109 protein-coding genes and 1 riboswitch (2 of these 110 running past the window's edge) are annotated in these 110654 nt (G+C 71.0%); of the genes, 60 read left to right on the forward strand and 49 right to left on the reverse strand.

Annotated features, from left to right (window positions below; genetic code table 11):
• The 3 genes from ACFUO4_RS17475 to ACFUO4_RS17485 all read left to right on the forward strand — a co-directional run.
• Nucleotides 1-208, forward strand: partial view of a hypothetical protein gene (locus ACFUO4_RS17475; protein WP_383485244.1) — the 3' portion only. The gene continues 125 nt to the left of window position 1, outside the view; the window shows 208 of its 333 coding nt (coding positions 126-333); the start codon falls outside the window, past its left edge; the stop codon is at nt 206-208.
• 100 nt (nt 209-308) lie between these two features.
• Nucleotides 309-1415 carry an amidohydrolase family protein gene (locus ACFUO4_RS17480; RefSeq protein ID WP_079308848.1) on the forward strand — a complete coding sequence of 369 codons (1107 nt, stop codon included), beginning with the start codon at nt 309-311 and terminating at the stop codon, nt 1413-1415.
• 69 nt (nt 1416-1484) lie between these two features.
• On the forward strand, nt 1485-2225 hold the full coding sequence (locus ACFUO4_RS17485) for a nucleotidyltransferase domain-containing protein (RefSeq protein ID WP_383485248.1): 741 nt from the start codon (nt 1485-1487) through the stop codon (nt 2223-2225).
• Here ACFUO4_RS17485 and ACFUO4_RS17490 read toward each other — a convergent pair.
• Genes ACFUO4_RS17490 through ACFUO4_RS17505 form a run of 4 tightly spaced genes read right to left on the reverse strand, consistent with a single transcriptional unit; the run spans nt 2180 to nt 5769 of the window.
• Complete coding sequence (locus tag ACFUO4_RS17490; protein WP_383485251.1) at nt 2180-3199, reverse strand: heme A synthase; 1020 nt, start codon at nt 3197-3199, stop codon at nt 2180-2182. The genes ACFUO4_RS17485 and ACFUO4_RS17490 overlap by 46 nt on opposite strands.
• A 36-nt stretch (nt 3200-3235) precedes the next feature.
• Nucleotides 3236-3952: an ABC transporter permease gene (locus tag ACFUO4_RS17495; RefSeq protein WP_383485764.1), complete on the reverse strand. Its 717-nt coding sequence runs from the start codon at nt 3950-3952 to the stop codon at nt 3236-3238.
• A gap of 50 nt (nt 3953-4002) precedes the next feature.
• Entirely contained in the window at nt 4003-4926 is a 924-nt protein-coding gene (locus tag ACFUO4_RS17500) for an ABC transporter ATP-binding protein (protein ID WP_383485254.1), read from the reverse strand.
• Between the two features lie 45 nt (nt 4927-4971).
• On the reverse strand, nt 4972-5769 hold the full coding sequence (locus ACFUO4_RS17505) for an aminoglycoside N(3)-acetyltransferase (RefSeq protein ID WP_383485257.1): 798 nt from the start codon (nt 5767-5769) through the stop codon (nt 4972-4974).
• Between the two features lie 161 nt (nt 5770-5930).
• Between ACFUO4_RS17505 and ACFUO4_RS17510 the strand changes: the two genes are divergently transcribed.
• From ACFUO4_RS17510 to ACFUO4_RS17545, 8 genes are read left to right on the forward strand one after another with little or no spacing between them, the layout of a single operon-like run.
• On the forward strand, nt 5931-6674 hold the full coding sequence (locus ACFUO4_RS17510) for a metalloregulator ArsR/SmtB family transcription factor (protein WP_126271197.1): 744 nt from the start codon (nt 5931-5933) through the stop codon (nt 6672-6674).
• A complete protein-coding gene (gene sufB / locus ACFUO4_RS17515; RefSeq protein WP_079308854.1) occupies nt 6671-8095 on the forward strand; it encodes a Fe-S cluster assembly protein SufB in 1425 nt (474 codons plus the stop codon). Before ACFUO4_RS17510 ends, sufB begins: the two co-directional genes overlap by 4 nt.
• Before the next feature lie 54 nt (nt 8096-8149).
• Nucleotides 8150-9331, forward strand: coding sequence for a Fe-S cluster assembly protein SufD (gene sufD, locus ACFUO4_RS17520; protein ID WP_079308855.1), 1182 nt, complete (start codon nt 8150-8152; stop codon nt 9329-9331).
• On the forward strand, nt 9331-9648 hold the full coding sequence (locus ACFUO4_RS17525; RefSeq protein ID WP_079308856.1) for a non-heme iron oxygenase ferredoxin subunit: 318 nt from the start codon (nt 9331-9333) through the stop codon (nt 9646-9648). The genes sufD and ACFUO4_RS17525 overlap by 1 nt, the downstream gene beginning before the upstream one ends.
• A 7-nt stretch (nt 9649-9655) precedes the next feature.
• On the forward strand, nt 9656-10420 hold the full coding sequence (sufC, locus tag ACFUO4_RS17530) for a Fe-S cluster assembly ATPase SufC (protein WP_079308857.1): 765 nt from the start codon (nt 9656-9658) through the stop codon (nt 10418-10420).
• Nucleotides 10417-11673, forward strand: coding sequence for a cysteine desulfurase (locus ACFUO4_RS17535; RefSeq protein WP_079308858.1), 1257 nt, complete (start codon nt 10417-10419; stop codon nt 11671-11673). Before sufC ends, ACFUO4_RS17535 begins: the two co-directional genes overlap by 4 nt.
• A 9-nt stretch (nt 11674-11682) precedes the next feature.
• Nucleotides 11683-12150 carry a Fe-S cluster assembly sulfur transfer protein SufU gene (gene sufU, locus ACFUO4_RS17540; RefSeq protein WP_079308859.1) on the forward strand — a complete coding sequence of 156 codons (468 nt, stop codon included), beginning with the start codon at nt 11683-11685 and terminating at the stop codon, nt 12148-12150.
• Nucleotides 12147-12479 (forward strand): metal-sulfur cluster assembly factor, encoded by a 333-nt coding sequence (locus ACFUO4_RS17545; RefSeq protein ID WP_079308860.1) that lies wholly within the window; start codon nt 12147-12149, stop codon nt 12477-12479. Before sufU ends, ACFUO4_RS17545 begins: the two co-directional genes overlap by 4 nt.
• 52 nt (nt 12480-12531) lie before the next feature.
• Here the strand turns inward: ACFUO4_RS17545 and ACFUO4_RS17550 are convergent, their stop codons facing one another.
• On the reverse strand, nt 12532-13347 hold the full coding sequence (locus tag ACFUO4_RS17550; RefSeq protein ID WP_383485269.1) for an AbfB domain-containing protein: 816 nt from the start codon (nt 13345-13347) through the stop codon (nt 12532-12534).
• Between the two features lie 264 nt (nt 13348-13611).
• On the opposite strand from ACFUO4_RS17550, the gene ACFUO4_RS17555 reads away from it, so the two are divergent.
• Entirely contained in the window at nt 13612-13932 is a 321-nt protein-coding gene (locus tag ACFUO4_RS17555; RefSeq protein WP_079308862.1) for a multidrug efflux SMR transporter, read from the forward strand.
• A complete protein-coding gene (locus ACFUO4_RS17560; RefSeq protein WP_383485273.1) occupies nt 13932-14483 on the forward strand; it encodes a TetR/AcrR family transcriptional regulator in 552 nt (183 codons plus the stop codon). Before ACFUO4_RS17555 ends, ACFUO4_RS17560 begins: the two co-directional genes overlap by 1 nt.
• Here ACFUO4_RS17560 and ACFUO4_RS17565 read toward each other — a convergent pair.
• A complete protein-coding gene (locus ACFUO4_RS17565; RefSeq protein ID WP_383485276.1) occupies nt 14458-15345 on the reverse strand; it encodes a winged helix-turn-helix transcriptional regulator in 888 nt (295 codons plus the stop codon). The genes ACFUO4_RS17560 and ACFUO4_RS17565 overlap by 26 nt on opposite strands.
• A gap of 136 nt (nt 15346-15481) precedes the next feature.
• Here ACFUO4_RS17565 and ACFUO4_RS17570 point away from each other — a divergent pair, with 136 nt between their 5' ends.
• Entirely contained in the window at nt 15482-16756 is a 1275-nt protein-coding gene (locus ACFUO4_RS17570) for an MFS transporter (protein WP_383485279.1), read from the forward strand.
• A gap of 211 nt (nt 16757-16967) precedes the next feature.
• Complete coding sequence (gene dapD / locus ACFUO4_RS17575) at nt 16968-17957, forward strand: 2,3,4,5-tetrahydropyridine-2,6-dicarboxylate N-succinyltransferase (RefSeq protein WP_079311750.1); 990 nt, start codon at nt 16968-16970, stop codon at nt 17955-17957.
• Nucleotides 17958-18009: 52 nt separating this feature from the next.
• On the opposite strand, the gene ACFUO4_RS17580 is transcribed toward dapD, so the two are convergent.
• The gene (locus tag ACFUO4_RS17580; RefSeq protein ID WP_383485282.1) at nt 18010-18228 is read right to left on the reverse strand and encodes a hypothetical protein; all 219 of its coding nucleotides are present in this window, start codon (nt 18226-18228) and stop codon (nt 18010-18012) included.
• A gap of 17 nt (nt 18229-18245) precedes the next feature.
• Nucleotides 18246-18740 (reverse strand): hypothetical protein, encoded by a 495-nt coding sequence (locus ACFUO4_RS17585; RefSeq protein WP_079311748.1) that lies wholly within the window; start codon nt 18738-18740, stop codon nt 18246-18248.
• 165 nt (nt 18741-18905) lie between these two features.
• On the opposite strand from ACFUO4_RS17585, the gene ACFUO4_RS17590 reads away from it, so the two are divergent.
• Together ACFUO4_RS17590 and ACFUO4_RS17595 are read left to right on the forward strand one after the other, a co-directional pair.
• Nucleotides 18906-19454, forward strand: coding sequence for a SigE family RNA polymerase sigma factor (locus ACFUO4_RS17590; RefSeq protein ID WP_383485285.1), 549 nt, complete (start codon nt 18906-18908; stop codon nt 19452-19454).
• Entirely contained in the window at nt 19451-20668 is a 1218-nt protein-coding gene (locus ACFUO4_RS17595; RefSeq protein ID WP_383485288.1) for a WD40 repeat domain-containing protein, read from the forward strand. Before ACFUO4_RS17590 ends, ACFUO4_RS17595 begins: the two co-directional genes overlap by 4 nt.
• Nucleotides 20669-20682: 14 nt before the next feature.
• On the opposite strand, the gene dapA is transcribed toward ACFUO4_RS17595, so the two are convergent.
• On the reverse strand, nt 20683-21585 hold the full coding sequence (dapA, locus tag ACFUO4_RS17600; RefSeq protein ID WP_383485291.1) for a 4-hydroxy-tetrahydrodipicolinate synthase: 903 nt from the start codon (nt 21583-21585) through the stop codon (nt 20683-20685).
• 165 nt (nt 21586-21750) lie between these two features.
• Here dapA and ACFUO4_RS17605 point away from each other — a divergent pair, with 165 nt between their 5' ends.
• From ACFUO4_RS17605 to ACFUO4_RS17625, 5 genes are all read left to right on the forward strand, one after another.
• Nucleotides 21751-21888, forward strand: coding sequence for a hypothetical protein (locus ACFUO4_RS17605; RefSeq protein ID WP_179143557.1), 138 nt, complete (start codon nt 21751-21753; stop codon nt 21886-21888).
• On the forward strand, nt 21885-22556 hold the full coding sequence (locus ACFUO4_RS17610) for a hypothetical protein (RefSeq protein WP_383485293.1): 672 nt from the start codon (nt 21885-21887) through the stop codon (nt 22554-22556). Before ACFUO4_RS17605 ends, ACFUO4_RS17610 begins: the two co-directional genes overlap by 4 nt.
• Before the next feature lie 53 nt (nt 22557-22609).
• Nucleotides 22610-23020 (forward strand): phage holin family protein, encoded by a 411-nt coding sequence (locus ACFUO4_RS17615; protein ID WP_079311746.1) that lies wholly within the window; start codon nt 22610-22612, stop codon nt 23018-23020.
• A complete protein-coding gene (locus tag ACFUO4_RS17620) occupies nt 23017-23550 on the forward strand; it encodes a DUF3618 domain-containing protein (protein WP_079311745.1) in 534 nt (177 codons plus the stop codon). Before ACFUO4_RS17615 ends, ACFUO4_RS17620 begins: the two co-directional genes overlap by 4 nt.
• A gap of 72 nt (nt 23551-23622) precedes the next feature.
• Nucleotides 23623-24324: an antibiotic biosynthesis monooxygenase gene (locus tag ACFUO4_RS17625; protein ID WP_383485296.1), complete on the forward strand. Its 702-nt coding sequence runs from the start codon at nt 23623-23625 to the stop codon at nt 24322-24324.
• Between the two features lie 56 nt (nt 24325-24380).
• Here ACFUO4_RS17625 and ACFUO4_RS17630 read toward each other — a convergent pair whose 3' ends face one another.
• On the reverse strand, nt 24381-26210 hold the full coding sequence (locus ACFUO4_RS17630; RefSeq protein WP_383485299.1) for an endonuclease/exonuclease/phosphatase family protein: 1830 nt from the start codon (nt 26208-26210) through the stop codon (nt 24381-24383).
• 297 nt (nt 26211-26507) lie between these two features.
• On the opposite strand from ACFUO4_RS17630, the gene ACFUO4_RS17635 reads away from it, so the two are divergent.
• The 5 genes from ACFUO4_RS17635 to ACFUO4_RS17655 all read left to right on the forward strand — a co-directional run bounded on the left by ACFUO4_RS17635 (nt 26508) and on the right by ACFUO4_RS17655 (nt 33398).
• On the forward strand, nt 26508-27935 hold the full coding sequence (locus tag ACFUO4_RS17635) for a hypothetical protein (protein WP_383485302.1): 1428 nt from the start codon (nt 26508-26510) through the stop codon (nt 27933-27935).
• A gap of 174 nt (nt 27936-28109) precedes the next feature.
• A complete protein-coding gene (locus ACFUO4_RS17640) occupies nt 28110-29552 on the forward strand; it encodes an alkaline phosphatase PhoX (RefSeq protein WP_383485305.1) in 1443 nt (480 codons plus the stop codon).
• 488 nt (nt 29553-30040) lie between these two features.
• Nucleotides 30041-31621 (forward strand): TROVE domain-containing protein, encoded by a 1581-nt coding sequence (locus ACFUO4_RS17645; RefSeq protein ID WP_079311741.1) that lies wholly within the window; start codon nt 30041-30043, stop codon nt 31619-31621.
• A 103-nt stretch (nt 31622-31724) separates the two neighbouring features.
• A complete protein-coding gene (locus tag ACFUO4_RS17650; RefSeq protein ID WP_383485767.1) occupies nt 31725-32354 on the forward strand; it encodes a GntR family transcriptional regulator in 630 nt (209 codons plus the stop codon).
• 27 nt (nt 32355-32381) lie between these two features.
• On the forward strand, nt 32382-33398 hold the full coding sequence (locus ACFUO4_RS17655; RefSeq protein ID WP_383485309.1) for a 1-aminocyclopropane-1-carboxylate deaminase: 1017 nt from the start codon (nt 32382-32384) through the stop codon (nt 33396-33398).
• Between the two features lie 19 nt (nt 33399-33417).
• Here the strand turns inward: ACFUO4_RS17655 and ACFUO4_RS17660 are convergent, their stop codons facing one another.
• Complete coding sequence (locus tag ACFUO4_RS17660; protein ID WP_383485312.1) at nt 33418-33846, reverse strand: YybH family protein; 429 nt, start codon at nt 33844-33846, stop codon at nt 33418-33420.
• A 72-nt stretch (nt 33847-33918) separates the two neighbouring features.
• On the opposite strand from ACFUO4_RS17660, the gene ACFUO4_RS17665 reads away from it, so the two are divergent.
• Entirely contained in the window at nt 33919-34815 is an 897-nt protein-coding gene (locus ACFUO4_RS17665; protein ID WP_383485315.1) for a LysR substrate-binding domain-containing protein, read from the forward strand.
• A 198-nt stretch (nt 34816-35013) separates the two neighbouring features.
• On the opposite strand, the gene ACFUO4_RS17670 is transcribed toward ACFUO4_RS17665, so the two are convergent.
• The 8 genes from ACFUO4_RS17670 to ACFUO4_RS17705 form a co-directional block, all read right to left on the reverse strand.
• Nucleotides 35014-36216 (reverse strand): TerD family protein, encoded by a 1203-nt coding sequence (locus ACFUO4_RS17670; RefSeq protein WP_128112349.1) that lies wholly within the window; start codon nt 36214-36216, stop codon nt 35014-35016.
• 86 nt (nt 36217-36302) lie between these two features.
• Nucleotides 36303-36527: a hypothetical protein gene (locus ACFUO4_RS17675; RefSeq protein WP_059197308.1), complete on the reverse strand. Its 225-nt coding sequence runs from the start codon at nt 36525-36527 to the stop codon at nt 36303-36305.
• 73 nt (nt 36528-36600) lie between these two features.
• Nucleotides 36601-37590: a zinc-dependent alcohol dehydrogenase family protein gene (locus ACFUO4_RS17680; protein ID WP_383485318.1), complete on the reverse strand. Its 990-nt coding sequence runs from the start codon at nt 37588-37590 to the stop codon at nt 36601-36603.
• Nucleotides 37587-38423 (reverse strand): carbohydrate ABC transporter permease, encoded by an 837-nt coding sequence (locus tag ACFUO4_RS17685; protein ID WP_383485321.1) that lies wholly within the window; start codon nt 38421-38423, stop codon nt 37587-37589. Before ACFUO4_RS17685 ends, ACFUO4_RS17680 begins: the two co-directional genes overlap by 4 nt.
• Entirely contained in the window at nt 38420-39358 is a 939-nt protein-coding gene (locus ACFUO4_RS17690) for a carbohydrate ABC transporter permease (protein ID WP_383485324.1), read from the reverse strand. The genes ACFUO4_RS17685 and ACFUO4_RS17690 overlap by 4 nt, the downstream gene beginning before the upstream one ends.
• Nucleotides 39355-40725, reverse strand: a complete 1371-nt coding sequence (locus ACFUO4_RS17695) for a sugar ABC transporter substrate-binding protein (protein ID WP_079311733.1) — start codon at nt 40723-40725, stop codon at nt 39355-39357. The genes ACFUO4_RS17690 and ACFUO4_RS17695 overlap by 4 nt, the downstream gene beginning before the upstream one ends.
• A gap of 78 nt (nt 40726-40803) precedes the next feature.
• Entirely contained in the window at nt 40804-41571 is a 768-nt protein-coding gene (locus ACFUO4_RS17700) for a DeoR/GlpR family DNA-binding transcription regulator (RefSeq protein ID WP_383485328.1), read from the reverse strand.
• A 305-nt stretch (nt 41572-41876) separates the two neighbouring features.
• Nucleotides 41877-42686 carry an NAD-dependent epimerase/dehydratase family protein gene (locus tag ACFUO4_RS17705; protein ID WP_383485331.1) on the reverse strand — a complete coding sequence of 270 codons (810 nt, stop codon included), beginning with the start codon at nt 42684-42686 and terminating at the stop codon, nt 41877-41879.
• A gap of 172 nt (nt 42687-42858) precedes the next feature.
• On the opposite strand from ACFUO4_RS17705, the gene ACFUO4_RS17710 reads away from it, so the two are divergent.
• Together ACFUO4_RS17710 and ACFUO4_RS17715 are read left to right on the forward strand one after the other, a co-directional pair.
• A complete protein-coding gene (locus ACFUO4_RS17710; protein ID WP_079311730.1) occupies nt 42859-43800 on the forward strand; it encodes a 5-dehydro-4-deoxyglucarate dehydratase in 942 nt (313 codons plus the stop codon).
• Complete coding sequence (locus tag ACFUO4_RS17715) at nt 43797-45002, forward strand: hypothetical protein (RefSeq protein WP_383485334.1); 1206 nt, start codon at nt 43797-43799, stop codon at nt 45000-45002. Before ACFUO4_RS17710 ends, ACFUO4_RS17715 begins: the two co-directional genes overlap by 4 nt.
• Here the strand turns inward: ACFUO4_RS17715 and ACFUO4_RS17720 are convergent.
• Complete coding sequence (locus ACFUO4_RS17720) at nt 44939-46186, reverse strand: MFS transporter (protein ID WP_383485337.1); 1248 nt, start codon at nt 46184-46186, stop codon at nt 44939-44941. The two genes, ACFUO4_RS17715 and ACFUO4_RS17720, sit on opposite strands and share 64 nt — an antisense overlap.
• Nucleotides 46187-46333: 147 nt before the next feature.
• Between ACFUO4_RS17720 and ACFUO4_RS17725 the strand changes: the two genes are divergently transcribed.
• From ACFUO4_RS17725 to ACFUO4_RS17805, 17 genes are all read left to right on the forward strand, one after another.
• A complete protein-coding gene (locus tag ACFUO4_RS17725) occupies nt 46334-46924 on the forward strand; it encodes a TIGR03086 family metal-binding protein (protein WP_079308263.1) in 591 nt (196 codons plus the stop codon).
• Between the two features lie 314 nt (nt 46925-47238).
• Entirely contained in the window at nt 47239-48000 is a 762-nt protein-coding gene (locus ACFUO4_RS17730) for an MBL fold metallo-hydrolase (protein ID WP_079308262.1), read from the forward strand.
• Between the two features lie 120 nt (nt 48001-48120).
• A complete protein-coding gene (locus tag ACFUO4_RS17735; protein WP_079308261.1) occupies nt 48121-48789 on the forward strand; it encodes a GntR family transcriptional regulator in 669 nt (222 codons plus the stop codon).
• Nucleotides 48786-49694 carry a dihydrodipicolinate synthase family protein gene (locus ACFUO4_RS17740; RefSeq protein ID WP_383485342.1) on the forward strand — a complete coding sequence of 303 codons (909 nt, stop codon included), beginning with the start codon at nt 48786-48788 and terminating at the stop codon, nt 49692-49694. The genes ACFUO4_RS17735 and ACFUO4_RS17740 overlap by 4 nt, the downstream gene beginning before the upstream one ends.
• Nucleotides 49691-51421, forward strand: a complete 1731-nt coding sequence (gene araD / locus ACFUO4_RS17745) for an L-arabinonate dehydratase (protein WP_383485344.1) — start codon at nt 49691-49693, stop codon at nt 51419-51421. The genes ACFUO4_RS17740 and araD overlap by 4 nt, the downstream gene beginning before the upstream one ends.
• An 84-nt stretch (nt 51422-51505) precedes the next feature.
• On the forward strand, nt 51506-52438 hold the full coding sequence (locus tag ACFUO4_RS17750; RefSeq protein ID WP_383485347.1) for a carbohydrate ABC transporter permease: 933 nt from the start codon (nt 51506-51508) through the stop codon (nt 52436-52438).
• Nucleotides 52435-53328, forward strand: a complete 894-nt coding sequence (locus tag ACFUO4_RS17755) for a carbohydrate ABC transporter permease (RefSeq protein WP_079308257.1) — start codon at nt 52435-52437, stop codon at nt 53326-53328. The genes ACFUO4_RS17750 and ACFUO4_RS17755 overlap by 4 nt, the downstream gene beginning before the upstream one ends.
• A gap of 151 nt (nt 53329-53479) precedes the next feature.
• A complete protein-coding gene (locus ACFUO4_RS17760; RefSeq protein WP_383485351.1) occupies nt 53480-54619 on the forward strand; it encodes a Gfo/Idh/MocA family protein in 1140 nt (379 codons plus the stop codon).
• Complete coding sequence (locus tag ACFUO4_RS17765; protein WP_383485355.1) at nt 54619-55464, forward strand: PmoA family protein; 846 nt, start codon at nt 54619-54621, stop codon at nt 55462-55464. The genes ACFUO4_RS17760 and ACFUO4_RS17765 overlap by 1 nt, the downstream gene beginning before the upstream one ends.
• Nucleotides 55461-56966 (forward strand): family 43 glycosylhydrolase, encoded by a 1506-nt coding sequence (locus ACFUO4_RS17770; protein ID WP_383485358.1) that lies wholly within the window; start codon nt 55461-55463, stop codon nt 56964-56966. Before ACFUO4_RS17765 ends, ACFUO4_RS17770 begins: the two co-directional genes overlap by 4 nt.
• A 108-nt stretch (nt 56967-57074) precedes the next feature.
• Nucleotides 57075-58418 carry an ABC transporter substrate-binding protein gene (locus tag ACFUO4_RS17775; RefSeq protein ID WP_383485361.1) on the forward strand — a complete coding sequence of 448 codons (1344 nt, stop codon included), beginning with the start codon at nt 57075-57077 and terminating at the stop codon, nt 58416-58418.
• Nucleotides 58419-58542: 124 nt separating this feature from the next.
• The gene (locus ACFUO4_RS17780; protein ID WP_383485364.1) at nt 58543-59337 is read left to right on the forward strand and encodes a rhamnogalacturonan acetylesterase; all 795 of its coding nucleotides are present in this window, start codon (nt 58543-58545) and stop codon (nt 59335-59337) included.
• Between the two features lie 37 nt (nt 59338-59374).
• Nucleotides 59375-60706, forward strand: a complete 1332-nt coding sequence (locus ACFUO4_RS17785) for a polysaccharide lyase family 1 protein (protein WP_383485367.1) — start codon at nt 59375-59377, stop codon at nt 60704-60706.
• A 269-nt stretch (nt 60707-60975) separates the two neighbouring features.
• Entirely contained in the window at nt 60976-62103 is a 1128-nt protein-coding gene (locus tag ACFUO4_RS17790) for a pectinesterase family protein (RefSeq protein ID WP_383485370.1), read from the forward strand.
• 1 nt (nt 62104) lies between these two features.
• Entirely contained in the window at nt 62105-63133 is a 1029-nt protein-coding gene (locus ACFUO4_RS17795; protein ID WP_383485373.1) for a pectinesterase family protein, read from the forward strand.
• A gap of 45 nt (nt 63134-63178) precedes the next feature.
• Complete coding sequence (locus tag ACFUO4_RS17800) at nt 63179-64291, forward strand: chondroitinase-B domain-containing protein (protein WP_383485376.1); 1113 nt, start codon at nt 63179-63181, stop codon at nt 64289-64291.
• A gap of 109 nt (nt 64292-64400) precedes the next feature.
• Nucleotides 64401-65198 (forward strand): HAD family acid phosphatase, encoded by a 798-nt coding sequence (locus ACFUO4_RS17805; protein WP_383485380.1) that lies wholly within the window; start codon nt 64401-64403, stop codon nt 65196-65198.
• Nucleotides 65199-65454: 256 nt separating this feature from the next.
• On the opposite strand, the gene ACFUO4_RS17810 is transcribed toward ACFUO4_RS17805, so the two are convergent.
• Both ACFUO4_RS17810 and ACFUO4_RS17815 read right to left on the reverse strand, forming a co-directional pair.
• Nucleotides 65455-66294: a hypothetical protein gene (locus ACFUO4_RS17810; RefSeq protein ID WP_383485383.1), complete on the reverse strand. Its 840-nt coding sequence runs from the start codon at nt 66292-66294 to the stop codon at nt 65455-65457.
• Nucleotides 66291-66857, reverse strand: a complete 567-nt coding sequence (locus ACFUO4_RS17815; RefSeq protein ID WP_079308247.1) for a SigE family RNA polymerase sigma factor — start codon at nt 66855-66857, stop codon at nt 66291-66293. The genes ACFUO4_RS17810 and ACFUO4_RS17815 overlap by 4 nt, the downstream gene beginning before the upstream one ends.
• A 233-nt stretch (nt 66858-67090) precedes the next feature.
• Between ACFUO4_RS17815 and ACFUO4_RS17820 the strand changes: the two genes are divergently transcribed.
• Entirely contained in the window at nt 67091-68548 is a 1458-nt protein-coding gene (locus tag ACFUO4_RS17820) for an NCS2 family permease (protein WP_079308246.1), read from the forward strand.
• A gap of 13 nt (nt 68549-68561) precedes the next feature.
• Here ACFUO4_RS17820 and ACFUO4_RS17825 read toward each other — a convergent pair whose 3' ends face one another.
• The 3 genes from ACFUO4_RS17825 to ACFUO4_RS17835 all read right to left on the reverse strand — a co-directional run bounded on the left by ACFUO4_RS17825 (nt 68562) and on the right by ACFUO4_RS17835 (nt 71388).
• Nucleotides 68562-70013: a peptidoglycan D,D-transpeptidase FtsI family protein gene (locus ACFUO4_RS17825; RefSeq protein WP_383485387.1), complete on the reverse strand. Its 1452-nt coding sequence runs from the start codon at nt 70011-70013 to the stop codon at nt 68562-68564.
• 109 nt (nt 70014-70122) lie between these two features.
• The gene (locus ACFUO4_RS17830) at nt 70123-70593 is read right to left on the reverse strand and encodes a GNAT family N-acetyltransferase (protein WP_383485390.1); all 471 of its coding nucleotides are present in this window, start codon (nt 70591-70593) and stop codon (nt 70123-70125) included.
• 21 nt (nt 70594-70614) lie between these two features.
• Entirely contained in the window at nt 70615-71388 is a 774-nt protein-coding gene (locus ACFUO4_RS17835; RefSeq protein ID WP_079308243.1) for an IclR family transcriptional regulator, read from the reverse strand.
• Nucleotides 71389-71510: 122 nt separating this feature from the next.
• On the opposite strand from ACFUO4_RS17835, the gene ACFUO4_RS17840 reads away from it, so the two are divergent.
• Together ACFUO4_RS17840 and ACFUO4_RS17845 are read left to right on the forward strand one after the other, a co-directional pair.
• Nucleotides 71511-73040 (forward strand): aldehyde dehydrogenase (NADP(+)), encoded by a 1530-nt coding sequence (locus ACFUO4_RS17840; RefSeq protein WP_383485394.1) that lies wholly within the window; start codon nt 71511-71513, stop codon nt 73038-73040.
• A gap of 210 nt (nt 73041-73250) precedes the next feature.
• Nucleotides 73251-73859, forward strand: a complete 609-nt coding sequence (locus ACFUO4_RS17845) for a DUF1349 domain-containing protein (RefSeq protein WP_383485397.1) — start codon at nt 73251-73253, stop codon at nt 73857-73859.
• Here ACFUO4_RS17845 and ACFUO4_RS17850 read toward each other — a convergent pair.
• Entirely contained in the window at nt 73798-75138 is a 1341-nt protein-coding gene (locus tag ACFUO4_RS17850; protein ID WP_383485400.1) for an MFS transporter, read from the reverse strand. The genes ACFUO4_RS17845 and ACFUO4_RS17850 overlap by 62 nt on opposite strands.
• A 145-nt stretch (nt 75139-75283) precedes the next feature.
• Here ACFUO4_RS17850 and ACFUO4_RS17855 point away from each other — a divergent pair, with 145 nt between their 5' ends.
• The 3 genes from ACFUO4_RS17855 to ACFUO4_RS17865 all read left to right on the forward strand — a co-directional run bounded on the left by ACFUO4_RS17855 (nt 75284) and on the right by ACFUO4_RS17865 (nt 78236).
• Nucleotides 75284-76300 carry a GlxA family transcriptional regulator gene (locus ACFUO4_RS17855; RefSeq protein ID WP_383485771.1) on the forward strand — a complete coding sequence of 339 codons (1017 nt, stop codon included), beginning with the start codon at nt 75284-75286 and terminating at the stop codon, nt 76298-76300.
• Between the two features lie 63 nt (nt 76301-76363).
• Entirely contained in the window at nt 76364-77089 is a 726-nt protein-coding gene (locus tag ACFUO4_RS17860) for a DsbA family oxidoreductase (protein ID WP_383485403.1), read from the forward strand.
• 97 nt (nt 77090-77186) lie between these two features.
• Nucleotides 77187-78236, forward strand: coding sequence for an aminotransferase class V-fold PLP-dependent enzyme (locus tag ACFUO4_RS17865; protein WP_079308241.1), 1050 nt, complete (start codon nt 77187-77189; stop codon nt 78234-78236).
• Nucleotides 78237-78298: 62 nt separating this feature from the next.
• On the opposite strand, the gene thpD is transcribed toward ACFUO4_RS17865, so the two are convergent.
• The 6 genes from thpD to ACFUO4_RS17895 all read right to left on the reverse strand — a co-directional run bounded on the left by thpD (nt 78299) and on the right by ACFUO4_RS17895 (nt 83536).
• Nucleotides 78299-79186 carry an ectoine hydroxylase gene (gene thpD, locus ACFUO4_RS17870; RefSeq protein WP_383485407.1) on the reverse strand — a complete coding sequence of 296 codons (888 nt, stop codon included), beginning with the start codon at nt 79184-79186 and terminating at the stop codon, nt 78299-78301.
• A 5-nt stretch (nt 79187-79191) separates the two neighbouring features.
• A complete protein-coding gene (locus tag ACFUO4_RS17875; protein WP_383485410.1) occupies nt 79192-79590 on the reverse strand; it encodes an ectoine synthase in 399 nt (132 codons plus the stop codon).
• A gap of 45 nt (nt 79591-79635) precedes the next feature.
• The gene (gene ectB, locus ACFUO4_RS17880; protein ID WP_383485413.1) at nt 79636-80907 is read right to left on the reverse strand and encodes a diaminobutyrate--2-oxoglutarate transaminase; all 1272 of its coding nucleotides are present in this window, start codon (nt 80905-80907) and stop codon (nt 79636-79638) included.
• Between the two features lie 55 nt (nt 80908-80962).
• Entirely contained in the window at nt 80963-81493 is a 531-nt protein-coding gene (gene ectA / locus ACFUO4_RS17885; RefSeq protein ID WP_079308238.1) for a diaminobutyrate acetyltransferase, read from the reverse strand.
• 305 nt (nt 81494-81798) lie between these two features.
• Nucleotides 81799-82329, reverse strand: a complete 531-nt coding sequence (locus ACFUO4_RS17890; protein ID WP_383485416.1) for a DinB family protein — start codon at nt 82327-82329, stop codon at nt 81799-81801.
• 106 nt (nt 82330-82435) lie between these two features.
• The gene (locus ACFUO4_RS17895) at nt 82436-83536 is read right to left on the reverse strand and encodes a pyridoxal-phosphate-dependent aminotransferase family protein (protein ID WP_383485419.1); all 1101 of its coding nucleotides are present in this window, start codon (nt 83534-83536) and stop codon (nt 82436-82438) included.
• A gap of 184 nt (nt 83537-83720) precedes the next feature.
• Between ACFUO4_RS17895 and ACFUO4_RS17900 the strand changes: the two genes are divergently transcribed.
• From ACFUO4_RS17900 to ACFUO4_RS17920, 5 genes are all read left to right on the forward strand, one after another.
• Nucleotides 83721-84584: a transporter substrate-binding domain-containing protein gene (locus ACFUO4_RS17900; protein ID WP_383485422.1), complete on the forward strand. Its 864-nt coding sequence runs from the start codon at nt 83721-83723 to the stop codon at nt 84582-84584.
• A gap of 4 nt (nt 84585-84588) precedes the next feature.
• Nucleotides 84589-85422 (forward strand): amino acid ABC transporter permease, encoded by an 834-nt coding sequence (locus ACFUO4_RS17905; RefSeq protein ID WP_079308234.1) that lies wholly within the window; start codon nt 84589-84591, stop codon nt 85420-85422.
• Entirely contained in the window at nt 85419-86213 is a 795-nt protein-coding gene (locus ACFUO4_RS17910) for an amino acid ABC transporter ATP-binding protein (protein ID WP_383485426.1), read from the forward strand. The genes ACFUO4_RS17905 and ACFUO4_RS17910 overlap by 4 nt, the downstream gene beginning before the upstream one ends.
• A gap of 34 nt (nt 86214-86247) precedes the next feature.
• Nucleotides 86248-87339 (forward strand): amidohydrolase family protein, encoded by a 1092-nt coding sequence (locus tag ACFUO4_RS17915; protein WP_079308232.1) that lies wholly within the window; start codon nt 86248-86250, stop codon nt 87337-87339.
• Between the two features lie 271 nt (nt 87340-87610).
• Entirely contained in the window at nt 87611-88516 is a 906-nt protein-coding gene (locus tag ACFUO4_RS17920) for an SCO1860 family LAETG-anchored protein (protein ID WP_383485430.1), read from the forward strand.
• Between the two features lie 30 nt (nt 88517-88546).
• Here the strand turns inward: ACFUO4_RS17920 and cobC are convergent, their stop codons facing one another.
• From cobC to cobM, 6 genes are read right to left on the reverse strand one after another with little or no spacing between them, the layout of a single operon-like run.
• Complete coding sequence (gene cobC, locus ACFUO4_RS17925) at nt 88547-89623, reverse strand: Rv2231c family pyridoxal phosphate-dependent protein CobC (RefSeq protein ID WP_079308230.1); 1077 nt, start codon at nt 89621-89623, stop codon at nt 88547-88549.
• Entirely contained in the window at nt 89613-90545 is a 933-nt protein-coding gene (locus ACFUO4_RS17930) for a sirohydrochlorin chelatase (RefSeq protein ID WP_383485433.1), read from the reverse strand. Before ACFUO4_RS17930 ends, cobC begins: the two co-directional genes overlap by 11 nt.
• Entirely contained in the window at nt 90542-91129 is a 588-nt protein-coding gene (locus tag ACFUO4_RS17935) for a precorrin-8X methylmutase (RefSeq protein ID WP_383485436.1), read from the reverse strand. Before ACFUO4_RS17935 ends, ACFUO4_RS17930 begins: the two co-directional genes overlap by 4 nt.
• On the reverse strand, nt 91126-92826 hold the full coding sequence (gene cobJ / locus ACFUO4_RS17940; protein ID WP_383485439.1) for a precorrin-3B C(17)-methyltransferase: 1701 nt from the start codon (nt 92824-92826) through the stop codon (nt 91126-91128). Before cobJ ends, ACFUO4_RS17935 begins: the two co-directional genes overlap by 4 nt.
• Nucleotides 92823-94058 carry a precorrin-6y C5,15-methyltransferase (decarboxylating) subunit CbiE gene (gene cbiE / locus ACFUO4_RS17945; protein WP_383485442.1) on the reverse strand — a complete coding sequence of 412 codons (1236 nt, stop codon included), beginning with the start codon at nt 94056-94058 and terminating at the stop codon, nt 92823-92825. Before cbiE ends, cobJ begins: the two co-directional genes overlap by 4 nt.
• Complete coding sequence (gene cobM, locus ACFUO4_RS17950) at nt 94055-94873, reverse strand: precorrin-4 C(11)-methyltransferase (RefSeq protein WP_079308229.1); 819 nt, start codon at nt 94871-94873, stop codon at nt 94055-94057. Before cobM ends, cbiE begins: the two co-directional genes overlap by 4 nt.
• A gap of 89 nt (nt 94874-94962) precedes the next feature.
• On the opposite strand from cobM, the gene ACFUO4_RS17955 reads away from it, so the two are divergent.
• Complete coding sequence (locus tag ACFUO4_RS17955; protein ID WP_079308270.1) at nt 94963-95691, forward strand: ZIP family metal transporter; 729 nt, start codon at nt 94963-94965, stop codon at nt 95689-95691.
• Between the two features lie 17 nt (nt 95692-95708).
• Here the strand turns inward: ACFUO4_RS17955 and cobI are convergent, their stop codons facing one another.
• The 7 genes from cobI to ACFUO4_RS17990 are packed head-to-tail and all read right to left on the reverse strand — an operon-like array spanning nt 95709 to nt 106520.
• The gene (gene cobI / locus ACFUO4_RS17960) at nt 95709-96455 is read right to left on the reverse strand and encodes a precorrin-2 C(20)-methyltransferase (RefSeq protein WP_383485446.1); all 747 of its coding nucleotides are present in this window, start codon (nt 96453-96455) and stop codon (nt 95709-95711) included.
• The gene (locus ACFUO4_RS17965; protein WP_383485449.1) at nt 96440-97831 is read right to left on the reverse strand and encodes a cobyrinate a,c-diamide synthase; all 1392 of its coding nucleotides are present in this window, start codon (nt 97829-97831) and stop codon (nt 96440-96442) included. The genes cobI and ACFUO4_RS17965 overlap by 16 nt, the downstream gene beginning before the upstream one ends.
• Complete coding sequence (cobO, locus tag ACFUO4_RS17970) at nt 97831-98430, reverse strand: cob(I)yrinic acid a,c-diamide adenosyltransferase (protein ID WP_079308227.1); 600 nt, start codon at nt 98428-98430, stop codon at nt 97831-97833. The genes ACFUO4_RS17965 and cobO overlap by 1 nt, the downstream gene beginning before the upstream one ends.
• Nucleotides 98430-100421, reverse strand: a complete 1992-nt coding sequence (locus ACFUO4_RS17975; RefSeq protein WP_383485452.1) for a putative cobaltochelatase — start codon at nt 100419-100421, stop codon at nt 98430-98432. The genes cobO and ACFUO4_RS17975 overlap by 1 nt, the downstream gene beginning before the upstream one ends.
• Nucleotides 100418-104074 (reverse strand): cobaltochelatase subunit CobN, encoded by a 3657-nt coding sequence (cobN, locus tag ACFUO4_RS17980; protein WP_383485455.1) that lies wholly within the window; start codon nt 104072-104074, stop codon nt 100418-100420. The genes ACFUO4_RS17975 and cobN overlap by 4 nt, the downstream gene beginning before the upstream one ends.
• Nucleotides 104071-105582, reverse strand: coding sequence for a cobyric acid synthase (locus ACFUO4_RS17985; protein ID WP_383485458.1), 1512 nt, complete (start codon nt 105580-105582; stop codon nt 104071-104073). The genes cobN and ACFUO4_RS17985 overlap by 4 nt, the downstream gene beginning before the upstream one ends.
• On the reverse strand, nt 105579-106520 hold the full coding sequence (locus ACFUO4_RS17990) for a cobalamin biosynthesis protein (protein WP_383485461.1): 942 nt from the start codon (nt 106518-106520) through the stop codon (nt 105579-105581). Before ACFUO4_RS17990 ends, ACFUO4_RS17985 begins: the two co-directional genes overlap by 4 nt.
• A gap of 112 nt (nt 106521-106632) precedes the next feature.
• A riboswitch (cobalamin riboswitch) is annotated at nt 106633-106774 on the reverse strand.
• 272 nt (nt 106775-107046) lie between these two features.
• Between ACFUO4_RS17990 and ACFUO4_RS17995 the strand changes: the two genes are divergently transcribed.
• The gene (locus tag ACFUO4_RS17995; protein WP_383485464.1) at nt 107047-107286 is read left to right on the forward strand and encodes a DUF397 domain-containing protein; all 240 of its coding nucleotides are present in this window, start codon (nt 107047-107049) and stop codon (nt 107284-107286) included.
• A gap of 274 nt (nt 107287-107560) precedes the next feature.
• Here the strand turns inward: ACFUO4_RS17995 and ACFUO4_RS18000 are convergent, their stop codons facing one another.
• The 4 genes from ACFUO4_RS18000 to ACFUO4_RS18015 all read right to left on the reverse strand — a co-directional run.
• Entirely contained in the window at nt 107561-108007 is a 447-nt protein-coding gene (locus ACFUO4_RS18000; RefSeq protein WP_383485467.1) for a hypothetical protein, read from the reverse strand.
• A gap of 185 nt (nt 108008-108192) precedes the next feature.
• On the reverse strand, nt 108193-109050 hold the full coding sequence (locus tag ACFUO4_RS18005; protein ID WP_383485469.1) for a helix-turn-helix domain-containing protein: 858 nt from the start codon (nt 109048-109050) through the stop codon (nt 108193-108195).
• A 259-nt stretch (nt 109051-109309) separates the two neighbouring features.
• Nucleotides 109310-109531 (reverse strand): hypothetical protein, encoded by a 222-nt coding sequence (locus tag ACFUO4_RS18010; RefSeq protein ID WP_079308223.1) that lies wholly within the window; start codon nt 109529-109531, stop codon nt 109310-109312.
• A 28-nt stretch (nt 109532-109559) separates the two neighbouring features.
• A protein-coding gene (locus ACFUO4_RS18015; protein WP_383485472.1) for an anion permease crosses the window boundary here: on the reverse strand, nt 109560-110654 show its 3' portion. The gene runs 150 nt beyond the window's last position; only the last 1095 of its 1245 coding nucleotides appear in the window; the start codon falls outside the window, past its right edge; it ends in the stop codon at nt 109560-109562.

Consider the following 110654-nt stretch of genomic DNA (forward strand, 5'->3'; position numbering starts at 1 on the left):
CGGCGCCCGCATCGCCCTCGTCGGTGAGGACGGCAACTGGGGCAACCTGGTCGCCCCCACCTACGAGATCGCCCAGAAGGCCGTCGAGAAGTCCGGCATCACCGTCCACGAGGACTTCGACGGCGAGTTCGCGGCCAAGGTGAAGACCGGCCGCTACGAGTGGAGCCGCATGGCGGGCATCCAGGTGGGCGGCCCGAGCAACGACTGACGCGCGCCGGTTTTCACACCGGGTGTGCGAGAGCATCACCTGACGCCCCGTTCACCCGTTAGGCCCCGTAGTAGGACATGGTCCGACCACGGGAGCCCGGATGATCGAAACGCCGTCCCTCGTGGACCAGTACTGCCACGGCGTACTGAGAACCGAGCTGGGCCTCGGCACCTTCGAGGCCCAGTTGGCCCGTACCGAGGGGCCGCCCGCCCCCGGTACGACCCTCTTCGACACCCAGACGGGCTTCGCCGTACGACGATGGTGTCCGCCCCTGCTCGGTCTGGAACCGCACTGCCCGCCCGCCCGTTATCTCGCCCGGCGCCGTGAACTCGGCGTACTGGAAGCGGGCCGCAGGCTGCTGCGGGGCAGTGGCATCACGACGTACCTCGTCGACGCGGGCCTGCCCGGCGATCTGACCGGCCCCGACGAGATGGCGGTGGCGTCGGACGCCGAGGCCCGCGAGATCGTGCGGCTCGAACTCCTCGCCGAACAGGTCGCCGACACCTCCGGCACCGTCGAGTCCTTCCTCGCCAACCTCGCGGAATCCGTGCACGGCGCGGCCACGAGCGCGGTCGCCTTCACCTCGGTGGCGGGCGTGCGGCACGGACTCGCCCTCGCTCCCGAACCGCCGGGGGCGGGTGAGGTGCGGGGCGCGGCCGGGCGGTGGCTGGCGGGCCGCCGGGTGGGCGGCGAGCTGTCCGATCCGGTGCTGCTACGGCATCTGCTGTGGATCGCCGTCGCCTCGGGACTGCCGCTCCAGCTGCACGCCGGGCTCGGCGAGCCGGGTCAGCGGATCGACCGCACGGACCCGGTGCTGCTCACCGACTTCGTCCGCGCCACGGCCGGCCTCGGCACCGACCTGGTGCTGCTGCACGGCTACCCGTACCACCGGCACGCCGCCCATCTCGCGGGCGTCTTCCCGCACGTCTACGCCGACTCCGGCGCGGCGCTCGTGCGGACGGGGGCCCGGGCGGCGACCGTCCTGGCGGAGATCCTGGAACTCGCCCCGTTCGGCAAGATCCTCTTCTCCAGCGGCGCCCAGGGGCTGCCGGAACTGCATGTGGTGGGCGCGCGGCTGTTCCGCGAGGCGCTGGGGCGGGTCCTCGGCACATGGGTCGCCGAGGGCGCGTGGTCGCTCGCGGACGCGCAGCGGGTGGCCGGGCTGATCGCGGCGGGGAACGCGCGGCGGGTGTACGGGCTGGAGTGAGGCGTACGGGGTGTGCGGGGTTGAGTGCGCGGGGTGTACGAGCCCGTGGGCGCTGTACAGGATGGGGGCATGCAGACCGACGCGTTACTCGACCGCTTCCTGTCCGGCCTCGCCCCGCTGGACCCGCTCGCCGTGTGGGCGCACGGGTCGCTCGCCGGCGGGGACTACCAGGAGGGCCGCAGCGACCTCGACCTGATCGCCGTCATGGACCGCCCCCTCACCCGGCGCACCATCTGGCAGCTCGCGACGCTGCACGCGCGGCTGCGCACCGAGCCGCTCGCCGGGCTGCTGCACTGCACCTATCTGACGCCGGACACCGTCGAGGACGCCAGGCGGCCCCATCTGACCTGGGCACACCAGCAGTTGTTCAAACGCCCGGTCACCCCGGTGACCCGACGTGAGCTGCACACCTTCGGGCAGGTGCTGCACGGGAAGGCGCCCGCGGGGCTGTTGCCGCCGGTGCTGGATCTCGAACTGGACGAGTTCGTCGTACGCGATCAGCGGGACTTCTGGCGGCCCAAGCTCGCGAAGGCGGCGCGGTGGCGGCAGGCCCCCTGGGTCGACGTGGGCCTGACGACCTTCGCCCGGGCGAGTGCCACCCTGCGCGACGGACGGCTCCTGTCCAAGCGGGAGGCGCTGGAGCTGCTGCCGGAACTCGGCGCACCCGTCGAGGTCGTCGAGGACATCCGCGCGCGGCGGTACGACCGGAGGCCGGCGCCGACCACCGAGGCGTGGGCGGCGCGCAGGGGCGAGCTGACCCGGAGCTACCTGGGTCCGGCGATCGACGAGCTCGTGGCGGCGTACGGCTGATCCGGAAGGTGGACCTCGATCTCGGGCCGCTCGCGCAGCGCCAGCAGCACCCGCAGGACCGCGATCCACACCAGACACGAGCCGAACATGTGCAGGCCGACGAGAGCCTCGGGAAGGTCGGTGAAGTACTGCACGTAGCCGATGACGCCCTGCCCGAGCAGCACCAGGAAGAGGTCGCGGGTGCGGTCCAACGGGCCCTTGGGGGAGTCGACGGCCCTGAGGACGAACCACAGGGCGAACGTCAGGGTCACCACGATCCACGCCAGCACGGCGTGCAGCTTGCTGACCGTCTCCCAGTCCAGCGGCATCCGCTCGACCTCGCTGGAGTCACCCGCGTGCGGGCCCGAGCCGGTCACGACCGTGCCCACCGCGATCAGCAGGACGGCCGCGGCGACCAGGAACCACACCAGCTGCCGCACCGACGTGCCGACCAGCGGTCGCGGCGCGTCGTCGCCCTCCCGGGTGCGCTGCCACATCACCGTGGCGACCGCGATCAGGGCGGTGGAGAGGAGGAAGTGCGCGGCGACCGTGTACGGGTTCAGGCCGACGAGGACGACGATGCCACCGAGGACGGCATTGCTCATCACGACCCAGAACTGGGCCCAGCCGAGCCGGGTGAGGCTGCGCCGGTACGGCTTCTCCGAGCGCGCGGCGATGATGGCCCAGCCGACCGCGGCGCACAGGACGTACGTCAGCATGCGGTTGCCGAACTCGATCACACCGTGCACGCCCATGGCGCTCGTCGTGGTCAGCGAGTCGTCGGTGCACTTGGGCCAGGTCGGGCAGCCGAGGCCCGAGCCGGTCAGCCGCACCGCGCCGCCGGTGACCACGATGACCACCGACATGACGAGCGCGGCGAGAGCCGCCCGCTGCACCGTCCGGGGTTCCGGGGTCCAGCGTGCGGCGATGAAGGCGAGGGGGTTGCGCACGGCGTCGGTGGCGTCGGCGCGGGTCAGCTTTGGCACGGGGTCCATCGTAGGGGGCCGCTTGTGCACGCTTTCACGAGGGGCCTATTCCCACCGGAAGAACCGGCCGGCCGCGGCGAGCCCGACGACGGCCCACACCGCCAGGATCCCCAGGTCGCCCCACGGCATCGCGGCCCCGTGCTGGAGCACGTCCCGCAGACCGTCCGACAGGGCCGAGATGGGCAGCAGCCCCAGCACGTCCTGCGCGCCGGAGGGGAACTTGTCCAGCGGGACGATGACGCCGCCACCGACCAGGAGCAGCAGGAAGACCAGGTTGGCCGCGGCGAGCGTGGCCTCCGCCTTGAGGGTGCCCGCCATCAGCAGGCCGAGGCCCGAGAAGGCGGCCGTGCCCAGGATCAGCAGGAGCAGTACGGCCAGCGGGTTGCCCTGCGGGTCCCAGCCCAGCGCGAAGGCGATCACCGTCAGCAGCACGATCTGGAGGATCTCCGTCACCAGCACCGACGCCGTCTTCGCCGCCATCAGGCCCCAGCGGGGCAGCGGGGAGGCGGCCAGCCGCTTCAGGACGCCGTAGCGCCGCTCGAAGCCCGTCGCGATCGCCTGGCCTGTGAAGGCCGTGGACATCACGGCGAGCGCGAGGATGCCGGGGGTGAGGAAGTCGACCGCCTCGCCCGCGCCCGTGTCGACGATGTCGACCGAGCTGAAGAGGACCAGCAGCAGGGTCGGGATCACGACGGTCAGCAGGAGCTGCTCGCCGTTGCGCAGGAGCATCTTCGTCTCCAGCGCCGCCTGCGCCGCGATCATGCGGCCCAGCGGGGCCGCGCCCGGCTTCGGGGTGTACGTACCGGTCGCGGTCACGAGCGCAGCTCCTTGCCGGTGAGCTCCAGAAAGACGTCTTCCAGCGTGTGCCGTTCGACCGAGATCTTCTCCGGCATCACGCCGTGCTGGGCGCACCAGGAGGTGACGGTGGCGAGCAACTGCGGGTCCACCTTGCCGCCGACCCGGTAGGAGCCCGGTGTCAGCTCGGCCGCCGTGCAGTCCGCCGGGAGCGCCTTGAGCAGGGAGCCGACGTCGAGGCCGGGGCGGCCGCTGAAGCGGAGCGTGTTCTCGGCGCCGCCCTTGCAGAGCTCCTCGGGCGATCCTTGAGCGATGACGCGGCCCGCGTCGATGATCGCGACGTCGTCGGAGAGCTGCTCGGCCTCGTCCATGTGGTGCGTGGTGAGGATGACGGAGACACCGTCGGCGCGCAGGTCGCGGACCAGGTCCCAGGTGGCGTGGCGGGCCTGCGGGTCGAGGCCGGCGGTCGGCTCGTCCAGGAACACGAGTTCCGGGCGGCCCACGACGGCCATGGCCAGCGCCAGCCGCTGCTGCTGGCCGCCCGACAGGCGGCGGTACGTCGTCCGGCCGCAACTGCCGAGACCCAGGCGCTCGATGAGGGCGTCCACGTCGAGGGGGTGGGCGTGCAGCCTGGCGACATGGCGGAGCATCTCGTCCGCGTGGGCGCCGGAGTAGACGCCGCCGGACTGGAGCATCACGCCGATCCGGGTGTGCAGCTCACGGGAGTGCCGGACCGGGTCGAGGCCCAGGACGCGGACCGTGCCGGAGTCCGGCCGGCGGTATCCCTCGCAGGTCTCGATCGTGGTCGTCTTGCCCGCTCCGTTGGGACCGAGCACGGCGGTGACACCCGCCCTGGCCACCAGGTCGAGGCCGTCCACCGCGGTCTTCGTGCCGTACCGCTTCACCAGGGCCTGGACCTGGACCACGGGCTCACTTCGCATGGCTCAAGAGTCTAGGTACGGCGACGGCGGCTCCGGTCGGCGGGTTCAGAACTCCTCCTCACGGGGCCGGTGCACCGCCAGCCAGCGTTCCGCGTACGCCACCGCGTCGGCCACCGGGAACAGCCGCGCGTCGGCGGCGCCCACCGTGCCCCGTACGACGGGACGGTCCCGTTCGAAGTCGTGGCCGAGTTCGTCGAAGCGGTCGGAGGTGATCGAGACCTCGGTCACGGTCTCCCAGCCGGCCGGGCCGGGGCGGCCGACCTTCACGAGCGGGGACGGTATGCGGTACTCGGCGAGGTGGAAGCTGGTGCAGGTGTCGTAGCCCGCGCCGAGCAGCAGCACGCGCGCGTGGAGCTCTTCGAGGCGGGCCAGGGGGCTGCGCTCGCCGAGGCGGCAGTCGGTCGCGTGCCCGTCGGTCACCTCACGCGCGCGGGCGCCGAGTGCCGCGAACGACGTCTGGGGGTGCGCGCTGCGCAGGGCGCCGGGCCAGGTGCGGACGGTCTCGGGGATCACCCCGACCCCGCGGCTGGGGGTGATCAGCGGGTCGTAGGCCGGCATGGCCGTGCGGATCGTGCCCCACCACTCCTCCGGCACCGGCGGGTTCTCCCACACGGCCGGGTCGGAGAGGTCGCCGGTCTGGGTGGGGACCACCAGGGTGCCGTTCGGACCCAGCACGTCGAGGAGTGCCTGGACGACCGCTACAGGTCCGCCGCAGACCCAGCCGAGGGACTTCAGGGAGGAGTGGACGAGCAGGATCTCGCCGTCGCGCACACCCAGCTCGCGCAGCTGGGCGGCGAGGGTGCCGCGGGTGACAAGAGGGCCGGTCGGAGGGGGTACGGACATGGTTTCGGAGTGTCCCCGAAGAGGGCGTGCGATGCCACCGAATTGATCGATCAAAGATCGTTTCCGCAGGTCAGGTCAGCCTTACCTAAGTGATGCACTCCACCGTTGATCGATCCGGACGCGGCTTGCCCGGCTCTGAGGAATTACGCAACAATGGCGTTGTGAAAAACGTCGGCGAGGCTCGGGAGACCCCCACGGGGGCCCCTCAGGAGGAGCTCGCGACCGGGGAGCGCTCGACGCGCAACCGGGTCGCGCGATCCATCCTGGACCACGGGCCGTCGACCGTCGCCGAGCTGGCCGGCCGCCTCGGCCTGACCCAGGCCGCCGTACGTCGGCATCTCGACGCGCTGGTCGCCGACGACGTCGTGGAAGCGCGCGAGCAGAAGGTCTACGGCGCGCGCACGCGCGGACGGCCCGCCAAGGTCTTCGCGCTCACCGACTGCGGCCGGGACGCCTTCGACCAGTCCTACGACAAGCTCGCCGCGGACGCCCTCAACTTCATCAGGGAGCGCTTCGGCGGGGACGAGGCCGTCGTCGCCTTCGCACGCGCCAGGATCGCCGAGCAGGCGACCGCGTACCGGCGGGCCATCGAGTCCGCCGCCCCCGAGGAGCGCACCGAAGCCCTGGCCAAGGCCTTGAGCGCGGACGGGTACGCTGCTACGGCGCGCAGCGCACCGGTCGGCGAGCAGCTGTGCCAGCACCACTGCCCCGTCGCCCACGTCGCGGAAAAGTTCCCGCAGCTCTGCGAGGCGGAGACCGAGATCTTCTCCCAGCTGCTCGGAACGCACGTCCAGCGACTGGCGACCATCGCGCACGGTGACGGCGTCTGCACGACGTTCATCCCCAAGATTTCCCACACCACACACAACGCATCTGCAAGCACGGCCGGGAGGAACCCCGCATGACTCTCCCCATCGAGGAGACTGCCCACCCCGAGCTCGAGGGCCTGGGTAAGTACGAATACGGCTGGGCGGACTCCGACGAGGCCGGCGCCTCTGCCAAGCGTGGTCTGAGCGAGGACGTCGTCCGCGACATCTCCGCGAAGAAGTCCGAGCCGGAGTGGATGACCAAGCTCCGTCTCAAGGGCCTGCGCCTGTTCGACAAGAAGCCCATGCCGAGCTGGGGCTCGGACCTGTCGGGCATCGACTTCGACAACATCAAGTACTTCGTGCGCTCCACGGAGAAGCAGGCGGAGTCCTGGGAGGACCTGCCCGAGGACATCAAGAACACGTACGACAAGCTCGGCATCCCCGAGGCGGAGAAGCAGCGCCTCGTCGCCGGTGTCGCGGCCCAGTACGAGTCCGAGGTCGTCTACCACCAGATCCGCGAGGACCTGGAGGAGCAGGGCGTCATCTTCCTCGACACCGACACCGCCCTGAAGGAGCACCCGGAGCTCTTCAAGGAGTACTTCGGCACCGTCATCCCGGTCGGCGACAACAAGTTCGCGTCGCTGAACACCGCGGTTTGGTCGGGCGGCTCCTTCATCTACGTCCCGCCGGGCGTCCACGTGGAGATCCCGCTCCAGGCCTACTTCCGCATCAACACGGAGAACATGGGCCAGTTCGAGCGGACCCTGATCATCGTCGACGAGGGTGCCTACGTGCACTACGTCGAGGGTTGTACGGCCCCGATCTACAAGTCGGACTCCCTGCACTCCGCGGTCGTCGAGATCATCGTCAAGAAGAACGCCCGCTGCCGCTACACGACCATCCAGAACTGGTCGAACAACGTCTACAACCTGGTCACCAAGCGCGCCGTGGCGTACGAGGGCGCGACCATGGAGTGGATCGACGGCAACATCGGCTCCAAGGTCACCATGAAGTACCCGGCCGTCTACCTGATGGGCGAGCACGCCAAGGGCGAGACCCTCTCCATCGCCTTCGCGGGCGAGGGCCAGCACCAGGACGCCGGCTCCAAGATGGTCCACATGGCGCCGAACACCTCCTCCAACATCGTCTCCAAGTCGGTGGCGCGCGGTGGCGGTCGTACGTCCTACCGCGGTCTCGTGGAGATCGGCGAGGGCGCCCACGGCTCCAAGTCCAACGTGCTGTGCGACGCGCTGCTCGTCGACACCATCTCCCGCTCCGACACGTACCCCTACGTGGACGTCCGCGAGGACGACGTGTCCATGGGCCACGAGGCGACCGTCTCCAAGGTCTCCGAGGACCAGCTCTTCTACCTGATGAGCCGCGGTCTCTCCGAGTTCGAGGCGATGGCCATGATCGTCCGCGGCTTCGTCGAGCCCATCGCGAAGGAGCTGCCCATGGAGTACGCCCTCGAGCTCAACCGGCTGATCGAGCTCCAGATGGAAGGCGCGGTCGGCTAAGCGACCGCCGTCTCCGTCAAGTCACTTACGTAGGAAGAGAGCAGACCGACAGCCATGGCTGAGGCTCAGAACATCCCGGTGGGGTCCACCACCGCCGGCTCGATCGCGGTGGCCGCCGAGTCGACCGTCGCCACGCGCATGAGCGCGCCCCCGTCCTTCGACGTGCAGGACTTCCCCGTCCCGCACGGCCGCGAGGAGGAGTGGCGGTTCACCCCGCTGGAGCGCCTGCGCGGGCTGCACGACGGCACCGCGGTCGCCACCGGTGACGGTGTGAAGGTCGACGTCCAGGCCCCCGAGGGCGTCACCGTCGAGACCGTGGACCGCGGCGACGCGCGCCTCGGCAAGGCGGGCACCCCGGTGGACCGCATCGCCGCCCAGGCGTACTCGGCGTTCGAGAAGGCCGGTGTCATCACCGTCCCCAAGGAGACGGTCCTCACCGAGCCCATCCGGATCGCCGTGCACGGCGAGGGCGGCACCGCCTTCGCCCACCAGGTGATCGAGCTGGGCGCCTTCGCCGAGGCCGTCGTCGTCATCGACCACACCGGTGACGCCGTCCTCGCCGCCAACGTCGACTACCTCCTCGGCGACGGCGCCAAGCTGACCGTCGTCTCCGTCCAGGACTGGGACGACAAGGCCGTGCACGTGGCGCAGCACAACGCGCTCGTCGGCCGCGACGCCTCCTTCAAGTCCGTGGTCGTCACCTTCGGCGGCGACCTCGTACGGCTGCACCCGCGCGTGTCCTACGCCGGCACCGGTGGCGAGGCCGAGCTGTTCGGGCTGTACTTCACCGACGCCGGTCAGCACCAGGAGCACCGCCTCCTGGTCGACCACAACACCCCGCACTGCAAGTCCAACGTCGTCTACAAGGGCGCGCTCCAGGGCGACGACGCGCACGCCGTGTGGATCGGTGACGTGCTGATCGAGGCCAAGGCCGAGGGCACCGACACCTACGAGATGAACCGGAACCTCGTCCTCACGGACGGCGCCCGGGTCGACTCCGTGCCGAACCTGGAGATCGAGACCGGTGAGATCGTCGGCGCCGGCCACGCCTCCGCGACCGGCCGCTTCGACGACGAGCAGCTCTTCTACCTGATGGCCCGCGGCATCCCCGCCGACGAGGCCCGTCGCCTGGTGGTCCGCGGCTTCTTCGCCGAGCTGGTCCAGCAGATCGGCGTCGAGGACATCGAGGCGCGCCTGCTCGAGAAGATCGAGGCCGAGCTGGAGGCCACGGTCTGATGGCTTACGTACGCGCCTGTGGGCTGAGCGAGCTGGAGGAGAACACCCCGAAGCGGGTGGAACTCGACGGCACGCCGGTCTCGGTCGTGCAGACCGAGGGCGAGGTGTTCGCGATCCACGACATCTGCTCCCACGCGAACGTCTCCCTCTCCGAGGGCGAGGTGGAGGACTGCCAGATCGAGTGCTGGCTGCACGGCTCCAGCTTCGACCTCCGCACCGGCAAGCCGTCCGGCCTTCCCGCGACGCGCCCCGTCCCCGTATACCCCGTAAAGATCGAAGGGGACGACGTGCTCGTCTCCCTCACCCAGGAGTCCTGAGGCACCCATGGCAACGCTTGAAATCCGAGACCTGCACGTCACCGTCGAGGCCGACAACGCCACGAAGGAGATCCTCAAGGGCGTCGACCTGACCGTGAAGCAGGGCGAGACGCACGCCATCATGGGCCCCAACGGCTCCGGCAAGTCGACCCTCGCCTACTCGCTGGCCGGTCACCCGAAGTACACGATCACCGGCGGCACCGTCACCCTCGACGGCGAGGACGTCCTGGAGATGTCCGTCGACGAGCGCGCCCGCGCGGGCCTGTTCCTGGCGATGCAGTACCCGGTCGAGGTCCCCGGCGTCTCCGTCTCCAACTTCCTGCGCACCTCCGCCACCGCCATCCGCGGCGAGGCCCCCAAGCTGCGCACCTGGGTGAAGGAGGTCAAGGAGGCCATGGAGCGCCTCAACATGGACCCGTCCTTCGCCGAGCGCAACGTCAACGAGGGCTTCTCCGGCGGTGAGAAGAAGCGTCACGAGATCCTCCAGCTCGAACTGCTCAAGCCGAAGGTCGCGATCCTCGACGAGACGGACTCCGGTCTGGACGTCGACGCCCTCCGCATCGTCTCCGAAGGCGTCAACCGCGTCCGCGAGACCGGCGAGGTCGGCACCCTGCTGATCACGCACTACACGCGCATCCTGCGCTACATCAAGCCCGACTTCGTCCACGTGTTCTCCGGCGGCCGGATCGTCGAGTCCGGCGGCGCCGAGCTCGCCGACAAGCTGGAGAACGAGGGCTACGAGGCATACACGAAGGGTGGCGTATCCGCGTGACACAGCTGCCGGGCCTCCTCGACACAGAGGCGATCCGCAAGGACTTCCCGATCCTGGACCGCCTGGTCCACGACGACCGGAAGCTCGTGTACCTGGACAACGCGGCGACGTCGCAGAAGCCGCGCCAGGTACTGGACGCCCTGAGCGAGTACTACGAGCGCTACAACGCCAACGTCCACCGCGGTGTGCATGTGCTCGCCGAGGAGGCCACGGCGCTGTACGAGGGCGCGCGCGACAAGGTCGCCGCGTTCATCAACGCGCCCTCACGAGACGAGGTGATCTTCACCAAGAACGCCTCCGAGTCGCTCAACCTCGTGGCGAACATGCTGGGCTGGGCCGACGAGCCCTACCGCGTCGACTCCGAGACCGAGATCGTCATCACGGAGATGGAGCACCACTCCAACATCGTGCCGTGGCAGCTGCTCGCGCAGCGCACGGGCGCGAAGCTGAAGTGGTTCGGCCTGACCGACGACGGCCGCCTCGACCTGTCCAACATCGACGAGATCATCACCGAGAAGACGAAGATCGTCTCCTTCGTGCTGGTCTCGAACATCCTCGGCACGGTCAACCCGGTCGAGACGATAATCCGCCGCGCCCAGGAGGTCGGTGCGCTCGTCTGCATCGACGCCTCCCAGGCGGCGCCGCACATGCCGCTGGACGTGCAGGCCCTCCAGGCCGACTTCGTGGCCTTCACCGGCCACAAGATGTGCGGTCCGACGGGCATCGGCGTGCTCTGGGGCCGCCAGGAGCTCCTGGAGGACCTGCCGCCGTTCCTCGGCGGCGGCGAGATGATCGAGACGGTGTCGATGCACTCGTCGACGTACGCGCCGGCGCCGCACAAGTTCGAGGCGGGCACCCCGCCGATCGCGCAGGCCGTGGGCCTGGGCGCGGCGATCGACTACCTGAACTCGATCGGCATGGACAAGATCCTCGCCCATGAGCACGCGCTGACCGAGTACGCGGTGCGCAAGCTCAACGAGGTCCCGGACCTGCGGATCATCGGCCCGACCACGGCCGAGGACCGGGGCGCGGCGATCTCCTTCACCCTCGGTGACATCCACCCGCACGACGTGGGCCAGGTGCTGGACGAGCAGGGCATCGCGGTCCGCGTGGGACACCACTGCGCCCGCCCGGTCTGCCTCCGGTACGGAATTCCTGCCACCACGCGAGCGTCGTTCTATCTGTACTCCACGCCTGCCGAGATCGACGCACTCGTCGAGGGGCTGGAGCACGTACGGAACTTCTTCGGCTGAGAGGCTGTCGTGAAGCTGGATTCGATGTACCAGGAAGTCATCCTGGACCACTACAAGAACCCGCACGGGCGTGGTCTCCGGGACGGCGACGCCGAGGTGCACCACGTGAACCCGACGTGCGGCGACGAGATCACCCTGCGCGTGAAGTACGACGGCACGAAGATCGAGGACGTGTCGTACGAGGGCCAGGGCTGCTCCATCAGCCAGGCCTCGGCCTCGGTGCTGAACGAGCTGCTGGTCGGCAAGGACCTGTCCGACGCGCAGCAGATCCAGGAGACCTTCCTGGAGCTGATGCAGTCCAAGGGCAAGGTCGAGCCCGACGACGCGATGGAGGAGGTGCTGGAGGACGCGGTCGCGTTCGCCGGTGTCTCCAAGTACCCGGCCCGGGTGAAGTGCGCCCTCCTCAGCTGGATGGCGTGGAAGGACGCGACGGCCCAGGCCCTGGGCGGAGCCGACGCCGAAAGGAAGACGGCATGAGCGAGACGCTTGAGATGAAGCCGGCCTCGGAGGAGGAGATCCGCGAGGCGCTGTACGACGTCGTCGACCCCGAGCTGGGCATCGACGTCGTCAACCTGGGCCTGATCTACGGCATCCACATCGACGACGCCAACATCGCGACGATCGACATGACCCTGACCTCGGCGGCCTGCCCGTTGACGGACGTCATCGAGGACCAGGCCAAGTCCGCCACGGACGGCCTCGTCAACGAACTCCGCATCAACTGGGTCTGGATGCCGCCGTGGGGCCCGGACAAGATCACGGACGACGGCCGCGAGCAGCTTCGGGCGCTCGGGTTCAACGTCTGACAGAGCGTGTGTGAAGGGGCCGTGGCCGTGTGCCGCGGCCCCTTTCGCATGCTCAGGCCAGCCCCGCCACCAGGCGGAAGGCGGAGTCCTGGCGGTACATGTCGTTGTACTGGTACGGGTCCAGTTTGAGCTGGAAGTTCTGGTGGCGCAGGAAGCGGCCGGGGTAGTTGACCGACTCCAGCATGATCGCGCCGGGGGCGGACGACGGGCGGGGGCAGAAGGTCGCGTCCTGGCGGAACAGCGGGGAGCCGTCGTTGCGGTTCGCCACCAGGACGAAGCTGCGGTGGCGCAGGTACTGGCCGTCGTCGGTGGCGAAGGAGTAACAGGTGCTGTCCGCCAGGCCCTTGACCAGTTTGAAGGTGGAGTCCTCGCGGGACTCCGAGCCGCCGACGGGGTCGAGCTTCACGTAGCCGCCGCTCACGTGCCAGTAGCGATCGGGGTAGTTGACCGAGCGGACGGAGCGCCAGGTGGTCGCCGGCTTCGGGGCCGACGAACTCGGTTGCGAGGCCGGGGGCTTGGTCGTGGAGTGCGCCGCCGGGGACGGGGACGCGGAGCCCTGTTGGTGCGGGGCCGGGGTCGTGGCCTCGTCGGTGGTGAGGCCGCTCTTCCCCTTCGGCGGCGTCACCTCCGGCTGCGCCGGGGTGCCGAACGAGAGCAGGCCCGGCTGGGTCGCGGTGCCCGCGGGCGACGGCTGTGACAGGGCCTCAGGTCCCCTGTCCGTCCAGGCTATCGCCGTCACGCAGGCGATGATCGTGGCCACCGCCATGGCGCCCGCGAGATAGAGGCGCCGGGTACCGGGGGCTCGGGACGTGTCGGGGACCCACCCGTTCTCCCAGGGCTGGGGAGGACGGGGCTGATTTTCTGGCATGCGCGGTTCCTCCGGCGGAGCCCATGGCAAGGCCGAGGCTGTAATGGGGAGTGTGTGAACGGTGAAGCACACGGCACAGTAGTGGAAGGGCTTACTTCGCAGCAGCCCTTTCAGCGAGCGGTTTCCATATCGTTCTCCACGGATCGTTCACAGCATGGCCAGTTGGCGGCAACGTCTGACGTGCGATCAGATGCGCCGACGGTGACTACTCGCTCTCTTGCCTCGTTGTGTACGGCCGTACGCATCATGTGTACACTCGTACACATGGGATATGTGCTGCTGATCGGGGCCATCGCGGCCGAGGTGGGCGCGACGACCGCGATGAAGTACAGCGAGGGGTTCAGCAGGCTGCTGCCCTCGCTGCTGACCGTGCTCGGGTACCTGGTCTCGTTCGCACTCCTCGCGCAGACCCTGCGGACGGTCGCGGTCGGCACCGCGTACGCGATCTGGGCCGGCGTCGGCACCGCCTCCATCGCCGCCATCGGGATGGTGTTCCTGGGCGAGGGCATGACGGCCGCCAAGGCCGCCGGAATCGTGCTGATCATCGTCGGGGTGGTCGTGCTGAACCTGGGCGGTGCGCACTGATGGGCCGGCGCTACGATCCCGAGCGCCGGCAGCGGATCATCGACGCGGCGATCCGGGTCGTCGGCGAGAAGGGGCTGGCCGGGCTGAGCCATCGCACGGTCGCCGCCGCGGCCGATGTGCCGCTCGGATCGACGACGTACCACTTCACGACCCTCGACGAGCTGATGGTCGCGGCTCTGCGGCAGGCGAACGAGGGCTTCGCCAAGGTGATCGCGGCGCGCGGCGGCCTCGAGGACCCGCGCGCCGACCTGGCCGCGGAGCTCGCGGGCTGGATGGGCGAGTGGCTCGCCGGTGACCGTACCGGTGTGGAGCTGGAGTACGAGCTCTACCTCGCCGCGCTGCGCCGCCCCGCCCTGCGCCCGGTCGCCGCCGAGTGGACCGAGCGGCTCGTCGACCTGGTGGCCCGCCGCACCGATCCGGGCACGGCGCGGGCGCTGGTCGCGCTGATGGACGGCATCTGTCTTCAGGTGCTGCTGACGGACGGGCGGTACGACGAGGAGTACGCGCGCGAGGTGCTGGCGCGGATCATTCCGCCCCGCTCAGACGCCTGACCGTCGCCAGCGCCGCCGCCACGCTCCCCGCCACGTCCGTCACCGGGTACTGCACGTCCCGGACCACCCGCTCCCGGTCGACCACGAGGGTGAGCCGCTTGAGCCGGCTCGCGCCCGCCGCGCGGAACGTCGGCAGGCGCAGCGCCGCGATGAGGGACAGATCGGCGTCGGAGAGGAGAGGGAAGCCCAGGTTCTCCTTCTGCGCGAACGCCCTTTGTTCGTCCGGGCGTTGGGTGGAGACGCCGTGCACCGTGGCGCCGGCCGCGGTGAATTCGGGGCGGCGGTCGCGGTAGATGCAGGACTCCAGGGTGCAGCCCGGGGCGCCGGGGACGTCCGACCAGCCGGGCGGATAGGAGTCGGCGCGGGCGTACGCGCCGGGGAAGCCGTACAGGACGGTGTACGGGGTGCCGTCCGCGACCGGGTCGCGCAACTCGCCGTGATCGTCCAGGAGTCGGAGCTCGGGGAGGCGCGTGCCGATGAGCTCGTGGACCCGCCGGGCCTCCGTCGAGGCCTCGGTCGCGGTGGCCGTCGTAGCGCCGTCGCCGAGGACCCAGGCGTCGCCCCAGTCCTGGAGGGCGACGAGGACGGGGAGCAGGGCGTGGCCGCGGGGCGTGAGCCGGTACTCGTACCGTACGGGCCGCTCCTGGTAGGGCACACGGGTGACGACGTCCGCGTCCACGAGCAGATGCAGCCGCTCGGTCAACACCTTTCTGGACACGCCGAGTTCGCGTTGGAGCTCGTCGAAGCGGTGCACCCCGCGGGCGGTGTCGCGGACGATCAGCAGGGTCCACCAGTCGCCCACGACGTCCAGGGCCTGCGCGATGGCACAGGTGGAGTCCTCCAGGCTCGTCCTGCGGGCCATGGTGTTCCGTCCCTTCGTTCGCCGGAGTCCGGTGCGGGGGCTGTCGGAGTCCGGTGCGGTGGGCTGGTGCGGCGTTGACTCGAGGCTGTCATGTTGACATAGTCAGTTCCCAAAAGGAACTTACCAGGGGGGTGCGGTGCGAGCGCTGCGAGAGGTGCCGCGGGCGGTGTGGCTGCTGGCCTGCGGCACGTTCGTGAACATGGTCGTGAGTGTCGGGTTCGCGTTCGTGTTCCTGTACGCGACCGGTCCGCGGGGGCTGGGGGCGGGGGCGGCCGGGGTGCTCGTCGGGGTCGGGGGTGCGGGGCTGGTCGCGGGGAACTTCACCGGCGGCTGGTACGGGGACCGATTCGGGCATCGCCGGGTGCTGTTGTGCGCGGCCGTGGTGGCGGGGGTGCTGCTCGCGGCGGTGCCGGGGGTGCCGACGCCGGCGTTGTACGGGGTCTTGCCGGTGGCGCAGTACGCGTCCGGGGTGCAGCGGGCCGCGCAGTCGGCGCTGGTCGCGGTCATCGTGCCGGAGGGGGTGCGGCGGCAGGCGTTCGCGGTGGTGCGGGCGGCCGCGAACGGGGGGTTCACGGTGGGGCCGGTGCTGGGGGCGCTGGTCGCGACGCGGTTCTCGTACGACTGGCTGTATGTCGGGGAGGGGGTGGGGAGCGTGGGGCTGGCGTGGTGGACGGCTCGGGTGGTGCCGGCGGTGCGGGGGGTGACGCGGCGGCGTGGTCGGAGCGGGCCGGGCGGGCACGGCGGGCCGGACGGGGGTGTCCGGGGCGCGTTGCGGGCACGGCCGGGGGTGTTGGTGTTGCTGCCGGCGATCGTCGTCATCGACGTCGTCTACCGGCAGCAGTACTCGACGTTTCCCGTCTTCCTCGCGGATCACGGGATGGACGCGCGGGTCTACGGGACGCTGCTCGCCGTCAACGGGGGGATTCTGCTGTGTCTGGAGGTGCCGGTCGCGGTGGTGCTGCGGAAGCGGTCGCCGTTGCGGGTGGTGGGAGTGGGGCTGGTGTTGGTGGGGGCGGGGTACGGGGTGCTGCTGGTGGGGGTGGGGGTGGGCAGCGCGGTCGTGATGATGGCGTTGCTGACCTTGGGGGAGGCGTTGTACAAGACGACGGCCACGGCGTATGTCGCTGATCAGGCGCCGGAGCATGTGGTGGGGCGGTTTCAGTCGTTGTATGCCGGGGCGTCGATCAGCGGGGTGGTGTTGGCCGCGCCGTTGGGTGGGGGGCTGTACGCGGTGGCGCCGGGGGTGGTGTGGCCGGTCTGCGCGGCGCTGGGGGTGGGGGCGGGGGTGGCGGTGCTGGTGGCAGGCCGTGTTCTTCGCCCCCGCCGCCCCTACCCGTTCCCATCCCCGGGGGCTGCCGCCCCTTCGACCCCGCCCCGGGGGCTCCGCCCCCTGGATCCCGGTCGGCGGTGAGGGGGACGACAGTCGGGCGGGCGCGGGTGCGTTGTGGCTGGTCGCGCGGTTCCCCGCGCCCGTGAGGGCGTTGCAGTCCGCGGCGCGCGCCAGCGGATCGCGCACCCCGGCGCGGCCCCGACCCGCGACGAAACCCTTGGGCGGGCCCGCCACCTGAGACGCACCCGCCGCTGGTTAGCCTCCGTGGGCCCCGGGCGGTTAGGTTGCCCTCATGACCGACACGAACGCTCCTCGTACGACCGGCGCTGTGGCCGCCGGGCTTGCCACCATCGCCGCTGACGGCACCGTCCTCGACACCTGGTTCCCCGCGCCCGAGCTGACGGAGGAGGCCGGGCCCTCCGGCACCGCGCGGCTCTCCGCCGAGCAGGCCGTCGAGGCGCTCGGTGCGGGTGCCGCCAAGGCGATCGGGACGGACGCGCGGCGTGGCGTCGAGGTCGTCGCGGTTCGTACGGTCATCTCGTCGCTCGACGCCAAGCCCATCGACGCCCACGACGTCTACCTGCGCCTCCACCTCCTCAGCCACCGGCTCGTCAAGCCACACGGCCAGAGCCTCGAGGGCATGTTCGGCTTCCTCGCCAACGTCGCCTGGACCTCCCTCGGCCCCGTCGCCGTCGACGACGTCGAGAAGGTGAGGCTCAACGCCCGCGCCGAGGGGCTGCACCTCCAGGTGACGTCCATCGACAAGTTCCCGCGGATGACCGACTACGTCGCCCCCAAGGGCGTCCGCATCGCCGACGCCGACCGCGTCCGCCTCGGCGCGCACCTCGCCGAAGGCACCACCGTCATGCACGAGGGCTTCGTCAACTTCAACGCCGGCACCCTCGGCACGTCCATGGTCGAGGGCCGTATCTCCGCCGGTGTCGTCGTCGGCGACGGTTCCGACATCGGCGGCGGCGCCTCCACCATGGGCACCCTCTCCGGCGGCGGCAGCGTCATCATCTCCATCGGCGAGCGCTGCCTCGTCGGCGCCGAGGCCGGTGTCGGTATCGCGCTCGGCGACGAGTGCGTGGTCGAGGCCGGGCTGTACGTCACCGCCGGCACCCGTGTCACCATGCCCGACGGGCAGATCGTCAAGGCCCGCGAGCTCTCCGGCGCCTCCAACATCCTCTTCCGCCGCAACTCGGTCACCGGCACGGTCGAGGCCCGCCCGAACAACGCGGTGTGGGGCGGTCTGAACGAGATCCTGCACAGCCACAACTGATCAGAGACCTCGGGCGAGGCCGCCTTCCCGCCGGACCCCTCGGAGTGCGGCCTCACCCCGGATTCAACGGCTCCGCGCCCGCCGTGCGGCGCCACGTCGGCGTCTTCACGGACCCGGTCGGCGCGCGGCCGTTGTACCAGCGCTCCTCGGGTTTGTCCCGCAGTGGACGGACCTCGGTGAGCAGGGCGGCGATGCCGCCGAACAGGGCTGCGGCCAGGGTGAGTTGAAGGCGTCCGCGAGTCCACTTGAGATGATCCCGCTGTCCCCCCACGGATATCGCGTGCGCGGTCAGCTCGGCGTAGCGTTCCGCAACATCGCGAAGTCCGGCTCGCGCAGGCCGATTCGGGGATCCACGTGGTGCAGCAGGGCCGGGCCGGGATGGTGCTCGGCCACGAACGCCTCGTCCGCGGCGCTCTGTTCGTCGTCCACCCACGCGAAGGGCCTGCCCTCGGCGTACGCCACGATCGCCTCCGTCTTCCAGTGCACCCCGTCCGGGCGGTGGACGAAGAGACGGTCGCCGAAGTCGACGTAGGGAAGCTCGGGAAGTCCGACGACCGGGGCGATCCAGCGGTTGGCCGCGTCCATCCACGTCGTCGCCCAGCACAGGTCGTACGGCAGGGAGAGGAGGGCCGGGCCGTGGGACGGGTTGAGCCACACCCGCAGCGGGCGGCCCGGACGCAGGGCCACCCGGATCGTCGTGTACCCCTCGGGTCGGCGCTCGGGCTGCGCCGCGTACGGGTTCAGGGGGCCGTCGACGTCGAGGAAGAGCAGAGGGCGGCTCACCGGATCACCGTACGACAGGGGAGGGATGCGGATCGCTGAAATTTTCTGTGCACGGCAGGCATAGCGGGACGTGGCCGGGCGCGTCACAAGGGGCGGAGGGGACGGACACCGGGTCCGTTCCGGGGACGAGCCCCGGGGGCAGCGCCCCGGGAAGAGAAGGTGACGATGGATGCCGAGGCGCAGGACAGTTTCCGGGAGTTCGTGGAGCACCGGTCGTCCGCGCTGCTGAAGACGGCCGTGCTGCTCAGCGGCGGCGACCGGCACACCGCCGAGGACCTGCTGCAGAACGCGCTGATCAAGGCGGCCGGCCGCTGGCACCGCATCGACGAGCCCGAGGCGTACGTACGGCAGATCCTCTACCGGCAGCAGATCAGCCGCTGGCGGCTGAAGTGGCCCAGACGCGAGCTCAGCGTCGCCGAGCCGCCGGAGGGCCGTACCGCGGACGACGACTCGTCGGCCACCGAGGTGCGCCTGGTGATGCGGAGCGCGCTCGCGCGGCTCACCGCCCGCCAGCGCACCGTGCTGGTGCTGCGCTACTTCGAGGACCTCCCGGAGGCGGACGTGGCCCGCATCCTGGGCTGCTCGGTCGGCACCGTACGGTCCACCACCCACCGCTCGCTCGCCCGCCTGCGCACCCTCGCGCCCGAACTGGCCGCCCTGAACGCCCCGAGCCGGCCGTCCCGTGACTTCGCACCCGTGGAGGTACGTCCGTGAACGTCGAGGATCTCGTACGTGACTCCCTGCGCGACCTGGCCGGTGAGCAGGAGCCGGCGGCGCCGGGATTCGCCGACCGGGTGCTGGCCGTGCGCCGGCGCCGGCGGACCCGCACCTTCGCGTCCGTGGCGGCGGCCACCGCGGCCGTCATCGCCGTCTCGGTCGCGGTGCCGCAGCTGGTCTCGGGCGGCGGGGACGACGTACGCCCGAGCGGGGTGACCGGGGGGCAGTCGCTGCCGGTGACCGCGATCTCGGCCGGGCGGACGGTGGTCGCCGCCTACTACACGACGGCGACCAGGAAGACCGGCAAGGGCGAGGCGGTCGCCGAACGGACCTACCGGCTCCTCGACCCGTCGACCGGCCGGTACAAGAAGGACACCCGATGGTCCTACGTCGCCGTCGCGCCCGGTGCCAAGACCGCCGCCGTCCTCGAACGGGCCCTGCCCGCCTCCCGGGTCGGGCTGCTCGACCTCACGACGGGGAAGGTCAAGCAGTGGTTCGACATCAGGATGGGGGTCGGCGGGCTGTCGTTCTCCCATGACGGGACCAAGCTGGTCATCACGACGTACGACGAGAACCCGGACCGGCGGACCGAGGTCAAGAGCGCCGACGGCGGCGCGAGCGCCTGGACAGCGGACTGGACCACCTCCCGGAGCGGATACATGATCTTCGACGTGGCGAGCCACGACGGAGCCTGGTGGCAGATCAAGTCGAGCCGTGACGTCCCGAGCCGCGCCGACTTCGCCTTCACCGACGACGACAAGGCGCTGTACGCGCGGATCATCGGTGGCAAGGACGGCATGGAGGAGTTCTACGACCTCTCCGGCAAGAAGATCACCGCGCCCGCGAAGGAGAAGTACCTGCGCTGGGACGTCCCGGCCCGGATCTCCCCCAACGGTGAGCTGGCCGCCCTCGGCCTCACCAAAGAGGTCAACATGGGCAGGAACCTCCCCGGCAAGTCCTACTCCTCGATCCGGAACCCGCTCACCGGCAAGGAGATCACCAAGGTCCGCGGCGCCCACCTGCTCGCCTGGGTGGACGACAAGCGCCTCATCGCCTGGGAGCGCACCACCCCCCTGAAGAACGCCGGCTACAAGGACCACCTCGTCCTCGTCACGATCGGCAGCGAGAAGGTCGTGCCGCTGAGCGGCGAGCGCGATCCCGACGACGGTCAACAGCGCCTGGCCTGGGAACCGGTCTTCGCCGAGCGCTGACGCTGAGGGCTGATTCAGTTGCGGCGGAGCTCTTCGTACGCCGCCAGCAGCCCGTCGACCGTCTCCCGGCCGGCGGGCAGCAGCGGTGCGCGGACCGGGCCCGCGGGCAGGCCCAGTTCGTTCAGAAGGGCCTTCGCCGTGACCGTGCCGGGCAGGCCCGCCGACATCATCAACTCGATGAGAGGCGTTGCCTGTTGCTGGCGGCGGGCCGCCTCGGCCGTGTCGCCCGCGTCGAACGCGTCCAGGACGGAACGGAGTCGGGCCGGGGCGACGTTCGCCACCGTGCTGATGTATCCCGCCCCGCCCACCGCGTACAGCGCGAGGTTGTGCTCGTCGCAGCCCGCGTAGTACGCCAACTCCGTGCGGGCGATGACCTTCTGGGCGGCGAGGAAGTCGTAGGAGCAGTCCTTGACCGCGACGATCCTCGGGTGCTCGGCGAGTCGGATCAGGGTGTCGGGCTCGATGCGGGTGCCGGTGCGGCCGGGGATGTCGTAGAGGGCGATGGGCAGGCCGGAGGAGTCCGCGATCTGGCGGAAGTGCGCCTCCAGGGCGTCCTGCGGGGGCTTGCTGTAGTACGGGCTGACCAGCAACACCCCGTCCGCGCCCGCCTTTTCGGCCTCCAGGGCGAGTTCGACGGTGTGCCGGGTGTCGAAGGTGCCGATGCCGGTGAGGATCGACGCCCGGGTGCCGACGGCTTCCCGCACCACCCGGACGAGGTCCGCCTTCTCGGCGTCCGACGTGGTCGGCGACTCGCCCGTGGTGCCGGACAGGACCAGGCCGTCGCAGCCCTCCGCCACCAGCCGCTCGGCGAGCCGCTGCGCCCCGGCCAGATCGAGGGCGCCGCCCTCGGTGAAGGGCGTGATCATCGCGCAGAGGGCGCGGCCGAAGAGCGGGGCGGGGGAGCCGGAGTAGGTCATGGGAGTAGTCTCGGCACAGTCATCGTGAAGCTCCACTTAATTCTTCTACGATGTATTGCTAAGCATTGCTGAGAGGTGGGTCCGGGGCAGGCCCTATGTCCAAATCGGCCCCTCATGGGTCACCATGGCCAGGACGGTCATCGGCCCCTGGTCATGGGAGGCGTCATGAAGCTCGGCAAGGCACTCGCCACCGGCGTCGCGGAAGAGCGGGACCGCGCGGCAGAAGCGGAAGAACCCGTGCTGGAACTTCCCGAGGAGATCGTGGAACTGAAGGCGCCCGAAGAGGTACCGGCCGCCCGATGAGGCTCCGGCTTCCGGAGGAACGCCCGACGGAGCCGCCGACCGGATACAAGATCGCCCACCCGGTGCTGTCCCACGACGGCACCCGGGCCGGGTTCACCGGGGTGTCACTGGGCGGCGCGCTGCCGTACGGAGTCCTGGCCGACGCGTCCTGCGTCTACGGCCTGCGGCACCCGGCACCGCACCGCCGCTGCGACTGCGGCTTCCACTGCGTCCACGACCGTACGACAGCGGAGGCGCTGCTCTGCACCGCCGAGCACCGCGCCGCCGTCCTGCTGGAGGTCCTGGTCCTCGGCCGCTACCTCCGCTTCGAACTCGGCTACCGCTACGCCCGCCAGCGCGTCCGCACCGCCACCGTCGGCCCCTGCGCCTGCGGCGCGACCGCCTCCGCCCTCGCCGACGCCGGCTGGGGCCGACCGGGCTGGCGCGGCCTCGCCCCGTCCTGCGCGGCCTGCCTACGGGGTCGTACGTCCGTCTCGCTCGCCTCCTTCGCGCGGCTGGCGGGGGAGGGGCTGCGGGTGGTGGCGGGCAGCGGGAGCACGGCACCGGCGGACCTCGGTGTCTCCGAACTCGCCGCGGAGGCGGCCCTGTTGCAGGCACGCCTCGACTGGTTCCAGACCCAGCTGGCGCGGCTCGGGGAACGGGGACCGGAGGCGGGTTCGCAGGGGTAGTGGCGACGGGTCCGGGTACTCGGGCGGTCCGAAACCGAGAGGAGGCGGACACCGTGACCCAGACCCAGGAGCCCGGGCAGGCCCAGCGCTCTGTCGGCGAACTCGTCGGCCAGGCCACCGAGCAGCTCTCCCAGCTCGTACGACAGGAAGTGGCCCTCGCCAAGGAGGAACTCGCCGAGAAGGGGCGGCGGGCCGGACGCGGCGGCGGCATGATCGGCGCCGCCGGCGCGGTCGCCTACGCCGGCCTGCTCGCCCTCGCCGCGACGGCCGCCGCCGCCCTCTCGCTGACGCTGCCCGTCTGGGCCGCGGCGCTCATCGTGACGGCCGTGCTGTTCGCGGCCGCCGCGCTGCTCGCCGCACGCGGCCGTGCCCAGCTCCGCCGCGCCGCACCCCCCACACCCGAGCAGGCCCTCGGCAGCGTCAGGGCCGATGTCGAGGAGATCAGGGAAAGGGCGCACCGATGACGGACCGGACGACGCCGGACGTGGGCAGCGGGGCCAAGGGGCCCGAGGAGCTGCGCGAGCAGATCGAACAGACTCGCAGTCAACTCGGCGACACAGTGGAGGAGTTGGCAGGAAAGATGGACGTGAAGGGCCGAGCGCGGGCGCGGGCGGCAGACCTGAGGGACAAGGCGGGCGCGATGACCGTGCAGCTGCGCAGCACCGCGGCGCAGGCCGGCCACACGGCCCACGACCGGGCCACGCACGCCGGCCACACCCTGCACGACCGGGCCGCGCAGGCCCGCCACACGGTGCAGGACAAGGCCGCGCAGGTCGGGCACAAGGTCCAGGACCGGGCCACGAAGGCCGGCCATCAGACGCAGGACCGGGCGACGAAGACCGGTCACGAGCTGCAGCACCGGGTCGAGCACAGTGTTCCGCAGCCCGCCCGGCCCGTCGTCCGGGCAGCGGTCCGGCATCCGCGCCCGGCGCTCGTCATCGGCGCCGCCCTCGCCGCGGTGGTCGTGGTGTCATGGCGGTACCCCAAGAGGTGACTTGACCTGAATCGCGGTTGAGGTTGGAGGGTCGTCGGTACACGCATCCGGCACTCGAAAGCGGAGACCGACATGACCCGTCGTACCGGCGACCACCCCGACCTGACCGACCCGCGCGTCGGCGCGCCCTTCTTCAGCACCTGGCGCGTCGGCACGCCCGAGCGGCAGCGCCTGGCGGTGGAGGCGATCGCACGGACCTGGGAGCGCCGGGACTGGCCGGCCGCCGGGCTGCTCGGCTACCACGTCTACGCCGGGCACGACGGCTCCACGCTCCTGCACCACTCGCAGTGGACCAGTGAGCCGGCGTACGAGGGGTTCGTGAAGACCCAGCGGCAGGAGCGCGTCGACGAGGTCGACACCGCCGTACCGGGCATCGAGCGGGTCCGGCTCGACCGCTTCCGCCGTTACCGCAGCCTCGCCCAGGAGGGCGACACGCGCGTGCCGGGGTGCGTCGTCATCGTCGACGTCGAGTTCGAAGGGCCCGACGCGCAGCGGCAGCGCGAGTGGGTCGACGCCGTCTTCGAGGCGCTGGAGAACGAGCCCGCCCCGCACCCCGGTGGCATCGCCGCCCACTTCCACCTCGGCACCGACGGCACGCGCGTCCTCAACTACGCCGAGTGGGAGACCGCCCAGGCCCATGTCGACGCCCTGGCCGCCCCCGGCGACGGCGTCGGCTCGGCGACCGAGCTGTGGAAGCGGGTCCAGAACTGGCCGGGGCTCAAGAGCAGCACCGTCAGCCGGTACGAGCACGTGCTCGGGCTGACGCCCGCGTGACGCGGCCAGGCCCGGCTGGACGCAGCGTCCGGCCGGGCCTGGGGAGCATCCCGCCGTTACGGCTTGAAGCGCAGGACCTGCGGGTCGTGGTCGCTGATCTGGTCGTTGAACTCCGAGTTGACGTGCACGCTGTCGTACTCGAAGTCGCAGCCGCGCCGGATCGACGGGGAGACCAGGATCTGGTCCAGGACCTGGGTGTTGCCCTGGTAGACGTACGAGTAACGCTCGCTCCTCGGCAGCGACTTGATCGCCGACCACAGGGCGCCGTCCGACTCCAGGATCTTGGCGGTGTCGGAGAACTCGAAGTCGTTGATGTCGCCGAGCGCGATGACGTCCGCGTTCTTCTGGGTGTCGAGGATGTCCTTGACGAAGGCGTTGACCAGGGTGGCCTGCTTGTGGCGCTGCACCTCCGAGCTGCGCGGCACCGGCTGGGTCGCCGAGGTCAGACCGTAGTCGCCGCCCTTGGAGTTGAAGTGGTTGGCGATCACGAAGACCGTACGGCCGCGGAAGACGAACTCGCCGACCAGCGGCTTGCGGCTGGACGTCCAGGCCTCGTTCGCCGGGTCGATGCGGCCGGGGGAGACCGTCAGGGCCGCCTTGCCGCGCTCCCTGGTCACCCCGACGGCGGTGGTGGCGTCGCCGCCCGCGCGGTCGGTGAAGGAGACCCGCTCCGGGTTGAACAGGAACACCTGGCGGATGTTGCCGCCCGGCTCGCCGCCGTCCGTGCCGTCCGTCGGGTCGATGGAGCGCCAGTCGTACGCCGGGCCGCCCGCGGCCGTGATCGCGTCGATCAGCTTCTGCACCGTCTGGTCGGCGGCGACCGTACCGTCGTTGGTAGCGCCGTTGTTGTCCTGGATCTCCTCCAGGGACACGATGTCGGGCGACTGCAGGTTGTTCACGATCGCGGCGGCGTGCGCGGCGAAGGTGTCGTCGGACGGGTCGAGGTTCTCGACGTTGTACGTCGCGACCGCGAGCTCGCCGCGCTTCTGCTTCTGCGTCGTCTCGCGCTCGGTGCCGCCGCTCTTCAGCGTGCCGATCGTGTTGGCGACGAGGGTGTAGCCGCCGAACTGGTTGTAGTCCAGCGGGCCGGTGGTGGCGCCCTCCAGGACGTCGCCGACGTTCGCCTTCGGGAAGGCGGCGGTCGAACCGAGCGACTGGATCTGCAGGCGGCCGGTGTTCTGGGAGTCGTAGGAGCCGTAGACCGTGCCGCCGCGGCGGGTGGCGTTCTCGCGCGGCTTCACCGTCACCCACAGTTCGGTGTACGGGTCGCTGGCGCCGACCACGCGGGTGTCGGCGACCTGGACGTTCTCGCCCTCCAGGGACTCGTAGTAGTCCAGGGCGTACTTCGACGGCTCCAGGGTCAGGCCGTTGATCGAGTTGCCCGCGGCGGCGTCACCGGCCGGGACGTAGGCGGCCGGGACCGACTGGGCGTCCACGACCACGGGGGCCGGGACGGCGTTGCCGCTGGAGACGACCGTGGTGGTCGGCTTGGTGATCTCGGTGATCGACTGGTTGCCGGAGGTGGTGCCGCCGGGGACGTACTCCGAGACCGTGCCGGACACCGTGACGAGGTCGCCGACGGCGACGCCCTTCGGGGTGGAGCTGGTGAAGACGAAGACGCCCTCACTGGTGGCGGGGTTGTCGTCCGCGTTCGGGTCCTGGATCCAGAAGCCCTTGGACGAGCCGTACGTGCGGATGCCGGTGACGATGCCGGACACGTCCGCGACCTTCTGGCCGGCGTACGGGGATATCCGGGTCGTGCCCTGGATGTCATGGATGCGCACGGAGTCCGCGTGCGCGGGGGAGATCAGGACGACCGTGGATGCGGCGGAGCACACGGCGGCGACGGTGAGCGCGGCGAGGCGCGCGGAAGACTTGCTCGGCAACGGGATCCCTCCGGGGACGATCTGGTGCGCCGGGACGAGGGTGGAGCGTGGAACGGTGGGAGCCGCGACCGGTGGGGCGGAGGCGACGCGCGTAGAAAGTAGCGTGCACAGGTGTCAGGGCGGTGAACAGGTGTGCAGTGAATTTCTACGCGCGTAATCTCCTGCGTGATCACGTCAGTTGTCAAGGTTTCGGCCATGTACGGGACCTGACGGGGAGATGAACCGGGCGGCATGGGTCCAAATCCGTCTAGGCTGAGCGGCTGAGTGGTAAGACGCGATGTCTAGGAGAAGCAGCCGATGTCAGACAGCTCCCCCCTGCCCCCGGTGCGGCTGCACCCCGAAGCGGAGCTGGCGCGGGACGCGCTGTCCACGCCGCTGCTCTCCCGGGCCGCCCGGCTGGCCCGCTGGGCCTCTCCCGAGACCCGCGTCGACGCCGGCGGCGGACTGATCGAGGACCAGCTTCCCGCCGCCGCCGAGTTCCTCGGCCTGACCGGGGACGACGCCGCGGCCTGGGCGAGTGAGGCCTGGCGGGTCGCGATCGACACCGGGCTCGTCGAGATCACCGACGAGGAGGAGGGCACCGTCGCGGCCGGCGAGGACCTCGCCCTGCTCACCGGCGGCTCCCCGCAGGACGTGCTCGGGGTGTGGCTCGGCGCGCTGGACACGGTCGTCGCCGACGCGAGCGTGCCTGACCTGGACGATCTGATGGACGCCATGGACGAGGGAGGCGAGATCGACCTCTCCTCCCTCGACTGGGACCCGGAGGCCGAGGCCGACTTCCTCGACGGCGTGCTCGGCAACCTCTATCTGCTCACCGTCAACGAGGACGGCCCCGGTGACCGGCCGGTGCCGCTCCCCGCGCTCGCCGCGTCCATGATCGTGCCGAACGACATGGGAGAGCCCACCAACGACGTCCTCGAACAGGTCTCCGACGCGATGATGCGCCTCGACGACCAGTTCCGGGTCCTGGAGCCGATCGGGCTCGTCGAGTACCAGCCCGTCGACGAGGCGCTCATGGCCGACGCCGACGAGGAGCCCGCTGCGCCGGTCGACGACACCGACGTCTCCCGCTACGGCATGGTGCGCCTGACCCCGCTCGGCCTCTACGGGCTCCGGGCGCGGCTCCTCGAGGCCGGGTTCGCGGCGCCCGCCGTCGGGGACCTCGTCGACAAGGGCGCGGACGCCCTGCTCGACGGCACCGCCGGTTTCCCGCCCGGGGCCGCGCAGGCCGAGACCGAGCAGTGGCTGGCCCGGCGTGAACCCCTCGCCGCCGCCCGGGAGTTGCTGGCCGCCAGCCGGGGCGGGGACGCGGGCGCACCGCTGCGCCGGCTGCGCTGCCAGCAGGCGCTGTCCCTCGTGGGACCGGAGGCCGAACCGGCGCTGCGGGCGGTCCTCGACGACCCGGAGCTCGGCGGGCTGGCCCGCGTCTGGCTGACCGAGCGCGGCGCCACGGACGTACCGCCGCCCTCGGAGGCGATGATCTTCTGGCTCACCGTCGACACCGTCGCCGCGCAGCTCGCCGCCGAGGGCAACTCCGAGGAGCTGCAGGGGCTCGTGGAGGGTCTCGCCCAGCAGCACAGCGGGTTCTTCGCCGCCGCGTGGCGGGTGGACCACCCGGCCACCGCGGACGTGCTGGAGGCCATGGGACGGCTGCACCCGGACAAGAAGATCGCGAAGGAAGCGCGCAAGGCGGCCTTCAAGGCCCGCTCGCAGCACGGCGGTTGACCCGGGGCGGTGGCGGTGGACCGCAGCGCGGTCAGGGTGTGCCGACGGATTCATGGAAGCGAACATGCGGACGTCGTCCCCTGTTCAACCCCTGTTCAGGCGTGGGCGGGACGGTGACGCCGACCCGAGGTCCGCCACCTCCCACGGCACACCCACCGCCACACAGGAGACACCATGTCGCTCACCCGCAGGGACTTCGCCAGAAACTCCGCGATCACCGGTGCCGGTGTCGCGCTGGCCGGCAGCGTCGGCGCCCTCGCCACCGCGCCGCAAGCCCTCGCGTCCACCGACATCGACGCCGAGAGCGGGGCGGACGCTCGCGGCGGAGTCGGCTACGGGCCCCTGATCCCCGACCCCGACGGCATCCTCGCGCTGCCCGCCGGATTCAAGTACCGCGTCATCACCTACAGCGGCAGGACCAAGCTGGAGTCGGGCGAGATCACCCCGTCCAACCACGACGGCACGGCCACCTTCGACGGCCCCCGCGGCACCACCCTCCTCGTCAACAACCACGAGCTGAAGGGCCCGCGCGCCAACTGGAAGTACCCGGTCCCGCTCACCGAGGGCCTGGTCTACGACCCCGCCGCGTCCGGCGGCTGCACGGTCGTCGAGGTCCGCCCCGGCGGACACGTCGCCGAGTGGGTCGGCATCGCCGGCACCTCCACCAACTGCGCCGGCGGACGCACCCCTTGGGACACCTGGCTCACCTGCGAGGAGACCGAGGACAAGGCCGGCTCCAACGGCATGACCAAGGACCACGGCTACGTCTTCGAGGTCGACCCGGTCGACCACCGCGCCAACCGCGACCCCAAGCCCCTGAAGTTCTTCGGCCGGTACGCCCACGAGGCCGTCGTCATCGACCCCCGGCGCGGCCACGCCTACCTCACCGAGGACGCGGCCTCGCCCAACGGCCTCCTCTTCCGCTGGACCCCGCCGAAGGGCTTCGAGCACGGCCGCGGCAAGCTGCGCACCCTCGCCGACGACGCCGGCGCCCTCCAGGCCTTCAAGTGCTTCGACTCCGGCGGCCAGTTCGTCGACGACCTCTCCCGCGCCACGAAGATCGGCACCGTCTACGGCGTCGACTGGGTGGACGTCCCCGACCGCGACGCCAAGACCGTCGCCGTCCGCAAGCAGTTCACCGCCGGCCAGGTCACCCGCGCCCGCAAGCTGGAGGGCATGTGGTGGGGCGACGGCGGCGCCTACATCGTCTCCTCCTACGCCCGCACGGAGAGCCCCGTCCAGCACGACGGCCAGGTCTGGTTCTACGACCCCAAGCGCCGCACCCTCACCCTGAAGGTGCTCCTCGGCGTCAACCCCGACCCTTCCGTCGACGGCGCCTTCGACGGCCCCGACAACATCACCGTCTCCCCGTACGGCGGCCTCGTCATCGCCGAGGACGGCGAGGGCGTCCAGCACCTCTTCGGCGCCACGGACAGCGGCAGGACGTACCCGATCGCCCGCAACGAACTCAACATCGGCACCGAAGAGGAGCCCGAGTACAGCGAGTTCACCGGCGTCACCTTCTCCTGCGACGGCAGGACCCTGTTCGCCAACATCCAGACCCCCGGCATCATGCTCGCCATCACCGGCCCCTGGAAGCGCCAGAAGCGCGGCTGAATTTAATTGGGTCGCCCACCCGCGGCACGCCTCCTAGAGTGAAACACGTCCAGGTGCGAAGGCAGGACCTACTTCCACTCATAATGGGGCGGCCGCGGGTTCGAGTCCCGCCACCGGTACAACGCGCCGGTGTAGCTCAGGTGTTAGAGCACCTTTGTCGGTTCCGCCGACCTGAACTCTGGACACCACAACTTCATGCACCTCCCGGTGCGCGGGCCGCGGCTACTTCTTCTCCCAAAAGATCCCATGCCGCAGCCGACTTGATCTCGGGAGGCGCAGCTCAAGGTGGGTGCCCGGTGCGCAGGCGGCGGATACTTCCGGAACTGGTGGGGTAGATCCTCGTGCGGGTTCGAATCCCGTCATCGGCTCAGGGTCGATGTGGCGGAACGGAAGACGCGCCAGTCTTTTCCGCAGCCGACTTCGAACTCGGGCACCCTCCTTTTGCTGCGCCTCCCTCCGAAACCACAGTGAATTCGGGGGAATTCGGCATGTCGCGATTCAACAGGAAGACGGCACGCGCGCAGCCCACTTCGCGCGTCACCTCCACGGGCCGCATTCTGCGTACCTTCCAGGGCGGCCGAGGCCGTGAGCGGGACGCGCGTTCCGAGCTCTTCCTGCTCGCCGTCGCCAACTTCGTCGCGCAGGACACCTTCTACGAGACCGGCGCCGACCGCGACGACCGGTTCGCGACGCTCGTGCGGGAGCTCGCCGTCACCGACCCGGAGTGGACCGCAGGTCTGCTCGGCTGGCTGCGCGGCGAGGGCAACCTCCGTACCGCCTCCGTCGTCGGCGCCGCCGAGTACGTGAAGGCGCGCCTCGACGCGGGCGCCACCGGCGGCCCCTCCAACCGGCAGGTCGTCGACTCCGTGCTCCGGCGCCCGGACGAGCCCGGCGAGCTGCTCGCGTACTGGACGGCCACCTACGGCCGCAACGTGCCCAAGCCCGTCAAGCGCGGCGTCGCCGACGCCGTACGACGTCTCTACAGCGGCAAGTCCCTGCTGAAGTACGACACCGCGGCCAAGGGCTACCGCTTCGGCGACATCCTCAACCTGGTGCACGCGGTGCCCGACCCGGACAAGCCGTGGCAGGGCGAGCTGTTCCGGTACGCCCTCGACCGCCGGCACCACCCGGACACGGCCGTGCCGCCCGCGTCGAACCGCACGCTGGTCGCCCACCGTGAGCTGATGGCGCTGCCGGTCGCGGAGCGGCGTGCGGTCGTCACCTCCGAGGGCGGCGCCGAGCGGCTCGCCGCGGCCGGGATGACCTGGGAGGCGCTGGCCGGGTGGCTGCAGGGGCCGATGGACAAGGAGGCCTGGGAGGCGGTCATTCCGTCCATGGGCGCGATGGCGCTCGTGCGCAACCTCCGCAACTTCGACCAGGCCGGTGTCTCCGACGAGGTCGCGGCCCAGGTCGCGGCGCGGATCAGCGACCCGGCGGAGGTCGCGCGGTCGCGGCAGTTCCCCTTCCGGTACCTCGCCGCGTACCAGCACGCGCCGTCGCTGCGCTGGGCGTACCCGCTGGAGCAGGCGCTCGGCCACTCGCTGGCCAACGTGCCCGCGCTGCCCGGCCGGACGCTCGTGCTCGTCGACCGCTCCGGCTCGATGTGGGGTCCGCTGTCGAGCCGCTCCCAGCTCAACCGGGCGGACGCGGCGGCGATCTTCGGCACGGCGCTCGCGCTGCGCGCCGAGCGCGCCGACCTCGTCCAGTTCGGCACCACCAGCGCGGAGGTGCGGTTCCGCAAGGGCGAGTCGGTGCTGAAGATCCTGGAGCGCTTCGGCAACCTGGGCGGCACCGACACCACGGGCGCGGTGCGCCGCCACTACCGGAAGCACGACCGGGTGCTGATCGTCACCGACGAGCAGTACGCGTACAGCCACTACGGCGACCCGACCGAGCAGGTCCCCGCCGACGTGCCGGTCTACACCTGGAACCTGGCCGGCTACCGGGCGGGTCACGGCCCGTCGGGCAAGGCGAACAGGCACACCTTCGGGGGCCTGTCGGACGCCGCGTTCCGGATGGTTCCGCTGCTGGAGAGCGCTCGCGACGCCGACTGGCCGTGGGCGGCCTGAGGCCGCGCGCGCAGGCAGGGCCTGGCCCGCACTTCACGGGGAGTGCGGGCCACACCCTTGTCGGCCTCCCTCACTGACATCTAACATTTCAGTTGTGGAGGCCATACCGCGTACGTTGCTCAGAGACCGCGCCTACGCAGCCCTCAGGGACGCCATCGTCGCCGGGGAGCTGGAACCCGGCGCGGTCGTGCGGGACGCCGATCTCGCCGAGCGGCTCGGGCTGTCGCGGGCGCCGGTACGGGAGGCGTTCTCGCGTCTGGTCGACGAGGGGCTGCTGGAGAGCAAGCCGCAGAGCTACACCCGGGTGACGCCGGTGGTGGCCGCCGACGTACGGGACGCCGCCGCGGTCGTCGGCGCCATGCACGAACTGGTCACCCGGATCGCCGTGCCCCGGCTGTTCGCCGCGGACATCGAGACGATGCGCACGGCCAACGGGCGCTTCGCCGCGGCCGTCGCCGCGGGTGACGTGGACGGCGCGCTCCAGGCCGACGACGAGCTCCACGACGTCCTCGTCCGCGTCAGCGGCAACCGCGCCGCCGCCGCGACCGCCGCCCGCTACACCCCCCTCATCCGCAGACTGGAACGCCGCCGCTTCGGAGAGGGCGGCACCTGCCGCTCGGCCGGACTGCACGAGCGGCTCATCGAGGCCTGCGCGGCCGGCGACGTGGACGCGGCGGTGCGGGTCACCGCGGAGATCTGGCGCGGGCTGGCCGAGCTCGCGGACAGCGACTGACCAGGCGACCGACCCAGGGAGGCCCCCATGTCCCTTTCCTCGTACGAGCGTTACCCCCTCCTCTTCGGACCCTCACCCGTCCACCCCCTGGAACGCCTCACCGCACACCTCGGCGGCGCGTCCGTGTGGGCCAAGCGGGAGGACTGCAACTCCGGTGTCGCGTACGGCGGGAACAAGACCCGCAAGCTGGAGTACCTCGTCGCCGACGCCCTCGCGCAGGGCTGCGACACCCTCGTCTCCATCGGCGGCGTCCAGTCCAACCACACCCGGCAGGTCGCGGCCGTCGCCGCCCGCGCCGGGCTCAAGTGCGTGCTGGTGCAGGAGAGTTGGGTGGACTGGCCGGACGCGGTCTACGACAAGGTCGGCAACATCCTGATCAGCCGGCTCGCGGGGGCCGACGTACGGCTGGTGCGGGCCGGGTTCGGGATCGGGTTCAAGGAGAGCTGGGAGCAGGCGCTGCGGGAGGTGGAGGAGTCGGGCGGGAAGCCGTACGCCATCCCCGCCGGCGCCTCCGACCATCCGCTCGGCGGCCTCGGCTTCGCCGGCTGGGCGTACGAAGTCGCCGAGCAGGAGCGTGAGTCGGGGGTCTTCTTCGACACCGTCGTGGTCTGCTCGGTGACCGGCTCCACCCAGGCAGGCATGGTCGCCGGGTTCGCCGCGCTGGAGGAGGCGGGCGGCCGGCCGCGGCGGGTGCTCGGCATCGACGCCTCGGCGAAGCCCGCCGCCACCCGGGAACAGATCGCCAGGATCGCCCACGCCACCGGACAACTCATCGGAGTCAAGCGGGAGTTGACGGTGGACGACGTCGAGCTGGACGAGCGCTACCACGCCGGTGTGTACGGCATCCCCGACGACACCACCCTCGCCGCGATGCGCCTCGCCGCCCGCACCGAGGGGATGGTCACCGACCCCGTCTACGAGGGCAAGTCGATGGCCGGGATGATCGACCTCGTCGAGCGCGGCGAGATCGGGCCGGACGCGACCGTGCTGTACGCGCACCTGGGCGGGCAGCCGGCGCTGAACGCGTACAGCGCGCTGTTCTAGCCGACGGGGCGGAGCGGGGTCAGGGTTCGAGGTCCACCACACCTTTGCCGGTCGCGATGTCGAACGGCACGGAGGCCTGGTCGTGCGTGATCAGCCAGGTGCCGCGGGTCTTCCGGAGGCAGTAGGTGATCCTGACCCACATCCCGTCGATCACCGTCCCGTCCTTCAGGGTGCCGCCGAGACGGGCGAAGGCGTGCCCGAAGGCGAGGTCGTCGCCCACGGTGAGCGTCAGATCGCGGACCTCGTACGCGACCGTCTCGAATCCCGTGAACACGGGCTCCCAGTTCTTGAGTTTGGCCTCGACGCCCACGTGTTGGAGCGGCGGCTGGACGTCGAAGGACACGATGTCCGGCGCGTACAGCGGCCGCAGGGCCTCGGGGTCCTTGGCGTTTAGGCCCTCGACGAGCTTCTCGATGTGCCGGCGGATCTCCGCTTCTTCGTTTCCCATGAACTCGACGCTATGACCGCGCAGTTATCTTGTCCAAGACCGATATTGCTATGAGGTTATGCGTCCGGAGGCATGATGGAGCTGAACGCGCTCAGGCAGTTCCTGGTGGTGGCGCGACTGGAGCACCTCAGCCGCGCCGCCGACGAGTTGCGCCTCGCCCAGCCGTCGCTGAGCCGGACCATCGCCCGGCTGGAGAGCGAACTGGGTGCCCCGCTGTTCGACCGGGGCGGCCGGCTCCGGCTGAACGACAGCGGCCGGATCTTCCGCGACCACGTCGAACGTGCCCTGGGCGAACTCGACGCGGGACGGCGTGCCGTCGCCGAGGCCTGTGGCGAGGGACCGGGCGTCGTGCGGCTGGCGTCGGAGACCTTCCTCACCCTCTCGGGACCGCTGGCCGCCTACAAGCGCGCGCATCCCGCCGTCGAGATCGCGCTGCACTGGTCGCCACCCGAGGACATGGCCCGTCGACTGCGCGCCCAGGAGGTCGACCTGTGCGTCACCTCGCAGCCGATCCACGCCGAGGGGCTGGAGTCCGTGGCGCTGTTCGAGGAGCCGGTGGGTGTGGGCACACCGCTCGGTCATCCGCTGGCCGGGCGGACGTCCGTCACCATCGACGAACTCGCCGACCAGCCCTTCGTCACCGCACGCGAAGGGCACTGGCTGCGGCGGCTCCTCGACCGGCTCTTCGCGGCGCGGGGCCTCACCCCGCGGATCGTCTGCGAGACCGACGAGCACAGCGCCATCGCCGACCTGATCAGCGCGGGCCTCGGCATCGGCCTCGCCCCCGCCATCGCCCGCCGCAGCGCCACCCAGGCGCCGGCCGCGTGGATCCCGGTGGACAGCCCGGACTGCCGCCGCACGGTCACGCTGCACTGGGGCGCCCAGAACCACCTGCCGGCTGCCGCCCGCTTGATGCGTGCGGTGATCACCGAGTGGGACTGGGGGATGGAGGATGGACCCGGCGGGTGACGCTCCCCCGGGGCGGCGTCGTCAGAGCGGCGCCACCGCCCCCGTGCGCCTGTCGGACGGACCGGCGCCCCCCGCCCGTGCGCCTGTCGGACGGAACGGCGCCCCCCGCCCGTGCGCCTGTCGGACGGAACGGCGCCCCCCGCCCGTGCGCCTGTCCGGCGGGGCGGCCGTTCCGGGGTGCCCGGGAAGGGCGGCGGCTCACAGAGCCTGGGCGGCCGGCTTCACCATTCCCCTCACCGTGCGCGACTTCACGAAGTCGCCCATCGCCGTCATCTCCCACTCGCCGGAGAACTGCTTGATCAGCTTGGCCATCATCACGCCGGTCTGGGCTTCGGCGTTGGTGAGGTCGAAGCGGACCAGTTCCTCGTCGGTGGCGGCGTCCACGAGGCGGCAGTAGGCCTTGGCGACCTCGGTGAACTTCTGGCCGGAGAAGGAGTTCACCGTGAAGACCAGGCCGGTGACCTCCTGCGGGAGCCGGCCGAGGTCGACGACGATCACCTCGTCGTCGCCGCCGCCCTCACCCGTGAGGTTGTCGCCGGAGTGCTTGATCGCGCCGCCGACGATCGACAGCTTGCCGAAGTAGCAGCTGTCGATGTGGTTGCGCTGCGGGCCGTAGGCGATGACCGAGGCGTCCAGGTCGATGTCCTTGCCGCGGTACGCCGGCTCCCAGCCGAGGCCCATCTTGACCTGGGAGAGCAGCGGGCGGCCGCCCTTGACCAGGGACACGGTCTGGTTCTTCTGGAGGCTGACGCGGCCCTTGTCGAGGTTGATCTTCCCGGTGCCGGGCGCGTGCGCCGGCGGCGGGGGAGCCGGGGTGGTCATCGGCGGGGCCGGAGGGGTGACCGGGGTCTGGATCGTGGGCTGTGGCGGGGCGACCGGCTGGGGCGGTGCCACCGGGGCCGGGGCCGGTTCCTCGACCGTCACGCCGAAGTCGGTGGCGATGCCGGCCAGGCCGTTGGCGTAGCCCTGGCCGACCGCGCGGGCCTTCCAGGCGCCGTTGCGCAGGTAGATCTCCACGACCACCAGCGCCGTCTCGGTGCCGAGCTGCGGGGGCGTGAAGGTGGCGAGGACGGAGTTGTCGTCGGCGCTGCGGATCGTGGCCGTCGGTTCGATGCCCTGGAAGGTCTGGCCGGCGGCGTCCGGGCTGGCGGTGACGACGATCTTCTCGATGCCCGCGGGGACGGCGGTGGTGTCCACGGTGATCGCGTCCGGCGCCGCACCCCCGCCCGAGCGGTAGGTCACGCCCGGGCCGTTGGGCTGGTTGTAGAAGATGAAGTCGTCGTCGGAGCGCACCTTGCCGTCGGCGGTGAGCAGCAGGCCCGATACGTCGAGCCGCACCGGGGCGGCGACGTCCACCGTCACGCGCGCGGTGGAGAGAGGGATGTTCGAGCCGGGGGTCATAGCTGTCATGACCGGTGAACGATCCAGCCCGCTTTACCGTTCCCTTACCCGCGACCGTTCGGATCGGAGCGGGGGACGGGGGTGGATCAGCGGCGGTTGCGGGGGTGGTTGCGGGCCGTGCGTTCGTTGCCGCGCTTGTAGTTCCCGGTCCAGCGGGCCATGACGAGCTGAGGGTCGGCGGCGGACTCCACCTCGGCGAGGAACTGGGCGGCCCGGGGGCCGTGGAGGGTGGTCGCGGGGCGGTGGTGGTGGGTGATGTGGACGGTTCCGTTGGCGTGGGCCTCGTAGCTGAAGCCGTGCGGGGTGGGCATGGCGGGATGGTAGGGGGCCGGGTGGGGGTGGGCGCCAAGGGTTTTTCGCCCACCCGCCCCTACCGGGAGACCTCTAAGGCACCACCACGATCTTCCTCCCCACCCCCGCCGCGAACTGCTCCAGCGCCTCCGGATACCGGTCCAGCGGGATGCGGTCGCTGATGAAGACCTCCGGGTTCAGCACCCCGTTCGCGAAGAGTTCCGCCGCGCGCTCGAAGCTGTGCAGGACCGCCATGGAGCCGGTGATGGTGATCTCCTGGTTGTAGATGCGGTACGGGTCGATCGTCACCTTCGTCGCGTAGTCCGCCACGCCGAACTGGAGGAACGTGCCGGCCTTGGCCACCCGGTCCAGGCCGTCCTGGATCGCCGCCGCGTTGCCCGTGGCGTCGATCACCAGGTCCCAGCCCTGGGGCCGGTCCAGCTCGTCCGCGTGCGCCGCGGAGGCCGAGACGCCGAGCCGGCGGGCCGTCTCCAGGCGGGCCGGATTCACGTCGATCATGTCCACGCTCGCCGCGCCCGTGCGCTTGGCCAGCTCGAGCATCATCAGGCCCATCGTGCCGGAGCCGTAGATCAGCACATGGGCGCCCAGGCGGGACTGGAGGACGTCGTAGCCGCGTACCGCGCACGACAGCGGTTCCACCAGCGCCGCGTCCTGGGTGCGGACGTGGTCGGGGAGGCGTACGCAGTTCGCGACCGGGGCGACCGCGTACTGCGCCGCGCCCCCTGCTGTCGTCACGCCGATCGCCGCCCAGCGTTCGCAGAGGTTGTTGTGGCCGGTACGGCAGTAGCGGCACTCGTGGCAGTAGAGGGAGGGGTCTACCGCCACCCGGTCGCCGAGCGTCAGCTCCGTGACCTGGGAGCCCAGCCCGACCACCTCGCCCGCGAACTCGTGGCCCGGCACGATCGGCAGCTTCGGGGCGAACTCGCCCTGGAGGATGTGGAGGTCCGTGCCGCACAGCCCGCAGGCCGCGACCTCGACCACCACCTCCCGCGGTCCCGGCGTCGGGTCCGGGACCTCGGCGACGACGGCCCTGCCCACGGACTCGATGACGGCGGCCTTCATTTCACGGCTCCCAACGACAGGCCCTGGACCAGCTTGTCCTGGGCGGCGAACCCCGCGGCGAGCACCGGCAGGGAGATGACGAGCGACGCGGCGCACACCTTCGCCAGGAACAGGCCCTGGCTGGTGATGAAGCCGGTCAGGAAGACGGGGGCCGTCTCGGCGACCACGCCGGTCAGGACCCGCGCGAACAGCAGCTCGTTCCAGCTGAAGATGAAGCAGATCAGCGATGTCGCGGCGATGCCGGGGAGGGCGATCGGGGCGACGACGCGCGCGAGGATCGTGGGCAGCTTCGCGCCGTCCACCCGCGCCGCCTCGATGATCGCCACCGGGACCTCGGCCAGGAACGACTGCATCATCCACACCGCGATCGGCAGGTTCATGGACGTGTAGAGGATGACCAGCAGCCAGATGTTGTCCAGCATGTCGGTGTTCTTCGCGAAGAGGTAGATCGGCAGCAGGCCCGCCACCACCGGGAGCATCTTCGTCGACAGGAAGAAGAACAGGACGTCCGTCCACTTCCGGACCCGGTTGACGGAGAGGGCGTAGGCCGCGGGGAGCGCCAGCAGGAGGACGAGGAGCGTGGAACTCACCGAGGCCACCGTCGAGTTGATCAGCGCCGGCCAGGGGCTCGCACCGCCGCCGGTGCCGAAGAACTCGCGGTAGCCGTCCAGGGTCAACGCGGCGCCGAAGGACGGGGGGTTGGTCGCGGCGTCCGACTCCGAGTGGAAGGACGTCAGGGCCATCCAGGCGATGGGGAGGAAGAAGAGGATCCCCAGCAGCCAGGCAGTCACGCCGAGGCCAAGTCCCTTGCGCTTCAGGGTGGTTGCGCTCATGCCCGGCCCACCTCCTCGCGGAACAGAGACGACACGACGCGCAGGGCGAAGGTCGCGATGATGATCGAGCCGATGACGACCAGGACGCCCGCGGCCGAGGCGAGGCCGTTCTCGTGGGCCTGGTAGAAGCTCTGGTAGACGGTGTACGGGAGGTTCGCCGTGCCCAGGCCGCCCGAGGTGATCGTGAAGACCGCGTCGAAGTTCTGGACGATGTAGATCGAGCCCAGCAGGGCGCCCAGTTCCAGATAGCGACGCAGGTGCGGGAGGGTGAGATGGCGGAAGATCTGCCAGTCGCTCGCCCCGTCCACCCGTGCCGCCTCCAGCTGCTGGGGGTCACGGCTCTGCAGGCCGGCCAGCAGGATCAGCATCATGAACGGGGTCCACTGCCAGACCAGGGACGCCTCCACCGCGAGCAGCGGGGTGCCCGAGATCCAGTCGGGCTGCGGGCCGCCGACGTAGTGCAACAGGCCGTTCAGCAGGCCGTACTCGGGGTTGTAGAGGACGTGCTTCCACAGCAGCGCCGCCGCCACCGGGACCACCAGGAACGGGGCGATGAGCAGCGTGCGGACCACGCCCCGGCCCCGGAACCGCCGGTCGAGGAGCAGGGCGAGGACCAGGCCCAGGACCAGGCTGGCCAGGACCACGGCCACCGTCAGCAGGACCGTCGTCCACACCGAGTGGCGCAGGTCCGCGTCGGTGAGGACCTTGCGGTAGTTGTCGACGCCCGTGAAGTGGCGCGCCTTCGGATACAGGGCGTTCCAGTCGAAGAACGAGATCACCAGCGTGGCCACGAACGGGAGCTGGGTGACCGCGATCATGAAGATCAGGGCGGGGAGCAGCGGGGCCCGGGTGGCCCAGGCGCGCAGCCGGGCCGACGGTTGGCGGGTGGTGCGTACGGGTGTGGTGGCCAGGGGGGCCGTCGTCGTCGCGGTCATCGTCCCTCGTACTCCTCGGAGATCTTCTCGGCGAGCCGCTGGGACTTGCTCAGCGCCGACTCGACGGACTGGCGTCCGGCGATCGCCGCGCTGATCTCCTGGGAGACCTTGGTGCCGAGATCGGTGAACTCGGGGATGCCGACGAACTGGATGCCGGGCGCGGGGCGCGGCTGCACCCCCGGGTCGGTGGGCCGGGCGCCCTCGATGGCCTCCTTGGTCATCTCCTGGAAGGCGGCGGCCTCTTGGCGGTACGCGGCGTTCGTGTAGGTCGAAGCGCGCTTGCCGGCCGGGACGTTGGACCAGCCGATCTCGTCGCCGACGAGCTCCTCGTACTGCTTGCTCGAGGCCCAGGAGACGAACTTCCAGGCCTTGTCGGGGTTGCGGGAGGCGTCCTGGATGCCCCAGGCCCAGGTGTAGAGCCAGCCGGAGGACGTGGTCTTCTCCACGGGAGCGGGGGCGTAGCCGACCTTGCCCTTGACCGGCGAGCCCTTCGCCTCCAGGGAACCGGCGGCGCTCGTGGCGTCGTACCACATGGCGACCTTGCCCTGGGTCATGTTGTTCAGGCACTCGGCGAAGCCGGACTGGGCCGCGCCGGACTCGCCGTGCGCACGGACCAGGCCGACGTAGAACTTCGCCGCCTTCTCCCACTCGGGGGAGTCGAGCCGGGCCTTCCAGTCCTTGTCGAACCAGGTGCCGCCGAAGGTGTTCACGACGGTCGTGAGCGGCGCCATCACCTCGCCCCAACCGGGCAGCCCGCGCAGGCAGATGCCCTTCATGCCGGACTCCGCGCCGTCCACCTTCGCGGCCAGGTCGGCGACCTGGGTCCAGGTGGGGTGCGCGGGCATCGTCAGGCCCTTCGCGGCGAACACGTCCTTGCGGTACATCAGGAAGGAGGACTCGCCGTAGAAGGGCTGCCCGTAGAGCTTGCCGTCGTCGCCGGTCAGGGACTCGCGCATGGGCTTGAGGACGTCCTGCTCGTCGTACGCCGGGTCCTTGGCGACGTAGGAGTCCATCTCGTGCAGCCAGCCGTTGCGGGCGTAGATCGGTATCTCGTAGTTGGAGAGGGTCGCCACGTCGTACTGGCCGGCCTGGTTGGCGAAGTCCTGGCTGATCTTGTCGCGGACGTCGTTCTCCGGCAGCACGGTGAAGTTGACCTTGATGCCGGTCTCTTCGGTGAAGCGGGGCGCGAGCTTCTGCAGCTCGGTCATCTGGGGGTTGTTGACCATGAGGACGTTGATCGAGTCGCCGCCCGATCCCGCCCCGCCGGCTCCGGCCCAGCAGCCGGAGAGCAGCGGGGCGAGCAGCGTCCCTGCGGCGGCCAGGGCGAGCGGGGCTCGCGGTGGCCGTCGTCGGCTCGGGGTTCGCATGGATCGCTCCTGGACATATGGGGAGATAGAGGGCACGACAGGGTGTGGCGTGCCGCATCAAGGGGTGGGTTGGGTGTGTCAGACGCGGATGACTTGTGGCCCGAGCAGGGAGTAGCGGTGGGCCTCCGCCGACGGCAGCAGGGTGCTGGTGACGATCGCCTCCAGCGCGCCGATCTCCGCGAACCGGCAGAAGCTGACCGCCCCGAACTTGGTGTGGACGCCCGCGAACACCGTGCGGCGGGCGGCCCGGATGGCCTGCGCCTTGACCTCGCTGACGGCCGGGTCGGGGGTGGTGAGGCCGTGTTCGCGGGAGATGCCGTTGGCGCCGATGTAGGCGAGGTCGATGACGAAGCCGGCAAGCATCTTCGTCGTCCAGTGGTCCACGGTGGCGAGCGTGCCGGGGCGGACCCGGCCGCCCAGGAGCAGCACGGAGGTGTTCTCCGCCTCGGCGAGCACGCCGGCCACCGGGAGGGACGCGGTGACCACGGTCAGCGGGCGGTCCCTGGGCAGCGCCTCGGCGATGAGCTGGGGGGTGAAGCCCTCGTCGACGAAGACGGTCTCGGCGTCGCCGAGCAGGTCGGCCGCGGCGGTGGCGATCCTGCGCTTCTCGGGGACGTGGCTGGTGGCGCGGAAGGCGAGCGTCGTCTCGAAGCCGGCGCTCTCCACGGGGTAGGCGCCGCCGTGGGTGCGGCGGATGAGGCCGTGGTCCTCCAGGGCGCGGAGGTCTCGGCGGATGGTTTCCTTGGCCACGCCCAGCTCCTCGGCGAGGGCGTTGACGTCGACGGAACCGGACCTGCGGGCGGCGTGGACGATATGTCGCTGACGGTCTTCCGCTGTGCCGGTCATGTCGTCACCCGCCTTCCTGTGCGTTGCCCGTTCGGGCGTCTGCAGGAAGTTCTACAGCGGGTGTGGTGTGGTGACCAGGCCTGTTACAGGGGTGATAGTGACCGGGTGCGCCCGTTCGGGCAGCATGCGCCCAGGTGCTCGAGGTGTGTTGTCGGCGGGCGACTGCGGGTTCGTTTGGGCTGGTCGCGCAGTTCCCCGCGCCCCTGGAGTGGCGCTGGCGCGTCACGATCCAGGGGCGTCACCTGTGCCCGAAAGCACTGCGGGCGGGCCCGTTCGGTGCCCGTCCGCAGTGTGATCAAGACGAACTAGTACGGCCAGATCGGCGGGTCGCTCACGAAGTGGCCGCCCAGATAGGCGTGGGCGATGTTGTCCGGGTCCAGGTCGCCCTGTTCGGCGATCAGCTTCTCGGCGTACGGCTCGGAGTCGTCCTGGGGGTCGTAGCCGAGGGCGCGGGCCGTGGTCAGGTCCCACCACAGGCGGGTGTTGGCGGAAGAGCCGTAGACGACGGTGTGCTTGACGTCCTCGGCGGTCAGGGCCGCGTGCAGGAGACGGGCGCCGTCGGCCGGGCTCATCCAGACCGAGAGCATCCGCACGCTGGTGGGCTCGGCGAAGCAGGAGCCGATGCGGACCGAGACCGTCTCCAGGCCGTACTTGTCCCAGTACAGCTGCGCGAGGTCCTCGCCGAAGGACTTGGACAGGCCGTAGAAGGTGTCGGGGCGGCGCGGGGTGTCGACGGGGATGAGCGGGTCGTCTCCCTCGGGGCGGGGGGTGAAGCCGACCGCGTGGTTGGAGGAGGCGAAGACGATGCGCGGGACGCCCTCCTCACGGGCGGCCTCGTAGAGGTTGTAGGTGCCCTCGATGTTCGCCTTGAGGATCTTGTCGAAGGACGCTTCCAGCGAGATGCCCGCGAGGTGGATGATCGCGTCGACGCCCCGGACGGCCTCGCGGAGCGCGTCCCTGTCGGCGAGGTCCGCGACGATCGCGTCCGGTGCGCCCTCGATCGGGCGCAGGTCGAGCAGGCGCAGGTCGTAGCCATAGGAAGGGAGCAGGTCTCGCATCAGGGTGCCGAGGCCGCCGGCGGCGCCGGTGAGCAGAACAGTGCGGGGCGCGGGCATGCTCGGCTCTCCTTGGAGTGGACCGTATTCACATTCGTGGACAAGCTAAGGATCACCGGCTCGTCGCGTCAAGGGTAGTGCGCCTCGTGTTCATGAACATAAACTTCGATCAGAATCGCGTACGTTGATTTCTCTTGTCCGACGCCGCCGTTTCTCGTTCCAGGGAGTGCCCGTGACGCCTGCCGACCTCACCGCTCGCCTCGGCATCCCCAGCGGGCCGCTGTTCTTCCCCGTCACCGCCTACGGCCCCGACGGCGCCGTCGACCTCGACACCTACCGCGCGCATGTGCGCCAGGGCGTCGAAGCGGGAGCCGCCGCCGTGTTCGCCTGCTGCGGCACCGGGGAGTTCCACGCGCTCACGCCCGAGGAGTTCGAGGCGTGCGTACGGGCCGCGGTCGAGGCCACCGAGGGACGGGTGCCGGTCGTCGCGGGCGCCGGGTACGGCACCGCGCTCGCCGTGCGGTACGCGCGGCTCGCCGAGACGGCCGGCGCGGACGGGCTGCTCGCCCTGCCGCCCTACCTGGTGATCGCCGGGCAGCAGGGGCTGCTGCGGCACTACCGGGAGATCGCCGCCGCCACCGCGCTGCCCGTCGTCGTCTACCAGCGCGACAACGCCGTGTTCACCCCGGAGACCGTCGTCGAACTGGCCCGTACGCAAGGGATCGTCGGGCTCAAGGACGGGCTCGGCGACCTCGACCTGATGCAGCGGATCGTGAGTGCCGTACGCAGTGAAGTCCCGGGCGACTTCCTCTACTTCAACGGACTGCCGACCGCCGAGCAGACCCAGCTCGCCTACCGCGCCGTCGGGGTGCCCCTTTACTCCTCCGCCGTGTTCTGCTTCGCGCCCGAGATCGCCCTCGCCTTCCACGGGGCCCTGGAAGCCGGGGATTCGGGGATGGCGCAGCGGCTCCTCGACGGCTTCTACCGTCCGTTCGTCGAGCTGCGCGCGCAGGGCCGCGGGTACGCCGTCGCGCTGGTGAAGGCGGGGGTACGGCTGCGCGGGCTCGACGTGGGGGAGGTCAGGCCCCCGCTGCACGAGCCCACCGAGGACCATGTGAAGCGGCTCGCGCAGATCATCGAACGCGGCTACGCGCTGCTGGAGGAGGGCAAGTGAAGGCGTCGACATTCGTCTACCCCTGGGACGTCAACGGAGATCCCCGGGCCGCCGCAACCATCGCGGCCACCGGCGTCCAGCAGGTGACGCTCGCCTCCGCCTACCACTCCACGCGCGCGCTGACCCCACGGCACCCGCGCCACCGCATCGTCACCGCCGAGCACGCGGCCGTCCTCTACCCCACCGACGACCGTTGGCAGGGACGGGAGTTGCGCCCCTACGCGGCCGGCGACTGGGCGCCCGGCGACGCCTTCGGCGAGGCGGCCGCCGCGCTCACCGACGCCGGTCTGGACGTGCACACCTGGGTGGTCCTCGCGCACAACTCCCGGCTGGGCGCCGAGCATCCGGACACCTCCGTCGTCAACGCCTACGGCGACCGCTACCCCTGGGCCCCGTGCATCGCCCAGCCCGCCACGCGCGCGTACCTCGTCGACCTGGCCGCCGAGGCGGCGGTACGGCCGGGCGCCCGCGGCACCGAACTGGAGTCCCTCGGCTGGTACGGCCTCCAGCATCTGCACGCCCACGACAAGACCGGCGGCGTCGGCCTCGGCGACGCGGGCCTGTACCTGATGGCGCTCTGCTTCTGCCCCACCTGCCGGGAGGGATACGGCGCCCAGGGCGTCGACGCCGACGAGCTGGCGGGCGTCGTCCGCGCCGCCCTGGAGCCGGTGTGGCGGGGGGCGTCCTCCGACGGGGGCTGGGCCGCAGTGGAGAAACTCCTGGGCGCCTCGATGGCGGGCGCCACCCGCGCGTGGCGGGACGAGACCGCCCGCACGCTCCAGGAGGCGGCGGTGACGGCGGTGCGCGGGGCCGCTCCGGCGGGGTTCCAGATCCTGCTCCATGCCGACCCGGTCTCGTACCACGTGGGCGCCAACGCCGGCGTGGACCCCGCGCACATTCTGTCCGTCGCGGACGGGGTGGTCGTGCCCTGCGCGGGCGGGACGGGCCTGCTGGCTCCGTTTGCCGAGGTGGCCGGGGTGACCGGGGCGAGTGGAGTGGCCGGGGTGGCCGGGGTGGCCGGTGGGTCGGTCATCGCCGCCAACTTCACCATCGTCTCCGGCATGGGCGGCAGCCCCGGCACGCTCGCCTCGGACGCGGCACGCGCGCGTGCGCTCGGGGCGACGGAACTGCGGCTGTATCACGCCGGGTTGGCGTCGGACGCGGATCTGGAGGCGGTGCGGTCGGCGCTCGCCGGGGTGTGAAGCAGGGGGAGGGCGGTCGTCAGCCACAGCACAGTCAGGACGGGCAACAGCAGCCGTAGCCCGACCAGTTCGACCAGTGCCGCGCCCGCGGCCAGGCCGAGGACGTTCGGTGCGAACACCAAGGTGTTGGCCGTGGCGACGGTACGGCCGAGCAGGGCGTTCGGGGTCTCCCGCTGTACGGCCGTGAGCACGGTGATCAGCACGCACGGCAGGCCCAGGCCGATCGCCGCGCTGCATGCCAGCGCCAGCGGGTCGGCCGGTATCGCGCGCAGGCCCGCCGCGACAGCCGTCAGGGCGATGCCGTACGCCGCGAACCGGCGTTCGCCGAGGCGCCGCAGCGCGGGGCCGGAGAGCAGGCCGACCGTCAGGGAACCGGCGCCTTGCACGGCGTACAGGACACCGGTGTACGCGGGGGAGTGGCCGAGGGCGTCGACGACGGCGTAGATCAGTGCGCCGTTGAGGCCCGCGAAGAGCATGGCGGTGCCGCCGGCCAGGACGAGGGGGCGCAGTCGGGGGTGCCGCCAGAGGTGGCGGGCGCCTTCGGTGGTCCGGGCGCGCCAGGTGAGGTCGGGGGGTTGCGGCTCGGAGTGGGGGGCGGGTTCACGGACGCGGAGGCGGGTGTACAGGGCGGCCGCGGCCAGGAACGTGGCGGCGTCGAGGAGGGCGACGGCGGGTCCGCCGTACGCCGCGTAGAGGCCTGCCCCTGCGAGAGGGGCCAGGAGTTTCATGCCCTCCGCCGCCGACATGCGCAGGCCGTTGAAGTCGCCGAGGAGGGTGTGGTCGACCGCCGTGGCGACCAGGGCGGACTCGGCGGCGTCGTGGACGACGCCGGTCGCGCCGTACACGAAGAGCACCGTGAAGAGGAGCCACACGGTGTTCGGGGAGTCGACGGTGACCAGAGTGAGCAGGAGGGTGGCCAGCAGTAGATTCGCCCCGATGAGCAGGGGTTTGCGGCGGGTGCGGTCGGCGAGTGTGCCGAGGACGGGGCCGGCCAGGGTGGGGGTCCACATGGTGAGCATGCACAGGGCGGCGAGGCCGTTCGAGCCGGTGAGGTCCTTGACCCAGACGCCTGAGGCCAGCCAGAGGGCGGAGGTGCCGAAGCCGGAGACGATGACCGCGGTGAGGTAGAGGCGGGCGTTGTGGTCGTGGAGGAGGGGGCGGGGAGGGGTTGACCGGGGTGTCATGCCTGTTGATCGTGGCGCTAAGGAGGGGGCTCGGGGATGGGGAAGGTGCCTTAGAAAGCGACTCGGGGAGAGCGGATCGCCGGGGCGGCGATGAGTTTCGGGGGCGAGGGCGGTCCACCCTCCAGACGACCCCCTGAGGAGAGACCAATGACTGACGCACCCCTGGATCTCGGACCGCAGACCCGTGTGGTGGCGCGCCTTGCGGAGGCGGTGAGCGATGAGCAGCTCGCCGGCGGGACGCCGTGTCCTGAGTACGCGGTCCGCAATCTGCTGGGCCATCTGCTCGGCCTGTCCGTTGCGTTCCGTGATGCTGCGCGTAAGGATCTCGGCGCCACGACCGACACCCCGCCGACCGCGAGCGTTCCGGACGTCGGTCCCGGCTGGCGCGAGGAGTTGCCCAAGGTGCTGGCCGAGCTCGCGGACGCCTGGCGCGACCCGGCTGCCTGGACCGGGATGACCCGGGCCGGTGGGGTCGATCTGCCGGGGGAGGTCGGTGGCGCCGTCGCGGTCGATGAGCTGGTGATCCACGGCTGGGATCTGGCCGTCGCGACCGGGCAGCGGTACGAGCCCGACCCTGCCGCGCTTCAGGCGACGTACGGGTTCCTGCTGGCTGCCGCGGAGGACCCGAGTCGGGGTGGCGGCATCTTCGGGCCGGTGGTGCCGGTTGCGGACGATGCGCAGTTGTTGGAGCGGGCGGTCGGGCTGAGTGGGCGGACGCCGGGGTGGACGCCGTCCTGAGGTCGTGTTGTGCGTGGTTCGGTGCGTTGGGGGTCGGGGCCGCGCCGGGGGGTGTCCGTCCTCGGAACGGCGCGGAATCGGTCACTTTTAGAGGGCGCCCGTGTTGACGCGCCAACCGCTGCGGGCGGACACCCCCCGACACGTCCCCTTCCCGCCGTACCCGGCTACAGGTACGTCGGGGCCAACACCCCAGGGGCGCGGGGAACTGCGCGACCAGCCACGACGTGCCCGCAGTCGAGCGACGGCCGTCGTGGCAGTCTCCTCGGCGCACTAAATGAGCGGCGCCCGGATGCGTTCCTGCCTACCCTCCCCGCATGTCTCTCAGCCTCACCGTGCTCGGCACCGCCTCCCCGCACCCCGGACCCGACACCCCCTGCTCCGGCTATCTGGTGCGCGGTGGTGGGGCCGAGGTGTGGGTGGACGCCGGCTTCGGGAGCTTCGCTGAATTGCGGCGGCACACTGATCCGGCGCGGCTCGATGCCATCTGGATCTCGCATCTGCACGCCGATCACAGCGCCGATCTGCTGGCGGCCGTGTATGGCCTGGCGTACGGGGGGCTCACGCCCGCCGCGCCCCTTCCGGTGTACGCCCCCGAGGGGTGCGCCCAGCGGATCGCCGGGTTCTTCGGGCGGGCGGACGTCGGTTTCCTGAGCGGGGTTCTCGACTTCCGGCGGCTTTACGAGGGGCATGTCGTCCGGCACGGTGAACTGGCGCTCTTCGCCCATGAGGTGCGGCATGACGTCGAGGCCTACGGGCTGCGGGCCGAGGCCGGCGGGCGGGTTCTCGCGTACTCCGGGGACAGCGGGCCCTGCCCTGCTCTCGGTGAACTCGCCCGTGACGCCGATCTGTTCCTCTGTGAGGCCGACATCGACACGCATCGCGAAAGCGAAGGCGGCGGGCAGGTGCATCTGACACCCGAGGACGCCGGGCGCGTCGCCCGGGCCGCCCGGGTGCGGCAGTTGGTCGTCACGCACGTGGGGCCCACGCTCACCCCCGAGGCCGCCACGGCCCGTGCCGCCGCCGTCTTCGCGGGGCCCACCGTCGCCGCCCGGGTGGGTGCGATCCACGTCGTGTGACCGTGGTCTCGACTTCCTTTGTCAGAAGCATTGACGAAGGCGTTGCCCCCTCCTACCTTCAACGCGTCGTACTTCGTACGTCATATATGAGACGCGAGATCAGATATCCGAGAGGCGCGCATGACCTCTGTGCCCACGCCGATCCCGTCCCGCACGCAGTTCGTGCTGGACGCGATCAAACACCGCATCCTCACCGGGCAGTTGACGCCCGGGCAGGCGCTGGTCGAGACCGACCTCGCCGCGCAGTTCGGGGTCTCCAAGACCCCGGTGCGCGAGGCGCTCAAGACCCTCGCCGGTACCGGACTCGTCGTGATGAGCCAGTACAAGGGCGTCACGGTGCGCATGGTGGACGCGGACATGGCGCGCGAGGTCTACGACGTCCGGCTGCTCCTCGAACCCGAGGCGCTGAAGCGGGCCGTCAGGAGAGGGGCTTCCCTGGACGAGGCCCGGGACGCGTTGACCCGCGCTGACCAGGCCACCGACGCCGCCGAGCGGTCGCTGGCCAACCGGGAGTTCCACCGCGCCCTGTATCTGCCGTGCGGCAACCCGCTGCTGGGCCGCATGCTCGACGAGGTCCGTGATCAGGCGGCCCTCGTCTCCGCCGTCGCCTGGGCGGCCTCGCCCTCCTGGGAGCGGGAGGCCGGTGAGCACCGCGAGATCCTGCGGCTCGCCCTCGACGGTGACGCCGACGGCGCCGCCCGCGCCCTCCACGCGCACATCGCCTCGTTCGTGCAACGGGCCTTCCCGGACGCCGCGTCCGAGGTCCAGGGAGAGGACGGTCCGGCATGACAGCGACGTTCGAGAGCCAGCGGGCCGCCCTGGCCGACGTGGTCGCCATCCCGGTGACACCCTTCGCCGAGGACGGCTCCGTCGATCAGGACGCCCACCGGGCCCTGCTGCGTCGGCTGCTCGACGGGGGGATCGGAACGCTCACCCCCAACGGGAACACCGGCGAGTTCTATGCCCTGGCTCCGGAGGAGCGGCAGCTCGTCACCGAGGTGACGATCGACGAGGCCGGTGAGCGTGCCGCGATCCTTGTCGGTGTCGGTCATGACGTGCCCACCGCTGTCGCCGCCGCGCGTCACGCCCGGCAGCTGGGCGCTGCCATGGTGATGGTCCATCAGCCCGTCCACCCGTACGTCTCCCAGGGCGGCTGGGTCGACTACCACCGCGCCATCGCCGAGGCCGTCCCCGAGCTGGGGGTCGTGCCGTACATCCGTAATGCGCAGCTGAGTGGTGTGCGGCTGGCCGAGCTGGCCGATCTCTGTCCGAATGTCATCGGTGTGAAGTACGCCGTTCCGGACGCGGCCAAGTTCGCCGGCTTCGCCCGGGACGCGGGGCTCGATCGGTTCGTCTGGGTCGCGGGGCTGGCCGAGCCTTATGCCCCCTCGTACTTCTCGGCGGGGGCCAGCGGGTTCACCTCGGGGCTCGTGAACGTCGCTCCGGCCGTTTCGCTGAACATGATCGAAGCGCTTCGATCCGGTGACTATCCGGGGGCCATGAAGGTCTGGGAGCAGATCCGGCGCTTCGAGGAACTCCGCGCGGCCAACGGCTCCGCCGACAACGTCACCGTCGTCAAGGAGGCTCTCGCCTCTCTGGGGTTGTGCCGTCGCGATGTCCGGCCGCCGAGCAAGGTGCTGCCCGAGGGCGAGCGGGACGAGGTCGCCGCCATCGCCGCCAGGTGGTCGATATGAGAGAGCGACTGAGTGCGGAGGAGCTCCGCAGCCATCAGTGGTACGGCACCGAAGGGCAGTTGCGCACCTGGTCGCACAACGCCCGGATGCGGCAGCTCGGTTACGAGGCGGAGGAGTACCGGGGCCGTCCGGTCGTCGCCGTTCTCAACACCTGGTCCGACATCAACCCCTGCCATGTGCATCTGCGGGAGCGGGCGGAGGCGGTCAAACGGGGGGTGTGGCAGGCCGGGGGGTTTCCGCTCGAGTTTCCGGTCTCCACTCTTTCGGAGACCTACCAGAAGCCGACCCCCATGCTCTATCGCAACCTGCTTGCCATGGAGACCGAGGAACTGCTGCGGTCGTATCCGATCGACGCGGCCGTGCTGCTGGGTGGTTGCGACAAGTCGACGCCGGCCTTGCTCATGGGTGCCGCGTCGGCTGACGTGCCGTCAATCTTCGTTCCTGCCGGGCCCATGCTGCCCGGGCACTGGCGGGGGGAGACCCTCGGGTCCGGTACCGACATGTGGAAGTACTGGGACGAGCACCGGGCCGGCCGTCTGACCGACTGCGAACTCCGGGAACTGCAGGGCGGGTTGGCCCGGTCTCCCGGTCATTGCATGACCATGGGGACCGCGTCCACGATGACGGCGGCGGCGGAAGCCCTGGGCATGACCCTGCCGGGCGCCTCCTCGATCCCTGCCGTCGACTCCGGGCACGAGCGGATGGCCGCCGCCTCCGGGCGCCGGGCCGTGGAGCTCGCCTGGACCGCGCTGAAGCCGTCCGAGATCCTCAGCCGTGCGGCCTTCGAGGATGCCGTCACCACCGTGCTCGGGCTGGGCGGTTCGACCAATGCCGTCATTCACCTCATCGCCATGGCGGGGCGGGCGGGCATCAAGCTCACCCTCGACGACTTCGACCGCATCGCCCGTACCGTCCCGGTGCTGGCCGACGTGCGGCCCGGTGGCCGGACGTACCTCATGGAGGACTTCTACTTCGCCGGCGGCCTGCCCGGCTTCCTGTCGCGGATCACCGACCTGCTCCACCTGGACCGGCCGACCGTCAACGGCACACTGGGCGGCCAGTTGGAGGGTGCCGTCGTCCACAACGACGACGTCATCCGTGATCGTGAGAACCCGGTCGCGAGCGAGGGCGGCGTCGCCGTGCTGCGCGGCAACCTCTGCCCGGACGGCGCGGTCGTCAAGCACATCTCCGCCGAGCCGCACCTGCTCAAGCACACCGGTCCCGCGGTCGTCTTCGACGACTACAGGACCATGCAGCGGACCATTGACGATCCCGCGCTGAACATCACCGCCGACAGTGTGCTCGTGCTGCGCAACTCCGGGCCCAAGGGCGGTCCCGGCATGCCCGAGTACGGCATGCTGCCCATCCCCGGCCATCTGCTCAAGCAGGGGGTGCGGGACATGGTCCGGATCTCCGACGCCCGTATGAGCGGCACGAGTTACGGTGCCTGCGTGCTGCACGTGGCGCCCGAGTCGTACGTCGGCGGGCCGCTCGCCCTCGTGCGCAGCGGGGACCTGATCACTCTGGACGTCGAGGCACGCTCCCTCCATCTCCATGTGGAAGAGGGGGAGTTGGCGCGGCGACGGGCCGCGTGGACGCCGCCGCCCGTGCGCTACGAGCGTGGCTACGGCGCGTTCTACAACGAGCAGATCACGCAGGCCGACACCGGCTGTGACTTCGAGTTCCTCGCCCGGAAGGGCACCGTGCAGGACCCGTACGCGGGCTGAACCCGAGCACTTCGGACTTCGCACAGCCCTGCACCAGGAGAAAGCGCTTCCCGTACGACGTACCGAACCGATCGGAGAACAGTCATGGCCCAAGCCGCAGCCGTGGCGAAACCGCCCGCGCCACCCCGGCGGCGCCGTGCCTCCGCCGCCCCGCGCAGGCTGCCCTACCTGCTGATCGCACCGGCGGCCCTGCTCATGCTGGGCTTCATCGCCTATCCGGTGATCAGCGTCTTCTACTACAGCCTGCAGAACTACAACCCGACCAAGCCGTGGCGCAACGGCTACGCGGGCTTCGACAACTTCACGAAGATCTTCACCGACGACCCGGCCTTCTGGGACACGCTGGCCTTCAGCGCCAAGTGGGTCTTCGTCGAGGTCGGCCTCCAGCTGCTGTTCGGTCTCGCGCTGGCGCTCATCGTCAACCAGACCTTCGTCGGGCGGGCGCTCGGCCGTGCCATGGTCTTCTCGCCGTGGGCCGTCTCCGGTGTGCTGACCTCCGCGATCTGGGTGCTGCTCTACAACTCCCAGACCGGGATCACCCGTTACCTCGCCGACCTGGGCATCGGTTCGTACGGCACGAGCTGGCTGTCGGACACCTCGACCGTGTTCCCGGCGGCGATCGTCGCCGACCTGTGGCGCGGGGTGCCCTTCTTCGCGATCCTCATCCTCGCCGACCTCCAGTCCGTGTCGAAGGACCTGTACGAGGCCGCCGAGGTCGACGGGGCAAGCCGCCTCAAGCAGTTCTGGCACATCACGCTGCCGCACCTGAAGGACGCGATCGTGCTGTCCACGCTTTTGCGCGCGGTCTGGGAGTTCAACAACGTCGACCTGCTCTACACCCTCACCGGCGGCGGCCCCGCCGGCGAGACGACGACCCTGCCGCTCTACATCGCCAACACCAGCGTGGACGCCCACAACTTCGGCTATGCGTCCGCCCTGACGACGGTGGCGTTCGTGATCCTTCTCTTCTGCTCGATGGTCTATCTGCGCCTGAGCAAGTTCGGAGGCGAGAAGTGAGCATCAAGGAAGCCACCCCGGTCGTGCCCGAGGTCCGTACGTCCCCGCCGCCGGTCCGCCCCAAGGCCGGCCAGCGCGCCTGGGACGACGTGCCCCGCTGGCAGATCTACCTCCCGCTGTCGGTCTACCTGCTCTTCACCCTCATCCCGTTCTACTGGATCCTGCTCTTCGCGCTCCGCCCGACCGGGTCGACCTCACTCGTGCCCTGGCCCATGACCCTCGACCACTTCGAGAAGGTGTGGACGGAGCGTGAGTTCGGCACCTACTTCCAGAACAGCGTCCTCGTCGGTGTCGCCACCCTGGTCCTGACGACCCTGGTCGCGCTGGCCGGCGGCTACGCCCTCGCGCGGTTCGACTTCAGGATCAAGCGGGCGTTCATGCTGGGTCTGCTGTGCTCCCAGTTCGTGCCGGGCGCACTGCTGCTGGTGCCGTTGTTCGAGATCTTCGCCAAGATCCAGATGATCAACTCGCTGGGCAGTGTGATCATCGCCGAGACGGTCTTCCAGCTGCCGCTGTCGATCATCCTGATCAGCAACTTCATCAAGAACGTGCCCCCTTCCCTGGAAGAGGCGGCCTGGGTGGACGGCTGCAACCGCCTCACCGCGTTCCGGATCGTCGTACTGCCCCTGCTGCGGCCCGGTCTGATCGCCGTCGGCTCCTTCGCCTTCGTGCACTCCTGGAACCACTTCCTGTTCGCCCTGATGTTCCTCAACAACCCCGAGAAACAGACCATCCCGGTCGGTCTCAACACCCTGATGGGCGCGGACAGCGTCGACCTCGGCGCGCTCGCCGCGGGCGGCATCATCGCGGCCGTACCCGTGGTCCTCGTCTTCGCCTTCATCCAGAAGTGGCTGATCACGGGCTTCAGCGCGGGGGCGGTGAAGGGCTGATGAGGGTTCGTGTCACCGACCGTCCGAGCCGCGCCGACCACACCACGGACGGCTACGGCCTCGACCGCGCGCCTACCCTGCACACAAAGATCGACAGCGCCGTGACGGCCGGCCGACGGGTGGCGCGCGGCGCGGGCGCAGGGAGGCTTCCATGAGCACCGCAGACATCGTTCTGGCGGGCGCGCGCGGCCACGGCCGCTGGCACCTGGAGAACATCCGCCGGCTCCAGGACAAGGGGATCGTGCGGCTCGCGGGCATCTGCGAGCTGACCCCGCTGGAGGCCGCGGAGCTCCCGGAGGGGCTCGGCACGCCCGAGCAGTCCGCCGACCTCGGTGCCCTGCTCGACGCCACGGGCGCCCGGATCGCGGTGATCTGCACGCCGATCCCGACCCACACGGACCTGGCGCTGGAAGCGGCTCGGCGTGGTGCGCACATCCTGCTGGAGAAGCCGCCGGCGCCGTCGTACGCGGAGTTCCGGCGGATGGCCGACGGGGTCGCCGCGGCCGGGGTCGTCTGCCAGATCGGCTTCCAGTCGCTGGGTTCGCACGCCGTGCCCGCGATCCGGCGGCTGATCGCCGAGGGGGCGATCGGGGAGATCTCCGGGATCGGCGGCGCGGGCGCCTGGGCCCGCCCGGAGTCCTACTACCGGCGGGCCCCCTGGGCCGGCAAGCGGCGCCTGCACGGCGTCGACGTCATCGACGGCGCGCTCACCAACCCGCTCGCGCACGCCGTCGCCACCGGGCTCGCCCTGAGCGGCTCCACACGCGCCGAGGACGTCACCGGCATCCGCACCGAGCTGTTGCGCGCCAACGACATCGAGTCCGACGACACCTCGTGCGTCCGCGTCACCACGGCACAGGGCCGCCCCGTCACCGTCGCGGCGACGCTGTGCGCCGAGCACCCGGGCGACCCGTACGTCCTCGTGCACGGCAGCCGCGGCCGCATCACGTTCTGGTACAAGCAGGCCCGCGTCCTGCTCCAGCGCGCGGGCCACGGCCCCGAGGAGTTCGAGTACGGCAGCACCGACCTGCTGGAGAACCTCGTCGACCACCTCACCGACGGCACCGACCTGCTGGTCCCGCCGGACGAGACCGGTGCCTTCATGAAGGTCGTCGAAGCCATCCGCACCGCCCCCGACCCGGCCCCGCTGCCCCGCGACGCCTGGCACCTCGTGGACGACCGCCGGGTCGTCCCCGGCGTCGACGGACTGGTCGCGGCCTCCGCCGACACCCTCGCCCTGTTCTCCGAGCTGGGCGTCCCCTGGGCGCCACCGAGAGAGGTGAGCACCTGATGACGCCCCATGACACCCCGGTCCTGCGTGTGGCGGGCCGCCCGGTCGGCCGCTGTGTCACCCGGCCCGAGCTGCCCGCCCGGCTCTCGCCGCGCCCTTACCTCCACCCGGTCACCACCCTGGCCGGCACGGCTGTCACCGAGCTCAGCCCCGCCGACCACCCGCACCACCTCGGCGTCGGTGTCGCCGTTCCCGACGTCGAGGGGCACAACTTCTGGGGCGGCCGTACCTACGTCCGCGACCAGGGCCCCACCGAGCTCGACAACCACGGCGCCCAGCGGCACACCGCGTTCCAGCTGCGCGACCCGGACGGGTTCGTGGAGGAGCTGCGCTGGGTCGCCGCGGGCGGCGAGCTGCTGCGCGAGCGCCGGACCGTGGCGGCCGCCGAACTCACCGACACCGCCTGGGCGTTGGACTTCACGTTCGCGCTCACCAACGTCACCGACCGCCCGCTCTCGATCGGCAGCCCGGCCACCAACGGCCGCCCCGGAGCCGCGTACGGGGGATTCTTCTGGCGGGCCCGCAAGGAGGAGCGGGCGCCGGACGTCTTCACCGCCGACACCGAGGGAGAGTCCGAGGTGCACGGCCGGCGAGCCGACTGGCTCGCCCTCGTCGGCTCCACCTGGACGCTGGTCCTCGCCGGGGCCACCGAGCGGACCCGCCGCGACCCGTGGTTCGTGCGCACCGCCGAATACCCGGGCGTGGGCTCGTCGTTGGCGCACACCGAGCGGGTGCCGATCGCCGCCGGTGACACGCTCGTACGCCGGGTCGTCACCGTCGTCGCCGACGGCCGCCTCGACCGGCACGGCGCCGCCGCGCTCGTCCGCAAGGCGGTGAGCCGGTGACCGCGACCTACACCAACCCGATCCTCGACGCCGACTGGTCCGACCCGGACGTCGTCCGCGTCGGCGACGACTTCCACCTCACCGCCTCCAGCTTCGGCCGCGCCCCCGGCCTGCCGCTGCTGCACTCCCGCGACCTCGTCCACTGGACCCTGGTCGGCCACGCCCTCGAACGCCTGGAACCCGCAGCCGAGTTCAGGACTCCGCGGCACGACTGCGGCGTCTGGGCACCGTCCCTGAGGTACCACGACGAACGCTTCTGGATCTTCTGGGGCGACCCCGACCAGGGCATCTTCCAGATCAACGCCCCTGGGATCAGGGGCCCTTGGAGCCGCCCGCACCTCCTGAAGGAGGGCAAGGGCCTCATCGACGCCTGCCCCCTGTGGGACGAGGAGACCGGCGAGGCCTACCTCGTGCACGGCTGGGCCAAGTCCCGCTCCGGCGTCAAGAACCGCCTCACCGGCCACCGCATGCGTCCCGACGGCACCGAACTCCTCGACGAGGGCAAGGTGATCGTCGACGGCGACCGGATACCGGGGTGGTTCACCCTCGAAGGCCCCAAGCTCTACCGGCACGACGGCTGGTTCTGGATATTCGCCCCGGCCGGGGGAGTGGAGACCGGCTGGCAGGGCGCCTTCCGGTCGCGCGGGTTCTTCGGGCCGTACGAGGAGCGCATCGTCCTGGAGCAGAAGGACACCGACGTCAACGGCCCCCACCAGGGCGGCTGGGTCCGTACCCCGTCCGGTGAGGACTGGTTCCTGCACTTCCAGCAGCGCGGCGCCTACGGCAGGGTCGTCCACCTCCAGCCGATGCGCTGGGGCGCGGACGGCTGGCCGGTGATCGGGGACGAGGGCGCCCCCGTCGCCGTACACCGAAAGCCCGAACTGCCGCCGCAGCCGCCGGCCGCGCCCGCCACCGACGACGACTTCCCCGGCGGACGCTTCGGCCGCCAGTGGAGCTGGACCGCCAACCCAGAGGACGGCTGGGCCACCCAGCACTCCGCCGACGGCCTCCGGCTGACCTGCGTCCGCTCGGCCGACGCGCACGACCTGCGCAAACTGCCGAACGTCCTCACCCAGCGGCTGCCCGGCACGCCGTCCGCCGTCGAGGTCGACCTCCGCCTCGACAGTGAGGAGCCGGGCGCGCGGGCCGGGCTGGTGGTGCTCGGGGACGCGTTCGGCTGGATCGGCCTGGAGCGCGGCGCCGACGGCACGGTCCAGGTCGTGCACCGGTTCGCCGAGGGCAACGCCGAGCGCGAACGCGACGCCGACCGCCCGCGCTTCGCCCCCGAGGGGCGGGTACGGCTGCGGATCGAGATCGGCGCGGGCGCCCGCTGCCGCTTCCTCCACGACACCGGCGACGGCCCGCGCCCCTCGGGCCCCGTCTTCGCCGCCACCCCGTGGCGCTGGGTGGGCGCCCTGCTCGGCCTCGTGGCCCTCGCGCCCACCGGAGGCGGTCACGCGGGCGCGGCCGCTTTCACGCGGTTCAGGATCACCTCTCTGTAACGCACCTCCTACGCACGCCTCGATGACGCACCTCCGAGGCAAGCGCTTGCCGAGACCGGAAGGCCCGGTCGAAAAGAAGTGTCTGATTTAGAAGAAGAGAGCCGACCCATGAAGATCAGCATCCGCAGAAGCAGGCACGCCGCCGTGGCGGTCGCCCTGGGTTCCGTCCTCGCCCTGACCGTCACCGCCTGCGGTGACGACGGCAGTGGCACCGGCGGCGACAAGGGCGACGAAGGCAGCGGCAAGGGCAAGATCGTCTTCTGGGACAACAACGGTGGTGTCCGCACCGACGCCTGGAAGGCGATCATCGCCGACTTCGAGAAGGCCAACCCGGACATCGACGTCGAATACGTCGGCATCCCCGCCGCGGACTACCAGTCCAAGGTCGAGACCGCCATCCAGGGCGGCGGTCTGCCGGACGTCGGCGGAGTCGGCGCGGCGATGATCGCCAGCTTCTCCGCCCAGAAGGTGCTGGAGCCCGTCGACGACCGGCTCGCCACGTCCTCCCTCGACGGCAAGCTCAACAAGGACATGCTCACCTCGATGAAGGCGGCCGGCGGTGTCGACGACACGCTGTACTCCGTACCGACCTCCGCGAACAACGGCGTGCTCTACTACCGCACCGACCTGTTCAAGAAAGCGGGCCTGGACGAGCCGGCGACCTGGGACAAGTTCTACGAGGCCGCGGAGAAACTGACCAACGCCAAGAAGAACGAGTTCGGTTACACCATCCGCGGCGGCGCCGGCTCCATCGCCCAGGCGCTGGACGCGATGTACGGGCAGAGCGGCATCACGTCCTTCTGGGACGGGGACAAGACCACGGTCAACGACCCGAAGAACGTCGAGGCGCTGGAGAAGTACGCCGCGCTCTACAAGAAGGACACCCCGTCCGCCGACCTCAACAACGACTTCACCAAGATGGTCGCCCAGTGGGATTCCGGCACGATCGGAATGCTCAACCACAACCTCGGCTCCTACCAGGACCACGTGAAGTCGCTCGGCGTCGGGAAGTTCCGTGGCATTCCGCAACCGATCGGCCCTTCCGGCAAGCGCGTGCAGGTGTCCAACCCCGTCGACGGCATCGGTCTGTTCAAGAGCTCCAAGAACAAGGAAGCGGCCTGGAAGTTCATCGAGTTCGCGGTCTCGCACGCGGCGAACTCGAAGTTCAACGAGTCCGCGGGGCAGGTGCCGGCGAACACCGAGGCGGCCCAGGACGCGTGGATCTCGAAGGCCGAGCCCACGAAGCTGGCCGCCGGCGCGCTGACCGACGGGTCGACCACCATTGTCCAGCTGCCGTACTACCTGCCCGACTGGGGGACCATCTCCAAGGCCGACAACGAGCCGAACTTCCAGAAGGTGCTGCTCGGGAAGATGAGCGCGAAGGACTTCCTGGACACGCTGGCCGACCAGTTGAACGACGCCCAGGCGGAGTGGAATGCGCAGAAGGGCTGATCTTTTTCCGAAGCCCGGGTGGTTTTGGTTCGTGGGGGAGCGGGGTTCGTCGTGGCCGGTCGCGCCTGCGCGGCGGAGCCGCACATGGATACAGCCCCGCGCCCCCAGGGCAGAAAGGCACCGCATGTCCATCAGTCGCCGTCAGATCACTTCCGCGGCCCTCGCCGCCGTTCCCCTCGCTTTCGCGGCCACCGGTACCGCTCAGGCCGCCTCCCGTCATCGCACCGTCTGGATCGCCGGTGACTCCACCGCCGCCCAGAAATACGCCGACGCCGCTCCCGAGACCGGGTGGGGCATGGCACTTCCCTTCTTTCTGCACAAGGACCGGCCCGTCGCCAATCACGCGGTGAACGGGCGGAGTTCGAAGAGTTTCGTGGATGAGGGCCGGCTCGATGCGATCCTCGCGGCCATTCGGCCCGGAGACTTCCTCCTCGTCCAGTTCGGGCACAACGACGAGAAGTCCGCCGACCCGACCCGGTACACCGAACCCTGGACGACGTACCAGGACCATCTGCGGCTGTACATCGACGGCGCCCGCGCCCATGGTGCCCGGCCCGTGCTCGCCACCTCCGTCGAGCGGCGGAAGTTCGACGCGGCCGGCAACGCCCTGCCGACCCACGGCGACTACCCGGCGGCGATGCGGGCGCTGGCCCAGGAGGAGGGCGTGGCGCTGCTCGACATCCAGGCGCTGTCCCTCGCCCTGTGGCAGCGGCTCGGGGTCGAGGAGACCAAGACGTACTTCAACTGGACCGCGACCGAACAGGACAACACGCACTTCAACCCGCCGGGCGCGATCGCGGTGGCGCGGCTCGTGGTGCGGGAGCTGTTGCGGACCCGGGTGCTGCGTCCGCAGGACGTCCGCCGCCTGGACGACGAGATCCCCGTCTCCTGGATCACCTGGCCCGAGGCCACCGCGTAACCGTCCGGACCCACCGACCTGAAAAGAGAGCCGCACCATGAACACTCAGAAATGGCATGGGCATGTCATAGCGATCTCGATGGCGCGCGCCGCCGCCGTGGCCGGCTGCACCGCCCTCGTCCTCGCCGTGACCGGCCCCGGCGCCCAGGCGCAGGGACGGGACCTCGCGCGGCAGACCCTGCCGGCGGACGACGGCTGGGCCTCGTACGGCACCGGGACCACCGGCGGTGCCCAGGCCGACGCCGACCACGTCCACACCGTCTCCACCTGGGCCGAGTTCAAGGCCGCCCTCGCCGCCGACGGCGACGCGCCGAAGATCATCAAGGTCAGGGGGACCATCGACGCCGTCTCCGAGGGCTGTGACGCCTTCGCCGCCGAGGGGTACGACTTCGACGCCTACCTCGCCAAGTACGCGCCCGAGGTCTGGGGCCTCGACACCGACCTGTCGGGCGAGCCGGCCGGCAGTCCGGAAGGGCTGCGGGCGGCCTCCGCCGCCAACCAGAACAAGGTCATCAAGGCCGCCGTCCCCGCCAACACCACCATCGTCGGCATCGGCAGGAACGCGGGCTTCAAGGGCGCCAGCCTCCAGATCACCGGCGTCGACAACGTCATCGTCCGCAACCTGACCTTCGAGAGCCCGATCGACTGCTTCCCGCAGTGGGACCCCACCGACGGCGACAAGGGCAACTGGAACTCCGAGTACGACACCGCCGTCGTCTACGGCTCCACCCATGTGTGGATCGACCACAACACCTTCACCGACGGCTCCCACCCCGACAGCGCCGCGCCCACCTACTTCGGCATGCTCTACCAGCAGCACGACGGTGAGCTGGACATCGTCAAGGGGGCCGACTACGTCACCGCCTCCTGGAACGTCTTCGCCGACCACGACAAGACGATCCTCATCGGCAACAGCGACAGCGCCGCCACCACGGCGGTCGACCGGGGCCACCTGAAGGTGACGTTCCATCACAACCTGTTCTCGAACCTGGTCGAGCGCGCCCCGCGGGTCCGCTTCGGGCAGGTCGACTCGTACAACAACCACTTCGTGGCGAACGACCACTACGCCTACAGCTTCGGCATCGGCAAGGAGTCCCAACTCGTCGCCGAGCACAACGCGTTCACGCTGCCGGCGGGGATCAGCGCGGCCAAGGTGCTCAAGCGGTGGAACGTGTCGCCGCTGACCGCCGCCGACAACACCGTGAACGGGGTCGTCACCGATCTGATCGCGGTCCACAACGCCGGGATCCCGGCCGAGACCCTGGAGTCCGGCGCCGGCTGGACGCCCACCCTGCGCACCAAGGTCGACCCGGTCAAGGCGGTCCCGGCGCTCGTCGACCACCACGCGGGCGCCGGCAACGCCTGCTGACGCCTGCCCGGTGTGCGGGTGTCGGCGACAGCTGCTGATGCCCGCCCGGCGGACGCGTGTCGGCGGCAGCCGCTCGTGCCCGCCCGGCGGACGCGTGTCGGCGACAGCTGCTGATGCCCGCCCGGCGGACGCGTGTCGGCCGCGCCTGCCCGTGCCCGCCACCTGATCGGCCGGGGCGGACCGCGTCGTGCTCACACCCCGAGCGCGTCCGCCCCGGCACCCGCACGCGAGGAAACCCCTGCCGAGCCGCACTCCCAAGGAGCCCCCGCATGTCCTCGCCCCACCCTCAACTCCCCTTGTCCAGAAGGGGATTCCTGACGGCCGGCACCGGCGCGGCCGCCGCCCTCGCCCTCGCCCACACCCCGGCCCTCGCGGCCCCCCGGCCCTTCGGCCGCTTCGGCTCCCCGGTCAGGCGTCTGACCCCGGACACGCTCTACGTCGACACCCGGGGCCGCGGCGACCACACCACCGTCCAGGCCGCCGTCGACGCCACCGCCGGCAGCGGCTGGACCCTGGTCATAGCGCCGGGCGTCTACCGGGAGACCGTCAGCCTCGACGCCACCCGCACCGAGGCCACCTGGATCGGCGCCTCGGAGGATCCCCGGGACGTCGTCATCGTCCACGACCACGCGGCCGGCACCCCGAAGCCCGACGGCTCGGGAACGTACGGCACCACCGGCTCGGCCACCACCACCCTCAGGGCCGACGGTTTCACCGCCCGCTGGATCACCTTCGCCAACGACTGGCTGCGCGCCGACCACCCCGACATCACCGGCACCCAGGCCGTCGCCCTCAAGGTCATGGGCGACCGCTCCGCCTTCCACCACTGCCGCTTCCTCGGCCACCAGGACACCCTGTACGCCGACTCCCTCGCCCTGACCGCCTTCGCCCGCCAGTACTTCTCCCACTGCTACACCGAGGGCGACGTCGACTTCGTCTTCGGCCGGGCCACCGCGGTCTACGAGCACTGCCACTTCCGCACCCTGGACCGCACCGACCTGGCCGCGGCCCCGTACGGCTTCGTCTTCGCGCCCTCCACGGCCGGCGCCAACCCGCGCGGCTTCCTGGTCACGCGCAGCCGCATCAGCAGCGAGGCCCCGGACGCCGCCTACAAGCTGGCCCGCCCCTGGGTGCCGAGCTCCGACACCACCGCCCGGCCCAGCCTCACCGTGCGGAACACCCACCTCGGCGCGGGCATCGACGCGGTCGCGCCGTACACGAACATGTCCGCCTCCTACCCGTGGCAGAACCAGCGCTTCGCCGAGTACCGCAACTACGGTCCCGGTGCCGAGATCACCGTCCCCGAGAACAGCCCCCAACTCACTCACGAGCAGGCCGAGTCGGCGACCCGCGAGGCCTACCTCGGTGACTGGCGGCCGTGGCAGGAGGTGTGCTGACATGCGCCGACGCACCCTGCTGACGGGCCTGACGGCGAGCTTCCTGGCCGTGGGCCCCGCGGACGCCCTCGCCACCGGCCGCCGTGTCCTGCACGTCCGGCCCGGCGACTCCGTCCAGGCCGCCGTGGACGCGGTGGCCGGGCCCGGCTGGACGGTCCTCGTGCACCCGGGGACGTATCGCGAGGTCGTCAACGTGCCTGCCGACAAGGCCGAGTTGACGATCCGCGGCGCTTCCCGCGACCCGCGCGACACCGTCATCGTGTACGACAACGCCAACGGCACGAAGAAGCCCGACGGGACGACCTACGGCACCGCGGGCTCCGCCACCTTCACTTCGGCGGCCCCCGGCCTGACCGTCCGCGACCTCACCCTCGCCAACGACTGGCTGCGCGCCGACCACCCCGAGATCACCGGCACCCAGGCGGTGGCGGCCTGCACCTACGGCGACCGCACCCACTTCGAGAACGTCCGGCTCCTCGCCCACCAGGACACCCTCTTCGTCGAGACGACCGCGCTGACCTCCTTCGACCGGCAGTACTTCCACCGCTGCCACCTCGAAGGCGACGTCGACTTCGTCTTCGGCCGCGCCACCGCCGTCTTCGACGACTGCCACTTCCACACCCTGCAACGGGACGTCACCTTCACCCCGAAGGGCATGGTCTTCGCCCCCTCCACCGCCCGCGCCAACCCGTACGGCATCCTCGCCGTCCGCTCCCGCATCACCTCCGGGGCCGAGAACGCGGCGTACAAGCTCGCGCGACCCTGGGTGCCGTCGTACGAGACGACCGCCTGGCCGTCCCTCGTCGTCCGGGGCACCCGCATCGGACCCGGCATCGACCCGGTCGCCCCGTACACCGACATGCGGGAGCAGTACCCCTGGCAGACCATGCGCTTCCGGGAGTACCGCAACTCCGGCCCGGGCGCGCTGATCACGGTCCCGGAGAACAGGCCCCAACTCACCGCCGAGGAAGCCTCGGTGCACACCAGGGCGACCTACCTCGGCGACTGGAGGCCGTACGGCCGCTCCTGAGAGAAAACCCCTTCCCCCACCGCACGACGAAAGGACCCGCACCCCATGTCTCGTCGTACCGCCCTCCTCGCGACGGCCGCCCTCGCCCTCGGCTCCGGCATCGCCGTCCTCCCCGCCCAGGCACAGGCCGCGACGGTCGTCGTCGCCAACTCCACCGACCTGTCCAACGCCCTTAAGAACGCCACCGCCGGCACCGTCATCCAGGTCCGTGGCGGCACCTACCACCCGACCACCACCCTCCAGTCCACGGCCAACGGCACGGCGTCGAGCCCGATCCAGCTCACCGCGTACGGCAGCGAGACCGTGAAGATCGACGGGTCCTCGCTGCCGTCCGGCTCCTGGATCCTCAAGCTCACCGCGGACTACTGGAACGTCTCGAACATCACCTTCCAGAACTCCCCGGACAGCGCGGTCGTCTGCCAGTCCTGCACCGGCACCAACTGGAACAACATCAAGACCATCAACGGCGGCGACTCCGGCTTCACGCTCACCGGTGACGGCACCGTGAACAACACCGTCAGGAACATCGACTCCTACGGCAACTACGACGCCGCGAACCACGGCGAGAACGCCGACGGGGTCGCCGTGAAGTTCGGCTCGGGCACCGGCAACCTGATCACCGGCGCCCGTCTCTACAACAACAGCGACGACGGCATCGACTTCTGGTCCTTCTCCTCGCCCGTCACCATCGAGCACACCTGGTCCTTCGGCAACGGCGTCAACCGCTGGTCCGACTCCGCGTTCGTCGGCGACGGCAACGGCTACAAGCTGGGCGGCGACGGCGAGGTCGTCGCGCACGTCGTCAACAACTCGGCCGCGTGGGGCAACGCCGGCAACGGCTTCACCGAGAACTCCAACACCGGCGCGATCGTCATCAACCGCACCACCGCCTACGCCAACGGCAAGTGGGGCTACTACTTCGCCACCGGCTCCGCCAAACTCGGCAAGAACCTCGCGGTCGGCAACGGCAGCGGCCTGGTCACCAAGGGCTCCTCCGTCACCTCGGCCGGCAACAACTGGGACTCCGGGATCCCGACCCCGTCCTTCCGCTCGACGGACGCGTCGACGACGTACAACGCCCGCAGCTCTAGCGGCACCCTGCCCGCGACGACGTTCCTCACGACCGGCTCGACGACCATCGGCGCCACCATGAACTGACGGCCCTTGCCCACGACCGGGGCGCTTGACCCGTTTTTTGCCTGTGCAGGAGGTATCGATCGGGCAACGGGTCTCGCGCCCGCCGCGGTGACGCGCGTAGAACTCTGTCATGCATAAGCCACTGCGTATCGCGGCCATCGCCGCCGCGTGTGCCGTCGCCGGCGCCGGCCTCTACGGCGCCGGTGCGGCCACCGCCGGCCAGTCGACGGCGAACAGCACCCACGAGCCCTACAACATCGGGCTCCTGGTCAAGGACATCGACACCTACTACGGCACCACGCCGGACGCGAGCGGTGTCTACCAGGCGTCCCCGGACAGTCAGTACGCCAAGGACCTCGCGGTCCTCGACAAGGCCGCCCGCAAGTACATAGACCAGGCGGCCCGCAAGGCCCACCACAAGGGCGAGAAGCCCGCGGTCGTCTTCGACATCGACGACACGCTGCTGCTCAGCCTCGACTACGAGAAGCGCTACAACTACACGTACAACTCGGCCACTTGGGCCGACTACGTGAACAAGGCCGACCGCCCGGGTGTCTTCGGCAGCGCCGAGCTGGTCCAGTACGCCGAGTCCAAGGGCGTCGAGGTCTTCTACAACTCCGGTCTGAGCGAGGCGCAGCGCGACGCCGCCGTCGCGAACCTGAAGAAGATCGGCGCCGATGTGAACCTCGACGCCGACCACATGTTCCTCAAGGACAAGGCGAACCCGCCGGCCTACCTGAGCGCCTGCGCCACGCCGGGCACCTGGACCTGCACGACCGTCCAGTACAAGGGCGGCACCCGCAAGCACATCGAGGACGACCTCGGGTACGAGATCATCGCCAACTTCGGCGACCAGTACTCGGACCTGGACGGCGGCTACGCCGACCGCACCTACAAGCTGCCGAACCCGACGTACTTCGTCAGCTAGTCCCTCGATCGGAAACGCCCCCGTCAGTCGTCACTGACGGGGGCGTCCTCGTCGCCGGCCGAGGGGGGCTCTGCCGGCGGCTGCTGACCGAGGGGGGCTCAGGTCAGCAGGTCTGTGTACTGTTTTTGACGTTGAAAGCGACCGGATGGTTGTTCTCTCTGCACGAATCAGATGATCCTTGCGTCTCCTGGTCGCCGCGGATGGCGAAAAGGTTGCCGCGTGTTCGGATTTTTTCCTGAACCCCCCTGCACGGGGCCTACGAGTCGCCGTCGTCCGCCGTGAAGCCGCCCTGCACCGCGAGCTGTTCGCCGCCCGCCGCGCCGGTCGCCGTGTAGCGGTCGCCGGCCGCGTTCCGGCCGCCGCGCTCGTGGTTGTACTGGCCCGCGAACACCCACTCGCCCGCGGGGACCCTGCGGCCCTCCTTGAGCGTCCAGTTGTATACGAGGAAGCCGTCCTTGTCCTCGATGGTGAGGGTGAAGTCGTCCTCCGGCAGTGAGCGCCAGGCGCCCGTCGAGGCCACCCCGCCGGTCTGCGCGATCTTCAACCGCACGGTGAGCGCGGTCAGCTCCTCGGAGGTCTTCAGGGTGAGGTTGCTCTGCGCCCAGAAGTCGTTGCTGTGCGGGTCGACCGAACCGTCCGACCGCAGAGGGCCGTCCACCTCGCCGGGAGCGGTGACCGGCGGCGTCGCGGTGGCGGTCGCGGAGGGCGCCTTCGCGGAGGGGGTGGCGCGCGGCTTCTCGGTCCTCGGCGTCTCGCCCGGCTGCGGGGCCGACGGATGGATCGGTGCCCGGCTGATCGCGTCCGGGGACGGTTCGGCCGTCGCCGTGGTCGCGACCGTCTGCTCCGGGGCGTCGTCCTTCACGGCCGAGGCGACCGCGTAGCCGCCGAGGCCGAGCACACAGGCCACCGCGGCCGTCGCGGAGACCACCCGCACCCAGCCGAACACCGGCGGCCGGGTCACCCGGTGGTCGGGGCGCGTCTGTTCGGCCATGCCGCGCTCGAGCCGTGCCAGGATGCGGGCCCGGTCAGGCTCGTGCTGCCCGGCGGCCTCGTGCAGCCGGGCGCGCACCTCGTCAGGCACGTCCTGCCGCCTCATCGGTTCCGTCCTGCGTTCTCGCCGCCGCGCGCCATCGCCACGTGCACCTTCCGGGGTACGCCCGCGGAGCCGAGCAGCCGCTGGAGCTCGGCCATGCCCTTGGACGTCTGGGACTTGACCGTACCCACGGTAATACCGAGGGCGAGAGCGGTGTCCTTCTCCGACAGGTCGAACGCGTGCCGGAGCACCACACAGGCCCGTTTGCGGAACGGGAGCCGGCGCAACGCGTCCTGGACGTCCACGATTCCCGCTATGTCCGGGTTCTCGGTCTGTTCCTCGCGCTGCGACCAGAACAGGGCGATCCGCCGCCGCTCCCGTACGGTGCTGCGGATGCGGGTGCGGGCCAGATTGGCGACGACGCCACGGGCGTAGGCCACCGGCTGGTCGGCGGCGCGCACCCGGTCCCAGCGGTGCCAGAGCGCGAGCAGCGCGTCCGCCGCCAGGTCGTCGGCGGCGTCCGATTCCCCGGTCAGCAGATGCGCGAGACGCGACAGTTCGGCGTAGTGGCGTTCGAAGAAGGCATGGAACTCCGCGGAGGCCGCGTCGTCGAGGACCGTGCCCACGGGCGGAACCTCCCTGTGCCTGCCGGGTGAAGGACGTGTGATCATCCGGAGGTGCCCGGATGAGATCCGGAAGCGTAGCAGTGGTCAACAGCCTGGTTCGTGCGGGGCTTCGAACACGGTCTGGCGGGTCGGCCCCGATTCCGTAACACGGGGAAAACCTGAAACGGGTTCAACGCGGGAACAATCCAGCAGGCATCCGCGCACCGTTCATTCAGGCAACAAGGAGCACAGCCATGTCCGAGACCAAGAAGGCGGCCGACCGGCCAACCGCCCCACCACAGGCGGCGAACGGCGTCGACCGGTACTTCAGGATCTCCGAGCGGGGGTCCACCTTCGGCCGGGAGATACGCGGCGGTTTCGCCACGTTCTTCACGATGGCCTACATCCTTGTCCTGAACCCCATCATCCTGGGCAGCGCGCAGGACAAGTTCGGCCACCATCTCGACGCCGTCCAACTCACCACCGCCACCGCCCTGGTGGCCGCGGTGATGACGATCATCATGGGCGTCGGCGGCAACCTGCCGCTCGCGCTCGCCGCCGGACTCGGGCTGAACGCGGTCGTCGCCTTCCAGATCGCCCCGCTGATGAGCTGGGACGACGCGATGGGCCTGGTCGTCCTGGAGGGCCTGCTCATCTGTGTGCTGGTGGTGACCGGGCTGCGTGAGGCGGTGATGCACGCGATCCCGCAGCCGCTCAAGCAGGCGATCAGCGTCGGCATCGGCCTCTTCATCGCGTTCATCGGCTTCGTCGACGCCGGGTTCGTCAGCCGCATCCCGGACGCCGCGAACACCACGGTCCCGGTGCAGCTGGGCGGTACCGGCTCGCTCACCGGGTGGCCGATCCTGGTCTTCTGCCTCGGCGTGCTGCTGACCATCGGGTTGCTCGCCCGCAAGGTCAAGGGCGCGATCCTCATCAGCATCGTGACGATGACGATCCTCGCGATGATCATCAACTCGGCCGCGGACGTGAAGAGCTGGGGGCTGACCACGCCGGAGTGGCCCGACAAGCTGGTCGACACCCCCGACTTCGGACTGATCGGCCACTTCAGCCTGTTCGGCGCGTTCGACGCGGCGGGGGTCGGCATCGTCACCGTCGTTCTGCTGATCTTCACCCTCGTGCTGTCCGACTTCTTCGACACCATGGGCACGGTCGTCGGCATCAGCGCCGAGGCGGGGCTGCTGGACGAGGAGGGCAAGGTCCCGAACCTCGGCCGCGTGCTGCTCATCGACGGGGCGGCGGCGGTCGCGGGCGGCGCGGCGTCCTCGTCCTCCGCGACCTCCTACATCGAGTCGGCGGCGGGCGTGGGAGAGGGCTCGCGCACCGGCTTCTCGAACCTGGTCACCGGCGGGCTGTTCGGGCTCGCGCTGTTCCTGACCCCGCTGCTGACCATCGTGCCGCTCCAGGCCGCCGCGCCCGCGCTGGTCGCCGTCGGGTTCCTGATGATGACCCAGGTCAAGAACATCGACTGGGACAAGTACGACATCGCGATCCCGGCGTTCCTGACGATCGCGGTGATGCCGTTCACGTACTCGATCACCAACGGCATCGGCGCCGGGTTCCTGGCGTACGTGGTGATCAAGGTGGTGCTCGGGAAGGCGAAGGAGATCCACTGGCTGCTGTGGGGGGTTTCGGCGCTGTTCCTGGTGTACTTCGCCATCGACCCGATCGAGCAGCTGCTCGGCGCCAAGTAACGGACGGGACGCCTCACTTCCCGAGGGCCGCCTCCATCATGGCCTTGGCCACGGGGGCGGCCAGCCCGTTGCCGCTCACCTCCGAGCGGGCCGCGTTCGACTGCTCCACCAGCACCGCCACCGCCACCTCCTTGTCCCCGCTCTTCGCGTACGAGGTGAACCAGGCGTACGGCGTCTCGCTGTTGTTCTCGCCGTGCTGGGCCGTGCCCGTCTTGCCGCCCACCGTCACGCCGTCGATCTGCGCGTTCGTGCCCGTGCCGTCCTCGACGACCGTCCGCATCGCCGACTGGAGCTGCTCGGCGGTGTCGGAGCTGATGATCTGCTCGGTGGACGTGTCGTCGTCGTAGTCCTTGAGCACGTCGCCGCCGCTGTTGGTGATCTGCGAGACCATGTGCGGCGAGACCAGCTTGCCGCCGTTGGCGATGGCCGCGGAGACCATGGCCATCTGGAGCGGCGTCGCGGTGACGTCGAACTGGCCGATGCCGGTGAGGGCCGTGGACGACTCGTTCATGTCCGAGGGGTAGACGCTGGTGTAGGCGCGGACGGGGACGTCCTGCTCCTTGTCGTTGAAGCCGAACTTCTCCGCCATCGCCCGCAGTTTGTCCTGCCCGAGGTCGTGCGCCATCTTCGCGAACACGTTGTTGCAGGAGTAGCGCAGCGCCGTGCGGATCGTGGCGTTCTCGCAGGGCGCCGACCTGTTCTCGTTCTCCAGCTTGGTGACCGTGCCCGGCAGGGTGTACGGGTCGGGGCTGTCGGTGTGCTGGTCCACCGACGAGTACAGGCCGTCCTCCAGCGCCGCCGCCGCGACGACCAGCTTGAACGTCGAACCCGGCGCCACCGGCTGCCGCAGCGCGCGGTTGGTGAGCGGTTTGTCGGGGTCCTTGTTCAGCTTCTTCCACGCCGATCCGGCGGTGTTGGCATCGGTCAGCGAGGACGGGTCGTACGACGGCGTGGACACGACCGCGAGGATCTGGCCGGTCTTCGGGTCGATCGCGACGGCCGCCCCCTTCTTGTCGCCGAGCGCGTCATAGGCGGCCTTCTGCACGGCCGGGTCGATCGTGGTGACCACGTTGCCCGGCTCGGCGCGCTGGTTGGTGATCGTGTCCATGACGCTCTTCAGCCGGCTGTCCGAGCCGTTGAGGAGGTCGGCGTAGATGCCCTCCAGCTGGGTCGGCGCGTACGCCTGCGAGGCGTAGCCGGTCACCGCCGCGTACAGCTCGCCGTCCTTGTACGTGCGCTTGTACCTGAGGTCGCTCCCTGTCGTCCTCGCGGAACCGGTGATCGACTTGCCGGCCACGATGATGTTCCCCAGCGGCGACGAGTACGTCTCGATCGCGTTCCGCCGGTTGTCGCTGTCGTCCGCCAGCGCCTGGCCCTCGTAGAACTGCACCCAGGTCGCCCGCAGCAGCAGAGCGAACACCAGCAGCAGCGCGAAGACCGACGCGCGCCTGATCGTCTTGTTCATCCCGCACTGGTAGACGAGCGGGCCGGAGCGAATCGTTCCCTTGCGTCCGGGTTTCTCATCGGACGTTCATCTGCGGTGCCCTCCGGCGTCAGGCGTCAGGCGTCAGGCGTCAGGCGTCCAGCCTCAGCACGACCTCGTCGATCTCCTCGCCGCGGGCGTGGGCAAAGCCCCGGTCGTGCGCCGAGAGCCGGAACCCGCACTTCTCCAGCACCCGCCGCGACCCGGCGTTGTCCGCCGCCGCGCAGGCGTACAGCGGGCGTTCGGTGATCTCGGCGAGCAGCGCCCCGAGGGCGGCCGTGGCGATCCCGCGTCCCCAGTACGCGCGGTCGACCCAGTAGGTGACCTCACGCTCACCGGGCTCCCCGTAGACCGCCGCGCTGCCCACCACGTCGCCGTCGACGAGGATGGTGCGGTTGACGGCGTCGGAGGCGAGGACCCGTTTCCAGTGGGCGTCGAACGCCGCGCGGTCGGCCGGGTCCCTCGGGACGAAGGCGGCCATGTGCAGGGACTCGGGATCGTTCATCTGCCGGAAGAAGACCGGCAGATCACTGTCGTGGACCTCTCGGAGCGCGATCTGCATGCCCCACAGCTTAGGGGCGGCTCAGAGCCGACGAGTGGCCAGCGTCAGCCGGTCCCGGGCGTCGAACAGCGCGTCCTTCACCGTCTGCTCATGGGCCGGCGTCAGCCGGGCCACCGGCACCGAGCAGCTGATCGCGTCGCGGGCCGGGGTGCGGTAGGGGATGGCCACGCCGAAGCAGCGCAGGCCCAGCGTGTTCTCCTCGCGGTCCACGGCGAAGCCCTGCTCACGGACCTGGTGCAGCTCCTCGATGAGCTTCTCCCGGTCGGTGATGGTGTTCTCGGTGAGCGCCGGGAGGGTCTCCGGGAGCATCTTGCGGACCTGTTCGTCCGAGTACGTGCTCAGCAGCGCCTTGCCGAGAGAGGTGGAGTGCGCGGGGAGGCGGCGGCCGACCCGGGTGAACGGGCGCAGGTAGTGCTGGGACTGGCGGGTGGCGAGGTAGACGACGTTGGTGCCGTCGAGCCGCGCGAGGTGGATGGTCTCGGTCGTGTCGTCCGACAGCCGGTCCAGCGTGGGTCGCGCCGCCGCGACGACCTCGTCGCCGTCGATGTAGGAGGTGCCGACCAGCAGGGCGCGTACGCCGATGCCGTACCGCGTGCCCGTCGCGTCGGTCTCCACCCAGCCCAGCTCGACCAGGGTGCGCAGCAGCATGTAGAGGCTGGACTTCGGATATCCGACGGCCTCCTGGACCGCCGCGAGGGAGTGCATGCCGGGGCGTCCGGCGAAGTACTCGAGCAGTTCAACCGTCCGTACGGCGGACTTGACCTGCGCCCCGCCCCCCGTCTCGCCAGCCGACATCGCCCTTGACCCCTTCGTTCGACGGGAAATAGTCTCCAACAGCATATTCACCATCAGAGACAGCGTTCAGTATATCGAACAACCCTGGTGGATGACCAAGGAACTCTGTGGAGGGACCCGCGGTGGCAGCAGCACCAGTCTGGAGTGTCGACCCCCGAACCGGGAAGCAGCGTGAACAGGTTGCGGTGGAGGCCACAGCCCAGGAGGTGGACGCCACCGTCCGCGCCGCGCACGACGCCCGTGCCTCCCTCGCCGACCGCACGGTCCGCGCCGCCTTCCTGCGCACCGCCGCCGACAAGCTGGAGGCCGCCAAGGACCAGCTCGTCGAGGCCGCGGACGCCGAGACCGCGCTCGGCCCGGTCCGTCTCACCGGCGAACTCGCCCGCACCTGCTACCAGCTGCGGGCCTTCGCGGGCATCGTCGACGAGGGCGCCTTCCTCGACGTCGTGATCAACCACCCCGACGACACCGCGACCCCGCCGATCCCGGACCTGCGCCGCTACAAGGTGCCGCTCGGTGTCGTCGCCGTGTACTCGGCCTCCAACTTCCCCTTCGCCTTCTCGGTCGCCGGTGGCGACACCGCGAGCGCGCTCGGCGCCGGCTGCCCGGTCGTCGTCAAGGCCCACCCGGACCACCCCGGCCTGTCCGAGCTGGTCGCTGCGGTGCTGCGCTCGGCGGCCGCCGAGCACGGCATCCCGGCCGGTGTCGTCGGTCTCGTCCACGGCTTCGAGGCGGGCGTCGAGCTGGTCAAGCACCCGCTGGTCGCGGCGGCCGGGTTCACCGGCTCCATCCGCGGTGGCCGCGCGCTGTTCGACGCGGCGGCGGCCCGTCCGGTCCCCATCCCGTTCCACGGCGAGCTGGGCTCCCTGAACCCCGTCGTCATCACCGAGGCCGCCGCCGCCGAGCGCGCGGAGGCCATCGGCACCGGCCTCGCCGGCTCGATGACGCTGGGCGTCGGCCAGTTCTGCGTGAAGCCGGGCCTCGTGCTGGTGCCGTCCGGCGCCGCGGGCGACGGCCTGGTCAAGTCCCTCACGGACGCCGTCAGCGACACCGACTCCGGGGTCCTGCTCGACCACCGCATGCGGGACAACTTCATCGCGGGCGTCGCCGAGCGCGTCGAGCTGCCCGAGGTCGAGTCGCCGGTGACGCCGGGCGCGGGCGGCGAGCACACCGTCAGCGCGGGCTTCCTCACGGTCGCCGCCGACAAGCTCACCGAGGAGGGCGCCTACGACCTGCTCCTGGAGGAGTGCTTCGGTCCGGTGACGGTCGTCGTCCGCTACGAGGACGACGACCTGGCCCGTGCCGTGCTGTCCCGGCTGCCGGGCAACCTCACGGCGACGGTTCACCTGTCGGCCGAGGAGGCCGCCGGCGAGGGGCGCGGCGCGGAGATCCTGGCGGAGCTGACGCCGCTGGCCGGCCGCGTGCTGGTGAACGGCTGGCCGACGGGCGTGGCCGTGGCACCGGCCCAGCACCACGGCGGCCCCTACCCGGCGACGACGTCCACGTCGACGTCCGTGGGCGGTACGGCCATTGAGCGGTGGATGCGACCGGTCGCGTACCAGGGCGCGCCGGAGGCTCTGCTTCCGCCGGAGCTGCGGGACGACAACCCGCTGGGCCTGCCCCGCCGTTTCAACAACGTCCTCGAACGCTGAGAGCCTGTGCCACATCTCCGGTCGGATCAGCGCGCGGCGTCTGGTGCGTGCGATCGCAAGGCGCCGGAGCGCCCGCGTGGCGGAGTCACGTGGGCGCTCCGGCAACGCGGCGAGCGTGCGTGCCAGACGCCGCGCGCCCGGCCGGGGATGTGACACAGGCTCTGACCCCCCGGGGCCGCACGGAGATTCGGAAGCTGGGAAACTCTGAGCATGGACGTGGAACTTCCTGAACTCCCTTTCTCCCTGCGGACTTACGGCCCTGACGGCCACTGGTCGTACGAGGACGGAGTCCTCACCGGTTGGGCGGGCGCGCGGCAGGACCGCTTCGTCCCGCCCACCGGGGAGGCCCTCGACCCCGCCTCCGACGCCCCGCGTCTGCTCGGCGCGCCGGAAGGGGACTTCCAGCTCATCGCCCGGGTCACCGTCGGCTTCGGCGCGTCCTTCGACGCCGGCGTCCTCTACGTCCACGTGGGTGACCGGGCCTGGGCCAAGCTCTGCCTGGAGTACTCCCCGGACGTGCCCACCGTCTGCACGGTGGTCACCCGGGGGCACTCCGACGACGCCAACTCCTTCACCGTGGAGGGCAGTTCGGTCTGGCTGAGAGTGAGCCGGACCGGTCGGGCGTTCGCCTTCCACGCCTCCCGGGACGGCAAGCGGTGGACCTTCGTCCGCCTCTTCACCCTCGGCGAGGAGAAGGAGACCGGCGCCGCCCTCGTCGGCTTCATGACCCAGTCGCCGATGGGGGAGGGGTGCGTGGTCACGTACGACCACCTGGAGTTCCGCCCGAACTGGATGCAGGACCTGCGAGACGGAAGCTGAACAGCCAGGTCACCGCGAACAGGGCCGCCCCGATCCCCAGGCTCACCCGCATCCCCGCGACGAACCCGCCCGACACCAGTGCCCCGAACACGGCGATCCCCAGCCCGCCGCCCACCTGCCGCGCCGAGTTGAGGACCCCGGCCGCGAGACCGGCCCGCTCGGCCGGCACCGCCTCCATCATCACGGCGGTCAGCGGCGGCACCGTCAGGGCGCAGCCGAGGGCCATCGGTACGAGGAGCAGGGCCACCAGCGCCGGAGGGGTGCCCTCTGCGACGGACAGCAGAAGCAGCAGCCCGGCCAGCGCCACGCCCTGCCCGATCAGCATCGGCAGCCGTGGCCCGTACCGGCCCGCGAGCTTGCCGGAGACCACGTTCGTCGCCCCGATCAGCGCGCTCATCGGCAGGAACAGCAGCCCGGCGTAGAGCGCCGAGCGCCCTTGGACCTGCTGGAAGAAGAGTGAGAAGACGAACACCATGCCGTAGAAGGCCACACTGCACGCCGCTCCCGCAGCCACCGCCACGGAGATGTTCCGGCTGCGAAAGAGCCCGAGCGGGACGACGGGATGGGGCTGCCGCCGCTCGATCACCACGAAGAACAGACCGGCCACCGCGGCAACCGCCAGCGCCACCAGCCCTGTCGCCCCGCCCTCGATCACCGCGAACGTCAGCGCGGTCAGCGTCACCACCGCCGCCACCTGACCCGGCAGATCGAGCGGCGCGGGCCGGGGCCGTGAACGCGGCGCCCGCACCAGCAACGCCAACGCGACCGCCCCCAGCGGGAGATTGACGAAGAAGATGCCCCGCCAGTCCCAGGCCGTCGTCAGCGCACCGCCCGCCACCGGACCGAGGGCCACCGCGACCGACCCGCCCGCGGCCCACACGGCCACGGCCCGCGCCCGTCGCGCAGGGTCGCCGTACGCCTGCCGTACGAGAGCCAGCGACGCGGGCAGTACGACGGCGGCCGCGACGCCCTGCACCACCCGCGCCCCGATCAGCGCCGGCAGGTTCGGAGCCAGCCCGCAGGCCGCCGAGGCGAGGGTGAAGAGGCCGATACCGAGCGCGTACGCCCGGCTCGCCCCCACGCGGTCCGCGAAGGCGCCCGTGGAGAGCATCAGGGCGGCGAAGGCAAGGGTGTAGGCGTCCACCACCCACTGCAACCCGGTCATCCCGCCGCCCAGCGAGGAGCCGACGGCGGGGAGGGCCACGTTCACCACGGACGCGTCCAAGGTGATCAGCGCGAAGCCGAGGAGGGCCGCGACGAGGACAGGCGCGGGCTTCATGGGGGACGGGTCCCCCGGCCGCGCGGGGAGTTGATGTTCCTTGGCCGGATGATTGCTCGACTGTTGACTCGGCATGACCTCAGCTTGCGGATCTTCGCCGTCGTACAGTAGTGGCCTGAATGCCATGCACCCGGAGGTTCTGGCCATGCCGCACCGGATCGTCGTGATCGCGCCGTCGCCGGTGTCGATGTTCAACCTCGCCATCCCGGAGTTGCTGTTCGCGAAGGTGGAGATCGACGGCGCGCCCGGCTACGAGGTCACCGTCTGCACCCCGGACCCCGGCCCCGTCACCACCACCGGCGGCCTCGACCTGCACGTCCCTCACGCCCTCGACGCCGTGGAGACCGCCGACACCGTGCTGGTCGCCGGTACCGGGGAGCAGTACGCCCCGGACGGCCGCACGGTCGCCGCCGTCCGCGCCGCGGCCGCCGCCGGCAAGCGGGTCACCTCCATCTGCAGCGGCGCCTTCGTGCTGGCCGAGGCGGGCCTGCTGGAGGGCCGCAGCGCGACGACGTACTGGCAGCTGGCGGACGAGATGCGGGACCGCTACCCGGCGCTGGACCTCAAGGGTGACGTCCTCTACGTCGAGGACGGGCAGATCCTCACCTCCTCCGGCTACGCGGCCGGCATCGACATGTGCCTGCACATGATCCGCACCGACTACGGCGCGGCCGTGGCCAACGAGGTGGCCCGCCTTGCCCTGGTGGCCCCGGTCCGCCCCGGCGGCCAGACCCAGTTCACCCAGACCCCCCTCCCGCCGGAGCGCGGCACGGCCTGCGCGGACACCCGGGGCTGGGCCATGCGCAACCTCGACAAGCCCCTCACCCTGACGGACCTGGCCCGCCACGCGGGCGTCTCCGTGCGCACCCTCACCCGCCGCTTCCACGCCGAGAGCGGGGTGAGCCCCCTGCAGTGGCTCCTCCACCAGCGCGTCGAGCGCGCGAAGGAACTCCTGGAGACCACGACCCTCCCCATGGACCAGGTGGCCACCGCCAGCGGCCTGGGCACCGCGGACTCCCTCCGCACCCACCTGGTCCGGCGCACAGGCCTGACCCCGACGGCGTACCGCACACAGTTCAGCCGCCTGGGAGCCCACGCCCAGCCCCCGCGGGAACCCCACCGCCCCGCAGCGGCGGCCCCGGGAATGAACCCAGCTGCTTGAATGTTCACCCACTAACCGGAGGAAGTCTCCGCACCCCGACCCCTGACCTGGAGAGCCGAGAACATGCGCGTCGAGATCTGGAGCGACATCGCCTGCCCCTGGTGCTATGTGGGCAAGGCCCGCTTCGAGAAGGCGCTGGCGGCCTTCCCGCACCGTGACGGCGTCGAGGTGGTGCACCGCTCCTTCGAGCTGGACCCCGGCCGCGCCAAGGGCGACGTCCAGCCCGTGATCAAGATGCTCACCAAGAAGTACGGCATGAGCGAGGCCCAGGCCCAGGCCGGCGAGGAGAACCTCGGCGCCCAGGCCGCCGCCGAGGGCCTGGACTACCGCACCCGCGACCGCGACCACGGCAACACCTTCGACATGCACCGCCTGCTCCACCTCGCCAAGGAGCACGGCAAGCAGAACGAGCTCATCCAGGCCTTCTACCGGGCCAACTTCGCCGAGGAGCGCTCCGTCTTCACCGAGGGCGACGAGCGGCTCGTGGAGCTGGCCGTCGGCGCCGGTCTCGACGAGGCCGACGTCCGCAAGGTCCTCGCCGACCCCACCGCCTACGCCGACGACGTCCGCGCCGACGAGCGCGAGGCCGCCGAGCTCGGCGCGAACGGCGTGCCCTTCTTCGTGCTCGACCGCAAGTACGGCGTCTCCGGCGCGCAGCCCGCCGAGGTCTTCGCCCAGGCACTGACCCAGGCCTGGGGCGAGCGCTCCCCGCTCCGGCTCCTCGACCAGGGCGACCAGGGCCACGCCGACGCCTGCGGCCCCGACGGCTGCGCGGTCCCGCAGCCGTAGAGAACCGCAGGTCGGGGCCCATCTATAAGCGTCGCTTGGCGAAACCACGTAGAAATCGGCAATGGACGGGGAGTTCCCGGAGTCCCACAGTGGATGCATGGAGACCTTCGAGAGCCTCGTCCGTGCCGAGTTCGCCCCGAAGAACACCTACCTCAACACCGCGAGCACCGGCCTGCTCCCGGCCCGCACCGTGACCGCGATGCGCGTCGCCGTGGAGTCGGCCGCCGCCGGCGACCCCACCGACATGTTCGGGGACGTCGAGGCGAGCCGCACCGCGTTCGCGCGCCTCGTCGGCGTGCCCCGCACCCGCGTCGCGGCCGGCGCCTCGGTCGCCGTCTACAGCGGCCTGATCGCCGCCTCCCTCCCCGAGGGCGCCGAAGTCCTCACCGCCGAGGGCGACTTCAGCTCGCTCGTGAACCCCTTCCACCTCCGCCCCGACCTCAAGGTCCGCAGCGTCCCCCTGGAACGGCTCGCCGAGTCCGTCCGCCCCGGCACCGCCCTTGTCGCGGTCAGCGCCGCGCAGTCCGCCGACGGCCGGATCGCCGACCTGGCCGCGATCCGCGAGGCCGCACGGCGGCACGGCGCCCGCACCTACGTCGACGCCTCCCAGGCCACCGGCTGGCTGGACTTCGACGCGGACGCCCACGACTACTCGGTCTCCGTCGGCTTCAAGTGGCTCCTGTGCCCGCGGGGGGTGGCCTTCCTCGTCGTCCCGGAGGACCTCGGCGGACTCACCCCGCTGTTCGCCGGCTGGGTGGCGGGGGAGCGGCCCTGGGACGCGTGTTACGGCCCGATCGACGAACTCGCCCGCTCCGCACGGCGGTTCGACGAGAGCCCGGCCCTGTTCTCCTACGCGGGCGCCCGGCGCTCCCTGGAACTCCTGGCGGAACTGGGCGTGGACACCGTCCGCGCCCACGACCTCGCGCTCGCCGACCGCTTCCGCACCGGTCTGGCCACGCTGGGCCACACCACCGTCCCGTCCCCCGGCTCACCGATCGTCTCCGTGCCCGGACTCGGCCACCGCCAGGGGGAGTTGAGCGCGGCCGGCATCGAACTCTCCGACCGGGCGGGCAACCTGCGGACGGCGTTCCACCTGTACAACACGACCGACGACGTCGACCGGCTGCTGGACGCCCTGGCGTCCTGAAACGCCGACGACGCGGCGGGGGCCGCGTCGTCGGCGTGACGGTGCCTGCGAGGGGGGAGAGATCAGCGCACCGGCGTGAAGTCCCTCGCCCCGATGAACTCCGGCCGCCGCACCGGTGCCGCGAACGGCTCCACGGCCGCGTTCTCCACGCTGTTGAACACGATGAAGACGTTGCTGCGCGGGAACGGCGTGATGTTGTCGCCGGAGCCGTGCATGCAGTTGCAGTCGAACCAGGTCGCCGAACCGGCCTTGCCGGTGAACAGCTTGATGCCGTACTCGCTCGCCATCTTGGTCAGCGCCTCGTCCGACGGCGTGCCCGCGTCCTGCATCTGCAGCGACTTCTTGTAGTTGTCCGTCGGCGTGGCCCCCGCGCACCCGAGGAAGGTCCGGTGCGAACCAGGCATGATCATGAGCCCGCCGTTGGTGTCGTAGTTCTCGGTCAGCGCGATCGAGACGGACACCGTCCGCATGTTCGGCAGCCCGTCCTCGGCGTGCCAGGTCTCGAAGTCCGAGTGCCAGTAGAAGCCGCTGGCCCCGAAGCCCGGCTTGACGTTGATCCGCGACTGGTGGACGTAGACGTCCGAACCGAGGATCTGCCGGGCCCGGCCGACGACCCGCTCGTCGCGCACCAGCTTCGCGAACACCTCGCTGATCCGGTGCACCTCGAAGACGGAGCGGATCTCCTTGGACTTCGGCTCGACGATCGAGCGCTCGTCCTCCCGGATCGCCGGGTCGTTGACCAGCCGCTCCAACTCCTGCCGGTAGACGGCCACTTCGTCCTCGGAGATCAGCTCCTCGATGGCGAGGAAGCCGTCCCGCTCGTACGACTGGAGGTCGGGGACGGAGATCGGGCCGGGGGTGTCCGGGGCGCCCCAGACGACCGGGTCCTGGCGCGGGACGGTGACCTCGGCGGCGCCTCGGCTCGGGTACAGGTCGGTGATGGTGGTCATCAGGCTCAGCCCTCCTCGGTCAGCAACGGGTACACCCCGTTCTCGTCGTGGTCCTCCCGGCCGGTCACGGGCGGGTTGAACACACAGATGCAGCGGAAGTCCTCCTTGATCCGCATCGTGTGCCGCTCGTGACCGTCGAGGAGGTACATGGTCCCGGGCGTGATCGTGTACGTCCGCCCGGTCTCGTCGTCGGTCAGCTCGGCCTCGCCCTCGACGCAGACGACGGCCTCGATGTGGTTCGCGTACCACATCGACGTCTCCGTACCCGCGTACAGGATCGTCTCGTGGAGGGAGAACCCGACCCTCTCCTTGGCGAGCACGATCCGTTTGCTCTCCCAGGTGCCGGACGCCGACTTCACATGGCGGTCGGTGCCTTCGATGTCCTTGAACGATCGGACGATCACGTGCTGAACAGCTCCTTTTCTCGGACGGTTTCGGGTCGAGGCGTCTCAGACGGTCTCGCGGACGGCGCGGGCGAGGATGCTGAGTCCCTCGTCCAGCTCGTCCGGGGTGATGGTGAGTGCCGGGAGCAGCTTCACGACCTCGCTCTCCGGCCCCGACGTCTCGATGAGCAGCCCGAGTTCGAAGGCGCGCGCGGCGACCCGTCCGGCCCGCGCCTTGTCATGGAACTCCAGGCCCCACACCAGACCGCGGCCCCGGTACTCCCGCACATCGGCGAGGTTCTCCTCGGTGATGGAGATGAGCCCCTGCTCGACCTGCTCGCCGCGCGCCCGGGTCTGCTTCTCCATCGCCGATCCGTCGGCCCAGTACATCTCCAGGGCGGCGGTCGCGGTGACGAACGCGGGGTTGTTGCCGCGGAACGTGCCGTTGTGCTCGCCGGGCTCCCAGATGTCCAGCTCGGGCTTGAACAGGCACAGCGACATCGGCAGTCCGTAGCCGCTGATGGACTTGGAGAGGGTGACGATGTCGGGCGTGATGCCGGCCTCCTCGAAGGAGAAGAACGCGCCGGTGCGCCCGCAGCCCATCTGGATGTCGTCGACGATGAGCAGCATGTCCTGCCGCTCGCACAGCTCCTTGAGGGCGCGCAGCCATGCGGGCCGGGCGACGTTGATGCCGCCCTCGCCCTGCACGGTCTCCACGATCACCGCGGCGGGCTTGTTGAGCCCGGAGCCCTGGTCCTCCAGGAGCCGCTCGAACCACAGGAAGTCGGGCACGGTCCCGTCGAAGTAGTTGTCGAACGGCATGGGCGTGCCGTGCACCAGCGGTATCCCCGCCCCGGCCCGCTTGAAGGCGTTGCCGGTCACGGCGAGGGACCCCAGCGACATGCCGTGGAAGGCGTTGGTGAACGACACGATCGCCTCGCGCCCCTTCACCTTCCGCGCCAGCTTGAGCGCGGCCTCCACGGCGTTGGTGCCCGTCGGCCCCGGGAACATGACCTTGTACGGCAGATCGCGCGGCCGCAGCACCAGGTCCTGGAAGGTCTGCAGGAAGGCCCGCTTCGCACTGGTCGACATGTCGAGCCCGTGCGTGACGCCGTCGCGCTCCAGGTAGTCGATCAACGCCCGTTTCAGGACGGGGTTGTTGTGGCCGTAGTTCAGCGAACCGGCGCCGGCGAAGAAGTCCAGGTACTCGTGGCCGTCCTCGTCGTACATACGGCTGCCGTGCGCGCGGTCGAAGACGGTGGGCCAGCCGCGGCAGTAGCTGCGCACCTCGGACTCGAGGGTCTCGAAGACGCTGAGGTCGGGCTGGGTGATGGTCACGAAGAATCGCTCCTCGATAGGCGTGGGGGGAGTGCGGGGGTCGGCAACGGTGCGGTCAGGGGGTGAGGGGCCCGATGCGGTAGAGGACTTCGGGGTCGTGCGGGCCGTCGGGGAACAGCCGGGTGTCGAAGAGGACCTCGCGTTCCACCGTCGCGCCGTGCCGCTCGGCGAACGCGGCGAAGAGCCGCTCGGAGGCGGTGTTGCCCGGCGTGATGGTGGTCTCGAGGGAGGTGATCCGGTGCTCGGCGGCGGTCCGCGCGACCAGCCCGTCGAGCAGCGTGCCCGCGAGGCCGCGCCCGCGGTGCGACGCGTCCACGGCCACCTGCCAGATGAGCAGGGTGCGCGGACGGTCGGGCCGCACATAGCCGGTGATGAACCCGACCGGCTCCCCGCGCCCGTCCCGTGCGACGGCCGAGGTGGCGGCGAAGTCACGGCACCACAGCAGATAGCTGTACGACGAGTTCAGGTCGAGGGCCTTCGAGTCCCTCGCTATCCGCCACAATGCGGCACCGTCCGTCACGGACGGGCGGTCGATTTGCAGTTCGGTTTGCGGGTGGGCTTGCAGGTCTGCTGGTGAGGCAGTCATGCGAATTGAATTTACCGAGGGAAATTAAAAAATGCATGGCCGGGAGGGGTTACATGGCGCGCCCTGATGTGTTATCGCGCGGGTGCGTACGCTTGCGCGAGCGTGACGCTGTATGTCCCGATATGACCCGTATGAAATGCGCAAAACGGTCGCTCTGTGTAACGCGTCACAGCCATGTAACCCCCACGAGATCTGCCCGAATTACCCCTCTTGGCGTTCGCGAAATCTTTGCGTTTAGGTCGGGGGAGAGCGGGCAGAAGAATACGGGAAGCTGCCCTGAAAAGAATTCCTGAATTAGTGAGGAATTAGGCGCCGGTTTCCCCGTCGATACGTTCCCGCAAAAGGTCCGCGTGCCCGTTGTGCCGGGCGTACTCCTCGATCATGTGGACGAACACCCACCGCAGACTGACCTCGGTGCCGGCGAAGGGCGCGTCCACCATCCGCCCGGTGTCCTCGACCGACCACCCGGCGTACAGCTCCCGCCCGCGCTCGACCTCCCGCCGCCAGATCGCGAGCGCGTCGTCGAGGGTGCGGGCGGGATCGAGGCCGTACCCGCTCGGGTCGCCGTCGAACACGGGCGGCAGGTCGAGCCCCCCGATCACCCGCTGGAACCAGTTCCGCTCCACCTCGGCGAGATGCTGCACCAGCCCGAGGAGCGTGAGCGAGGAGGGCGCGACGGAGGCGCTGCGCGCCTGCGCGTCGTCCAGCCCCGCGCACTTCAACGCGAGCGTGGCCCGGTGAAACTCCAGCCAGCTTTCCAGCATGGGCAGTTCGGGCCCGGTCATGAGGGGGACGGGACGACCGTCGGGAAGGGTGTGGGGTGTGTCGGTGGTCATGCGGGCAGCATGGCACGGGGGTCTGACACCTCAGCCGTCCCGGCGTCCGAGGAGGGGCTCGCCTGCCCTGGCCCGTCGGAAGGAGGGGCTCGCCAGCCCTCGCCCTCTACTGCCACCCACTCTCCACCGCCCGCAACGCCCCCTCCACATCCACGCCCAACCCCCGCTCCGCCAGCGCGGCGCCGAGTGCTGCCAGGCTCGCCCGCACCGCCCCCGGCGTGGCGTCCGCCCCGTAGTGGTTCACCCGGATCATCTCCTTGGCCAGCGCACCCCCGCCCGCGGCCAGCGGCAACGCCGGGTCCGCGGCCAGCGCGCGGGCCACCAGCTCCGAGGCCACCACCCCGGCAGGCGTCCGCAGCGTCGTGGCGACCGGCGCGGCATCCCGGGCCTCGTACACGTACGGCTCGAGCCCACCGCCCAGCGCCACCGCCCCCGCCCGGGTCGCCGCGGCGGCGGCCGCGTGCCGGGCCATCACCGCGTCCAGCCCGACCTCCTCGATCCGCTCGACACACGCCTCCAGGGCGAGCATCTCCAGCTGCGCGGGCGCGTGCAGGAGCGCCTTGCGGCCGCCGTCGACCCACCGCTCCTTCCAGTCCAGCAGCGACAGATACGACCGCCGCGGCGCCCGCGGGTTCGCCGCCATCCGCGCCCACGCCCGCTCGCTCACCGACACCGCCGACACCCCGGCCGGCCCGCCCATCGCCTTCTGCGCCCCGATCACGCACAGGTCGACGCCCCACGCGTCCGGCAGCACCGGCTCCGCGCCGATCGAGGCGACCGCGTCCAGGTAGAACAGCGCGCCGTGCTCCCGTACGACCTCTCCGATCTCCGCGACCGGGTTGGTGTTGCCGGTCGCGGCCTCCGCGTGCACCAGCGACACGAAGTCGATCGACGGGTGCTCGGCGAAGGCCTCCCGGATCTGCTCGGCCGTGACGGCGGTGTGGAAGGGCACCGCCAGGTCGACGACCGTCGCCCCGCAGTCGCGCAGCCAGTCCCCGAAGGTCTGCCCGTAGGGGCCGGTGATGACGTTCAGCGCGGTCGTCCCCGGCCCCGCGGTCGCGCGGATCGCGCCCTCCAGCGGCAGCAGCGCCTCGCCCTGCATGATCACGACGTCCTGTTCGGTGCTCAGCAGCCGCGCCACACGGTCCTCGATCGACGCGAAGTGCGCGGCGCTCAGGGGGGCGAGGTCAAGGAACGGATGCGTCACGGCGGTGCTCTTTCGCTCACGGGGGGGTAGAGGTGATCAGGTGATCGAGGGTAACCGCCCCGCGACAACCAACGCCGACCGGTGCTTCTTAGGCTGAACGGCCTCCGAACCATCGCTTTAATTTGAGAGACCCAAACCTTTCCTTATAATCGGAAGCCACATTCCCCCCACAGGAGGCTCCCCCGTGAAGACGATCCTCGGGCGCCGGACCCGCATCCTGGCCGCCACCACCGCGACGGCCGGGCTTGTGCTCGTGGCCGGCTGCTCCTCGGACGACGACGGAGGCAGCGGCACCAAGACCGCCGCCGGCGGCGTCGAGCTCGTCAAGGCGGGGCAGCTCACCACCTGCACCCACCTGCCCTACCCGCCCTTCCAGTCGGAGATCGACGGCAAGGTGCAGGGCTTCGACGTCTCGCTGATCGACCTGGTCGCCGACGACCTCGGTGTGAAGCAGCAGATCCTCGACACCCCCTTCGAGAACTTCAAGACGGGCGCCTTCCTCAACTCCGGCGAGTGCGACGTCGCCGCGGCCGGCATGACCATCACCGAGGAGCGCAAGAAGAACGTCGACTTCTCGGACCCGTACTTCGACGCCACCCAGGCCCTGCTCGTCGACAAGGACAGCGGGATCACCTCCCTCGCCGACGCCAAGGCCAAGAAGGTCGAGCTGGGCGCCCAGGCACAGACCACCGGCGAGGACTACGCCAAGAGCCAGGGCTTCGACCCGGTCTCCTTCGAGTCCTCCGACGCCGTCCTCAACGGCCTGCGCTCCGGCCAGGTCAAGGCCGTCATCATCGACTACCCGGTCGTCCAGGGCTGGCTGAAGGACAAGGCCAACTCGGACGCCTTCAAGGTCGCCGAGCAGCTCAACACCGGCGAGCAGTACGGCTTCACGGTGAAGAAGGGCAACACCAAGCTCCTCGCCGCCATCAACAAGGCCCTCGCCGACGCCAAGGCCGACGGCACGTACAAGAAGCTGTACGAGAAGTGGATCGGCCCGTACGACGCCTCGGCGGCCTCCGCCTCCCCGTCCGCGTCGGCCTCCTGACCCCATGGCTGATACGGACGTACCACTCCAGCCCAGGAAGAAGGGCCTGACCCGGCGTCAGAAGCGCAGCCTGTCGCGCGGCGCGCAGTACGTGGTGTTCGTCGGCGCCGTGATCGCCTTCGCGGTGTCGGCGGACTGGGACCGGCTGAAGAACCAGTTCGCCCAGTGGGACATCGCGAAGGAGATGTTCCCGGACGTCATCACGCTGGCGCTCAAGAACACCGTGCTGTACACGCTGTCCGGCTTCGCCTTCGGACTCGTGCTCGGCATGGTCATAGCGCTGATGCGGCTGTCGTCGGTGGGCCCGTACCGCTGGTTCGCCGGCGTCTACATCGAGATCTTCCGCGGGCTGCCCGCCCTGCTGATCTTCATCTTCATCGGCGTGGCCGTGCCGCTCGCCTTCCCGGGGACCGAGATCCCCGGCGGCACCTACGGCAAGGTCGCGCTCGCGCTCGGCCTGGTCGCGGCGGCCTACATGGCGGAGACGATCCGCGCGGGCATCCAGGCGGTGCCCAAGGGGCAGATGGAGGCGGCCCGTTCCCTGGGCTTCTCGCCCGCGCGGGCCATGGTCTCGATCATCATCCCGCAGGCGTTCCGCATCATCCTGCCGCCGCTCACCAACGAACTCGTCCTGCTCTTCAAGGACTCCTCGCTGGTGCTGTTCCTCGGCGTCACCCTGGAGGAGCGCGAACTGTCCAAGTACGGCCGCGATCTGGCCAGCCAGACCGCCAACTCCACGCCGATCCTCGTCGCCGGCCTGTGCTATCTGCTGGTGACGATCCCGCTCGGCTTCGTCGTCCGCCGTATGGAGGCCAAGGCCCAGGAGGCGGTCAAGTGACCGGCACGGCAGAGATCCAAGTCCGGGGCCTGCACAAGTCGTTCGGCGACAACGAGGTCCTCAAGGGCATCGACCTGGAGATCGGTCGCGGCGAGGTCGTGTGTGTCATCGGCCCGTCCGGCTCCGGCAAGTCCACGCTGCTGCGCTGTGTGAACCTGCTCGAAGAACCCACCCAGGGCCAGGTCTTCGTCGGCGGCACCGAACTCACCGACCCGGACGTCGACATCGACGCCGTACGCCGCCGTATCGGCATGGTCTTCCAGCAGTTCAACCTCTTCCCGCACCTCACCGTCACCGAGAACCTCACGCTCCCGCAGCGCCGGGTCCTCAGGCGCGGCAAGGCGGAGGCGGCGAAGGTGGCCGCTGAGAACCTGGAACGCGTCGGCCTGTCGGAGAAGGCGTACGCCTACCCGGCCTCCCTCTCCGGCGGCCAGCAGCAGCGCGTCGCCATCGCCCGCTCCCTGTCCATGGGCCCCGAGGTGATGCTCTTCGACGAGCCGACCTCGGCGCTCGACCCCGAACTCGTCGGCGACGTCCTCGCGGTGATGCGCATGCTGGCGAACGAGGGCATGACGATGATGGTCGTCACCCACGAGATGACCTTCGCCCGCGAGGTCGCCGACCGGGTCGTCTTCATGGACGGCGGAGTGATCGTCGAGGACGGCGTCCCCGCCCAGGTCATCGGCAACCCGAGCCACGAACGCACCCGCCACTTCCTCTCCCGCCTCCTCGACCCGGCGATGGCCGACGTGGAGGAGGAGACGTCCGACCAGGTGGGCAAGGGCGACTAGCCGGTCATCAGGGCCCGGTCATTAGGGTGCAGTCATGAGCGAACGCGCGGTGCTGCACGTGAAGGGCCGGGTCCTGGCCGGACCCGACGACATCCGGGACGAGCTGTGGGTGGTCGGCGGCCGGATCTCCTACGACCGTCCCGCCGGCGCCCGTGACATCCGCACCGTCGCCGGCTGGGCCCTGCCGGGCCTGGTCGACGCGCACTGCCATGTCGGCCTCGGCCCGCACGGCCCGGTCCCCCAGGACGTCGCCGAGAAGCAGGCGCTCACCGACCGCGAGGCCGGCACCCTGCTGATCCGCGACGCCGGTTCCCCCTCGGACACCCGCTGGATCGACGACCGCGAGGACCTCCCGAAGATCATCCGGGCCGGCCGGCACATCGCCCGCACCCGTCGCTACATCCGCGGCTACGCCCACGAGATCGAGCCCGACGACCTGGTCGCGTACGTCGCCCAGGAGGCCCGGCGCGGCGACGGCTGGGTCAAGCTGGTCGGCGACTGGATCGACCGCGAGCTCGGCGACCTGTCCGCGGTCTGGCCGCGGGACGCCCTGGACGCGGCCATCGCCGAGGCCCACCGCCTCGGTGCCCGGGTCACCGCCCACTGCTTCTCCGCGGACTCCCTGCCGGACCTGGTCGGCGCCGGCATCGACTGCGTCGAGCATGCCACCGGGCTGACCGAGGACCTGATCCCGCTCTTCGTCGAGCACGGCGTGGCGATCGTCCCGACCCTCGTCAACATCGCCACCTTCCCACAGCTCGCGGCGGGCGGCGAGACCAAGTTCCCGCGCTGGTCGGCGCACATGCGGCGACTGCACGAGCGGCGCTACGACACCGTGCGCGCCGCCTACGACGCGGGCATCCCGGTGTACGTCGGCACCGACGCCGGCGGCACCCTGCCGCACGGCCTGGTCGCGGACGAGGTCGCGGAACTGGTCACCGCCGGCATCCCGCCCATCGAGGCGCTCGCGGCGACGACCTGGAAGGCCCGGACCTGGCTCGGCCGACCCGGCCTGGAGGAGGGCGCCCCGGCCGACCTCGTGGTCTACGCGTCCGATCCGCGCGCCGACGTACGCGTACTGGCGGACCCGCAGCGGGTCGTCCTCGACGGTCGGGTCACCGCCTGAGCCGCCGGAGCCGCCGGGCCGCGTTGACGGAGCGTAACCGGTGAGCGGCCTGGCTCGTTCTGCACTCCCGCTCACGCGCCGCCCCGTCAACGGACGCGCTCGCACAGAAGGGGGTACGGGGGTGACTTCGAGGAACACCCGTGCCGCATGAATCGAAAAGGTTCACGGGAGCACCACGTTGGGGTGAACTCCCGTCGGACCGCTGACTGTTCACTCTCCGTGCGTAATTCTTGCCGAGTCCCGAGCAAGTCTCCTCTGAGGGGTCCCCACCTTGAACGGCAAGAACTTCCGTATGCCCGCACGCCGTCTCGCGACCGTCGCGACGGCCACCGCCCTGGCCGCCGGTCCCGCGGTCCTGGCGGGGGCGGGTTCCGCCCACGCCACCGGCGACCAAGGCCGCGCGAGCGCCGTCGTCCTGCGCACCGGCCTCGACGTGTCCCTGCTCAACAAGACCGTGAACGTCCCGCTCGCGGTCTCCCTGAACGAAGTGCAGGCGCCGCGGAGCGCCGAGAAGACCGCCCTGACCGCCGAGCTGAACGGCGTGAACAACGGCCGGGCCTTCAGCGTCCTGAACGCCGAGGTGGCGTCGGCGAAGGCGAACGTCACCGCGACCAGGGCCGAGGCCTCCACCCGCCTCGCCCACGCCAAACTCCACGTCCCCGGCCTGCCGCTGCTCTCGGTCGTCGAGCTCGGCGCCGTCACGTCCGAGGCGGTCTGCGAGGCCGGGAAGACCCCGATCGCCCGGTCCAACGTGCTCGGTGATGTCACCGTCCTCGGCAAGAAGGTCACGCTGAGCGCGGGCGGCCCGACCGAGGTGAAGGTCCCGGGCGTCGGCGAGGTCCGCCTCGACCTGTCGAAGCGCGAGACCACGTCCCGCACGGCCGCCGCCACCGCCCTCGAACTCACCGTCTCCGTCAACCCGTTGAAGCTCAACGTCGCGGAGGTCGAGGGCACCCTGACCCTGGCGAAGGCCACCTGCGAGGCCCCGGCGGCACCCGCCGCCGCGGCGCCCTCCGAGACCCCGGCCGACAATGTGAAGCCCCAAGGCGCCCCCGCCGAGGCCGGGTTGGCCGAGACCGGCGGCAACTCCCTGACCCCGTACATCGCGGGGGGCGCGATCGCCCTGCTCGTCGCGGGCGGGGGAGCGACCGCGGTGGCGCGACGCGGCAGGAACTGACCACCCCGGCGGCGCCCACCGCGTTCCCCCTCAGTGCTGCGACAGGACCATCGCCTGGTCCAGCGCCTGGAGGAACGAGTTGACCGTCGTCCGGTCCCGCACCGCGAGCCGCAGCCACTCCTCGTCCAGGCCGGGGAACGTGTCCCCGCGCCGCACCGCGAAACCGAGGTCGCGCAGATGCCGGCGCACGGCGGCGGCCCGGGGCAGGCGTACGAGGACGAAGGGGCCCTCCGCCGGTTCGGCCACCTTCAGCCCGTCCGGGGCGAACTCCCGCAGCCCGGCGACGAGATGGGCCCGGTCGGCGGCGATCCGGTGGGCCGCGTGGGCCGCCTCGGCCAGGGCCTGCGGCTGCACGCAGGCCCGCGCCGCCGCGAGCGCCGGGGTGGACACCGGCCACAGCGGCTGGGCCCGCTCCAGCTCGCCGATGGTCTCCGGCGCGGCGAGGACGTACCCGATGCGCAGCCCGGCCAGCCCCCAGGTCTTGGTCAGGCTGCGCAGGACGACCAGCCCGGGGACGTCGGTGCGTCCCGCCAGCGCCTCCCGCTCGCCCGGCACCGCGTCCATGAACGCCTCGTCCACCACCAACGTCCGCCCGGGACGGGCGAGTCGGGCGATCGTGTCCGCCGGGTGCAGGACCGATGTCGGGTTCGTCGGGTTGCCGATCACCACCAGGTCGGCGTCCTCGGGGACGGCCTCCGGATCGAGCCGGAAGCCGTCCTCCTCGCGCAGCAGCAGCCGGTCGACGGTGTGCCCCGCGTCCCGCAGCGCCGCCTCCGGCTCCGTGAACTGCGGGTGCACGACCAGCGGATGACGGGTCTCCAGGGCGCGGGCGAGCAGCACGAAGGCCTCCGCCGCACCGGCCGTGAGCAGCACCCGTTCCGCGGGCAGCCCGTGCCGGGCCGCGACCGCCTCCCGTGCCTCGCGGCCGTCCGGGTAGGCGGCCAGCCCGGTCAGCGACTCGGCGATCCGCTCCCGCAGCCATCTCGGGGGTGTGTCGGCGCGGACGTTCACGGCGAGGTCGGTGAGCCGCGCCCCGTCGTCCCGTACCTCGGCGTCACCGTGGTGCCGCAGGTCGTGGCTGCCGGTGTCCTGTCTGTCAGTGCGCATGGGAGTGGGAGCCGTGGTGGTGGTGTCCATGGCCGTGGTGATGGTGGCCGTCGTCGTCGGGGTGGAAGTGCGGCTGCTGCGGCAGGCCCACCTTGTCCTCGAAACCGGGCAGCGCGATGCGGTAGACGCACGAGTCGCAGTTCATCCGCAGATCGCCCTTGACCGCCTCCTGGTACCGCTCCATCACCAGGTCGAGCAGCTCCGGCTCCGGCCCGATGACGTCGGCCGAGCGCACCTCGACGTCGGGGTGCGCGGCGGCCCAGCCTTCGGTCTGCTGCCGGACCCGGTCCGGGAGGATGCCGGTGAACAGGAAGTACGGCAGGACCACGATCCGCCGCGCGCCCAGCCTCACGCACCGGTCCAGGCCGCTCGGCACGTCCGGCGCGGCCAGCGACACGAACGCCGTCTCCACACCCGCGTACCCGCGCCCCTCCCACAGCAGCCGGGCCGCCTTGTGCACCTCGGCATTGGCGTCCGGGTCGGTGGAACCGCGCCCGACGAGCAGCACGGTCACGTCGGCGAGGTCGCCGGGCGTGCGCCCCTCGGTGCCGAGCGCCTCCTCCAGCCGCCGTTCCAGGACGTTCAGCAGCGACGGGTGCGGGCCCAGCGGACGCCCGTAGGTGTACGAGATCCCCGGGTGCCGTTCCTTCTCGCGGGCCAGCGCCGCCGGGATGTCGCCCTTGGCGTGACCGGCGGAGACCAGCATCAGCGGCACGGCGGCGAACCGTCGTACGCCTCGCTCCACCAGCTCGGTGACGGCTTCGCCGAGCGGCGGCGGGGACAGTTCGATGAAGCCGCCCGCGACGGGCAGTTCGGGGTGGCGGCGCCCCAACTCCCGTACGAAGGCGCGGAACGCCTCGGCCCCGGCCTCGTCCCGGGTGCCGTGGCCGGCGATGAGCAGAGCGGGCTGGGGGGTGGTCACGATTTCTCCTCGGTGGAAACGGGGTGGTACAGCAGGGCGTTGAGCGCGGCCGAGGCGACGGCCGACCCGCCCTTCTCGGACACGTTGCTCACGGCGGGCAGCCCGCTCTCGCGCAACGCGGCCTTGGACTCGACCGCGCCGACGAAGCCGACGGGCAGACCGATGACGAGCGCCGGGGCGGCGTCCAGGGTGAGCAGTTCCTCCAGCGCGGTCGGCGCGTTGCCGATCACCCACAGGGCGCCGGGGCCGACCTGCTCGTAGGCGAGCCGGATCGCGTGCGCGGAGCGGGTCAGCCCCGGCCCGGCCACGGCGTCGCGCAGCCGGCAGACGGTCTCGCGCCGGGTGATGCCGGCCGCGACCATCTCGACGTCCACGACGACGGGCGCCCCGCCGTGCAGGGCGGCATGCGCCTTCTCCAGCTCGCCCTCGTCCATGACGAGGTCGTCGGCGTATGCCAGGTCGGCGGCCGAGTGGATGACCCTCTCGACCACCGCCCGGGTCAGCGGCGGGAAGTGCGAGGTGTCCAGGCGGGACCGCAGCCGCCGGTAGGACTCCTCCTCGATGGGGTGGACCTCACGGATCACTTGGAGCCCTCCTCGGCGGTCTGCCAGCGGTAGCCGCGCGGTGTCACCATGCGCCCCGCGATGTCCCGGGTCGCCGTGTTGCCGACGGTCACGACCGTCATCATGTCGACCGTCGCCGGATCCAGGGACCCCAGTGTCGTGAGCCGACTGGACTCGTCCGGCCGCGACGCGTTCCGCACGACCCCGACCGGCGTGGCCGGCTCCCGGTGCCCGGCGAGGATCGCCAGCGCCTTCGGCAGCTGCCAGTCACGGCCCCGGGAACGCGGGTTGTAGAAGGTGACCACGATGTCCGCCTCGGCCGCCGCCCGCACCCGCCGCTCGATGACCTCCCAGGGGGTGTGCAGGTCGGAGAGGCTGATGGAGACGTGGTCGTGGCCCAGCGGGGCGCCCAGGATCGCGGCGGCGGCGAGCGCGGCGGTCACCCCGGGCACACCGACGACGTCGATGTCGTCGGACGCCTCGGCGAGCGCGGGGGAGGCCATGGCGTACACGCCCGCGTCCCCGCTGCCGATCAGCGCGACGGCCTGCCCCTTACGGGCCTCCGCGACGGCCGTACGGGCCCGCTCCTCCTCGGCCCCGAGCCCCGACTCCAGGATCACGGTGCCGGGCCGCAGCAGATCGCGGATCTGGTCGACGTACTGGTCCAGGCCGACCAGCACGGCAGCACTCCGGAGTTCGGCCTTCGCGCGCGGGGTGAGCAGATCCCGGGCGCCGGGCCCGAGCCCGACCACCGCGAGCCGGCCGCGCACGGGACGCCGTACGACGGCACAGGTCGCCATCGCGGCATGCCCGTCCGCACGCGAGGACTTCCGCTTGGGTACGAGGAGTTCGCCGCCGGTCACGAGCGCGGCGGCCTCGGCGACGGACGGGGTGCCCACGGCGGCCAGCGGCGCGTCGGAGGGGTTCGGCACCTCGACGGCCGCCAGGTCCGCGGCGGTGTGGGTGACCAGCGGGACCCCCAGCGCGCGGGCGGCCTCGACGATGCCCGGCTCGTCCGCCTTGGCGTCCACGGTGGCGAGTTCGGCGAGGGACGCCTCCGACAGCCCGGCGTCCCGCAGGGCGTCCCGCACCAGCCCCAGCACCTCGTCCGCCGGTACGCCCCTGGAGGCGCCGACCCCGACGACGAGGGACGGCGGCCGCAGCACGACCTCCCGCGAGGCGGGCTGGACGAGACGATCGGTGACCCGCACGACATGGGCGCCGTCCTCGGTGACCTTCAGCGCGGGCAGCGGCCACGCCAACTCCGCCTTCAGGGCCACCGGTTCACCGTCGAGGAGCGCCCGCGAGACGGCGGCGACATCGCCCTCGACGGGGAAACCGAGCGTGTCGAGCCCCGGCAGGCCGACCGCGTCCGTCGCCGTCGTGACGACCGGCTCCGCGCCCAGCAACTCCCCTACCTCACGGGCGAGTTCATTGGCGCCCCCGCCGTGCCCGCCGACCAGCGACACGGCGAACCGCCCCGCCTCGTCGACGCACACGACACCCGGGTCGGACGTCTTGTCGCCGAGCAGCGGCGCGATGAGCCGCACCACCGCCCCCGTGGCGAGGAAGCACACCAGTTGCTCGCACTCCGCGAACGCGGCCCGTACGGCGTCCCCGACGGGACCTTCGTACACGCGTGTCCGCTCCGGCCACGCCGCGGCCAGCCGGTCGCGCGCAGCCGCGCCCGCCGCGGTGGCGGAAATGAGGCCGATCACAGGGCTACTCCCTCATGAGAAACGGGGGTTCGGTACCCCCACAGCAGAAAAACAGGGTTGGTCGCCGCGAGCCGGGTCACGTCCCCGGGCAACGGCGCCAGCCGCGACGACTGCAACAGCACGCCGTCGCAGGAGAACCCGGCGCCGGTGAGCGCCTCGCGCACGGCCGGCACCCGGTCGAGCGCGGCCATCGCCACGACGACCGTCCGCCGGGCGCGCCGCGCGCACGCGGTGACGATCGCGGGCAGCTCCCGCCCGCCGCCGCCGACGAACACGGCGTCGGGGTCGTCGAGATCGGACAGCACCGTGGGCGCGGCCCCGTGCACGGCCCGTACGTCGACCCCGTGGGCCGCCGCGTTGGCACGCACCCGCTCGACGCCGTCCCGGGTCTTCTCGACGGCGGTGACGGCCGCGCCGAACCGCGCGCACTCCACCGCGACCGAACCGGAGCCCGCCCCGATGTCCCAGACGTGGTCGCCGAGCCGTGGGCCGAGCCGGGCCAGCGCGAGGGCCCGTACCTCGAACTTGGTGATCATCGAATCACGGTGCGCGAACGCGTCCTCGTCCAGCGCCCATCGATCGGGGCCGGCGTCGGACCCGGCGACCGTCCGGGCGACGGGACCCAGCAGCCGCGCCTCGTCCAGGCACAGCACCACGCTGACCGACGCCCCCCAGTCACGGGCCGCGGCCTCGGCCGGCGTCACCCGCTCGACGCGCTCCTCGCCGGAGCCCAGCGCGGAGGCGACGACCAGGACCCGGGCGTCGGCCCGCAGCGCGGCCCCCAGCTCGGCGGGCCCGGACCCCGGCCCGGTCAGCACCGCGACCTTGGGCCGCGCCCGGCACACGTGCACCGCCGTCCGCAGCTCCCGCCCGTGCGCGCTGACCACGACCGCGTCGTCCCACGTCAGCCCCAGCCGCGCGAACGCGGAGGCGACGGACGGCACTCCCGGCCGCACGTCCAACCGCTCGGACCCGAACCGCTCGGCCAGCGCCCGCACGATCCCGAAGAACCCGGGATCACCCGAGGCGAGCACGACGACCGGGCTCTCCGCCTTCAGATGCCGCTCGATGACGTCCAGCGCGGGCGCCAGCGGCCCGAGGACGACCTGCTCGGCGTCGTCGGGCACGGGCGCGGACGCCAGATGACGCCGGCCGCCCACCACCAGCCGGGCCCCGGCCAGCACGTCGGCGGGAACCGGCGCCCCCGTCCCCGTACCGAAGACCGTGATCACGTACTCGCACCCCGCGCGCGCAGGGCCCGGCGGGCCTCCGGGTCGGCCTTGCGGTAGCCGTGGAAGTGACCGGGGTGGTACAGGTGCGAGCGGGTGCCCTCGGCGTCCAGCGCGGGCCCGACCAGGAAGAGCGTGTGCTTCCAGAGCTTGTGCTCCTTGACCGTCTCCTCCAGCGTCTCGATCGTGCACCGCACGACCAGCTCCTCGGGCCAGGTGGCCTGATAGGCGACGACCACCGGGGTGGACGTCGGATAGCCGCCCTCCAGCAGCTCCCGCACCAGCTGACCACTGCGCGCCGCCGACAGGAAGATCGCCATGGTGGTGCCGTGCTTGGCGAACTCCCGCACCTCCTCACCGGGCGGCATCGGCGTCTTGCCGCCGCCGAGGCGGGTCAGCACCACGGACTGCGCGACCTCGGGAATGGTCAGCTCGCGCTGCGCGAGCGCGGCGACGGCGGAGAACGCGGAGACACCGGGGACCACTTCGGTCGCGATGCCGATCCGCGCACACCGGTCGAGCTGCTCCTGCGTACCGCCCCACAGGGCGGGATCGCCGGAGTGGATACGGGCGACCTTCAACGCGTGCTGATGCGCCCGCTCGTACACGGCCACGACGTCCTCCAGCGACATCGTCGCCGAGTCGAGGATCTCCGCGCCCTCACGGGCGTGCTCCAGGACCTCGGCCTGGACCAGGCTCGCCGCCCAGATCACGACGTCGGCCTCGGCGATGGCACGCGCGGCACGGAACGTCAGCAGATCGGCGGCGCCGGGTCCGGCACCGACGAAGGTCACCTTGCCGGTGGGGGCGTCGGCCATGGGTTCGGGTCCTCTCGTACGAAGATTCACGGAGCTTCACTGGGGGTCTGGATGTGCGCGAACAGGGCCTGATCGGATACGAAGGGCCCATGGCGGTGTTCGTCGCGCTCGGCGCGTTCCTGATGACACTGGCCGGCGGCTGGACGGCACAGCGGGTGACCGACCGCCGTCACCTGGTCCTTGGCCTGGCCGGCGGCCTCATGCTGGGCGTGGTCGGCCTGGACCTGCTGCCGGAGGCGCTGGAGGCGGCGGGCACCGAGGTGTTCGGCGTACCGGCCGCGCTGCTGCTGTTCGTGGCCGGCTTCCTGCTGGCCCATCTGGTGGAACGGCTCCTCGCCGCCCGCCAGGCCGCGCACGGCGGCGAGGAGAGGGACGCCCGGGTCCCCGAGGTGGGCCTGACGGCCGCCGCGGCGATGGTCGGCCACAGCGCCATGGACGGCGTGGCGATCGGCGCGGCCTTCCAGGTGGGCGGCGGCATGGGCACCGCGGTGGCCCTCGCGGTCATCGCCCATGACTTCGCGGACGGCTTCAACACGTACACGATCACGAGCCTGTACGGGAACGCCCGCCGCCGGGCGATGGCGATGCTGGTCGCGGACGCGGCGGCACCGGTCGTGGGCGCCGCGTCGACCCTCTTCTTCACCATCCCGGAGAAGCTGCTCGGCGCGTATCTCGGCTTCTTCGGCGGCGCGCTCCTCTATCTGGCGGCCGCCGAGATCCTCCCCGAGGCCCACCACGAACACCCCGCCCGCTCGACCCTGCTGTGCACGGTCGCGGGCGTGGCGTTCATCTGGCTGGTGGTGGGCATCGCCGACTGACGCCCCGAAGGGCGAGGTCACAGCTTGCCGCCCCGCCCGCCGTCACGCCGGGCGGGCGCGATGAGCGTGGAGAGGTAGGGGAGCGGGGCGCCGTCGAGCTCGGCCGCCGGCCGCACGGACTCCTCCGGCAGCCCGAGCGCCGACCCCCACACGGCGTCGTCGATCCGGCCGGTCTGCCGCAGCGCCTCGGCGACCTCCTGCGCCTGCCGCCCGAACTTGTAGGCCACGACCGTCCCCGGCCCGGCCAGGGCGTCCTTGAGCGCCTGGGCACCGGCGGTGACGGGCACCAGCGTCAGCGGCTCGGTGCCCTCGGTGAGCACGGCCCCGGAACGCGCGGCGAGATCCTGCATGGCGGTGATACCGGGCACGGTCTCCACGACGGTCCCCGGCACCAGCTCGGCGATGGTCTGCGCGAGATAGGTGAAGGTGGAGTAGACGTTCGGATCGCCGATGGTGGCGAAGGCGACGGTGCCGTGCTCGACGAGCAGCCGCGCGACCCGCTCCCCGGCGGCGTCCCAGGCGGCCTCCCGCCGCTCCCGGTCGGTCCGCTCGTTGAGCGCGAACACCACCCGTACGACCTTCTCCTGCCCGACGTAATGCAGCACGGTGGCCTCGGCCCGCCCGCGTTCCCCCGTGTCCATGACGGGGACGACGACCACATCGGCGGCACGCAGCGCGTTGACACCCTTGACGGTCACCAGCTCCGGATCGCCGGGACCGACCCCGACTCCGATCAACCTGCTGCTGCTCATGACGTCCGGCACCTCTCCACGAACCGACGGGCCACACCGGGCTCGGACGCCCAGTGCGTGTGCAGATAACTCGCGTGCACACCTTGTTGTACGAAACCTTCGACGCGCGGGGCAGGGGCGCGCACCCCCCATGCGGGAGCCGCCCCGGCACCGGGCTCCACGACGGTCCGATGAAACTCATGCCCCCGCATCCGCGTCCCGGCGACGGCGAGGGAACTGTCGCCGACGGCCACCGCGTCCCGGTACCCGAGCGTGAGCCGCTCGCTCATCCGCGCGGACGCGTCGAGCACACCGCACATGGGCGCTCCGTCGAGCTCACGGCAGAGATACAGCAGCCCGGCACACTCGGCGGCGACGGGGGCGCCGCTGAGGGCGAGCTCACTGACGGCCTTGCGCAGGGGTTCGTTGGCGGACAGCTCGGCGGCGTACACCTCGGGGAAGCCGCCGCCGATGACCAAGCCGCGGGTCCCTTCGGGGAGTTGCTCGTCGCGGAGGGGGTCGAAGGTGATGACTTCGGCTCCGGCGGCGGTGAGGAGCTCGGTGTGCTCGGCGTAGGAGAAGGTGAAGGCGGGGCCGCCGGCGATGGCGACGACGGGGTTGGACGTTCCCGTCTCTGCCAACCGAGTCGGGTGGTGGGTGGGCGAGGCGGGGGTCCAGGGGGCGCAGCCCCCTGGTACGGCACCGGCAGCGCGGGCCAGCGCCTCCAACGCCGCCAGATCGCACCCTTGGGCAACCTGCGCCCCCATAGCGGCCACAGCCTCAAGCGCCGCCTCCCGCCGCTCGGCAACGGGCACCAACCCCAGATGCCGGGAAGGCGTATCCACCTGGGCCGCCCGCCGCAGCACCCCGAGCACCGGCACCCCGGCCGCCTCCAACGCCTCCCGCAGCAGCTCCTCATGCCGGTCGGACGCGACCTTGTTGAGGATCACACCGCCGACCCGCACTTCCGGATCCCACGAGGCGAACCCGTGCACCAGCGCAGCCACCGACCGCGACTGCGAAGAGGCGTCGACGACAAGGACGACGGGCGCCCCGAGCAGCTTCGCGACATGAGCGGTGGACGCCAGTTCACCTTCCCCCGCGGCCCCGTCGTACATCCCCATCACCCCCTCGACGACGGCGATGTCACACCCGCGCGCCCCGTGCGCGAACAACGGCCCGATCAACTCCGGCCCGCACAGGTACGCGTCGAGGTTCCGCCCCACCCGCCCCGTGGCGAGCGAGTGATACCCGGGGTCGATGTAGTCCGGCCCGACCTTGTGCGGGGACACGGCGAGCCCCCGCGCGGCGAACGCGGCCATCAACCCCGTGGCGACGGTGGTCTTCCCGCTCCCGGAAGAGGGCGCGGCGATGACCAGCCGAGGGACGGAAACGGACGAGGAGGACATCACCACTCGATACCCCGCTGCCCCTTCTGCCCGGCGTCCATCGGATGCTTCACCTTGGACATGTCGGTCACGAGATCAGCGAAGTCGACGAGCTTTTCGGGAGCGTTGCGCCCGGTGATGACGACGTGCTGCGTGCCCGGCCGGTCCCGCAGCACGGAGATCACCTCGTCGGTGTCCACCCACCCCCAGTGCATGGGGTAGGCGAACTCATCGAGCACATACAGCTTGTACGTCTCGGCGGCGAGGTCCCGCTTGACCTGCTCCCAGCCCTCCCGGGCCTTCTCCTCGTTGTCCATCTGGGCGTCCCGCTGGACCCAGGACCACCCCTCGCCCATCTTGTGCCAGTCGACGGACCCGCCCTCGCCGGAGGCGCCCAGCACCCGCAGCGCGTTCTCCTCGCCGACCTTCCACTTCGCCGACTTGACGAACTGGAACACCCCGATGGGCCACCCCTGGTTCCAGGCCCGCAGGGCAAGCCCGAACGCGGCGGTCGACTTGCCCTTGCCCACCCCGGTATGCACGACCACCAGCGGCCGATTACGCCGCTGACGCGTGGTCAGACCGTCGTCCGGCACCACACTCGGCTGTCCCTGAGGCATTACGCGGCCCTCCTCTGTACGTCCTTGACCAGCCCGGCGATGGAGTCGGCCCGCAACTCGTCGAGCGTCACCGCCGTACCCCCCAGCTCACCCGCCAACTGCCCGGCGAGCCCCAGCCGTACCGGCCCGGACTCGCAGTCGACGACGACGGAGGCGACCCCGTCGGCGGCGAACAACCGCGCCGCCCGCTGCGACAGCGCGACCGGCTCCGGCCCGCCCGTGGCCCGCCCGTCGGTCACCACGACGACCAGCGCCCGCCGCGCCGGGTCCCGCAACGTCTCGACCCGCAGCACCTCGTGCGCCTTCAGCAGCCCGGCGGCGAGCGGCGTACGGCCCCCGGTCGGCAACGTCTCCAGGCGGGCCGCGGCGGCGTCCACGGACGACGTCGGCGGCAACGCCACCTCACCCGCCGTCCCCCGGAACGTCACCAGTCCCACCTTGTCCCGCCGCTGGTACGCGTCGAGCAGCAGCGACAGCACGGCACCCTTGACGGCACTCATCCGCTGCCGGGCCGCCATGGACCCGGAGGCGTCGACGACGAACAGCACGAGGTTTCCCTCGCGCCCCTCCCGCGTCGCCTGCCGCAGATCGTCCCGGCGCAGCACGAGCCCGGGCCCGGACCGGCCGCGCGCCCGCTGATGCGGCGCCGCCGCCTGCACGGTGGCCGCCAGATGCAGCTTGGTCAGCGCACCCCGAGGGCGGCGTGCCCCCGTGGTCCGCCCGTGCTCGGTCCGCGCCCGCGAACGCCGCCCGGCGGCACCGTCCCCCAGCCCGGGCACGCTGAGCACCTTGGTACGGAACGGCTCCGCGGCCCGTACGGCGGACTGCTCGCCGCCACCGGCACCACCGGCCTGCGGCTCCCCGCCCTCGCCGGCCTCGGGCTGCGCCGCACCCCCGGAGTCCCCCTGCGACCCGTCGTCCGGCGCCGGCTGCCCGCCGCCCCCACCGGGCCCGTCCGGGTCGGGATCGTCCTCGCCCTCGCCGCTGAACTCCTCCAGGGTCTGGTCGAGCTTGTCCTCGTCAAGTCCCGGCGCGTCAAAGGGATTACGACGCCGGCGATGCGGCAGCGCGAGCAGCGCGGCCTGCCGTACGTCCTCGGCGAGCACGTCGGTCCGCCCGGCCCAGGCGGCCAGCGCGGTGGCCGTACGCGCCATCACGATGTCCGCCCGCATGCCGTCCACCTCGAACGCGGCACAGGTCGCCGCGATCTGCCGCAACGCCCCGTCCCCGAGCCGCACCGACGGCAGCAACTCCCGCGCCGCGACGACCCGTTGCCGTACGGCGGTCTCCTCGTCGGCCCAACGCGCCGCGAAACCCGCCGGATCGTCGTCGTACGCGAGCCGCCGCCGTACGACCTCCACCCGCTGGTCGGGCTCCCGCGAGGCGGCCACCTCCACGGTCAGCCCGAACCGGTCGAGCAACTGCGGCCGCAGCTCACCCTCTTCGGGGTTCATGGTCCCGACGAGCAGGAACTTCGAGGCATGCCGTACGGAGACGCCCTCGCGCTCCACGTACGAGGCGCCCATCGCGGCGGCGTCGAGCAGCAGGTCGACGAGATGGTCATGCAGAAGATTGACCTCGTCGACGTAGAGGATCCCGCGGTGCGCGTCGGCCAGCAGGCCGGGCTCGAAGGCCTTCACGCCCTCCGCGAGGGCCCGCTCGATGTCGAGGGCGCCGACGAGCCGGTCCTCGGAGGCACCGACGGGGAGTTCGACCATGCGGGAGGGACGCGAGGTGCCGGGGCCCGGCTCGTGCGGGCCGTCCGGGCAGCCGGGGTCGGGCTTGGCCGGGTCGCAGGAGAAGCGGCAGCCGGGGACGACGTCGACCTCCGGCAGCAGCGCCGAAAGCGCCCGCACCGCCGTCGACTTGGCCGTGCCCTTCTCACCGCGCACCAGCACACCGCCGACCGCCGGCGACACGGCGTTCAGCAGCAGCGCGAGCCGCAGATCGTCCTGGCCGACGACGGCCGTGAACGGAAACGGGGTACTCACTGGTCGTCGCCCTCCAGATCGCCTTCGAGCTCCAGGTACGTGGCGCGCAGCCGCTCCAGCGTGTCCGCGTCCGGCTCTGCCCACAGCCCGCGCTCGGCGGCCTCCAGCAGCCGCTCGGTGATGCCGCGCAGCGCCCAGGGGTTGGACTTCTTCATGAAGTCCCGGTTCTCCGGGTCGAAGACGTACTCGGCGCTGAGCTTCTCGTACATCCAGTCGTCGACCACGCCCGCCGTGGCGTCGTAGCCGAAGAGGTAGTCGACGGTCGCCGCCATCTCGAAGGCACCCTTGTAGCCGTGCCGGCGCATGGCCGCCATCCAGCGGGGGTTCACGACCCGCGCCCGGAACACCCGGTGCGTCTCCTCGCCCAGCGTGCGGGTCCTCACCTGGTCCGGCGTGGCCGAATCACCCACGTACGCCTCGGGGTTGGCGCCCGTGAGGTGGCGCACCATCGCGACCATGCCGCCGTGGTACTGGAAGTAGTCGTCGGCGTCCACGAGGTCGTGCTCGCGGGTGTCGACGTTCTTCGCGGCCACGTTGATCCGCTTGAACGCCGTCTCCATGTCCCCGCGTGCCGCCCGCCCGTCCAGCCCCCGCCCGTAGGCGTAACCGCCCCACACCGCGTACACCTCGGCGAGGTCCGCGTCGGAGCGCCAGTTGCGGGCGTCGATCAGCGGCAGCAGACCGGCGCCGTACGCGCCCGGCTTGGAGCCGAAGATACGGGCCGTCGCGCGCCGCCGGTCACCGTGCTCGGCGGTGTCCTCGTCGGCGTGCGCCTTCACGAAGTTGCGCTCGGCGGGCTCGTCCAGCTCGGCCACCTTCCGCACCGCGTCGTCGATCAGCCCGACGACGTGCGGGAACGCGTCCCGGAAGAACCCGGAGATGCGGACGGTGACGTCGATGCGCGGCCGCCCCAGCTCCTCCAGGCCGATGATCTCGAAGCCGGTCACGCGCCGCGAGGCCTCGTCCCACACCGGGCGGCAGCCCAGCAGCGCCAGGATCTCGGCGATGTCGTCGCCCTGGGTGCGCATCGCGGACGTGCCCCACACCGTCAGGCCGACGGACTTCGGGTACTCGCCGGTGTCGGCCAGGTACCGCTGGACGAGCGAGTCGGCGAGCGCCTGCCCGACCTCCCAACTCAGCCGGGAGGGAATGGCCTTGGGGTCGACGGAGTAGAAGTTCCGGCCGGTCGGCAGGACGTTGACCAGTCCGCGCGTCGGCGAACCGGACGGGCCCGCCGGGACGTAACCGCCGTCGAGCGCCTTGAGGATGTGGTCGATCTCGTCGGTGGTGCGGGCGAGCCGCGGCACCACCTCGGTGCAGGCGAACTCCAACACGGTGACGCCGTCCGGGAGTTCGACCCCCAGCACACCCCGCAGCACGGCCGGGGCGACCGCGACGTCCCAGTCCCGCGCCTCCATGCCCTCCGCGACCCGCCGGCACAGCTGCTCCAGCAGGTCGATCGCGTCGGCGGCGCTCCGGGCCGGGCCCTCGACCAGCTCCGTCAGCTCGACCGGCACCTTCACCGGAGCACCCGGCTCGGCGAGCAACTCCTTCTCCACCAGCCCGAAATGGGCCGCGAAACAAGCCCGGAGCCCTGGCAGCGCGTTCGCCTGCCCGCCCCACACCTGCGAGGCGCGCAGCACGGCGAGCACGAGGTTGACCCGCGCCTCACCGACCGGACCGCCGCCGAGGATGTGCAGCCCGTCGCGGATCTGCACGTCCTTGATCTCGCACAGATAGCCGTCGATGTGCATGACGAACTCGTCGAAGTCGTCGTCGTCCGGCTGGTCCTCGACATGCAGGTCGTGGTGGAGCTCGGCCGCCTTGACCAGCGTCCAGATCTGCGCCCGCACGGCCGGCGCCTTCGTCGGGTCCAGGTCCGAGACGAGCGCGTACTCGTCGAGGAGCTGCTCCAGCTTGGCGAGGTCCCCGTAGGTGTCGGCACGCGCCATCGGCGGTACGAGGTGGTCGACGACGGTGGCGTGCCCGCGCCGCTTGGCCTGGGTGCCCTCGCCGGGGTCGTTGACGATGAAGGGATAGATGAGCGGGAGGTCGCCGAGCACGGCGTCCGGGGCGCAACCGCCGCTCAGGCCGAGGCCCTTGCCCGGCAGCCACTCCATCGTGCCGTGCTTGCCCATGTGGACGATCGCGTCGGCGCCGAAGGAGTTCTCCAGCCACCGGTACGCGGCCATGTAGTGGTGCGAGGGCGGCATGTCGGGGTCGTGGTAGATCGCGATCGGGTTCTCCCCGAAGCCGCGCGGCGGCTGGATCATCACGACGACGTTCCCGAACTGGAGCGAGGCGAGCACGATGTCGTCCCCGTCGACGTAGAGGCTGCCCGGTGGCTCGCCCCACGCCTCCAGCATGCCGTCCCGCAACTCCGGGTCCAGCTTGTCGAACCACGCCCGGTAGTCGGCCAGGGGCACCCGCGCGGGCGCGGCGGCCAGCTGCTCCTCGGTGAGCCACTCGACGTCGTGCCCACCGGCGTTGATGAGCCGGTGGATCAACTCGTCGCCGTTGTCAGGGTGTCCTTCGACGACGTACCCCGCGTCCCGGAGCGCGTCCAGCACCCGCACCGCCGAGGCGGGCGTGTCGAGGCCGACCGCGTTGCCGACCCGCGAGTGCTTGGTCGGGTAGGCGGTGAAGACGAGCGCGAGCTTCTTCTCGGCGTTCGGCTTGTGCCGCAACTGTGCGTGCCGTACGGCGATCCCGGCGACGCGCCCGGCCCGCTCGGGGTCGGCGACGTACACGGGGACGTCGTCCGGTCCCTGTTCCTTGAAGGAGAACGGGACGGTGATGATCCGCCCGTCGAACTCGGGGATCGCGACCTGCATCGCCGCGTCCATGGGGGAGAGGGCGGCGTCGGACTCGTCCCAGGCCGCCTTGGACGAGGTGAGGCAAAGTCCTTGCAGCACCGGCACGTCGAGCTCGGCGAGCGCGCCGATGTCCCAGGCCTCCTCGTCACCGCCCGCCGACGCCTGCGAGGCGTGCGTGCCGCCGGCGGCGAGGACGGTGGCGACGAGGGCGTCGGTCTTCGCGAGGATCTCGTACAGCCCGGCGTCGGCGCCGCGCAGCGAACCGCAGTACACGGCGAGGGCGTTGGCCCCGCGCGCCTCGATCGCGTCGCAGAGCGTGTCCACGAAGCCGGTGTTGCCGCTCAGCTCATGGGCCCGGTAGAAGAGCACCCCGACGGTCGGCCGGCCCTCGACGAGGGCACGGTCGCCATGGACGCCGTACTCCGGCATCTTCTGCGGCTCCAGGAACCCCTCACCGGTCAGCAGCACGGTGTCGGACAGGAACCGGGCCAGCTCGGTGAGGTTGGCGGGTCCGCCCTCGACGAGGTACTTCAGCGCCTCCGCGACCACACCGGCCGGCACCGACGACTCGGCCATCAACTCGGCGTCCGGCACGGCCTCGCCGCCAAGGAGCACGGTCGGGATCCCGGCGGCCTTGAGAGCCGCCAGCCCGTCCTCCCAGGCCCGCTTGCCACCGAGCAGCCGTACGACGGCGATGTCGGAGCCCTGGATGAGCCCCGGCAGCTCGGCGGCCATGTCCACGCGGGTCGGGTTGCCGATCCGGTAGTCCGCACCCGAGGCGGCCCGGGCCGCCAACAGGTCCGTGTCGGCGGTCGACAACAACAACACAGTGCTCATGCGGGCGCTCCCGGTGGAATGAAAGGCAGTCCTTGCGGCGCGCCCGACTCGATGAGCCGCCAGAGCGCGTCGGTGTCCGCGTGCTGTTCGATGAGGTCGCCGAGCCGGTCGAGCTGCTCCTCGCGCAGCGCGGCGAACGAGGTGTCGGGCGCCGGCACGAACCGGCGGCCCGTGGCGGCGGCCACCTCGCGGAGGAAGGCCCGCCGGAAGCCGTCCGACTCCAGCGAGCCGTGCCAGTGGGTGCCCCAGGTCTGGCCGACCCGGCAGCCGTCGAGGAAGGGGGTCCCTCCGTGGATGTCGGCGACCCCGTGATGGATCTCGTACCCCGTGACCCGTTCCCCGAGTGCCTCCCCCTCCGGCCGGGTGAGGGTCTTCTCGGGGGCGAACCGAACCCTTACGGGCAGCACCCCGAGGCCCTCGACCTGCCCCCGTCGGCTCTCGACCTCGTCCTCGATGTGCTCGCCGAGGACCTGGAAGCCACCGCAGATGCCGAGGACGGGACGCCCTTCGGCGACCCTGCGCTGGAGGGCGTCCGCGAGCCCTCGCTCCTGCAGCCACTCCAGCGCACGCACGGTCCCCCGGGTCCCCGGGATGACGACGAGGTCGGCGTCGGCCAGCTCCTCGGGCCGGTCCACGAACCGCACCACGACACCGGGTTCGGCGGCGAGGGCGTCGACGTCGGTGAAGTTGGACATGAGCGGAATCGCGCACACGGCGACCCGCAGCACGTCCTCCCCGACGGGCGGGGCGGTGTTCGACTCCCGGACGGTCCCTCTGAGGGAGACCCGCAGACCGTCTTCCTCATCGATGCCGAGGCCGTGCCGGAAGGGCAGGACGCCGTAGGTGTGCCGCCCGGTGAGCCCGTGGAGCATGTCGAGGCCGGGTTCGAGAAGGGAGACGTCCCCCCGGAACTTGTTGACGAGGAACCCGGCGACCAGCTTCTGATCCTCTTCGGACAGCAGCGCGACGGTCCCGAAGAAGGAGGCGAAGACGCCACCACGGTCGATGTCCCCGACGACGAGCACCGGAAGCCCGGCGTTGCGGGCGATGCCCATGTTGACGATGTCGGTCCGCCGCAGATTGATCTCGGCGGGACTCCCGGCCCCTTCACAGATCACCGCGTCATACGTGCCCCGCAGTTCGGCGAGACAGTCGAGCACGGTACCGAGCAGCTTCTGCTGCCGCCCGCCGTGATACCCGCGCGCGCTCATCTCACCGACGGGCTTGCCCATCAGCACGACCTGGCTGCTCTGCTCCCCACCGGGCTTGAGCAGCACGGGATTCATCAGCGCGGTCGGCTCGACCCGACAGGCCTGGGCCTGCATGGCCTGCGCCCGCCCGATCTCCGCGCCCTCCCGCGTCACGAACGAATTGAGGGACATGTTCTGCGCCTTGAACGGCGCGACCTTGACCCCCTGCCGCACCAGCCACCGGCAGATCCCGGCGGTGACGACACTCTTGCCGGCGTCGGAGGTGGTCCCGGCGACGAGCAGCCCGCCCCCGCTCATGAGGCACGCCCTTTCCGCAGAGCCCGCGCGGCGACCGAGACGCCGAGCGCGAGCAGCCCGACGCGCCGGGACAGCCGTACGGCGCGCTCGATGTCCTGTGTGTCCACGGCCCGCCCGGCCCGGTTGAGGACGGGCCGGTGCTCGACCCGCCCGCCGTACGACAGGGTCCCCCCGAGCCGCACCCCGAGCGCCCCCGCGAACGAGGCCTCGACGGGCCCGGCGTTGGGACTCGGGTGCTTGCCGGCATCCGCCCGCCAGGCGCGCAGCGCACCCCGCGGATCACCACCGCTCACCGTCGTGAGTACGGCGGTGAGCCGTGCCCCCGGCCATCCGGCGAGGTCGTCGAGCCGGGCGGAGGCCCAGCCGTACCGCCGGTACCGCTCGGACTTGTGCCCGACCATGGCGTCGAGGGTGTTGACGGCCCGGAACCCGAGCAGCCCCGGCACGCCGGCGAGCGCCCCCCACACCAGCGCACCGACCACGGCATCGGAGGTGTTCTCGGCGACGGACTCGACGACGGCCCGGGCGATCCCGTCGGCGTCGAGGGCCTGCGGATCGCGCCCGCACAGATGCGGCAGCCGGGCGCGAGCGCCCTCGACATCACCCGCCTCCAGGGCCCGCCCGACACCCCGCGCCTCCCGCGCGAGCGAGGTCCCCCCGACGACGGCCCAGGTGGCGGCGCCGGTCAGTACGACGGAAGCGGTACGGGAAGGACGTACGACTCTCTCGGCCACGGCACCCAGCGCCACGGCACCCCCGGCACACACGGCGGTGTGCAGCACGCCCCATCCCCGGTGGTCCCGCCACAGCACCCGCTCCACGGCACCGGCGGCCCGCCCGAACGCGGCGACCGGATGCCCCCGGCGCGGATCACCGAGCAGCAGATCCCCGACGAGCCCGGCGGCGGCGCCGTACGCGAAGACGCGATCGGCACGCATCGGCTCAGCCGGCCGTGGGGTCGGGCAGCGACCTCGTGGCTGTCCGGGTGCTGTACCTCAAACGGCAGGCGAGCATGGCGACATGTCCTCACTCAGGGTGTCCACGCCCTGGTTCGACGAGACCGGCGGTGGGAGTTCCTGGCTCCCGGGGCTACCTACCCCGGTGACAGTGGCGGGACCGCGCCGGATTCACACCGGACTTCCTCCCTGGCCGCCGTACTTGGCCCCGGCAGTCCACCACGGGCCCGGAAGAGCCGTCAACTCGCTGTTGACCTGCGAAGGGAGAGTGTGCTGAGGCCCACAGAGCGGGATGGCGGCGGCCATGACGCGTCCACGCCGTCCCGAAGGGGAAAGAGACCTGAGAGAGTCGCACAGGGAACCGGCGGGCAGTACGAACGAACAGGGCAGAACCGGCTGTTTCGGGTCGGTGACCACGAGCTACCTTCGCGGCCCCAGGGCGGAGCGATACGCTGCTGCGAGAGACGGGTCGCGTCGAGGTGCTGACACTCGGTAGGGGGAGGTCGGCGTGATCGACGGGCATCCGTCCGAGCGGCAGGCACAGCTGCATGAGCAGGCGCAGCTGCGATGGCACAAGAGCAGCTACTCCACCGTTCCCAGCGAGGACTGCCTGGAGCTGGCGGTGGACGAGGAAACCGTACGAGTCCGTGATTCGAAGTGGCGCCAGGGGCCCGGGCTGACCTTCGGTCGTAATGCCTGGGGGACCTTCCTGGGGCGGCTTGTGTCCCCGGAGCGGGACGGCCGGTGACGGTCCGTCCTGCGTGACGGGAGGGGTGGGCAGATGCGCGGCGGGCGGACGAGGGATGTCTCGTCACCACGGATCCGGCGGACCACGAGCGGCACGACGAGACTTGAGATCGCCGTGGCGGTCGTGGTCTGCGTGGGATCCGGAGTGCTCGCGGTGGCAGGCGGGGCCGCGATCGCGCTGCTGGTTCCGGGGCGCGATGCGCGAGCGGTCGTCTGGGCGGGCGTGACGTTGGTGCTGGCCGCGGCGGCCGGACTGTGGTGGGGCGGGGCGCCGTTCACCGTCCGGCCTCGGAATCCGGCGCGCCGCCCTCGGGGGCGGGGGAGCGGGCCGGAGCGGCCCGCTGACCGGGAAGCCTCGGCGGATCTGACGAAGCAGCGGCGTCGCTGACCTCCCGGCCGCGGTCCCGGTCCTCGGATGCCTCGGAGCCGTCCATGAGCAGACGGGCTATCAGGAGGAAGACACCGACCACCACGCATGCGGCCAGCACGAGGAGCAGGAGCAGGGTCCAGACGCCCAGGGACGTGACAGGCTGGCCCTGAACGGCCTTGGTGACCGGAACACCGGCGATCAGGAACAGCAGCCCGGTCCCCGAGCCCAGCAGCCAGGCCGCGGTGCGCTGCCTGATCTGCTGGTCCGCGGTCGCGCGCTCCCTCCGCATCTCCTGCTCCGCTCGCTGTTTCTCGATGCGCCCGAGGTTGTCCGTCCAGTCCGGGTCGCGCATCGCTGCGGATCGCAGTGCGACATCGTCGGTGGGCGGCTCGCCCTCCTCCGGCTCAGCGGCCGGGCCTGGCTCTACGGCTGTTTGAGGGACGTGCGTGGACACAAGCCGGCGCCACCCCTCGTGTAACCTGTCGAAGACCCACATAGGCCCTCCTTGACGCCGCCCGGTGCCGTACCCGCCCGGGTTCAGCTGGTACGCATGCCTGTGCTGATCTCGTCGATCAGTTCGATGACCTGGTCGCCCTCGTACGCGGCGCCGCTGATTTCCGCGAAGCTCTCCTGGTAGCGCGCGATGAGTTCGATGTCGTCACGGCTCGTCACGCTTCCGGTACTTCCCTCGATGTAGAGCAGATCGTCGTCGTCCTTGAAGGTGAGCAGTACGAAGGGGGCTGTCGAGCCGAAGAAGGAACCCGCCGTGAAGGGGAGGAGTTGCAGGTTCACCCGGGGGTGCTGGGCGAGTGTCTTGACGTGCTCCAATTGGCGGCGCATGACCGAAGGGCCGCCGACGTGCCGGCGGAAGACCGACTCGTCGACGACGAAATGGGCGCGCGGCCCCTCCTCGTCGTCGAAGACGCGCTCCTGGCGGGCGGTCCTGAGTTCGACGGCCCGGCGGGCCTGTGCCTCGCCGGTGCGGCCCTTGAGCAGTGCCTCGGCATAGTCCTCGTTCTGCAGAAGAGCGGGAAAGACGACGGGGTTGAACGCCTGGATCGTGATTGCAGAGCTCTCGTACCCCAGGTACTGAGCGAACTGCGAGCTGATCATGTCCCGGTACTCCGCCCACCAGGACTGTCCCTTGGAGCCGCGAGCCGCCTCTTCCAGATCGGCGATCAGTACTTCATCCACGACCTCGTACTGCTGGAGGAGTGCGCGCAGGTCGGTGACTGAGACGCTGACCGTCCCCGCCTCGATCCGGATGATTTTGGAAAGTGACCACTCCAGGGCCTGAGCGGCTTCGAGCTGAGTCATCCCGGTTGCTTCACGGGCTCGGCGTAGCTCGATGCGGAGCCTGCGCCTGTTGAGGCTCGGATCGACTTCCCTGGCCATGATGTTCCCTCTTCCGTACTGCTCGATGCGTGAGTGAGTTCGGAAGCCATCGAAGCGACAGCGGGCGAACAGACGCCAGTTCTTTGGGCGCTATTCGTATGAGCGTATGTCAGTTGAGCAGTACTCAGTATGACACATGTCTTTTCGGTACCTTCCGATGTGACGCAGACCCTAGCAACGGTGGCCGATCGGTGGGCGTCAACACAGAACCGCGCCCCCGGACGGTGAGGTCCGGGGGCGCGGTAAAGGTGTCGGTCGGTCAGGCCACGATCAGATAGATCCCGTACCCCACCGCCGCCGCACACGCGGCGAAGCAGGCGTACGCGCCGGTCACGGCGAAGGCGGCCGTGCCGCCCTGGGCCGATGCCCGCTCCTGGCGGGAGAGGCCCATGATGCCGAGGGTGAAGAGGGCCACGAGGGCCACGGTGACGACGAGGCTGACGCCGAAGACGGAGCCCAGTGCTTGCCAGTCGATCTTCATGGTGCTTGCTTTCCTTCGTCGCTGGGGCTCAGACCGCGGCGGCCGGCGGTGCGGCCGGTTCCGCGGTGGCCGCTGCCGGGGCGGGGATCGTGGCGGTCAGGTCGTCCACCACCGTGCCCGCCGGGGGCGGGGTCACGGCCGCGATCGCCGTGGTGACCACGCCGGCCGGCTCGTCGGTGTCGTTGACGTTCGACGCGTCCACGACCTCGCGGCGCGAGATCTTCCAGATGGCCGCGCTGGAGGCGATCAGGAAGACCGCGACCACCGCCGTGCCCCAGTCGCCGAGGTCGCACACGGACTCGGCCAGCGCACCCACCAGGGCGGCCGCCGGGAGCGTGAGACCCCACGCCACGAACATCCGCGTCGCCGTCGACCAGCGGACCACGCCGCCCTTGCGGCCGAGGCCCGCGCCCATCACCGAACCGGAGACGGAGTGCGTGGTGGAGAGGGAGAAGCCGAGGTGCGAGGAGGCCAGGATGACCGTCGCCGCGCTGGTCTGGGCCGCGAAGCCCTGCTGCGGCTGGAGGTCGGTCAGGCCCTTGCCCATCGTGCGGATGATGCGCCAGCCGCCCAGGTAGGTGCCGAGCGCGATGGCCAGGCCCGCCGAGAGGATGACCCAGGTGGGCGGGTCGGAGTCGGGCGCGACGGCGCCGCCGGCAACGAGGGCCAGGGTGATGATGCCCATCGTCTTCTGCGCGTCGTTCGTGCCGTGGGCGAGGGACACCAGGCCGGCCGAGGCGATCTGGCCGGCGCGGAAGCCCTTGGCGGCCGACTTGCCGTCCGCCTTCTTGCCGAGCGTGTAGGAGAACCGCGTGGCCAGCATGGCCGCGATGCCCGCGACCAGCGGGGCCGCGATCGCCGGGATGAGGACCTTGGTGACCAGGACGTCACCGTGGACCGCGCCCGTGCCCGCCGAAGCGATGGTGGCGCCTATCAGACCGCCCATGAGGGCGTGCGAGGAGCTGGAGGGGAGTCCGACCAGCCAGGTCAGCAGGTTCCAGAGGATCGCGCCCACCAGGGCCGCGAAGATCACCTCAGGACGTATGCCGCTCTCGTCGACGAGACCCTTGGAGATCGTGTTGGCGACCTCCACGGAGAGGAAGGCGCCCACAAGGTTGAGCGC

Source organism: Streptomyces sp. NPDC057280 (genome assembly GCF_042668605.1).
Taxonomy (GTDB): Bacteria; Actinomycetota; Actinomycetes; order Streptomycetales; family Streptomycetaceae; genus Streptomyces.

What these genes read in the sequence shown, in the direction of transcription:
- ACFUO4_RS17480 (WP_079308848.1), top strand. Translation starts at nt 309, where the DNA reads ATGATCGAAACGCCGTCCCTCGTGGACCAGTACTGCCACGGCGTACTG.
- ACFUO4_RS17485 (WP_383485248.1), top strand. Translation starts at nt 1,485, where the DNA reads ATGCAGACCGACGCGTTACTCGACCGCTTCCTGTCCGGCCTCGCCCCG.
- ACFUO4_RS17490 (WP_383485251.1), bottom strand. Translation starts at nt 3,199, where the DNA reads ATGGACCCCGTGCCAAAGCTGACCCGCGCCGACGCCACCGACGCCGTG.
- ACFUO4_RS17495 (WP_383485764.1), bottom strand. Translation starts at nt 3,952, where the DNA reads ATGATCGCGGCGCAGGCGGCGCTGGAGACGAAGATGCTCCTGCGCAAC.
- ACFUO4_RS17500 (WP_383485254.1), bottom strand. Translation starts at nt 4,926, where the DNA reads ATGCGAAGTGAGCCCGTGGTCCAGGTCCAGGCCCTGGTGAAGCGGTAC.
- ACFUO4_RS17505 (WP_383485257.1), bottom strand. Translation starts at nt 5,769, where the DNA reads ATGTCCGTACCCCCTCCGACCGGCCCTCTTGTCACCCGCGGCACCCTC.
- sufB (WP_079308854.1), top strand. Translation starts at nt 6,671, where the DNA reads ATGACTCTCCCCATCGAGGAGACTGCCCACCCCGAGCTCGAGGGCCTG.
- sufD (WP_079308855.1), top strand. Translation starts at nt 8,150, where the DNA reads ATGGCTGAGGCTCAGAACATCCCGGTGGGGTCCACCACCGCCGGCTCG.
- ACFUO4_RS17525 (WP_079308856.1), top strand. Translation starts at nt 9,331, where the DNA reads ATGGCTTACGTACGCGCCTGTGGGCTGAGCGAGCTGGAGGAGAACACC.
- sufC (WP_079308857.1), top strand. Translation starts at nt 9,656, where the DNA reads ATGGCAACGCTTGAAATCCGAGACCTGCACGTCACCGTCGAGGCCGAC.
- ACFUO4_RS17545 (WP_079308860.1), top strand. Translation starts at nt 12,147, where the DNA reads ATGAGCGAGACGCTTGAGATGAAGCCGGCCTCGGAGGAGGAGATCCGC.
- ACFUO4_RS17550 (WP_383485269.1), bottom strand. Translation starts at nt 13,347, where the DNA reads ATGCCAGAAAATCAGCCCCGTCCTCCCCAGCCCTGGGAGAACGGGTGG.
- ACFUO4_RS17555 (WP_079308862.1), top strand. Translation starts at nt 13,612, where the DNA reads ATGGGATATGTGCTGCTGATCGGGGCCATCGCGGCCGAGGTGGGCGCG.
- ACFUO4_RS17560 (WP_383485273.1), top strand. Translation starts at nt 13,932, where the DNA reads ATGGGCCGGCGCTACGATCCCGAGCGCCGGCAGCGGATCATCGACGCG.
- ACFUO4_RS17565 (WP_383485276.1), bottom strand. Translation starts at nt 15,345, where the DNA reads ATGGCCCGCAGGACGAGCCTGGAGGACTCCACCTGTGCCATCGCGCAG.
- dapD (WP_079311750.1), top strand. Translation starts at nt 16,968, where the DNA reads ATGACCGACACGAACGCTCCTCGTACGACCGGCGCTGTGGCCGCCGGG.
- ACFUO4_RS17590 (WP_383485285.1), top strand. Translation starts at nt 18,906, where the DNA reads ATGGATGCCGAGGCGCAGGACAGTTTCCGGGAGTTCGTGGAGCACCGG.
- dapA (WP_383485291.1), bottom strand. Translation starts at nt 21,585, where the DNA reads ATGACCTACTCCGGCTCCCCCGCCCCGCTCTTCGGCCGCGCCCTCTGC.
- ACFUO4_RS17605 (WP_179143557.1), top strand. Translation starts at nt 21,751, where the DNA reads ATGAAGCTCGGCAAGGCACTCGCCACCGGCGTCGCGGAAGAGCGGGAC.
- ACFUO4_RS17610 (WP_383485293.1), top strand. Translation starts at nt 21,885, where the DNA reads ATGAGGCTCCGGCTTCCGGAGGAACGCCCGACGGAGCCGCCGACCGGA.
- ACFUO4_RS17620 (WP_079311745.1), top strand. Translation starts at nt 23,017, where the DNA reads ATGACGGACCGGACGACGCCGGACGTGGGCAGCGGGGCCAAGGGGCCC.
- ACFUO4_RS17625 (WP_383485296.1), top strand. Translation starts at nt 23,623, where the DNA reads ATGACCCGTCGTACCGGCGACCACCCCGACCTGACCGACCCGCGCGTC.
- ACFUO4_RS17635 (WP_383485302.1), top strand. Translation starts at nt 26,508, where the DNA reads ATGTCAGACAGCTCCCCCCTGCCCCCGGTGCGGCTGCACCCCGAAGCG.
- ACFUO4_RS17640 (WP_383485305.1), top strand. Translation starts at nt 28,110, where the DNA reads ATGTCGCTCACCCGCAGGGACTTCGCCAGAAACTCCGCGATCACCGGT.
- ACFUO4_RS17645 (WP_079311741.1), top strand. Translation starts at nt 30,041, where the DNA reads ATGTCGCGATTCAACAGGAAGACGGCACGCGCGCAGCCCACTTCGCGC.
- ACFUO4_RS17655 (WP_383485309.1), top strand. Translation starts at nt 32,382, where the DNA reads ATGTCCCTTTCCTCGTACGAGCGTTACCCCCTCCTCTTCGGACCCTCA.
- ACFUO4_RS17660 (WP_383485312.1), bottom strand. Translation starts at nt 33,846, where the DNA reads ATGGGAAACGAAGAAGCGGAGATCCGCCGGCACATCGAGAAGCTCGTC.
- ACFUO4_RS17665 (WP_383485315.1), top strand. Translation starts at nt 33,919, where the DNA reads ATGATGGAGCTGAACGCGCTCAGGCAGTTCCTGGTGGTGGCGCGACTG.
- ACFUO4_RS17670 (WP_128112349.1), bottom strand. Translation starts at nt 36,216, where the DNA reads ATGACCCCCGGCTCGAACATCCCTCTCTCCACCGCGCGCGTGACGGTG.
- ACFUO4_RS17675 (WP_059197308.1), bottom strand. Translation starts at nt 36,527, where the DNA reads ATGCCCACCCCGCACGGCTTCAGCTACGAGGCCCACGCCAACGGAACC.
- ACFUO4_RS17680 (WP_383485318.1), bottom strand. Translation starts at nt 37,590, where the DNA reads ATGAAGGCCGCCGTCATCGAGTCCGTGGGCAGGGCCGTCGTCGCCGAG.
- ACFUO4_RS17685 (WP_383485321.1), bottom strand. Translation starts at nt 38,423, where the DNA reads ATGAGCGCAACCACCCTGAAGCGCAAGGGACTTGGCCTCGGCGTGACT.
- ACFUO4_RS17690 (WP_383485324.1), bottom strand. Translation starts at nt 39,358, where the DNA reads ATGACCGCGACGACGACGGCCCCCCTGGCCACCACACCCGTACGCACC.
- ACFUO4_RS17695 (WP_079311733.1), bottom strand. Translation starts at nt 40,725, where the DNA reads ATGCGAACCCCGAGCCGACGACGGCCACCGCGAGCCCCGCTCGCCCTG.
- ACFUO4_RS17700 (WP_383485328.1), bottom strand. Translation starts at nt 41,571, where the DNA reads ATGACCGGCACAGCGGAAGACCGTCAGCGACATATCGTCCACGCCGCC.
- ACFUO4_RS17705 (WP_383485331.1), bottom strand. Translation starts at nt 42,686, where the DNA reads ATGCCCGCGCCCCGCACTGTTCTGCTCACCGGCGCCGCCGGCGGCCTC.
- ACFUO4_RS17720 (WP_383485337.1), bottom strand. Translation starts at nt 46,186, where the DNA reads ATGACACCCCGGTCAACCCCTCCCCGCCCCCTCCTCCACGACCACAAC.
- ACFUO4_RS17725 (WP_079308263.1), top strand. Translation starts at nt 46,334, where the DNA reads ATGACTGACGCACCCCTGGATCTCGGACCGCAGACCCGTGTGGTGGCG.
- ACFUO4_RS17730 (WP_079308262.1), top strand. Translation starts at nt 47,239, where the DNA reads ATGTCTCTCAGCCTCACCGTGCTCGGCACCGCCTCCCCGCACCCCGGA.
- ACFUO4_RS17735 (WP_079308261.1), top strand. Translation starts at nt 48,121, where the DNA reads ATGACCTCTGTGCCCACGCCGATCCCGTCCCGCACGCAGTTCGTGCTG.
- ACFUO4_RS17740 (WP_383485342.1), top strand. Translation starts at nt 48,786, where the DNA reads ATGACAGCGACGTTCGAGAGCCAGCGGGCCGCCCTGGCCGACGTGGTC.
- araD (WP_383485344.1), top strand. Translation starts at nt 49,691, where the DNA reads ATGAGAGAGCGACTGAGTGCGGAGGAGCTCCGCAGCCATCAGTGGTAC.
- ACFUO4_RS17750 (WP_383485347.1), top strand. Translation starts at nt 51,506, where the DNA reads ATGGCCCAAGCCGCAGCCGTGGCGAAACCGCCCGCGCCACCCCGGCGG.
- ACFUO4_RS17760 (WP_383485351.1), top strand. Translation starts at nt 53,480, where the DNA reads ATGAGCACCGCAGACATCGTTCTGGCGGGCGCGCGCGGCCACGGCCGC.
- ACFUO4_RS17765 (WP_383485355.1), top strand. Translation starts at nt 54,619, where the DNA reads ATGACGCCCCATGACACCCCGGTCCTGCGTGTGGCGGGCCGCCCGGTC.
- ACFUO4_RS17775 (WP_383485361.1), top strand. Translation starts at nt 57,075, where the DNA reads ATGAAGATCAGCATCCGCAGAAGCAGGCACGCCGCCGTGGCGGTCGCC.
- ACFUO4_RS17780 (WP_383485364.1), top strand. Translation starts at nt 58,543, where the DNA reads ATGTCCATCAGTCGCCGTCAGATCACTTCCGCGGCCCTCGCCGCCGTT.
- ACFUO4_RS17785 (WP_383485367.1), top strand. Translation starts at nt 59,375, where the DNA reads ATGAACACTCAGAAATGGCATGGGCATGTCATAGCGATCTCGATGGCG.
- ACFUO4_RS17790 (WP_383485370.1), top strand. Translation starts at nt 60,976, where the DNA reads ATGTCCTCGCCCCACCCTCAACTCCCCTTGTCCAGAAGGGGATTCCTG.
- ACFUO4_RS17795 (WP_383485373.1), top strand. Translation starts at nt 62,105, where the DNA reads ATGCGCCGACGCACCCTGCTGACGGGCCTGACGGCGAGCTTCCTGGCC.
- ACFUO4_RS17800 (WP_383485376.1), top strand. Translation starts at nt 63,179, where the DNA reads ATGTCTCGTCGTACCGCCCTCCTCGCGACGGCCGCCCTCGCCCTCGGC.
- ACFUO4_RS17805 (WP_383485380.1), top strand. Translation starts at nt 64,401, where the DNA reads ATGCATAAGCCACTGCGTATCGCGGCCATCGCCGCCGCGTGTGCCGTC.
- ACFUO4_RS17810 (WP_383485383.1), bottom strand. Translation starts at nt 66,294, where the DNA reads ATGAGGCGGCAGGACGTGCCTGACGAGGTGCGCGCCCGGCTGCACGAG.
- ACFUO4_RS17820 (WP_079308246.1), top strand. Translation starts at nt 67,091, where the DNA reads ATGTCCGAGACCAAGAAGGCGGCCGACCGGCCAACCGCCCCACCACAG.
- ACFUO4_RS17825 (WP_383485387.1), bottom strand. Translation starts at nt 70,013, where the DNA reads ATGAACAAGACGATCAGGCGCGCGTCGGTCTTCGCGCTGCTGCTGGTG.
- ACFUO4_RS17830 (WP_383485390.1), bottom strand. Translation starts at nt 70,593, where the DNA reads ATGCAGATCGCGCTCCGAGAGGTCCACGACAGTGATCTGCCGGTCTTC.
- ACFUO4_RS17835 (WP_079308243.1), bottom strand. Translation starts at nt 71,388, where the DNA reads ATGTCGGCTGGCGAGACGGGGGGCGGGGCGCAGGTCAAGTCCGCCGTA.
- ACFUO4_RS17845 (WP_383485397.1), top strand. Translation starts at nt 73,251, where the DNA reads ATGGACGTGGAACTTCCTGAACTCCCTTTCTCCCTGCGGACTTACGGC.
- ACFUO4_RS17850 (WP_383485400.1), bottom strand. Translation starts at nt 75,138, where the DNA reads ATGAAGCCCGCGCCTGTCCTCGTCGCGGCCCTCCTCGGCTTCGCGCTG.
- ACFUO4_RS17855 (WP_383485771.1), top strand. Translation starts at nt 75,284, where the DNA reads ATGCCGCACCGGATCGTCGTGATCGCGCCGTCGCCGGTGTCGATGTTC.
- ACFUO4_RS17860 (WP_383485403.1), top strand. Translation starts at nt 76,364, where the DNA reads ATGCGCGTCGAGATCTGGAGCGACATCGCCTGCCCCTGGTGCTATGTG.
- ACFUO4_RS17865 (WP_079308241.1), top strand. Translation starts at nt 77,187, where the DNA reads ATGGAGACCTTCGAGAGCCTCGTCCGTGCCGAGTTCGCCCCGAAGAAC.
- thpD (WP_383485407.1), bottom strand. Translation starts at nt 79,186, where the DNA reads ATGACCACCATCACCGACCTGTACCCGAGCCGAGGCGCCGCCGAGGTC.
- ectA (WP_079308238.1), bottom strand. Translation starts at nt 81,493, where the DNA reads ATGACTGCCTCACCAGCAGACCTGCAAGCCCACCCGCAAACCGAACTG.
- ACFUO4_RS17890 (WP_383485416.1), bottom strand. Translation starts at nt 82,329, where the DNA reads ATGACCACCGACACACCCCACACCCTTCCCGACGGTCGTCCCGTCCCC.
- ACFUO4_RS17905 (WP_079308234.1), top strand. Translation starts at nt 84,589, where the DNA reads ATGGCTGATACGGACGTACCACTCCAGCCCAGGAAGAAGGGCCTGACC.
- ACFUO4_RS17915 (WP_079308232.1), top strand. Translation starts at nt 86,248, where the DNA reads ATGAGCGAACGCGCGGTGCTGCACGTGAAGGGCCGGGTCCTGGCCGGA.
- cobC (WP_079308230.1), bottom strand. Translation starts at nt 89,623, where the DNA reads ATGCGCACTGACAGACAGGACACCGGCAGCCACGACCTGCGGCACCAC.
- cobM (WP_079308229.1), bottom strand. Translation starts at nt 94,873, where the DNA reads ATGGCCGACGCCCCCACCGGCAAGGTGACCTTCGTCGGTGCCGGACCC.
- ACFUO4_RS17955 (WP_079308270.1), top strand. Translation starts at nt 94,963, where the DNA reads ATGGCGGTGTTCGTCGCGCTCGGCGCGTTCCTGATGACACTGGCCGGC.
- ACFUO4_RS17965 (WP_383485449.1), bottom strand. Translation starts at nt 97,831, where the DNA reads ATGTCCTCCTCGTCCGTTTCCGTCCCTCGGCTGGTCATCGCCGCGCCC.
- cobO (WP_079308227.1), bottom strand. Translation starts at nt 98,430, where the DNA reads ATGCCTCAGGGACAGCCGAGTGTGGTGCCGGACGACGGTCTGACCACG.
- cobN (WP_383485455.1), bottom strand. Translation starts at nt 104,074, where the DNA reads ATGAGCACTGTGTTGTTGTTGTCGACCGCCGACACGGACCTGTTGGCG.
- ACFUO4_RS17985 (WP_383485458.1), bottom strand. Translation starts at nt 105,582, where the DNA reads ATGAGCGGGGGCGGGCTGCTCGTCGCCGGGACCACCTCCGACGCCGGC.
- ACFUO4_RS17990 (WP_383485461.1), bottom strand. Translation starts at nt 106,520, where the DNA reads ATGCGTGCCGATCGCGTCTTCGCGTACGGCGCCGCCGCCGGGCTCGTC.
- ACFUO4_RS18000 (WP_383485467.1), bottom strand. Translation starts at nt 108,007, where the DNA reads ATGCGCGACCCGGACTGGACGGACAACCTCGGGCGCATCGAGAAACAG.
- ACFUO4_RS18005 (WP_383485469.1), bottom strand. Translation starts at nt 109,050, where the DNA reads ATGGCCAGGGAAGTCGATCCGAGCCTCAACAGGCGCAGGCTCCGCATC.
- ACFUO4_RS18010 (WP_079308223.1), bottom strand. Translation starts at nt 109,531, where the DNA reads ATGAAGATCGACTGGCAAGCACTGGGCTCCGTCTTCGGCGTCAGCCTC.